89 protein-coding genes, 9 tRNA genes and 2 pseudogenes (2 of these 100 running past the window's edge) are annotated in these 115,343 nt (G+C 29.6%); 62 read left to right on the forward strand and 38 right to left on the reverse strand.

The window, feature by feature from the left end; all coding sequences use genetic code 11:
• From bhDAH_RS02790 to crr, 6 genes are all read left to right on the forward strand, one after another.
• On the forward strand, positions 1-683 hold the final stretch of the coding sequence (locus bhDAH_RS02790) for a PH domain-containing protein (RefSeq protein ID WP_043924459.1). Its footprint begins 1,183 nt before the window's first position; 683 of the gene's 1,866 nt are visible here — the last part of the coding sequence; its start codon lies off the left edge, out of view; the stop codon is at positions 681-683.
• A complete protein-coding gene (locus tag bhDAH_RS02795) occupies positions 670-1,131 on the forward strand; it encodes a hypothetical protein (RefSeq protein ID WP_012422312.1) in 462 nt (153 codons plus the stop codon). The genes bhDAH_RS02790 and bhDAH_RS02795 overlap by 14 nt, the downstream gene beginning before the upstream one ends.
• Positions 1,128-1,991: an FAD binding domain-containing protein gene (locus bhDAH_RS02800; RefSeq protein ID WP_012422313.1), complete on the forward strand. Its 864-nt coding sequence runs from the start codon at positions 1,128-1,130 to the stop codon at positions 1,989-1,991. Before bhDAH_RS02795 ends, bhDAH_RS02800 begins: the two co-directional genes overlap by 4 nt.
• Positions 1,992-2,170: 179 nt before the next feature.
• On the forward strand, positions 2,171-2,431 hold the full coding sequence (locus bhDAH_RS02805; RefSeq protein ID WP_012422314.1) for an HPr family phosphocarrier protein: 261 nt from the start codon (positions 2,171-2,173) through the stop codon (positions 2,429-2,431).
• A 15-nt stretch (positions 2,432-2,446) separates the two neighbouring features.
• The gene (ptsP, locus tag bhDAH_RS02810) at positions 2,447-4,168 is read left to right on the forward strand and encodes a phosphoenolpyruvate--protein phosphotransferase (RefSeq protein ID WP_043924524.1); all 1,722 of its coding nucleotides are present in this window, start codon (positions 2,447-2,449) and stop codon (positions 4,166-4,168) included.
• A gap of 3 nt (positions 4,169-4,171) precedes the next feature.
• Positions 4,172-4,741, forward strand: coding sequence for a PTS glucose transporter subunit IIA (gene crr / locus bhDAH_RS02815; protein ID WP_012422316.1), 570 nt, complete (start codon positions 4,172-4,174; stop codon positions 4,739-4,741).
• A 33-nt stretch (positions 4,742-4,774) separates the two neighbouring features.
• On the opposite strand, the gene htpG is transcribed toward crr, so the two are convergent.
• Positions 4,775-6,622, reverse strand: coding sequence for a molecular chaperone HtpG (gene htpG, locus bhDAH_RS02820; protein ID WP_012422317.1), 1,848 nt, complete (start codon positions 6,620-6,622; stop codon positions 4,775-4,777).
• A 119-nt stretch (positions 6,623-6,741) separates the two neighbouring features.
• On the opposite strand from htpG, the gene gnd reads away from it, so the two are divergent.
• Positions 6,742-8,136, forward strand: a complete 1,395-nt coding sequence (gene gnd / locus bhDAH_RS02825) for a decarboxylating NADP(+)-dependent phosphogluconate dehydrogenase (RefSeq protein WP_012422318.1) — start codon at positions 6,742-6,744, stop codon at positions 8,134-8,136.
• Positions 8,137-8,151: 15 nt separating this feature from the next.
• Here the strand turns inward: gnd and bhDAH_RS02830 are convergent, their stop codons facing one another.
• The 3 genes from bhDAH_RS02830 to bhDAH_RS02840 all read right to left on the reverse strand — a co-directional run bounded on the left by bhDAH_RS02830 (position 8,152) and on the right by bhDAH_RS02840 (position 10,142).
• Complete coding sequence (locus bhDAH_RS02830) at positions 8,152-8,691, reverse strand: BAPKO_0422 family outer member beta-barrel protein (protein WP_012422319.1); 540 nt, start codon at positions 8,689-8,691, stop codon at positions 8,152-8,154.
• A 139-nt stretch (positions 8,692-8,830) separates the two neighbouring features.
• A complete protein-coding gene (locus tag bhDAH_RS02835; RefSeq protein ID WP_012422320.1) occupies positions 8,831-9,349 on the reverse strand; it encodes a BAPKO_0422 family outer member beta-barrel protein in 519 nt (172 codons plus the stop codon).
• 277 nt (positions 9,350-9,626) lie between these two features.
• Complete coding sequence (locus tag bhDAH_RS02840) at positions 9,627-10,142, reverse strand: BAPKO_0422 family outer member beta-barrel protein (protein WP_012422321.1); 516 nt, start codon at positions 10,140-10,142, stop codon at positions 9,627-9,629.
• A 545-nt stretch (positions 10,143-10,687) separates the two neighbouring features.
• On the opposite strand from bhDAH_RS02840, the gene bhDAH_RS02845 reads away from it, so the two are divergent.
• The 7 genes from bhDAH_RS02845 (at position 10,688) to bhDAH_RS02875 (ending at position 18,504) form a co-directional block, all read left to right on the forward strand.
• Positions 10,688-11,224 carry a chemotaxis protein CheW gene (locus tag bhDAH_RS02845; RefSeq protein WP_012422322.1) on the forward strand — a complete coding sequence of 179 codons (537 nt, stop codon included), beginning with the start codon at positions 10,688-10,690 and terminating at the stop codon, positions 11,222-11,224.
• 14 nt (positions 11,225-11,238) lie between these two features.
• Positions 11,239-11,550, forward strand: coding sequence for an STAS domain-containing protein (locus bhDAH_RS02850; RefSeq protein WP_012422323.1), 312 nt, complete (start codon positions 11,239-11,241; stop codon positions 11,548-11,550).
• A gap of 23 nt (positions 11,551-11,573) precedes the next feature.
• A complete protein-coding gene (locus bhDAH_RS02855) occupies positions 11,574-13,718 on the forward strand; it encodes a chemotaxis protein CheA (RefSeq protein WP_012422324.1) in 2,145 nt (714 codons plus the stop codon).
• Positions 13,719-13,779: 61 nt separating this feature from the next.
• Positions 13,780-14,931 (forward strand): CheB methylesterase domain-containing protein, encoded by a 1,152-nt coding sequence (locus bhDAH_RS02860; protein ID WP_012422325.1) that lies wholly within the window; start codon positions 13,780-13,782, stop codon positions 14,929-14,931.
• Positions 14,931-16,703, forward strand: coding sequence for a BB0569 family chemotaxis protein (locus bhDAH_RS02865; RefSeq protein WP_012422326.1), 1,773 nt, complete (start codon positions 14,931-14,933; stop codon positions 16,701-16,703). The genes bhDAH_RS02860 and bhDAH_RS02865 overlap by 1 nt, the downstream gene beginning before the upstream one ends.
• Before the next feature lie 37 nt (positions 16,704-16,740).
• Positions 16,741-17,115 carry a response regulator gene (locus bhDAH_RS02870; protein ID WP_012422327.1) on the forward strand — a complete coding sequence of 125 codons (375 nt, stop codon included), beginning with the start codon at positions 16,741-16,743 and terminating at the stop codon, positions 17,113-17,115.
• A 45-nt stretch (positions 17,116-17,160) separates the two neighbouring features.
• The gene (locus bhDAH_RS02875) at positions 17,161-18,504 is read left to right on the forward strand and encodes a Sapep family Mn(2+)-dependent dipeptidase (RefSeq protein ID WP_043924460.1); all 1,344 of its coding nucleotides are present in this window, start codon (positions 17,161-17,163) and stop codon (positions 18,502-18,504) included.
• Between the two features lie 135 nt (positions 18,505-18,639).
• Here the strand turns inward: bhDAH_RS02875 and bhDAH_RS02880 are convergent.
• Both bhDAH_RS02880 and pyrH read right to left on the reverse strand, forming a co-directional pair.
• Positions 18,640-18,723, reverse strand: a tRNA-Leu gene (locus bhDAH_RS02880).
• Between the two features lie 8 nt (positions 18,724-18,731).
• Positions 18,732-19,421 carry a UMP kinase gene (gene pyrH / locus bhDAH_RS02885; protein WP_012422329.1) on the reverse strand — a complete coding sequence of 230 codons (690 nt, stop codon included), beginning with the start codon at positions 19,419-19,421 and terminating at the stop codon, positions 18,732-18,734.
• Positions 19,422-19,642: 221 nt separating this feature from the next.
• Here pyrH and bhDAH_RS02890 point away from each other — a divergent pair, with 221 nt between their 5' ends.
• The 9 genes from bhDAH_RS02890 (at position 19,643) to recG (ending at position 32,535) form a co-directional block, all read left to right on the forward strand.
• On the forward strand, positions 19,643-20,707 hold the full coding sequence (locus bhDAH_RS02890; RefSeq protein WP_012422330.1) for a glycosyltransferase family 2 protein: 1,065 nt from the start codon (positions 19,643-19,645) through the stop codon (positions 20,705-20,707).
• Positions 20,708-20,827: 120 nt separating this feature from the next.
• Positions 20,828-21,586: an ATP-binding cassette domain-containing protein gene (locus tag bhDAH_RS02895; protein ID WP_411431483.1), complete on the forward strand. Its 759-nt coding sequence runs from the start codon at positions 20,828-20,830 to the stop codon at positions 21,584-21,586.
• 202 nt (positions 21,587-21,788) lie between these two features.
• Positions 21,789-22,439 carry an ABC transporter permease gene (locus tag bhDAH_RS02900; protein WP_247098863.1) on the forward strand — a complete coding sequence of 217 codons (651 nt, stop codon included), beginning with the start codon at positions 21,789-21,791 and terminating at the stop codon, positions 22,437-22,439.
• Between the two features lie 277 nt (positions 22,440-22,716).
• Positions 22,717-24,327: a glutamine hydrolyzing CTP synthase gene (gene pyrG, locus bhDAH_RS02905; protein WP_043924462.1), complete on the forward strand. Its 1,611-nt coding sequence runs from the start codon at positions 22,717-22,719 to the stop codon at positions 24,325-24,327.
• A gap of 92 nt (positions 24,328-24,419) precedes the next feature.
• Positions 24,420-25,007 carry a hypothetical protein gene (locus tag bhDAH_RS02910; protein ID WP_043924463.1) on the forward strand — a complete coding sequence of 196 codons (588 nt, stop codon included), beginning with the start codon at positions 24,420-24,422 and terminating at the stop codon, positions 25,005-25,007.
• Positions 25,008-25,116: 109 nt separating this feature from the next.
• Positions 25,117-26,295, forward strand: a complete 1,179-nt coding sequence (locus bhDAH_RS02915; protein WP_012422335.1) for a methyl-accepting chemotaxis protein — start codon at positions 25,117-25,119, stop codon at positions 26,293-26,295.
• 140 nt (positions 26,296-26,435) lie between these two features.
• Positions 26,436-29,879, forward strand: coding sequence for a DNA polymerase III subunit alpha (gene dnaE / locus bhDAH_RS02920; protein ID WP_012422336.1), 3,444 nt, complete (start codon positions 26,436-26,438; stop codon positions 29,877-29,879).
• A gap of 11 nt (positions 29,880-29,890) precedes the next feature.
• A complete protein-coding gene (locus tag bhDAH_RS02925; protein ID WP_012422337.1) occupies positions 29,891-30,463 on the forward strand; it encodes a YggT family protein in 573 nt (190 codons plus the stop codon).
• A gap of 8 nt (positions 30,464-30,471) precedes the next feature.
• Entirely contained in the window at positions 30,472-32,535 is a 2,064-nt protein-coding gene (recG, locus tag bhDAH_RS02930) for an ATP-dependent DNA helicase RecG (protein WP_012422338.1), read from the forward strand.
• A gap of 2 nt (positions 32,536-32,537) precedes the next feature.
• Here recG and bhDAH_RS02935 read toward each other — a convergent pair whose 3' ends face one another.
• Entirely contained in the window at positions 32,538-33,332 is a 795-nt protein-coding gene (locus bhDAH_RS02935) for a M15 family metallopeptidase (RefSeq protein ID WP_012422339.1), read from the reverse strand.
• A gap of 550 nt (positions 33,333-33,882) precedes the next feature.
• Between bhDAH_RS02935 and bhDAH_RS07715 the strand changes: the two genes are divergently transcribed.
• From bhDAH_RS07715 to murD, 4 genes and pseudogenes are all read left to right on the forward strand, one after another.
• Positions 33,883-33,960, forward strand: a complete 78-nt coding sequence (locus tag bhDAH_RS07715) for a hypothetical protein (RefSeq protein ID WP_229045105.1) — start codon at positions 33,883-33,885, stop codon at positions 33,958-33,960.
• Positions 33,961-34,096: 136 nt separating this feature from the next.
• A pseudogene (locus bhDAH_RS07635) lies at positions 34,097-34,465 on the forward strand (MATE family efflux transporter); the annotation flags it as partial.
• A gap of 180 nt (positions 34,466-34,645) precedes the next feature.
• Entirely contained in the window at positions 34,646-35,989 is a 1,344-nt protein-coding gene (locus bhDAH_RS02945; protein WP_012422340.1) for an MATE family efflux transporter, read from the forward strand.
• A gap of 24 nt (positions 35,990-36,013) precedes the next feature.
• On the forward strand, positions 36,014-37,369 hold the full coding sequence (gene murD, locus bhDAH_RS02950) for a UDP-N-acetylmuramoyl-L-alanine--D-glutamate ligase (protein ID WP_012422341.1): 1,356 nt from the start codon (positions 36,014-36,016) through the stop codon (positions 37,367-37,369).
• Here murD and bhDAH_RS02955 read toward each other — a convergent pair.
• Together bhDAH_RS02955 and metG are read right to left on the reverse strand one after the other, a co-directional pair.
• Positions 37,366-38,415 carry a lipid II:glycine glycyltransferase FemX gene (locus bhDAH_RS02955; protein WP_012422342.1) on the reverse strand — a complete coding sequence of 350 codons (1,050 nt, stop codon included), beginning with the start codon at positions 38,413-38,415 and terminating at the stop codon, positions 37,366-37,368. The genes murD and bhDAH_RS02955 overlap by 4 nt on opposite strands.
• Positions 38,416-38,436: 21 nt before the next feature.
• Positions 38,437-40,635 (reverse strand): methionine--tRNA ligase, encoded by a 2,199-nt coding sequence (gene metG, locus bhDAH_RS02960; protein WP_257722525.1) that lies wholly within the window; start codon positions 40,633-40,635, stop codon positions 38,437-38,439.
• A 106-nt stretch (positions 40,636-40,741) separates the two neighbouring features.
• Here metG and pta point away from each other — a divergent pair, with 106 nt between their 5' ends.
• Positions 40,742-41,800 carry a phosphate acetyltransferase gene (gene pta, locus bhDAH_RS02965; RefSeq protein ID WP_012422344.1) on the forward strand — a complete coding sequence of 353 codons (1,059 nt, stop codon included), beginning with the start codon at positions 40,742-40,744 and terminating at the stop codon, positions 41,798-41,800.
• Here pta and rsmA read toward each other — a convergent pair.
• Entirely contained in the window at positions 41,771-42,628 is an 858-nt protein-coding gene (rsmA, locus tag bhDAH_RS02970; protein ID WP_144033206.1) for a 16S rRNA (adenine(1518)-N(6)/adenine(1519)-N(6))-dimethyltransferase RsmA, read from the reverse strand. The genes pta and rsmA overlap by 30 nt on opposite strands.
• A 6-nt stretch (positions 42,629-42,634) precedes the next feature.
• Entirely contained in the window at positions 42,635-43,909 is a 1,275-nt protein-coding gene (locus tag bhDAH_RS02975) for a ComEC/Rec2 family competence protein (protein ID WP_012422346.1), read from the reverse strand.
• A gap of 114 nt (positions 43,910-44,023) precedes the next feature.
• Between bhDAH_RS02975 and bhDAH_RS02980 the strand changes: the two genes are divergently transcribed.
• Both bhDAH_RS02980 and bhDAH_RS02985 read left to right on the forward strand, forming a co-directional pair.
• A complete protein-coding gene (locus bhDAH_RS02980) occupies positions 44,024-44,731 on the forward strand; it encodes a CPBP family intramembrane glutamic endopeptidase (RefSeq protein ID WP_012422347.1) in 708 nt (235 codons plus the stop codon).
• Between the two features lie 13 nt (positions 44,732-44,744).
• Positions 44,745-46,676 (forward strand): AMP-binding protein, encoded by a 1,932-nt coding sequence (locus tag bhDAH_RS02985; RefSeq protein WP_012422348.1) that lies wholly within the window; start codon positions 44,745-44,747, stop codon positions 46,674-46,676.
• A gap of 30 nt (positions 46,677-46,706) precedes the next feature.
• On the opposite strand, the gene argS is transcribed toward bhDAH_RS02985, so the two are convergent.
• From argS to bhDAH_RS03000, 3 genes are read right to left on the reverse strand one after another with little or no spacing between them, the layout of a single operon-like run.
• The gene (gene argS / locus bhDAH_RS02990) at positions 46,707-48,461 is read right to left on the reverse strand and encodes an arginine--tRNA ligase (protein ID WP_012422349.1); all 1,755 of its coding nucleotides are present in this window, start codon (positions 48,459-48,461) and stop codon (positions 46,707-46,709) included.
• Complete coding sequence (locus tag bhDAH_RS02995) at positions 48,451-49,044, reverse strand: hypothetical protein (protein WP_012422350.1); 594 nt, start codon at positions 49,042-49,044, stop codon at positions 48,451-48,453. The genes argS and bhDAH_RS02995 overlap by 11 nt, the downstream gene beginning before the upstream one ends.
• 15 nt (positions 49,045-49,059) lie before the next feature.
• Entirely contained in the window at positions 49,060-51,276 is a 2,217-nt protein-coding gene (locus tag bhDAH_RS03000) for a methyl-accepting chemotaxis protein (protein ID WP_043924465.1), read from the reverse strand.
• Between the two features lie 199 nt (positions 51,277-51,475).
• Between bhDAH_RS03000 and bhDAH_RS03005 the strand changes: the two genes are divergently transcribed.
• Positions 51,476-53,674, forward strand: coding sequence for a methyl-accepting chemotaxis protein (locus tag bhDAH_RS03005; RefSeq protein WP_043924466.1), 2,199 nt, complete (start codon positions 51,476-51,478; stop codon positions 53,672-53,674).
• A gap of 1 nt (position 53,675) precedes the next feature.
• Here bhDAH_RS03005 and murB read toward each other — a convergent pair whose 3' ends face one another.
• The gene (gene murB / locus bhDAH_RS03010) at positions 53,676-54,593 is read right to left on the reverse strand and encodes a UDP-N-acetylmuramate dehydrogenase (RefSeq protein WP_012422353.1); all 918 of its coding nucleotides are present in this window, start codon (positions 54,591-54,593) and stop codon (positions 53,676-53,678) included.
• A gap of 190 nt (positions 54,594-54,783) precedes the next feature.
• Between murB and bhDAH_RS03015 the strand changes: the two genes are divergently transcribed.
• From bhDAH_RS03015 to bhDAH_RS03030, 4 genes are read left to right on the forward strand one after another with little or no spacing between them, the layout of a single operon-like run.
• A complete protein-coding gene (locus bhDAH_RS03015) occupies positions 54,784-56,229 on the forward strand; it encodes a cysteine--tRNA ligase (RefSeq protein ID WP_012422354.1) in 1,446 nt (481 codons plus the stop codon).
• A gap of 3 nt (positions 56,230-56,232) precedes the next feature.
• On the forward strand, positions 56,233-57,789 hold the full coding sequence (locus tag bhDAH_RS03020; RefSeq protein WP_012422355.1) for a DNA-binding protein: 1,557 nt from the start codon (positions 56,233-56,235) through the stop codon (positions 57,787-57,789).
• Complete coding sequence (gene glyA / locus bhDAH_RS03025; protein ID WP_012422356.1) at positions 57,779-59,032, forward strand: serine hydroxymethyltransferase; 1,254 nt, start codon at positions 57,779-57,781, stop codon at positions 59,030-59,032. The genes bhDAH_RS03020 and glyA overlap by 11 nt, the downstream gene beginning before the upstream one ends.
• 26 nt (positions 59,033-59,058) lie before the next feature.
• Positions 59,059-59,808, forward strand: coding sequence for a J domain-containing protein (locus bhDAH_RS03030; RefSeq protein WP_012422357.1), 750 nt, complete (start codon positions 59,059-59,061; stop codon positions 59,806-59,808).
• A gap of 109 nt (positions 59,809-59,917) precedes the next feature.
• Here the strand turns inward: bhDAH_RS03030 and bhDAH_RS03035 are convergent, their stop codons facing one another.
• Together bhDAH_RS03035 and bhDAH_RS03040 are read right to left on the reverse strand one after the other, a co-directional pair.
• Positions 59,918-61,720 carry an integrin-binding adhesin P66 family protein gene (locus tag bhDAH_RS03035; RefSeq protein ID WP_012422358.1) on the reverse strand — a complete coding sequence of 601 codons (1,803 nt, stop codon included), beginning with the start codon at positions 61,718-61,720 and terminating at the stop codon, positions 59,918-59,920.
• Positions 61,721-61,900: 180 nt separating this feature from the next.
• Positions 61,901-63,403 (reverse strand): lactate permease LctP family transporter, encoded by a 1,503-nt coding sequence (locus tag bhDAH_RS03040; RefSeq protein ID WP_043924468.1) that lies wholly within the window; start codon positions 63,401-63,403, stop codon positions 61,901-61,903.
• 79 nt (positions 63,404-63,482) lie between these two features.
• Between bhDAH_RS03040 and bhDAH_RS03045 the strand changes: the two are divergent.
• The 13 genes and pseudogenes from bhDAH_RS03045 to bhDAH_RS03105 form a co-directional block, all read left to right on the forward strand.
• Positions 63,483-64,427: pseudogene (locus bhDAH_RS03045) on the forward strand (D-alanyl-D-alanine carboxypeptidase family protein); the annotation flags it as partial.
• On the forward strand, positions 64,427-64,588 hold the full coding sequence (locus tag bhDAH_RS03050) for a hypothetical protein (protein ID WP_012422361.1): 162 nt from the start codon (positions 64,427-64,429) through the stop codon (positions 64,586-64,588). The pseudogene bhDAH_RS03045 and the gene bhDAH_RS03050, both read left to right, overlap by 1 nt.
• A gap of 83 nt (positions 64,589-64,671) precedes the next feature.
• The gene (locus tag bhDAH_RS03055) at positions 64,672-65,163 is read left to right on the forward strand and encodes a chemotaxis protein CheD (RefSeq protein WP_025406652.1); all 492 of its coding nucleotides are present in this window, start codon (positions 64,672-64,674) and stop codon (positions 65,161-65,163) included.
• Positions 65,164-65,423: 260 nt separating this feature from the next.
• A complete protein-coding gene (gene pepD / locus bhDAH_RS03060) occupies positions 65,424-66,845 on the forward strand; it encodes a beta-Ala-His dipeptidase (protein ID WP_012422363.1) in 1,422 nt (473 codons plus the stop codon).
• Positions 66,846-66,952: 107 nt separating this feature from the next.
• A tRNA-His gene (locus bhDAH_RS03065) sits at positions 66,953-67,027 on the forward strand.
• Between the two features lie 17 nt (positions 67,028-67,044).
• Positions 67,045-67,118: transfer RNA gene (locus bhDAH_RS03070), tRNA-Arg, on the forward strand.
• A gap of 57 nt (positions 67,119-67,175) precedes the next feature.
• Positions 67,176-67,256: transfer RNA gene (locus bhDAH_RS03075), tRNA-Leu, on the forward strand.
• A gap of 6 nt (positions 67,257-67,262) precedes the next feature.
• Positions 67,263-67,334: transfer RNA gene (locus bhDAH_RS03080), tRNA-Gly, on the forward strand.
• A gap of 48 nt (positions 67,335-67,382) precedes the next feature.
• Positions 67,383-68,729 (forward strand): trigger factor, encoded by a 1,347-nt coding sequence (tig, locus tag bhDAH_RS03085; protein ID WP_012422364.1) that lies wholly within the window; start codon positions 67,383-67,385, stop codon positions 68,727-68,729.
• Between the two features lie 14 nt (positions 68,730-68,743).
• Complete coding sequence (gene clpP, locus bhDAH_RS03090) at positions 68,744-69,328, forward strand: ATP-dependent Clp endopeptidase proteolytic subunit ClpP (RefSeq protein WP_025406655.1); 585 nt, start codon at positions 68,744-68,746, stop codon at positions 69,326-69,328.
• 23 nt (positions 69,329-69,351) lie between these two features.
• A complete protein-coding gene (gene clpX, locus bhDAH_RS03095; protein WP_043924469.1) occupies positions 69,352-70,641 on the forward strand; it encodes an ATP-dependent protease ATP-binding subunit ClpX in 1,290 nt (429 codons plus the stop codon).
• The gene (lon, locus tag bhDAH_RS03100) at positions 70,616-73,021 is read left to right on the forward strand and encodes an endopeptidase La (RefSeq protein WP_043924470.1); all 2,406 of its coding nucleotides are present in this window, start codon (positions 70,616-70,618) and stop codon (positions 73,019-73,021) included. Before clpX ends, lon begins: the two co-directional genes overlap by 26 nt.
• A gap of 47 nt (positions 73,022-73,068) precedes the next feature.
• Positions 73,069-73,215 carry a hypothetical protein gene (locus bhDAH_RS03105; RefSeq protein ID WP_172643768.1) on the forward strand — a complete coding sequence of 49 codons (147 nt, stop codon included), beginning with the start codon at positions 73,069-73,071 and terminating at the stop codon, positions 73,213-73,215.
• A gap of 23 nt (positions 73,216-73,238) precedes the next feature.
• On the opposite strand, the gene rpsD is transcribed toward bhDAH_RS03105, so the two are convergent.
• The 3 genes from rpsD to bhDAH_RS03120 form a co-directional block, all read right to left on the reverse strand.
• On the reverse strand, positions 73,239-73,865 hold the full coding sequence (gene rpsD, locus bhDAH_RS03110; protein ID WP_012422368.1) for a 30S ribosomal protein S4: 627 nt from the start codon (positions 73,863-73,865) through the stop codon (positions 73,239-73,241).
• A gap of 20 nt (positions 73,866-73,885) precedes the next feature.
• Positions 73,886-73,959: transfer RNA gene (locus tag bhDAH_RS03115), tRNA-Met, on the reverse strand.
• Positions 73,960-74,014: 55 nt separating this feature from the next.
• A complete protein-coding gene (locus tag bhDAH_RS03120) occupies positions 74,015-75,328 on the reverse strand; it encodes a cation diffusion facilitator family transporter (RefSeq protein WP_012422369.1) in 1,314 nt (437 codons plus the stop codon).
• A gap of 118 nt (positions 75,329-75,446) precedes the next feature.
• Between bhDAH_RS03120 and bhDAH_RS03125 the strand changes: the two genes are divergently transcribed.
• Positions 75,447-75,815 carry a hypothetical protein gene (locus tag bhDAH_RS03125; RefSeq protein WP_012422370.1) on the forward strand — a complete coding sequence of 123 codons (369 nt, stop codon included), beginning with the start codon at positions 75,447-75,449 and terminating at the stop codon, positions 75,813-75,815.
• Between the two features lie 33 nt (positions 75,816-75,848).
• On the opposite strand, the gene cdd is transcribed toward bhDAH_RS03125, so the two are convergent.
• Complete coding sequence (gene cdd / locus bhDAH_RS03130; RefSeq protein WP_012422371.1) at positions 75,849-76,304, reverse strand: cytidine deaminase; 456 nt, start codon at positions 76,302-76,304, stop codon at positions 75,849-75,851.
• 133 nt (positions 76,305-76,437) lie between these two features.
• Between cdd and bhDAH_RS03135 the strand changes: the two genes are divergently transcribed.
• On the forward strand, positions 76,438-77,397 hold the full coding sequence (locus bhDAH_RS03135) for a DHH family phosphoesterase (RefSeq protein ID WP_012422372.1): 960 nt from the start codon (positions 76,438-76,440) through the stop codon (positions 77,395-77,397).
• Here the strand turns inward: bhDAH_RS03135 and bhDAH_RS03140 are convergent.
• Positions 77,387-78,931: a glycoside hydrolase family 3 N-terminal domain-containing protein gene (locus tag bhDAH_RS03140; RefSeq protein ID WP_043924525.1), complete on the reverse strand. Its 1,545-nt coding sequence runs from the start codon at positions 78,929-78,931 to the stop codon at positions 77,387-77,389. The genes bhDAH_RS03135 and bhDAH_RS03140 overlap by 11 nt on opposite strands.
• Before the next feature lie 422 nt (positions 78,932-79,353).
• Here bhDAH_RS03140 and bhDAH_RS03145 point away from each other — a divergent pair.
• Positions 79,354-79,427: transfer RNA gene (locus bhDAH_RS03145), tRNA-Met, on the forward strand.
• A gap of 16 nt (positions 79,428-79,443) precedes the next feature.
• A complete protein-coding gene (locus bhDAH_RS03150) occupies positions 79,444-79,989 on the forward strand; it encodes a DJ-1 family glyoxalase III (protein ID WP_012422374.1) in 546 nt (181 codons plus the stop codon).
• A gap of 83 nt (positions 79,990-80,072) precedes the next feature.
• Here the strand turns inward: bhDAH_RS03150 and bhDAH_RS03155 are convergent, their stop codons facing one another.
• Both bhDAH_RS03155 and mfd read right to left on the reverse strand, forming a co-directional pair.
• On the reverse strand, positions 80,073-81,299 hold the full coding sequence (locus bhDAH_RS03155; protein ID WP_012422375.1) for an acetate kinase: 1,227 nt from the start codon (positions 81,297-81,299) through the stop codon (positions 80,073-80,075).
• A 16-nt stretch (positions 81,300-81,315) separates the two neighbouring features.
• Entirely contained in the window at positions 81,316-84,684 is a 3,369-nt protein-coding gene (mfd, locus tag bhDAH_RS03160) for a transcription-repair coupling factor (protein WP_012422376.1), read from the reverse strand.
• Positions 84,685-84,781: 97 nt separating this feature from the next.
• Between mfd and bhDAH_RS03165 the strand changes: the two genes are divergently transcribed.
• From bhDAH_RS03165 to bhDAH_RS03175, 3 genes are all read left to right on the forward strand, one after another.
• Positions 84,782-85,744, forward strand: coding sequence for a hypothetical protein (locus bhDAH_RS03165; RefSeq protein WP_012422377.1), 963 nt, complete (start codon positions 84,782-84,784; stop codon positions 85,742-85,744).
• A complete protein-coding gene (locus bhDAH_RS03170; protein ID WP_043924471.1) occupies positions 85,701-87,761 on the forward strand; it encodes a LysM peptidoglycan-binding domain-containing protein in 2,061 nt (686 codons plus the stop codon). The genes bhDAH_RS03165 and bhDAH_RS03170 overlap by 44 nt, the downstream gene beginning before the upstream one ends.
• 77 nt (positions 87,762-87,838) lie before the next feature.
• Positions 87,839-87,910: transfer RNA gene (locus tag bhDAH_RS03175), tRNA-Asn, on the forward strand.
• Here bhDAH_RS03175 and rnmV read toward each other — a convergent pair.
• Together rnmV and bhDAH_RS03185 are read right to left on the reverse strand one after the other, a co-directional pair.
• Positions 87,872-88,450, reverse strand: a complete 579-nt coding sequence (gene rnmV, locus bhDAH_RS03180; RefSeq protein WP_076982456.1) for a ribonuclease M5 — start codon at positions 88,448-88,450, stop codon at positions 87,872-87,874. The genes bhDAH_RS03175 and rnmV overlap by 39 nt on opposite strands.
• Before the next feature lie 3 nt (positions 88,451-88,453).
• The gene (locus bhDAH_RS03185) at positions 88,454-89,722 is read right to left on the reverse strand and encodes a M18 family aminopeptidase (protein WP_012422379.1); all 1,269 of its coding nucleotides are present in this window, start codon (positions 89,720-89,722) and stop codon (positions 88,454-88,456) included.
• Positions 89,723-89,820: 98 nt separating this feature from the next.
• On the opposite strand from bhDAH_RS03185, the gene bhDAH_RS03190 reads away from it, so the two are divergent.
• Positions 89,821-90,546, forward strand: a complete 726-nt coding sequence (locus tag bhDAH_RS03190) for a hypothetical protein (protein ID WP_012422380.1) — start codon at positions 89,821-89,823, stop codon at positions 90,544-90,546.
• A 33-nt stretch (positions 90,547-90,579) separates the two neighbouring features.
• Here the strand turns inward: bhDAH_RS03190 and bhDAH_RS03195 are convergent, their stop codons facing one another.
• The gene (locus tag bhDAH_RS03195; RefSeq protein WP_012422381.1) at positions 90,580-92,427 is read right to left on the reverse strand and encodes a fructose-specific PTS transporter subunit EIIC; all 1,848 of its coding nucleotides are present in this window, start codon (positions 92,425-92,427) and stop codon (positions 90,580-90,582) included.
• Positions 92,428-92,552: 125 nt separating this feature from the next.
• Here bhDAH_RS03195 and pfkB point away from each other — a divergent pair, with 125 nt between their 5' ends.
• The gene (gene pfkB, locus bhDAH_RS03200) at positions 92,553-93,455 is read left to right on the forward strand and encodes a 1-phosphofructokinase (protein WP_012422382.1); all 903 of its coding nucleotides are present in this window, start codon (positions 92,553-92,555) and stop codon (positions 93,453-93,455) included.
• A gap of 221 nt (positions 93,456-93,676) precedes the next feature.
• Here pfkB and bhDAH_RS03205 read toward each other — a convergent pair.
• From bhDAH_RS03205 to bhDAH_RS03225, 5 genes are all read right to left on the reverse strand, one after another.
• Positions 93,677-93,750, reverse strand: a tRNA-Asp gene (locus bhDAH_RS03205).
• Positions 93,751-93,797: 47 nt separating this feature from the next.
• Complete coding sequence (gene recD, locus bhDAH_RS03210; RefSeq protein WP_012422383.1) at positions 93,798-95,624, reverse strand: exodeoxyribonuclease V subunit alpha; 1,827 nt, start codon at positions 95,622-95,624, stop codon at positions 93,798-93,800.
• 9 nt (positions 95,625-95,633) lie between these two features.
• Positions 95,634-99,074 carry an exodeoxyribonuclease V subunit beta gene (recB, locus tag bhDAH_RS03215; RefSeq protein WP_043924472.1) on the reverse strand — a complete coding sequence of 1,147 codons (3,441 nt, stop codon included), beginning with the start codon at positions 99,072-99,074 and terminating at the stop codon, positions 95,634-95,636.
• A 4-nt stretch (positions 99,075-99,078) separates the two neighbouring features.
• Positions 99,079-102,300 carry a PD-(D/E)XK nuclease family protein gene (locus tag bhDAH_RS03220; RefSeq protein ID WP_012422385.1) on the reverse strand — a complete coding sequence of 1,074 codons (3,222 nt, stop codon included), beginning with the start codon at positions 102,298-102,300 and terminating at the stop codon, positions 99,079-99,081.
• A gap of 4 nt (positions 102,301-102,304) precedes the next feature.
• Positions 102,305-103,750 (reverse strand): nicotinate phosphoribosyltransferase, encoded by a 1,446-nt coding sequence (locus tag bhDAH_RS03225; RefSeq protein ID WP_012422386.1) that lies wholly within the window; start codon positions 103,748-103,750, stop codon positions 102,305-102,307.
• A gap of 172 nt (positions 103,751-103,922) precedes the next feature.
• Between bhDAH_RS03225 and zwf the strand changes: the two genes are divergently transcribed.
• The 3 genes from zwf to bhDAH_RS03240 all read left to right on the forward strand — a co-directional run bounded on the left by zwf (position 103,923) and on the right by bhDAH_RS03240 (position 107,848).
• Complete coding sequence (gene zwf, locus bhDAH_RS03230; RefSeq protein ID WP_012422387.1) at positions 103,923-105,356, forward strand: glucose-6-phosphate dehydrogenase; 1,434 nt, start codon at positions 103,923-103,925, stop codon at positions 105,354-105,356.
• Positions 105,357-105,701: 345 nt separating this feature from the next.
• On the forward strand, positions 105,702-105,848 hold the full coding sequence (locus bhDAH_RS03235; RefSeq protein ID WP_154645709.1) for a hypothetical protein: 147 nt from the start codon (positions 105,702-105,704) through the stop codon (positions 105,846-105,848).
• 659 nt (positions 105,849-106,507) lie between these two features.
• Positions 106,508-107,848 carry a Na+/H+ antiporter NhaC family protein gene (locus bhDAH_RS03240; protein ID WP_045245638.1) on the forward strand — a complete coding sequence of 447 codons (1,341 nt, stop codon included), beginning with the start codon at positions 106,508-106,510 and terminating at the stop codon, positions 107,846-107,848.
• Between the two features lie 40 nt (positions 107,849-107,888).
• On the opposite strand, the gene bhDAH_RS03245 is transcribed toward bhDAH_RS03240, so the two are convergent.
• The 5 genes from bhDAH_RS03245 to ylqF form a co-directional block, all read right to left on the reverse strand.
• Entirely contained in the window at positions 107,889-108,938 is a 1,050-nt protein-coding gene (locus bhDAH_RS03245; RefSeq protein ID WP_012422389.1) for an ABC transporter substrate-binding protein, read from the reverse strand.
• A 16-nt stretch (positions 108,939-108,954) separates the two neighbouring features.
• Positions 108,955-109,746, reverse strand: coding sequence for an ABC transporter permease (locus tag bhDAH_RS03250; RefSeq protein ID WP_012422390.1), 792 nt, complete (start codon positions 109,744-109,746; stop codon positions 108,955-108,957).
• 10 nt (positions 109,747-109,756) lie between these two features.
• Positions 109,757-110,560, reverse strand: coding sequence for an ABC transporter permease (locus tag bhDAH_RS03255; protein ID WP_043924473.1), 804 nt, complete (start codon positions 110,558-110,560; stop codon positions 109,757-109,759).
• Positions 110,561-110,562: 2 nt separating this feature from the next.
• On the reverse strand, positions 110,563-111,609 hold the full coding sequence (locus tag bhDAH_RS03260) for an ABC transporter ATP-binding protein (protein WP_012422392.1): 1,047 nt from the start codon (positions 111,607-111,609) through the stop codon (positions 110,563-110,565).
• Positions 111,610-111,692: 83 nt separating this feature from the next.
• Positions 111,693-112,544, reverse strand: a complete 852-nt coding sequence (gene ylqF / locus bhDAH_RS03265; protein WP_012422393.1) for a ribosome biogenesis GTPase YlqF — start codon at positions 112,542-112,544, stop codon at positions 111,693-111,695.
• Between the two features lie 144 nt (positions 112,545-112,688).
• Here ylqF and bhDAH_RS03270 point away from each other — a divergent pair, with 144 nt between their 5' ends.
• A complete protein-coding gene (locus tag bhDAH_RS03270) occupies positions 112,689-113,384 on the forward strand; it encodes an N-acetylmannosamine-6-phosphate 2-epimerase (RefSeq protein WP_043924474.1) in 696 nt (231 codons plus the stop codon).
• A 51-nt stretch (positions 113,385-113,435) separates the two neighbouring features.
• A complete protein-coding gene (locus bhDAH_RS03275; RefSeq protein WP_012422395.1) occupies positions 113,436-114,980 on the forward strand; it encodes a PTS transporter subunit EIIC in 1,545 nt (514 codons plus the stop codon).
• Positions 114,981-115,021: 41 nt separating this feature from the next.
• On the opposite strand, the gene bhDAH_RS03280 is transcribed toward bhDAH_RS03275, so the two are convergent.
• On the reverse strand, positions 115,022-115,343 hold the 3' portion of the coding sequence (locus bhDAH_RS03280) for an alpha/beta hydrolase (protein WP_043924526.1). Its footprint extends 662 nt past the window's final position; only the last 322 of its 984 coding nucleotides appear in the window; its start codon lies beyond the right edge, outside the window; the stop codon is at positions 115,022-115,024.

Consider the following 115,343-nt stretch of genomic DNA (forward strand, 5'->3'; position numbering starts at 1 on the left):
CTATGAGTTTGCATAAGGATAAATTAGACGTATCTATTCCTTATAGAGTGATAGATGTCAACTTAATAAACTATTTAAGGAATACTTTAGCTAGGACTTTTAGCTTATCTTATGATAATGTTAATTTTATTGTTAGTGATGCCTTTGGAGAGGATGTTGAACCTTATAGTGCATTGATCAAAGAATCTTATCTCATTGAAAGAGAGGTTTTAGCTATGAAGGATGAGCTTGTCGTGATGATTGGTGAGGATTTTAAAGGAGAATATCCTGTTGTAGTTGGTCAAAACTTTGTTGTAGATATAGGCAAGAGGTTTAATGTTGCTTGTTCTCTTGAGATTGATGTAGGAATAAGTTCTTTTAATATTATATTTAGTAATGTGAATTTTTTTGTTGAAAATGGTAAGTTTGATAAACTTAGAATAAATAATAAACGTGCATTTTCAATTTTTAGCTTGGCAGTTGACTATGTTTTTGGAAATATTACTTATGATATTGTTGATTCCGTGGAGCTTGAGTTTATTGAAGATGGTGAATTTGTTTTTTCTTTTAGAGTATTATTTGTTGCATCTGTTTCTGCAATTAGAACAGCTTTAATTCAGGCTTTTGACTTTAACATATGTAAAACCCCTATTGATCTTAAGGATATTCTAAATAGTTGGAGCGTACGAATTGATACTAATTAGCTTTAATTTGAATGGAGAGAGTCTTTCAAAAAGTATTGAACTTCCTTTAAGTACCAAAGAGCTTTTGATAAGTATTTTTTATTCAGGTGATCGAAATTTCATTGAAAACATGAATAAAAAGTTTTCATTGGTGCTCTTAGACTTAAAACCTGTATATTCATCTTTAGTTCCGGCCTTTATGTTAAATGGGCGCAGCATCATTACTGTTGAAGGTTTGCAAAATACAACCTTTTATGAGACATTGGTTAAAGTTTTACTTGAAAATGATTTTGGTTTTTGTGCAAATTGTTTTTCATCTAATGTATTATTATTCCACTATTTTTTAAAACGTAAGGTTATAATTAGGACTGATATTTTGGGATATTATAATACATTAAAATGTAATTGTCTTGATGTTAATACTTTTTTAGATCTTTATTTGCGATTGGAAGAGTTAGAGAGAAAATGAGTGGTGTTAAGGTATATTATCCAGAAAATTTTAATGCACTTGTTAGCTTGTTTAAGGAAGATTCAAACAGTTATATAGTTTATAATGAGATTGATTTTCATAAAAATGCTGCAATTTTTATGAAAAATGATATTTCTGATAACTTTTTTATAATTAATAATTTTGAAAGATTTAATAAAGTTTCTCTTAAGAGTAATTTTTTGGAAATGGGACCTTGTGTTACTTATGATGCGATATTGCAATTTGGAGAGAGAAACATTCCAAGGTTATTTTATGAATTTATTTCAAGACTGAATGATAGGATATATCTAAATAGCATTAATATTGCTAATGGATTTTATTATAAGAACACAGTATTTGATTTATATCCTTTGTTATTAAGTCTTGATGCCCAGCTTGAATTTAAAAATATTTTGACTAAAAAAACTTATACTTATAATGCTTACAGTATTAACAGAGATGATTACATACAAAGTCGTCATACTTTGTTTTTAAATAAATTAAAATTTCCAATTACGAATTTATGGAATAAGAGTTTTTATAGCAAAATATTTGTTGATACTTTTTCATCTGATATTTTAGAAGAAGTAAACATTATTTTTATTTGCGTTCTTTTGAATGTTAAAAGAGATATTATAAGTGATTTTCTGATGAAAATATTTTATAATGACAAAGTTATTACTTTAAGGGATTCTCAAGTTTTACTTCTTAATAAATCTTTGCCTTTATCTCTAGTTGAAATTGAAGATTCTCTTAAGATGCTAGATAGGAATATGAGAGATGTTAAAAACTTTAACTTCGGGGAGAGAAGTTTAAGACTTATAAAAAATTTTTATTTCGATATATTATTTAATTTTTAGTATTATCAATAGTATTATAAAAATTAGCATTATTAAATATTAAATAATTGCCGGTTTTTTGGCATAGTTTTAATATAAAAGCAATGGAATTGATGTATCAATTTGTTTTTATGCATTATAATATTTATTTGTTGATAACTTAATCAAAAAATAAATATTCAAATAAGGGGCTTAAGCTTATGGTTAAAAGAGAAGCTACAATTAAAGCTGTTAATGGCTTGCATGTTAGACCGGCGTCAACATTTGTAAAAAAGGCTAAGGAATATACTAGCGATATAACTATTGAAGCTGATGGAAAATCTGTTAGTGGAAAAAGTTTATTTCGATTACAAACCCTAGAATTATCTTCTGGCAAGAAGCTTATGGTTTGTGCTCAGGGTGATGATGAAGAGAAGGCTGTTACTGAACTTGTTGAGCTCATTGAATCTTTTAAAGAGTAGATGTGGAAGGTTGATATGACTTTATCGGGGAAAAGAATATCTAAAGGGATAGGTATAGGAGAAGCACTTTTTATTAAGAAGGATTTTGATAAATTCATTGATAAATCAAAAATTGCTTCTTTTCAAATTGATAGTGAGATAAAAAAATTTAATGATGCTAAGTCAAAGGCTATAGCGGTACTTAAAGATCTCACAAAAAAGGTTGTAGCTCAACTTGGGGCTGATAAGGAAGGCATTTTTGAAGGGCAGATGTTAGTTATTGAGGATGATGAACTTTCTGATTCTGTTATAAGTTTTATTAAGAATAAAAATTATGGTGCTGCTTATGCTGTATATCTATCCTTTAAAGAATTGATTGCAAGTGTAGAAGAATATACAGATGCTTATTTAAAAGAGCGAGTTTCTGATTTTAAAGATATTAGGAATAGGCTTATTGCAAATATCTTAGATCAGGTGACTGATCTTGCTGAGGTTAAGAGAGATGTAGTTCTGATTACTGAAGAATTAACACCTTCTGATACAATGCAGGTTGATTTAAATTATGTTAAGGGATTTGTGACCGCAGTTGGTGGTGAGACTTCTCATGCTGCTATTTTGGCAAGGACAATGGGACTTCCAGCTCTTGTGATGACGCCTTTAGATATTGCTAAAATTAAAGAAGGTGATCATTTAATAATTGATGGCCTGTCTTCAATAATTATTTCTAGTCCTTCATCCAGTGAACTTGATAAATATACACATAAGATATTGGAGCATAATGAGCATGAAAAACAGCTTTTTGAATTAAAAAACCAGGATGCAAAGACAAAAGACGGTATTAAAATATCTCTTAAGGCTAACATTGGAACTCCTACAGATATTTCTTATGTTAATAAATATGGTCTTGATGGTATAGGGCTTTTTAGGACAGAATTTTTATATATGGAGTCTGTAAAGCCGCCAACAGAAGATGAACAGTTTGAAGCCTATAAGAGAGTTTTAGAAACTATTGAAAAGAAAGGTGTTGTTACTATTCGTACTCTTGATATTGGCGGAGATAAAGAGATTCCATATTTTAATTTTCCAAAGGAAGATAATCCTTTTTTAGGTTATCGTGCTCTTAGAATGTATATGGACTATGAGGATTTGATACAAAGTCAGTTTAATGCGATTTTTAGGGCTAGTCATTATGGCAAGATAAGAATCATGGTTCCTATGCTTACTAGATATGAGGAAATTGATATAATTAATTATTTTGTAGATAAAGCTAAAGAGAATTTAAAGTCTAGAAATTTGCCTTTTGATGAAAATTTGGAAGTCGGGTGTATGATAGAAGTTCCTTCAGCGGCTTTGGTGGCTTCTGAGTTTGCTGACAAATTGGATTTCTTTAGTATTGGTACTAATGATTTAACCCAATATACTTTGGCTGTAGATCGGGGTAATCAGAAGATATCAAATTTATATGATAAATATAATCCTGCTGTCTTAAGGCTTATTAAGAATGTTCTTGATGCTGGTAATAGTTCTGGTATTGATGTTTCTGTTTGTGGTGAGCTTGGGGGAGATGAGGCTGGAGCTTTGATTCTTATTGGGCTTGGATTTAGATCTTTAAGTATGGTTCCTAGTGCTTCACTTCGAATTAAGTATTTGCTAAGACAGTATACAATTTCTGATTTAAGTGAATTGGCAAATAAAGTGTTAAATAGTAAGTCAGAATCAGAGACTTTAAAATTTTTAGATAAATATATAGGAGATTAGTTTATGGGGTTTTTAGGTTTTTTTAAAAAGTCTGCTACTTTGGACTTAATAGCACCTGTTAGTGGGAAAGTTGTTTCAATTGATAAGGTGCCAGATGAGGCTTTTGCTGAGAAGATAGTTGGGGATGGAATTGCGATTATTCCAACCGGAAGTGAGTTGGTTGCGCCTTGTGATGGGAATATTGGTAAAATTTTTAAAACCAACCATGCCTTTAGCCTTGAAACTAAAGAGGGTGTTGAAATTTTTGTGCATTTTGGTATTAATACTCTTAATTTGAATGGTAAAGGATTTACAAGGGTTGCTGAAGAGGGCATGAGCGTCAAACAGGGCGATGTTATTATTAGGCTTGACCTTGAGTATTTAAAGGCCCATGCAGAGTCAGTAGTTACTCCTGTTGTTATTGCAAATTCTGATGAAGTTTCAAGCATTGAGTATGTATTTGGAAAGCTTGAAGATGGTTCTGAATATATTGTACCTTCTTCTACTACTTTAACTGAGGAGGTTAAAACTAAGATATCTCAGACTAAACCTGTTGAGGCGGGCAAGGATTTGGTTCTTAGAGTTAAGAAGTAAGTTCGCAAACATAAGCTTGCGAACTTACTTGTATTATATGTTTTGTTCTAATATTTCATTTATGATGTTTATAAATTGACTTGGATTTTTGCTTGGCAAGCCTGATGTTAGCATTGCCTCTTCAAGAAGAAGGATGCTTATTTTTTCCAAGTTTTCATCATCTAGATTTTTTAAATTTTGAATGATTTTATTGTTTGGATTGAGTTCAAGAATAGGTTTTGTTTCTTTGACCTCTTGTCCCATTGATATCATAATTCTTTGCATTTGATAAGTGGGGTCAGAACTATCAATTATTATTGCTGATGGTTCTTGTTTTAGAGTTGCTGATAGTGACACATCTTTAACATGTTCTTTAAGTATTTCTTTTACCCTCAGTAATGTATCTTTGAATTCTTCTTCCATGTGCTTGAAGTTTTCGTCTTTAAGTTCATCACTTGTTTCATTTTTGTTTATTGCTTTTAACTTCATGCCATCGTATTCTGTGATGAAATTTAAAATAGCCTCATCAAGTTCATCATCCATAATAAGAGTTTCATATCCTCTTTCTTTATAAGCATTTACAATCGGATTGATTTTAAGTATATTTTCTCTCCCCCCTGTTATATAGTATATGCTTTTCTGTCCTTCAGGCATTCTCTCTTTGTATTCTTTTAAGGATACAAGTCCATCGATGTGAGAAGACTTAAATCTAATTAAGGATATGAGCTTGTTTCTGTTATCAAAGTCAGAATAAACTCCTTCTTTTAAACATCTTCCAAATTCTTTAGAGAATTCATTGAACTTGGAGTGATCGGTCTCACTTAGCTTTTCAAGTTCACTAAGTATTTTCTTTACAGAAGATGCCTTTATTTTGGCCAATATTTTGTTTTGCTGTAAAATTTCCCTACTTACGTTTAGGGGTAAGTCTTGACAATCTATTATTCCCTTTATGAATCTTAGGTAATTTGGAAGTAAGCTATCAGCAGAATCTGTAATGAAAATTCTATTTATGAATAATTTTACACCAGGTTTAGTATTTGGGTAGTAGAGATCATAAGGGGCTTTGCTTGGGACATAGAAAAGATTTATATACTCAATACTTCCTTCAGCTTTTGTGTGAATATGAATTAATGGATTCTCATAATCAAAGGTTAGATTTTTATAAAATTCATTGTATTCTTCATCAGTTATTTCATTTTTATTTTTTATCCAAATTGCTGTTGTGTCGTTTAGTTTTTCTTCCTTATCTTCAAATCCCTCCTGCTTTCCATCCTTCATTAAAGGTTCCTTGTACTTAATGAAGATAGGATAACTTATATGATTTGAATATTTTTTGATAATCTCTTGGATTTTCCATTTGTTGGTATATTCAATTCCTTCTTCGTTAAGATAAAGGGTTATTTCAGTTCCATTTTCATCTTTTTTTGCCTTATCTATTTCATATCCTGTTTTGCCATCACTAGACCAGATGTAGGCAACATCTTCTAAGGCTTTTTTTGTTACAACCTCAACTTTGTCTGATACAATAAAAGCGCTGTAAAATCCAACCCCAAACTGTCCAATTAAGCTTGCGGTTTTTTTCTCATCTTTTTTTAAATTGTTTATAAATTCTTTAGTGCCTGATTTTGCAATTGTGCCAAGATGATTAATCAGGTCTTCTCTGTTCATTCCAATTCCATTATCTTTTATCTTAATGAGTTTTTCGTCAAAGCTTATTTCTATTTTTGGCTCTAGTTTAATATCCTTAAATTTTTCGTTTGTTAGGCTTAAAAATTTAAGTTTATCAATGGAATCAGAGGCATTCGATATTAATTCCCGTAAAAATATTTCTTTATGAGAATAAAGAGAATGTATGATTAAATAAAGTAAATCATTAACTTCTGTATCAAATTGTTTTTTCATAGAATTCTCCTGTCTTGCATTTGTTTTAATCTTTACTTTTTTTATAATATATCATAATCTAAAAATAATGAATAAAATAAATTTGTCTATAATAAAAAATTAGTGTAGGGGATAATACTATGGATGTTGGTATTTATGGGCTGGGAGTTATGGGTAGCAATTTAGCGTTAAATATTGCTGATAGCGGTTTTAACGTTTCTGTTTATAATAGAGATAGTGATAAGACGGAAATTTTCCTTGTAAATAATGCTCATAAAAAAATTCATGGGTTTAAAGATATTGAGACTTTTATTGGAAGTTTAAAAAAACCTAGAAAGATTATTTTAATGATATTAAGCTCAGCTGTGGATGAAGTCATTGAACAAATTTTACCTTTAGTTGAAAAATTCGATATTATTATTGATGGTGGAAATTCTCATTATAAGGATACTGTAAGGAGAGAGCAGGGATTATCTTCTAAGGATATTTATTTTGTAGGGCTTGGAATTTCAGGTGGTGAAAAGGGAGCAAGATTTGGACCTTCTTTGATGTATGGTGGTAGCAAAAAGGCTTATGGATTAATTGAGCCTATTTTAAATAAGATAGCTGCTAAGACAAGTGTTGGGGATATTTGTTCTGCTTATGTTGGTGAGAATGGAGCTGGTCATTATGTAAAGATGATTCATAATGGGATTGAATATGCAGATATGCAACTCATTAGTGAAGCATATTTTTTTATGAAGAGAGCTTTTAATTTAGATAATTTAAGAATTTCTGAAGTATTTGACAAGTGGGGAGAAGGTGATCTCTCTAGTTATTTGATAGAAATAACATCTAATATTTTAAAATATAAGGAAAATAATGAATATTTACTTGATAAGATTTTAGATGTTGCAAATCAAAAAGGTACTGGTAAGTGGGTATCAATTGAAGCTTTACAATTAAATGTACCAGCAAATTTGATTTTTGAATCTGTATTTGCAAGGTTTTTATCAGGATTAAAACATGAACGAGTAATTGCTAGTGATATCCTTAAAATGGACGTGGATTCTGCTGAATTCGATCTTAGTGATTGGATTTTAGATCTTTATTATGCTCTTTTGGTTTCCAAGATATTAGCTTATGTTCAGGGTTTTATGATGCTTAAGAGTGCATCTGTTAATTATTCTTGGGACTTAAATTTAGGAAAGATTTCTTTGATTTGGAGAGAGGGTTGTATAATTAAAAGCGTTTTCTTAGATAAGATTAAATTAGCTTATGATAAGAACCCGCATCTAATTAATTTACTTTTTGATGATTATTTTTTGGATATAATAAGAAATCATCAAAAATCTTTAAGGCGCATAGTTTCAAAAGCTAGTGAGATTGGAATACCTTTGCCAGCATTTTATGCAAGTCTTTCTTTTCTAGATTCTTATTCTACTAATTATTTGCCAGCCAATTTAATTCAGGCTCAAAGAGATTTTTTTGGTGCACATAGTTTTGAAAGAATTGATTCAAAGAGAGGTGAATTTTTTCATAGTACTTGGAGATAATTTGAGTTTAGTATTTTAAATATAATATTTGACGAATATTCCACCCATTATATTTGTTTTAAGTCCTGCATAGAAGTAATGATATGCAATGGATTTTGCGTTTGATACAAATTCTATTGAAGGTGCTATTTTAAGTCCTAATTCTATTTGTTCTGTTAAATCATAAAGAATAGCTATTGGAATTCTAAATCCAAATCCTATTTCCATATTTATGAAATTTGATTGGGGAGATGATATGTGTATATTGCTCCCAATTCCTGTTCCAATAGATAATTTTTCTATTAATGGTATTGTAAATATTAAATCTAAGGCTGAGAGTACAAATATATTAAAATCATATATTTTTGATTTGAGTTTGTCTTTTGACAGGTTGATACCATTAGTTCCCCCATAGCCTATTTCAAGATCAATAAATGGGAATGACATAATATAATTAAATATTGGATTTCCAATGCTCCCTCCAAATCCTATTTTTCTATCTGAGTATGAGCTTCTTCCAAATGCATTAACCCATATGCTTAGTATTAGTATTATTCTTAGCATTAACTTTTGCATTAAATCCCCAACAATTAATATTTTTATATCATTATATTTTAATTATATTTTATTATTGATGATTAATAAAATATAATAGGGGGAATCCAATTGATTTGGATTTATTGAAAATCTGAGATGTTTATAATGATGTTTATTTTTATGCAAGCCAGAGTCTCATGCCAATTCCAGCAAATAGTTCCCATTTTTGTTTTGGATTGCCACCTCCGATGCCCCAAATATTGACACCTGGTCCAGATTTTAAGAACATGTCAAAATTTTTTTTGATAATTGGTATATTTAGGGTGAGAGATATTCTAATGCCGATATTTGTCGAATCATAGACTTTGTGGGTCTTTTGCCATTCAGATAGCCACCATAATCCATAAATGCCAATTCCTAGTGAAGCGTCTATCGTATTAGATTGTTCAGGCACATTTGATGAGAGCACAGCAAATTCTAGAGAAGCAAATAATATATTGAAATTGGTAAATAGATTTCTTAGTCCGTTGTAAATCCCAATTTCTATTTCTATGTTTTTACCCAAGATTAGTTGAAATGAATTTGACAATGGGCCTAGGACTCCAATTCCAAAATAACCTTTTTTATTTATGTATGAATCCTTTGCTGAAATATTAAAATAGTTTATTAGTAGTAGGATTAAGATTATTTTTTTCATGCACTAAGAGATCCTTTCATTTTTAAGTATATGCTTGCTTTTAAGCAGAAGTAATAGTATCAACTGTTATTTTTAAGCAAAATGCATATTCATAAATTTTAGCAAATTAAATATTGATACTTTATAAGTTTTTTGTCAAGATTTGTTGTAATATTAGTGCTATTTATTATTTTAATATCATTTAATGTTTTTAATGATATGATTAAAATTTATTTTAATATTTTACTTGATTTATAAAGAGAAGTACTAAGTACTTCTCTTTATGTGATAGTTATTCTTATGCAACCCAAAATCTCATACCGATCCCAGCAAATATTTCCCATCTCAGCCCAACTCCACTGCTCCAAATATTTAACCCAAGACCAGGTGCTACTTTTAAAAATATATCAAATTTTTTTCTGGTTATTGCAAGATTGAGAATCAGCGGTAATCTTGCTCCTAAGCTCATTGGCCCACTGTTTGCTTGACCGTTGCCCAATCTTGAGAACCATATTGTTCCATAACCACCCCCTCCAATAGCAAAATCTAGGATGTTATCTATATTCTTAAAAGCGTGTGTGTAAAAGATATAATCTATTGCAAGAAATAAGGTTTGCCAATCTTTAAAAATGTTATTTGTTCCATTATAAACGCCTAAGTCTATGTCAAAATTTTTAATGTTGATTTCTAATGCAATTGGGAATGGCAGCAAGATTCCCAGGCCGAATTTGCTTCTTGTTGCTGATGTTGGGTTTGCAAAAGCAGATGTTGATAATAACATAAACATTAAAGCAAGAATGTTCTTTTTTTTCATAAGTTTTTTCCTTTAATTATGAGATTTTATATTTAATTTATATTAAATTTAATTCTGAATTGGCCTAATTCAATAGGTTTGCACTAGGTATAAGTTTTTCTTATAATTTGTTGTCTGCTAATTTTATGTTCATAGTCAATTTTCTTTTGATGGGTAAATTAATTGCTAGAATTGACGAGTAAGCGTTAATTTTGATTTTAATAATTCATATAAGGATCCATCATGGAAATTTAATTATAATTTTGCCTGGACTGTTTAAATGTTCTTTTGTGAGTATTGTTTATAATAACCATTTAAGTTATCGGGTATTATTGTTCTTAATAATTTAAACGGTTGACATTTATATTTTTGCTTATATTATGTAGGATAGTTGTATTAGATTTCATTTTTATTATGTATGATATTTTAACATTGTTTTATATTTATTTAGTATTGAAGTTTTTGATTTATAATTGATACATTAGAGTATGAGTGATATGTGAAATTTGAATAAAATTTATGAGTGTTCTATTTTATATTATTAGTTATATCATTAAGAGGCATTTATGGAATTAGAAACCGATGTACAGGGTACATTAAGTCAGTATCTTTTGTTTAGTTTAGATGAACTTTATGCGATTGAGATTAAATATGTTGTTGAGGTATTAGAGTATACTAAAATCTCAAAAATACCAAGAACTCCTGATTATATGGCAGGAATAATCAATAATAGAGGCAAAATAGTTCCAATAATTGATATTAGAAAGCAATTTGGTATGCAAGAGCGTAAAGTTAGTGATGATGGGATTAAGAAAAAAGACGTTGATATTTCAAATATTATTATATTAACTTTGGTATATGAAGGTGATGAATTAAATCTTGGAATTTTGGTAGATTATGTTAATGAGGTTCTTGAGTTAAATTCATCTGATATTGATGATGCTCCAAAAATTGGTACGGGATTCAATTCAAGATTTATATCTGGAATTGGTAAGCGTAATAATAAATTTATTATTATTCTTGATATAGAAAATCTATTTGATATTAAAGAACTCTCCAAATTTAAAAATACTACAGTATCTGATCAAGATGATGAGCAATAGGAGTTTTACGTGTTATGATTTATAACCCAGAAGGAGAACTTGTAGTAAACAGCATTTTTAAGGTTAAAGAAGATCTTTTAAATATTCTTAAGGATATGAAGGAAAAAGAGACGCTCGTCATTAATCTTTCAAATGTAGAGAAAATAGATATTACTTTTATACAAATTTTGTATGCTTCCAATAAATATGCTAAAGATAGAAACCTACTTGTAAAGATAGAATATCCATCTGATGAAGTTTTAAGTTCATTGATGTATGGTGGATTTTTAAATGATATTGAGGATATTGATAACTTGGATTTAAGCCTTAGTTTAATTGAATTTTAGTTTTATGTATTTAAGGGCAATTTATGAATAGTAGTGATATGATTGATAAATTTAAAGATTCTTTTAAAGAAGAGTCTATAGAGAATATTTCAGATATTGAACACGCACTTCTTAATATTGAATTTGAATCGGGAGAAGAGGTTATCAATTCTATTTTTAGAAATTTTCATACAATAAAGGGTAGTGCTGGAATGTTTGGTTTTAATCTGACAGCTTCTCTTGTGCATGAAATAGAAACAGTTCTTGATCCTATAAAGGAAGGTTCTGATAAATTTAATCAGGATACTGTTGATGCCACTTTAATGGCAGTTGATTTTATTCGCGAACTAATTGAAGGAGATGAAGCTATTGATGAGAGCGCATATAAGGCTCGTGAAAAAGATTTAATAGATACAATCAAGAAAGGGCGTGGTGTTGGATTTAATAATACAGTTTTAAGCTCTACTAATGAAGAGCAGACAAGCGTATCTAATGATTTGGATTCTCAAAAATCTGTCTTGGATGCATCTTTAGAGCAAGGTAAATTTGATGATGAGGCTTTAAATATTGAGACTAAAGTTTATAGAATTCTTTTCTCACCCTCAAAGGGAATTTTATTTCATGGGCACAAACCAATCAATTTTTTAAAGAAATTATTAAATTTAGGAAATGGGCAAGTTAGGGCTAGAGTAAGAAATATTCCTGATTTGGAATTAATATCTCCTGATAATGTTTATGTTGAGTGGGAAGTCAAATTAGAGACAGAAGAGAGTAAAAGTTCTATAGAAGATATTTTTATGTTCTTGGATGGGCAGTCAAAAATTGTTGTTGAAGAAGTTGATGCATCTTATGAAATACCTGAGGCTTTTGAACTTGATTTCTTAGCAGATAATTTAGATAAAGGTGTTAATGAAGTCTTTTTTGAAGAAAATCAAAGTCCATCTGAATCAAAAGAGATATCTAATAATAAGATGTCTTTGGGTAGTGTTGGAGCTAATTTTAATGATGATACTGCTAAGAGTAAAGTAAATATTGCAAGTATTAAGGTTGATTCAAAGAAATTAGATCATTTAGTAAATCTTGTTGGTGAGCTTGTTACAATTCAATCTAAGCTTGCAAAGGAAGCTGAGAGTAGTAATAATAATATTTTAAATTCAATTTCAGCTGAATTTTCTTTGCTTATTAATGAGCTTAGAGATTATACTACAGGACTTAGAACAGTTCCTATTGAGATTTTATTTGTGAAATTTCAAAGAATAGTTAAGGATTTATCTGCTCAGCTTGGCAAATCAATTCGTTATTATGCACAAGGTGGGGATACTGTTCTTGATAAGAGTATTATTGAAAGGTTAAATGAACCTTTAGTGCATTTAATAAGGAATTCAATTGACCATGGAATTGAATCAGCTGAGGAGAGAATAAAGGCAGGAAAGGAGCCCCAAGGTATCATTAAGCTTTCTGCACATCAATCAGGTGATTCTGTGATTGTTATTATTGAAGATGATGGTAGAGGGCTTAATAAGCTTAAGATACTTAGGAGAGCTGTAGAGAAAAATATCATATCTGAGAATGTTTCAAAAACTTTATCAGATGTGGATGTTTATAATTTAATTTTTGAACCTGGATTTTCAACAGCTGATGTTGTTACAAATATATCAGGGCGTGGCGTTGGAATGGATGTTGTTAGAAAACAGGTGGAGTCTCTTAGAGGAAGTGTGATTCTTGAGAGTGAATTTGGTAAATATACTCGCATAAAGTTGGTTTTCCCTTTGACTTTGGCAATTATTGAAGGGTGGCTTGTTAGAGTAGAGAATGAGTATTTTATTGTGCCTCTCTCTAGTGTTGAGTCTTGTCTTGAGGCTGACAAATTGATTTCTAAAGTATGTGTTCTTGAAAATAATAATAATGTTATGAATTATAGAGGGAGTATGATTAGCTTTATACGCCTTAGAGAGTTTTTTGAAATATCTGATGAAAAAAGTGATAGTGAGCATGTTGTTGTTGTTAATACAAATAGTGGTAAAATAGGAATTGTAGTAGATGAGGTATTAGGACAGCATCAGACCGTTATAAAGACTTTAGGTAAACTTTATTCTAAAGTGGAAGGAGTTTCTGGGGCTACAATACTTGGAGATGGTAGCCTAGCGTTAGTAATTGATATTGATACAATAACTAAGATTATAAGGTAGCATGTTTTAACGTAATATATTTTTGAGGCTTTATAAGGTAGGTTTATATTAAAGAATAATAATGAAAATATTGGTAATTGATATTCAGGGTCTTATAAGACAGGTTTTTGTTAGGGCTTTTGCTAAGGATATGGATATTGAGGTATTAAATCCAGGTTCTAATTCTTTAAACCTTATTAATATTTTTTTACAAAAATTTCCTGATTTGGTTATTATTGTCGAGAATACGGCCAAGTCGCATTTTGGACTTGCGCTTAATAATGTTCTTAATAATATTTCACTTCCTGTTGTATTTATAGCAGAAGATGAAGTTTATCCAAAGTTTGGATTTCTTGAGCCTAAGAAAGATAAAATTAAATTAATAATAAATAAACTTAACTTTAAACTTACAGTTAATTTATTTAGAAGTGATTATTTGAATTTAATAAAATCTGAGATCAAAAAACTAGCTGATAATAAATTTATTGCTTCTTGTGAGACTAAAAGGATAAAAGCTCCTGATTTTTTTGCTAAATCTGAGAGTGAAAAATCTGAGGGTGATATTGTTGGTATAACAAAGAGCTATAAGGTTTCAGATGTTATTAATGTTGCGCCCAAAAATGATCCAGACGTTGTTCTAAGATACCAAGGTGTTATTAATAAAAATAAAACTGGGAAAGTTATTTTTGTTGGTTCTTCAACCGGTGGTACTGAGGCTTTAAGAGTTTTTTTAAAGTCTTTTAAGAAAGACTCCCCTCCAATTGTTATCGTTCAACATATGCCAGGGGGATTTACAACATCTTTTGCTAAAAGTTTGAATAATGAACTTGAAGTTGATGTAAAAGAGGCTGAAGATGGAGATATTTTAAGGCCCGGTCTTGTAATAATTGCAAATGGTAATTATCATTTAATTGTGAAATATGCTAGTGGGAGTTATTTTGTTAATCTGTTAGATGGTCCTTTAGTTAGCAGACATAAGCCTTCTGTTAATGTGTTGTTCCGTTCTGCTGCTATGTATGCCGGGGAAAATGCTATTGGAGTTATGCTTACGGGAATGGGGGATGATGGTGCTTGTTGCATGCTTGAGATGAAGAGAAGTGGTGCATATAACATTGCTCAAGATCAAGTAACATCTGTAGTATTTGGTATGCCTATGGAGGCAATAAAAATAGGTGCTGTAGATAAGGTCCTTCCTTTAAATAAAATATCTGAATATATTTTAAGGAGATCTTAATGGAAAATGATGATAAGTTTTTGGATATTGATCCGCATATTAATAAAATATTTGCTGAACTTGAGGCTTTTGATAGCCGTTCAAGACAAGTTTATGCCAGTTTAAGTAAATCAATTCCTAAATTAATAGAGAAACTTTCCAAAGATATTAAAGATTTATCTTTTAATATTGGATTTATTTCTAATCTTGATATTGATAATGATTATTCTTTAAATATTTTTATCTCTAAAGTAATAAGGGTATTGAATGATTTTGTCTCCTATTTTAATTCGTCAACTGAATTGCTTGAATCTCAGTTTGGTGTAATAAGGGATAAGGTCAAGGATATAGAGATTCTTGAAGATGTAATTGAAAAGATGAAAAAAAGTTCTATTGATATGGAGATAATGTCGATTAATACATTGACTGTTGCCATGAGGGTTGGTAGAGCAGGAGGTGCTTTTTCTTATATTACAAATGAGATTAAGACTTTGACTCAATCTATGATTAAGCAAGCAGATCAGCTTACTAGTAGGGGTAGAGATATTAAAGTTGGACTTGATCGTGCTAAAGATCAGGTACTTGAAAATAATACGGCTGAGAATAAAATTCTTGAAGAATTTAAAGACCATTTGATGAAAAATATAGATGAATTTTCAGGAGGCATTGGAGAAGTTATTGCCTTTTATGATAACATCTTAGGTATACTTAATGAGTTTAAATTTAAGTTTGTAAATGCTGTGTCTTATCTACAGTTTCAAGATAGACTTACTCAGTCTTTGTATCATTTAAATATTATGTATTCAAGTATTGATGTTTTTAAGTTTAGGGATACGAGTGAACTTCAAAAGTTAAAAGTTTTGTCTGTTTTTACAGATTCATCTAAAATGATAGTTAAGGATGTTATTGCTAAATTGGATGAAAATTTGATGGCTTTTGAAGGATTTATTGATACATCTATTTCTTCTATTCAGGTCATTAATGATTTAAAATCGGATAATTCTTTGTATATTGATATTTCAAGAGCAGTGGAATCTTTTTCTGTTATTTTATCGAATTTACTTAAAAGGATTGATGATGTTGAAAAAAATAATTCTAACTTTTTAAATCTTTATTATGAACAGATTAAGCTTGTTAAATCTTTAGAATTAATGTTTTCAAATATTTCAGCTATTTCTTCTAGGTTTCAGAATATTAATATAGCTTCCAAAATAGAGGTTGTCAAGAGAGTTGAACTTGAGGATATGGAAGGTAATATTTCTGAGATGTCAAAAATTATTAGTAATATTGAGTCAAATATTACTAAAGGACGAGAGTTTTTATCTCAAATAATATTTTTCTTTGAAAAAGTTGTAAAAGATTGTGATAATAGATTTTATCTTGAGAGAAATTATTTTAATAAATTTAAGAAACTGTTTATGGAGATAAAGAATAATATTTTTGAGATAAAGAAGATTGCTCTTGATCATGTATTATCCTATGAAATATTTCCAGTTGATTTCTTAGAAATATTTGAAGAGATAAAGTTAGATATTCATAATATTAAGAATTTAAGAAAGGATCTTTCAAATCTTGAAAAGACTTTAATTGAAATGGGCAATGATATTAATATCGCCCTTGAGTCAGAATTATTGAAAAATGGTCTTAAATATGTTGAAATTGAAGATAAGGAATTTGTTCGCAGAATTGCTAATAGGTTTACTTTGTTTGTTCATAAGAAATATTTATTGTCTCTTATTGAAGATGAAAAAGATGTTCATTCATTTGATGAGGGTAGTGTAATTTTATTCTAACTTTTATATACTTTTTATATGGGTTTAGGAGTGCTACATGCAAAAAAGGATTTTGGTTATAGATGATAATAGAGCTATTAGGCAGAGCGTTGCTTACATTTTAGAGCAAAATGGTTTTGGGGTTTCTGAGGCTCAAGATGGACTTGAGGGTGTATCTAAGTTTAAAGAAGCTGTTGGACAGAGTGATAAAGATTTTGATTTGATTATTACAGATATCAATATGCCTAATCTGGATGGAATAGGGGTGATTAAAGAGATAAGAGAGTTTGGAAGTTTTATACCAATACTTGTTTTAACCACTGAATCTGAGCAGTCAAAAGTTGATGAGGGGCGTAAAGCTGGTGCTACCGGTTGGCTTGTTAAACCTTTTAATCCTGATACTCTTATGCAAACAATATCAAAGATATTTTAGTCTTTATTTTTAATTATATTAAGGTTGTACTTAAGGTTTAGTCTTATGGGTTTTAAGTTAAAAGAACAATTTTATTTCCATTTAGGAGAATTGATAAAATTTAATAGTGTTAATGCCTCTGCTTTAAAAGGCAAGCCTTTTGGAGAACAAATTGATTTGTGTTTAGATAAAGTTTTGGAAATAGCTAAGGATATTGGTTTTAAAGTTTATAAGGATCGGGATGGATATTATGGTTTTGCTGATATAGGGCAGGGCGATGAACTTATAGGTATTTTGGCTCATATTGATATTGTTGATGCTGGTAATGTGTCTAATTGGCATTCAAATCCTTTTAAGCTTGAGTTTAGAGATGGAAAAGTATATGCTAGGGGCGTTCTAGATGATAAGGGACCTTTGATGGCTGTTCTTTATGCTTTTAAGTTATTAGCTTTAGAGGGAATTTTTTTTAAGAAAAGATTTAGGGTGATTTTTGGGACAGATGAAGAGACAGCATGGCGTTGTATTGAGAAATATAAGATTAGGGAAGAGATTCCTGATTTTTCTTTTACACCTGATGGTGATTTTCCTGTTGTTAATGCCGAGAAAGGTTTATTACAGTTCGATGTTATTAGTGATGAGAGATTTTGTATGAATTTTGAGCTTGGAACTGGATATAATGTAATTCCTGACGAGTGTTCTTTTGAGCTTGGCGATTCTAATAAAGATGATTTTAGAATTTTGCTTGACAGTTTTGGCAGTAAGATTAGATATAAATTTTTTGAGAGTAATGTTTTAATTCACGGAACTTCTGCCCATGCTTCATTACCTGAGCTTGGTGTTAATGTTGCTCCTTATGCGCTAAATATTATTAAGTCTTTAGGTGTAAAAGCTAATTTTATTAACTTTTTTGAAGATAAAATTGGTTTTACTATTAATGGCGAAAAGTTATTTGGTAGGGCCTTAGAAGATTCGCAATCCGGACAACTTACCCTTTGCTTAACAAAGGTTAAGTTATCTAAGACATCTAAGCAAATTTTATCTTTTGATATGAGGTATCCTGTAAGTTGCCAACGGGAAGAACTAGTGGCTTTGATAAAGCAAACTTTAAATTTATATGCTCTAGATTATCATGAAGTTTCTTTTCTTGATCCTCTTTATGTTGATTCTGGTTCAAATTTTATTGAGTCTTTGATTGAAGTTTATGAGAATTTTACAGGCGAGAGTGATGTTAGTCCTATTGCTATTGGCGGTGCAACTTATTCAAGGGCTTTCAAAAATTGCGTTGCTTTTGGCCCATTATTTAAAGACTCAGATAATACAGCTCATAAAACCAATGAATATATTGACGAGAGTGAACTTATGAATCTTATTTCAATTTATAAGAACGCTATTAAAAAACTTAATGCTTAAAAATTTCATCTTTAAAAGATTTAGTATCAATAATGGTGATTCATTCTATCAGATTTATTAATGGTTTTGGTATATCTATTTGTTTAGATTCTTTTCTTAAGGATAAGTATCATTTCTTATTTAAATAAATGTAAATACCGGTAGTCGGAGTCGAACCGACACAAGGTTGCCCTCATCAGATTTTGAGTCTGACGCGTCTACCAATTCCGCCATACCGGCAATAAATTTTATTTTACTACAATAGTTCCTAAAAAATCATCATTTTTATCAAAAACTTTCTTTAAGTTTTGAAGGTCAGTTCCATTAAGTACATAAGCCTTAAGATTAAGCTTTAGTGCTAATTTGGTTGCTATTGGGTCGAACGGTAGATTTGAACCAGGCTCCCAGTTTTTTCCAACAATATCTTGTAATTCGTTCCAAGTAATATTTTTTAATCCTTTTGCATCATCAAATTTTTTTGGATCTTTGTCATAAATTTGATCTACATTGGTTAAGTTAATTATTTCATCTGATTTAAACTTTTCGGCAAATTTTACAGTGATGTAATCTGTTGAAAAGCCTGCTTTCCATCCTGATGCAATTAATATTTGTCCTTTAAAATGAAAATCTTGAGTTGGATCGCTTACAATATTGTCAATGCAGAGTGGTTGCATTACTTTACTTATAAGTTTGGCATTTAATTTGGTTGCCATTATTCCAATCTCATCAAGTTCATGATTTTTAAAATTAGGATTGATTTGTTTATAAGCATCTTGATATTCTCTTGCAGTTTTGCCTCCCCCTGTAATTAAGATAATTTTTCTTTTATCATTTCCTTGTACCCATTTAAAAATAAAACTTCTAAGATTTTTAATGTATTCTATGTTGATTTTGTCAGGATTGATTATTCCCCCTCCAAGGCTAATTATTTTTATCATTTAAACCCCTTATGCTTCAAGTTGCTTATTTGTTTCTTTAATTTGTATTATAGTATATTTCTATTTAGTTTGTTGGAAAATATATTTAAAATCATGTAAGCTTATTAACTATATATACAATGTTTCCTTATATCTTATAATTAATATAATTAAGAATATTTAGTATATTCAGTTATTAATACAGGCTTTTTGTTGGGTTGGTATTTATTTAGGAGGATTTTATGTATAAGTACAAGGTCTCTGTGATTATTTGTTTTTTTAATTCTGATAGTACCCTTGAAGTGATTATAAAAAATGCTGTTAATCAAACATTAAGAGATAAAGAAATTATATTGGTGAATGATGGTTCTTATGATAATAGCTTGAAGATAGCTCAGAAATATGCTGATAAGTATGATTTTGTTAAAATTATTAATCAGAAAAATATGGGAATAGCTGCCTCTAGGAATAATGGACTTGAAAAGTCTGAAGGAGAATATATAGTTTATTGGGATAGTGATGATTCTGTTGAGAATACTATGCTTGAGGTATTATATAATAGGGCAAAGGCCGATAATTCAGATATTGTTTGTTCTCAGTTTTATATTTACTTTCTTGCAAAAAATATTAAAAGGAGATCTGCGCTTCCTTTTCCAAATTATCCAATAACTGGAGAAGAAGCTTTTAGGAATTTATTATTAACTGTTTTTGCTAGCTTTTGTAAGAGAAATTTTGTTGTGGGTACATTGTGGGATAAAATGATTAGAAGAGATTTAATTATAAAGAATAATATTAGAGTAAATGATGTAATATTAGAAGACATAGTTTTCATGATTCATGCTTTTTTGAAGGCAGATAAGGTTTCTTTTGTAAATAATTATTTTTACACTAACTTCCAGCGGATGGGGAGGGCCAGTTCATCAATTAGCGTAATAAGTAAGATTAATTCATCCCTTAAGGTTGTAGAAAATTTTCTAAAGGAAGAAGGACTTTTTGAGAAATATTTTGAATATTATAAGAAGTTTTATTTGCAGCTTTATTATTATATTTCTTTTAAGCAGATTTATATTATAAATTGGCACATTAAGGATCGACTTATTTATAAGGCACATAAAGAAAAACTTATTTCTGTTCTTAATGAAGTTCAAAATTCTAAGGAGTTCCAAAGTTATTATGCAAGTCTTAAGGGTTCCAGGTTTAGTGAGCTTCAAATTTTGCCAAAAATTATGTTGAAAATTTGGAATTTTAGTTCGGGACTTTATGTTAATTTTTCTATATTTATTTATAGATCTTTTTTAAAAAATTAGTGTTTTATTCTTGTATTTATCATAGACTCTTTTTACAATTAACATAAAGGAGAATTTTGATTGAAAATAGAATTTAGAGATGTTTCGTTTTCTTATCGTAAGACTAAAGTTTATTTAGACTTGCATTTAAATTTCTCAAAGCCACAAACTTATTTGATTCTTGGCAAGAACGGAATAGGAAAAACTACTCTACTTAAGCTTATTAGTGGGCTTTTAAATCCATTAAAAGGGGAAGTTTTATTTAATTCTTTGAAAGTTTTTCCAAGAGATCCTCTAAATTTAGTGAATTTGTTTTTTGTGCCTGAAGAATTTGACTTACCTAATGTTTCTTTAAATGATTATTATAGGTCTTTGTGTAGATTTTATCCAAATTTTAGGGAAAAGGATTTTAAAGAGTACTTATTGAAATTTGAGATAGATATTGATCTAAAGTTTGCGTCTTCTTCATACGGCCAGAAAAAAAAGAGTATTATTGCCTTTTCTATTGCTACAGATGTTCCTATTTTGATCTTTGATGAACCAACGAATGGTCTTGATATTGCTTCAAAGAATGTTTTTAGAGATATTATAAGTGGATTGGAAAATAAAATAGTTTTTGTTACAGGGCATAATGTTAGAGATTTAGTAGACATTGTAGAGCATCTGACCATTATTGGTAATAATAATATTCTTTTTTCAAATTCAATTTCTTATATTAATAATAATTATAAAGTTAAGATTGTAGATAAATTACGCGGGGAAGAGCTTTATTATGAAAAGATAAAAGATGGATTCAAGGCAATTTACTTGGAGAGTGGGTCTTGCGATAATGATGTTGATCTTGAGTTTTTCTTTTTGTATATCACTAACAATAAATTAAAGGATTTGGTTGATGTTTAGTTTAAAAAGATTTTTTGGGCTATTTAATGTTGATTTTGCCTATAATAGAAAATTATATTTGTATTTTATTATTTCAATCTTTTTAGTTTTTCCTTTAGTCCATATTTTTTTTAAAATTTATGGGTTTGTTAATTTAATTGACCTTCTCTTGATTGATAACAATAGATTATTTTTTTTCGTTTTATTTTGTGTTGTGTATATTGTGTCAATATACAATATGTTTGATCATTATAAGCCGATTCATGATTCGCTTAGAAATGTGTTTTATTTATCTCTGCCTGTTTCTACTATAGATAGGTATTTATTTGTTTTAGTTAAATTTTTATTTATTTTGCCTTTATTTTTGGGTGTTTGTTGTTATATAGGTTTGAATTTAACTGTGTTATTAGATAAAAATTTTTTTATTGGAAGCAAAATAGGGTATCCTTCTTTATATCTTCTTTTTCTATTTTTTAAAGAGACTTATGTTATCTATTTAATCGGATTTCCTATATTTTTGTTATCTAGGATAATATTTAAAAATTATCCTTTTTTTAAAGCTATTGTCATTGGGAGCTTATCTTTCACATTATTGGTTGTCTTTTTTTATTTTGTTATCTTTTTTGTTAATAGCTACTTATTTAAAGTTGTTTACGATTTTGGTATTTGGGGGGAGTATTATTTCATTAAGTCTATTTGTATATTGTTTGCAGGATTTATTTATTTTTGCGCATATTTCATTCTTAAAAATTTAGGAAACGTAAATACTAAAATTAATTTTAGTATTTACGTGGGAATAATATCCTTTTTTGCGGCATTGTTCTTTTTATTGTTAGCATTTTTAGCTATTTTTGTGTATGTGTTTAATTCTTAAATTGAAGTAATTAGTGTTTATTCGAATGAAGTGAGTGTTGACGTTATGTCTAGCATTTTTATTAAGATGATATTTTTAAAGGTAGTTTTTGTTTATACATAAATTGTATCATATGGAAAATTTATTTTTAAAGAGAGCAGGAGAATATTATTCTTAAATTTATAAATCTTTTTGTAATTATATGTTACCTCAAACAATTATGGTGTTAAAGATTTTGATTTAAGTGTTTTTAAGCATTGATATTGGTTGTTTGAACTTATTTTTTTGGAGGGTATTAATGATAGATAATCTAAAAATTTTGGTAGTAACAGGTGGTGTAATTTCTGGGATAGGTAAAGGAGTTACATCAGCAAGTATAGCACGGTTATTCAAGGATAATTTGAGGATAACACCAATTAAATGTGATGGTTATTTAAATACTGACCCTGGAACTATTAATCCTGTTGAGCATGGAGAGGTTTTTGTTCTTGATGATGGCGGAGAAGTTGATATGGATTTTGGTCATTATGAGAGATTTTTAAATCTAAATTCTAAGTCTAATTGGAACATTACGATGGGTAAAATATATAAAAATATTCTTGAAAATGAGAGACATGGAAAATATTTAGGTAGAACTGTACAGCTTATTCCCCATGTTACTGATGAGATTAGGGATACAATTTTTAAGATTGCCAAAGAGGAGTGCAGTGAACTTTTAGTAATTGAGATTGGTGGTACTGTAGGGGATATGGAAAATATTTTGTTTATTGAAACAATGAGACAGATAAGATATGAGATTGGGAGTGATAATATTGCTTTTGTGCACTTAACTTATATCCCAAATCCTGCTGGGATAAATGAGCAAAAGTCTAAGCCTACTCAGCAGAGTGTCAAGACTTTAAATAAAGCTGGCATTTTTCCAGATTTAATTATTGCAAGAAGTTCTCAACTTTTGACAAAGCAGATAAGACAAAAAATAGCAATGTTTTGTAATGTTGATGCTGAGTCCATTGTTGATAATACTGATGTTTCAACTATTTATGAAATACCCATATCTTTTTATAAACAGGGATTACACGAAATTTTGGGTTCAAAATTAAAAATAAATGTTAAACCTAAGGTGGATGGGCTTGAGCGATTAGTAGGTATAATAAAGAGAAATTTTGCCTCTCCTCGTAAAGTTGTCAATATTGCTATTTGTGGTAAATATACTGAGCTTGGTGATTCTTATGCATCAATATTTGAGTCTTTAACCCATGTATCTGCTAATTTAGATCTTTTAGTTAAGACAATTGTAATTGATAGCACTAATTTTGATGAAGGGATGTTAAAGGGTATAGATGGTATAGTAGTGCCTGGTGGATTTGGGGGTAGGGGATATGAAGGTAAAATGCGTGCAATTAAATATGCACGGGAGAATAATATTCCTTTTCTTGGCATTTGTCTTGGCATGCAACTTGCAGTAATTGAGTTTGCTCGTAATGTTTGTGGAATACTTGATGCTGATACTGAGGAGACTTTATTTGAAGGTAATTCTGCATTCAGTTCTATTAGTCCTGTTATTCACTTATTGCCTGAGCAAAAGGAACTGAAAGATAAGGGTGCAACAATGCGACTTGGAGGCTATCCTGTTTTGTTAAAGAAGGATACGCTTGCTTTTAAACTTTATGGAAGTGAGATGATCGTTGAGAGATTTAGGCATAGGTATGAAGTTAATAATGATTATCTCGATTTGTTTAATAAGCATGGATTTGTTGTGTCTGGATTTTCTGAAGATTCCCGAATAGTAAAAATAATGGAAATTCCAAAAAATAAGTTTTTTGTGGCTTGTCAATTTCATCCTGAGCTTATTACAAGACTTGAAAGCCCGTCTAAACTTTTTGTAGGCTTAGTAAAAGCATGTCTTTGATTTTACTAAGTCATTTATTGATTGGTTTATTTAATGTATTTCATAGATTTAAGAGTAGGTATATTCTTTTTGGATTTATTAAGGGGGATAAGATGAAGGAAAATGATGTTAAAAAGGCAATTGCGATGAAAAGATTAGTTAAATATTTCTTTGATGAGCTTAAATATAGAATGAAAATACCTTGTCTTAGACCAAGTAATAAAGATATGAGTAAAAAGTATATACTTCTTAATCTTTTAAGAAAAATAGCTAATCTGCCCTTTAATAAACAATATGAAATTGAAGAACAATTTCATATTGATGTTTTAGGAAAAGGCATGCTTACAGATGCAGTGCTTATTAAGAGATTGGATTATGAGAGATGTGTTATTACTGGTATCGTTGAGGTAAGAGCAGATCATGTTGATCTTGAGTATGAGCTTAATCGATTTTTGATTCGAAGGGGTAAGGTTAATGTTCTTTTTTGGCAACCCAAAAAAGCCATTTTAAAGCAGAATGAGGATCTAATTATATTAGATATGGATGATATTTTTAAGCTCGATAATGATTTTTATTTGCCAGTGGTTAAAGAGAAGCTAGAAGATTTTATTAATCTTTTTATGAAATTTTTCTCTTATGAAGATATTTTATTTGAGTATAATAAAATACACGGTAAATATTCTTTAGTTAAAAATAATTAAATTATTATTTGGGTAGATGGTTTTTCTTAATTTATTACATTTTAAAGAGTTATTAAATTAAGTTGTTTTGATGTTGTTAGAAAATTCTTTTTTGTGGTAAAATCTTTTCATGTATAAATTTTTATTTTTTGGCAAGGCAAAATCTAATATATCCAACTTGTCTAAGGATGAGCCTTTAAAGGGTATTGAAGATAAGAAAGATTTGAATGAATGTAAATATACAATTCCTATTAAAGAGATAATAAAGGGGTTTTATCACACTAAATCTTCTATTAGTAATGTATTAGTTCATATTGAATTTTTATATAACAATCTATTTTCTAACTTTGAGAATATTGATGAAGTTTTTGAGTCGCTTATTAATAAAACAAATAATGCTCGCATGCAAATGAGTGTTATTTTTGAAGATATTGAAAAGACTAATGAAGAAAAATTGAAAAGAGTTAGTGATGTTATTGTAGGTGTTCAAGGAAGTTTAGAGACTATCAATAGTTTTTTAGGCGCAACTAATATGATTTCTCTTAATGCTAAGCTTGAAGCAGCAAGAGCAAAAGAGTATGGGAAAGGATTTTCTGTTGTTGCTGATGAGATTAAGCGGCTCTCAGATCAGGCAAAGGGTGTTATGAGTATGATTTCTGTTAAGGAAATTGAGCAGGTGTCTAAAGATTTAGTTTCTAAAAATATTAAGGAATTGCAATTAGATATTGATAATTTTTTCTCAAGTTTGGTTAAAGAACTTACTTCTCTTGAAGAGTTATTTAAACATTTTGTTAGTCAGCAAAATGAATTTTCAACGCTAATTAGTGAGCTTGAAAATGTTGAAGCTAACATTTCTTATTTGGCAAGGAATTGTGATTCTTGCTCTAGTTCTGAGACTTTTATTTATTCTAATGATGAATTTTTAAAGGAATTAGAATTTATCATTTCAGAACAGATGTCTTGGATGAGTATTGTAAGATTAATTGTTGAAAATCAAAAGAGCATGGCGATTCAAACTGATCCTATGAAACATGGGTTTGGATTATTTTATAAGGGACTTGCTCCAAAGGCCCGCGAGGTTAGAGAAGTTTGGGAGAATATTTATTCTTGTTATTTAAATGTTCATAAACTTGTTGTTAAGATAATAAAAGTGTTTGCACAAGATGGTTCTGATGATATCAATTTGAACCAAGCAAGGGATTTTTTAATGCAGGCTGAAAGTTTGTCAGATGAAATTATTAGCAAACTTGAATCTGTCAAAAAAATAGTAGTTGAATCTGAAGATCAGGGTATTAATGTTTTTGCATAATTTTTAATTTATTATTTTTCTTAATCTGTTTTTTAAGTGGTTTGAGTTTAATATTTAAGGATTTGTTATTCAATGTTTTGGGTTAGGTTGAGGTATATCTATTAAAAGTCAAGTTTTGTTTTGGTAAGATAAGTATAAGTATGGATTTAAAAGTTGATTTTGTGCATTTGCATGTGCATTCAGATTATTCTCTCTTAGATGGAGCTGCCAAGATTACAGATATTGTGGCAAAGGCAAAAAAATGCAATATGTCTCATATTGCATTAACAGATCATGGCAATCTTTTTGGTGCTGTTAGGTTTTACAGAGAAGCAAAAAGGGTAGGAATAAAACCCATAATTGGTATTGAAGCTTATATGTCAAGTATTTCAAAGCATATCAAGAAAAATGATGAGTTTGGAAAACCTTATTATCATTTGATTCTTCTTGCAAAGAATGAATTGGGCTATAAGAATCTATTGAAACTGACAAGTATTTCTTATCTCGAGGGATTTTATTATCGACCAAGGATGGATAAGGGTGATATTGAAAAGTATTCCGAAGGACTTATTTGCACGTCTGCATGTATTGGTGGGATTATTCCTCAGTTAATTCTTGCAAATAGATTTGATGATGCAAAGAATGAAATTCTTTGGTTTAAGAGTATTTTTGGTGATGATTTTTATCTTGAGCTTCAACGTCATGGGATTAAACAACAGGATATAGTTAATGAGAAGTTAATTTCTTATTCTAGAGAGCTTAATGTCCCATTGACTGTGTCTAATGATTCCCATTATGTAAATAGAGGGGATGCAACAGCACAAGATATTATTGTCTGCATTGGAACGGGTGCTAAGAGAAGCGATCCTAATAGACTTAAAATGGAGACTGATGAGTTTTATATTAAATCTCAAGAAGAGATGTGTGAACTCTTTAGGGATTTGCCAGAAGCTTTAGCAAATACTTTAAAGATTGCTGAGAAATGTAATGATTTTGAGATTAAATTTCCAGGTCCTATTTTTCCTGAATATCAGGTTCCTAGTGAGTTTGATACTCTTGGTCAATATTTAGAGTATTTAACACTTGAAGGTTTAAAATTTAGGTATGCAAGTATAACTGATAGCATTAAAGAGCGTGCTTTTTATGAACTCTCAACAATTATTAAGATGGGATTTGAAGCGTATTTTTTAATTGTTTGGGATTTTATTAAATTTGCGCATGATAATGGCATTCCCGTTGGTCCTGGGCGCGGCTCTGGGGCTGGTTCTATTGTTGCATATGCTCTTAGAATTACTGATATTGATCCTTTGAAATATAATTTACTCTTTGAGAGATTTTTAAATCCTGAACGTGTATCTATGCCTGATTTTGACATTGATTTTTGCTTTGAAGGTAGAGATGAGGTTATAAAGTATGTTACAAGAAAATATGGTGAGGATAAGGTTGCGCAGATAATTACTTTTGGAACCTTAAAGCCTAAGGCTGTATTTAAAGATGTGGGTAGAGTTCTAGATATTCCTTTTGCAGAGTCTAATGAACTTACTAAGCTTATTCCCGATGGGCCAAAGGTTTCCTTAAGGGAAGTTTTTGAGGATGGGTCTTTAAAGGAATATTTAAATAAGGGAGCTGTTTATAATGAATTAATGGAAGCGGCGCTTGTTCTTGAAGGCATGAATAGACATGTCTCAACTCATGCGGCAGGCATTGTGATTGCTAGAACTCCTTTAACAGATTATGTTCCACTTTATAAAGATTATAAGCAAGACACGGTTTCTACACAGTATACTATGGACTTATTAGAAGATTGTGGTCTTGTAAAGATGGATTTTCTTGGACTTAAGACATTAACTTTAATAAAAAATGCAGAAAATCTTATTAAGATTACTAATCCTGATTTTAGTATTGCTAATATTTCTGATAGTGATGCTAAGACTTTCAAGATGCTTTCTGAAGGGCGTAGTGCTTCTGTTTTTCAATTTGAATCTGAAGGTATGCAGCAAGTTTTAAGGGAAGCAAAACCAGATAGTATTGAAGATTTAATTGCTTTAAATGCACTTTATCGCCCAGGTCCTATGCAGTTTATACCTCAATTTATTGCGGCTAAGACGGGAACTAAGCGGATTAAGTATCCCCATCCAGATTTAAAAGAAGTTTTAAGACCAACTTATGGAGTTATTGTTTATCAAGAACAGGTGATGGAAGTTGCAAAGATTATTGCTGGGTTTTCTCTTGGGAAAGCAGATATATTAAGACGCGCTATGGGGAAGAAGAAAGAAGATGAAATGAATAAGATGAAAGTCGATTTTATAAAAGGTGCTCTTAGTAAAGGTTATGATGAAACTCTTGCAAATGATATATTTGAACTTTTAAAGCCCTTTGCAGGTTATGGCTTTAATAAATCGCATGCAGCTGCATATTCTTTAATAGCTTATCAAACAGCATATCTTAAGGCCAATTATCCTGAAAATTTTATGGCTGCCAACTTAACCAATGAGATTAATAATACTGAGAAACTATCTTATTATATTGACGAAGCAAAATCGATGGGAATTGATGTTTTAAAACCCGATATAAATCAGTCTTTTAAAGAATTTCGTATAGTGGGGCATAATATTTCTTATGGTCTTAATGGGATTAAGAATATTGGGGGTTTAATAGTTGATCTTATAATTGCTGAGAGGCAAGAGAATGGGGAATATAAGTCCTTTGAAGACTTTATTAGAAGAGTAGATGATAAGGTTATAAATAAAAAATTTCTTGAGGCTGCAATAAAGTCTGGACTTTTTGATAGTCTTGGTCAAAATAGAAAAACACTTTTTGAAAATCTTGATAAGTTAATAGCTTTTGTAGCAAAAGATAAAAATGATAAAAAACTTGGCCAGAATAGTTTGTTTAGCTCTCTTGAATCCCAAGATGTTATTGTGGAAAGTTTTAGTTATCATGTATTTGAGGAATATTCTTATCCTGAACTTTTAAAATTTGAGAAGGACCTTTTAGGTTTTTATGTATCTGGGCATCCTCTTGATCCTTATAAATCTGAACTGAAACGCTTTACAAACTTTAATATTTTAGAAGATCTTGCTGTGAGAAAGAATACTATTGTTAAATTTGCTGGTAGTTTAAGTACGGTAAAGGTTATTCATACTAAGAAAAATAATGCTCGAATGGCCTTTGGAGTTATTGAAGATTTTAAAGGTGTGATTGATATTGTAGTTTTTACTGAAAGTTATGAAAAGTATAGACATTTATTGATTGAAGGTGATGTGATTGGTGTTATAGGTAAGCTTACATTTAATAGAGATAAGTTTTCAATAGTCGTTGAAAAAGTTTTAAGTATTAAAGGGAATGCTGTTAATAAAATTAATAATCTTCATATTAAATTTTCTAATGAAGGACTCAATGATTCCCATCTTCTTTATTCTCTAAAAGATAAAATCTTTGCTCTTGAAGATAATACTGGATTTTCACATGTTTATCTTTATTTAAAAAATGATGATAAAAGCTTGAAGCTTAAAATGGACTTGACTTTAAGCTTTAAACCTGATGAGTCTAAGCTTAATGAGTTGAGATGTCATAAGATAGTGGAGGATATTTGGTTTGATTAGGAGGATTAGTTGTGATAATAGAGACTTTAATTGTATTTTTAAACATTTATAGAATTTTAATTTTGGTTAGAATTCTTCTTAGTTGGCTTGTATCCTCAGGAATTAATACTAGTGCGTTTTTTAGATTTATATATAATTCAACAGAACCATTTTTATCTATTTTTAGAAGGATTAGGTTTTTTAGGATTGGCATATATGATTTTTCGCCCATTGCAGCTTTAATTACTATTACAATAGTTGAGAGAATGTTATCTTATGGTGATTATAAACTGTCTACATTTGTTATATTGTTTATTATTGAAGTTTGGGGAATATTGAGAAGTGTTTTTTTTGCTCTTATTTTTTTCTTTGTTTTGAGGTTAATATTTTTGGTTTTACATCTATTTGATGATACTGATTTCATGAAAAGCGTTGATTCATTGTTAATGCCCCTGTCTGTTAAGATAAACAATATAGTTACAGATAAGCATATGTCTTATGCTATTAGTTTAATTGTGGCAGGAGCATTGTTATTGGCATTTATAATCATTTGTGAGCAAGCTATATGGGCTATTAGTATTCTAGGCTTTTATTTACCTTTTTAGGAATTTTAGTGTTTTTACATGAATTTAAATATGACCTGCAAGGTATAAGTGGCCTTGGTAAGAAAGGGCTTGAGAGATTAAATAGTCTTCACATTACAAATATCAGAGAACTTATAGAATATTTTCCTAAAAAATATGAGGATCGTAAAAATATAAAAACTTTCCCAGATTCACTGGAGGTGAGAAATTGCGAACTCATGACAGTTTTTACTGTTTTAGAACATAGAGATTTTGGAAATAATTTTAAAAGGAATTTAAAACTTATAGCTCAGAGTGAAAATAATGAGATATTTGAAATTCTTCTTTTTAATAGGGGATTCTTGGAAGGGGTTTTTAAGGTAGGTCAAAAATTTTATATTTATTCTAAGTTCAATTACAACGATTATACTCAGATGTGGAGTTGCTCTAATTTTGATAGTGAAGTGTTTAGTTGTAATCCTGAAAGATTTAAAAAAATTATACCAGTTTATTCTCTTAGCGAAGGACTAACTTCTAAGAAAATATCGTCTTATGTAAAAGAAGCCCTTGTTTATTTTTTAAAGTTTGGGCAGTCAGACGTTCCTGAATTCTTGATAAATAAGTATTCATTGTTGCCCTTTCATGAGGCTTTAAATGAGATTCATTTTCCAAGTTCATTTGAAATGCTTGAAAAGGCAAAAAAGACTTTGATTTATAGGGAGATTTTTTTGCTTCAGTTTTTTTCAAGAGGAAAAAGTTCTGTATTTTTCTTAAGGAAAGAAAGAAATTTACCTAGGAATTTGCTTGATCAAATTATTTTAAAACTTCCATTTAAGCTTACAAAAGATCAAAGAGTTGCAATTGATGAAATAATTAATGATCTTGAAAGTAATAAGCCAATGAATAGATTATTGCAAGGTGATGTTGGAAGTGGGAAAACCATTGTTGCTTTTCTCTCTAGCATTCCTTTAATTGAAGCTGGATATCAAGTTGCGTTGATGGTGCCTACTGATCTTTTGGCGCGGCAACATTATAATAATTTAGCAAATATATTAAAAGATTTTAATGTTTCTATAGCTTTTTTAACTGGTAGTTTAAAAAAGAGAGATAGAGATGAGGTTTTAGAGAAAATTCAAAGTGGAACTTATAGTTTAGTAATTGGAACTCATGCTATTTTTTCTCAGGGAACAAAATTTAAAAGATTAGCTTATATCATTATTGATGAACAGCATAAATTTGGTGTTGAGCAGAGAGAGGAGCTTAAAAATAAGGGAGAGGAGGTTGATGTGCTTTTAATCTCAGCAACTCCTATTCCTAGAAGCTTAGCTTTGACCCTTTTTGGCGATCTTGAGATATCTTTAATTAGAAGAGGTCCTGCAGGTCGAATACCTGTTACTACGTATTTAGCAAAACATGGCAATGAAGAGAAGGTATATGAATTTTTAAAAAATGAACTTGCAAAAGGACATCAGGTTTATTTTGTTTATCCCCTAATATCATCTTCACAGAGGTTTAATTTAAAAGATGCTACTAGTATGTGTTTAAATCTTAAGAATATTTTTGTTGAGTATTCTGTTGAAATGATTCATTCTAAGCTTGAATCTCATGTTAAGGAAGAGATTATGCATGATTTTTACTTAAAGAGAATAGATATTTTAGTTGCAACGAGTGTTATTGAAGTTGGTATTGATTGCCCAAATGCGACTTGTATGGTAGTAGAGCATGCTGAGCGTTTTGGACTCTCTACTTTGCATCAGATTAGAGGACGTGTTGGTAGAGGTAGCTTAAAGTCTTTTTTGTTTTTGCTTTATAAGGAACCTTTAACAGAATCGGGAAAATTTAGACTTAAGACTATAAAGGAAAATATAGATGGATTTAAAATAGCAGAGGAAGATCTTAAATTAAGAGGTCCTGGCAATTTATTTGGTCTTGAGCAAACTGGTTATTTAAAACTTAAGATAGCTGATTTTATTGAAGATAGAGAAGTTGTAAGATTGATTAGAGAAGAACTTAATATGTTTTCTTTAAATAAGGCTTATTATAATAAATCAGATATTGAATTACTTGATAGTCTTTTACTCTCATATTTAAGATCTGTTGCTAAAGAGAGTTAATATTAATTTGTATATTTTTGAATTAACCGTGAAAGTTCTTTTTTATTTTCATGCCAAAATTTGAGAAGTTTATATTGTAAATTGTTGAAATATTTTTTTTGTAAGATACAAGCTTGTTTGCCAATGTACATGTAATGCCAAGGTTCTGGTTTATAACCAGTTTCTCTTTCATGATTCTTTGGATACGATAATGAGAATCCATGTTTTAATGAATTTTCATAAAGCCATTTACCAGCTTTTGTATTTAGTAAATTATCATCTATTTTTATAAAATCTATGGTTGTTCCTAGTTGGTGTTGTGAGTGATCAGGAGTTGCTGATTGGATTGTTGCTATCTTAAGTCCGTAAGTTTTTACGTTATATTCAAATAAAAATTTTTGATATTCTCTTGTTCTGTATGCTGATACTATTTTTATTTGTAAGCCATTTTTTTTTCCTGCCTCTACAAGACTAATTAAGTCATCTATTAATATTTTTCTTATCCTTAAGTTTTCTTTTCCAATATTTTTTAATTCTTTGAAATCTTTTAAATAAACTAAATCAGTTGGGTTGTATTCTTTAGGAATCGGGATTTTTTTATTTACAAGTATTAAGAGATCATTCTTTTCTGCTTCAAGCAATGGGTTAAGCTCTTTTATAAATTGAATAGGATTGTCCTTTATTTGTTTTTGATAAGATTTATCTAAAGTTTGTATAGTTTGAAGTACGATTTTTAAGTCTTGTTTTGATATTGAGTTTGCTTTTAAAGTCAAGTTATTAACTAATAGTATTAGTGAAAGAATATTTAATGATCTCATTGGAATGTAATTATATTATAGTTTGTTTTTGTTATGGGAGTAATTTTTAAAATTTTATTGATGTTAAGTTTAAATTTAGTTTATAGAAATAATAAACTAAATAAAATATATTAAATAAATTTGATAGTTATTATTCAATATTAAGAGAGTTATTGGTATTAGCCATCTCTGCAGCTTGTGAGACTTTTTATTTCAATTGGTGCATTTTAATAATTGGATTTTATGATTGCTTATTTAGGTCTTGCGCAAGTGCCAGGAACCTTTCTTGTTAATAGGATAATTTTTCTTTGTTTGATTGTTATATTGGCATTGAGTTTAGTGTTTATGCTTTTCAGGCGTTTTCTAAGGGAAATTTACACATATTAAGCAAGCGCTTACTTATTCTTTGCTTCTTGGAACAATTATTGGAATTATTTTTATGTATCCTTTATTTTCTCAAGGGAGATTATTAAGCTATTCGTAGAAGAAAAAGTATTAAAATTTTAGAATGGATTATTTAAGGATTGTTTTTGTTCTCTATATTTTTATACCTTATTCTTTTTTATCTGCCATGGGTTTTAATAGTATTAAGGACGTAAAGATACCTTTAGTTATTACTATATTTGTTGTATTAATGAATATTATTTAAATTACATTTTGATTTTTGGGTTTAAGATGGGAATAATTGAAGCAAGAGTATGTTACTTTGATTGCTAGAATTATCTAAAGGGCAAAAAGTATGTTAGGGCATTGGGAATGTTTGGGGGGTTATTTTGTGATTTTTGGTGGTCTTTATTCTTTGCTTAATATCTAAAAGTTGTGCCTATTATTTTAGTAATTTAAATTATTATGAACTTGTTAGCACCTTTATCTTTATTTTTGCAAGTATTGTTGTTTTTGAGAGTTTTAAAGCTCACAGATACTTAGTGGTGTTTTTAGAAGCTAGTGGAATTCCTAATGTTTGTTTTTGTATTGAGGCAGGAGTAATTGTTTTTTATACATTGCCAGTTGTTTATTTGGGGGGTACAAATTTTAGATTGTAATTAATAGTTTTTATTGTCAATCTTGAAGAGATCATTAAAAATATATCTATTGTAATAGAGTTTTTTAAAGATAATTGGATAAGGGAAATTCATTTTGAAGAACTGATTTAATTTTTAAAATGCACTATAATGACAACTAGGGTATTGTATGAGCTATGAATTTAAAATTTATTTTGATTTCTTTAATAAAGGAATTCCCTCTATTTTTCTATAGTATGTTTGTTTAAACTCGAATTCGTTTGTTTTTTTGACAATTTGAAAATTTGCTGTTTTTGTATTTAGGGGGAGGTTATGTATTCATTAAGTAAATTCAAGAAAAGCAGTGTGTATCAAGATATTTTAAATATTGCAATCCCAACAACCATTGAATTCTTTTTATTTAATGTTGTTGCATTTACAGATAATATTATGGTGTCTTATCTTGGCGATTATCCTGTTGTTGGGGTTTCTCTTGCAAATAAATTTTTCGAACTCTTTAGTACTATTGCTTTTGCCGTAATGGGAGCTTATAATATATTGGCAACAAGGCAATATGCCCAAGGTAATATTGCTGGTTTTAAAAATACATTTTTTATTAGCATTTTAATTCTTCTATTTTTTTCCTTTTTATTTATAGTAATTTCATTATTTTATTCATATTTTTTTCTTGGATTATTATCTGATGACTTATTAGCTATTTCTTATGGAGTATCTTATCTTAATATTGCTGTTTATTCTTTTATATTTGCAGTTGTTAAGGGAATTATTGCTAATTCACTAAAAGTTGTTAAAATAACTAAAATTCAAATTGCTACTTCTGTTATTTCAGTTATTTTGAATGTGGTTTTTAACTATTTATTTATTTTTGTGCTTAATATGGGAGTAGTTGGTGCTGCTATTGCAACTACGTTGGTTCGCCTGATTGAGCTTATTTTTTATCTTATTTATACTGTTTTTAATACAAATTCACATTTTTATCTTAAGCTTGAAAATTTAAAAATCAATCCTGTGATATTTTCTGAGTTAATTAAGGTTTTTGTTCCAATTTTTTTAAATGATTTTATTTGGTATTTGGGATATTTTGGTTTAATTGCGATCTTTTCAAGAATTGATACGGCTAAGTATGCGGCTTATAGTATAACTTTTTCTATTTATTTTATTGGATTTAATATAATTCATGCTTTTTGCTTTGCTGTTAATATTGTGATGGGACATGAGATGAATAATGATAAAGAAGAGATAATGTCTGTTGCGATATATTTGAGCAAGATAGGTTTTGTTTTGGCTGTTTTGACTTCTTTCATAATGTTTGCTTTGTCATTTATAGCCCCCCATATTTTCTATAAATTGGAGTATGCAGATCTTATGGGAGTTATGCTAAGATATTATTCTATTTCAGTATTTTTTACATCACTTGCGTTTCAATATTTATTTGGGTTTTTCCGTGCAGGTGCATCTCCAAATTTTGGAGCTATTATGGAAGGTTCTGTAACTTTTATTTATACAATTCCTATTGCATACTTTTTAGCAAAGTATACGCAGACCCCATTTGAACTTATTGTCTTTATTCCAACTCTTGAAGATGTAATTAAGTTGGGTATTTCTCTTCCTTATTTTTATAGTACTAAGTGGATTAAGTCTATTAAAACAGGTTGATTATTTTGTTATAATACTGATGCTGTGTATTTAAATGATATAAGAGGTAAAAATTTTTTGATTATGGGCTTGGGGCTTCATGGAGGAGGTCTTGCTGCTGCTAAATTTTTGTTGAAACATGGCGGTAATTTGGTAATTACTGATTTAAAGAGTGAGTTGGAATTAAGTCCAAGTATTAAGTCCTTGAAGCAATTTAAAGATAAAGTTCGATATGTTTTAGGATATCATGATGAGGATGATTTTAAGAGCGCAGATATTGTTATTAAAAATCCTGGTGTAAGCTTTGATAATAAGTATTTAAAGCTTGCAAAAAGAGTTGAGACCGATATTAGTTTATTTTTAATGTTTAATCAAAATCCGATAATTGCTATTACAGGAACTAAGGGAAAATCTACACTTGCATCTCTTTTGCATAAGGTTTTAGTTGCTAAGTATCCGAATTCTAAGCTTGGAGGTAATATTGGGATATCTCCTTTAAGTTTTTTAGATGAACTTGATGGAACATCGCCTATTGTTTTAGAACTTTCTTCTTGGCAATTACATGATCTTGAAAATTTGTGTCCTATTATTAGTATTATTACAAATATTTATTGTGATCATCAAAATTATTATTCAAATTTTGATAGCTACATAGCAGATAAGTCAAAAATTTTTATAAATCAAAATTCCGGGATTTTGATCTCTCAGGATCAAGCTTATTATAATTATTTTTATAAATTTAAATCTAAATCCAAGCTCATTTTATTCTCAGAAACTGTGCCTTTAAACTTTAAAAATGATATTTTTTATTTTGAGATGGGTAAAGTTTATTTAAATAATAAAGTGATGGGTACTCTTAGTGACTCAAGAATTGTGTTATTGATCTCTAAAATGATCACCGTTTTTATTGCAAGTTATTTACGTTTGGATTTAAGTGTTGTATCTAAGATTTTGACTGATTTTGATGGTATTGAACATAGGTTAGAATTCGTAAGGGAATTTGAAGGTGTTAAATATTATAATGATACGGCATCAACAATTCCTGATTCTACAGTTTTGTCTGTTAAAAGTTTAAGGCCCTACGGAGGATTGATTAATCTTATTACTGGCGGGACTGATAAAGGGCTTGATTTTGCAGTTTTTGGTGAGATTTTAAGTATGGTTAAAACTTGGATCTTATTAAGAGGAAGTGCTACTTTAAAGATTATTAAATTTTTAGAAGATAATAATCTTCATTATTTTATCTTCTCTTCTTTAGAAGAATGTGTTTATTATGCTAAAAAAAACTCTATTCGGGATGATATAGTTTTATTTTCCCCAGCCAGTGCTTCTTTTGAGCTTTTTAAGAATGAATTTGATAGAGGACTGCAATTTAAGAATTTAGTGAGTATTATGACTTAAAATCTTTTTTTTATGATTTTATAGTAGATGTATCTTAGTATTTCAAGAATGCTATAAACTTTATATAAAAATTTTTTGTACACAAAGTCATAACATCCAATTCTATGAATAAGTTTTCCCCCAAATCCAGTCTTGAATTGAAATAGACCAAATAAAGGGTGTTTTGCATCAGCAGTTGGAGGAATTCCTAGAAGATCATATTCTTTTATTGAAAGACTTTTAAGCATTTGTATTGTCTTAAATTGTACAGCATAATTTGGCATTAAGTGCCTATTTGATCTACTTGAGGCACCGTAGAGATATGTAGCCTTGTCTTTATATATTCCAACAATAATTCCAGATATTAGTTGTTCATTGTGTAATGCAATTATTAGTTTGATTTTGGAATTTGTATCTTCTGTGAATGCTTTTATTAAGTTTTTTATATAATCTTTTGAGTGAATAGCGAATTTATCTCTTTGGGCGGTTTCTTTATGAAGTTTATAAAATTCATCAAAATATTTAAAATCATCATCTATAATGACTTTAATATTTTTTTTGCTGCTAAGGTTTATATTGTATCTTGTTTTCTTTTTCATCTTAGCTTTAATGGCATCTAATGAATCTTGCAAATCTAGTATGGTTGTATTTGATGGTTGTATGTCATCGAATGATTTTTTAAGATTTTTAAATTTAAGTTTTAGTGGAATATAGTCTTCTTTTAAGCTTCTTGTGGTATAAAACATTAAATCATATCGTACAAATATGGTATTTTTATGTAAATATTGCCTTATATCTTCACTAAATTTTTTGATTTGGGTATTAAGTTCATATGCATTAATTTCTTCAATTTTCTTATTTGAAAATTCTGGATGGGCGATGTAACTTAAGTAAAGATTTCCAAAGATCTTTCTTTGCATCACAAGAATTTTATTAAAATGGTCACTACTTAATGCTATGGCTTTCCATGGACTTTTATTGCTTGAGGTTTTTTTTACAATTGTCCATAGTTTGCTTTGCAGATAATTTTCATTTAAGCTTTCTATTTGAGTTTTTTTAATATTCATTGATTTTTCTTGATTTAAGACTTAATAGACCTTTCCATTTGGAATTTCTATAGATAGTATTTTTTCTTTAGAATGTTCTAGTATTAGGTTAATACCGTTTATTTTAAGTTCTCCATTTTCTGCTACAATTTGAGTTTTAAAGAATTTATCTATGCTGATCTTAGCTGGTGATTTTAATTCCTTGTAACTATCACTCTCAAGTATTATTCTCTCCCCAGGAATGGGATTATCTTTAAAATCTTCTACAATTATTACTTTAAAATTCTTATCCTTATCTTCAGTTGCAATTAGCATTCCTTCAGATTTTATTCCTCTAAATTTGGCAGGCTTTAAGTTATCTACTATTATTATGTGTTTCCCAATTAGTTCTTCTTCTTTGTAATAATCCGCAAGACTGCTTACAATTTGTTTGCCATCAGAACTTCCATCATTAAGTTTTAAAATGAACAGCTTTTCTGCGTCTGGATTTCGCTCTATTGTTTTTACTTGTACAACTTTTAAGCATACTTGTTCGCTAAATAAATTTATTGGATTTATTTGATTGCTTGTTTGTTCATCTTGCATGTTTTTGCTCCCTGAATATTTTAATTTTAAACTATTAATTAAGTGTTTTTCTAGTTTTATAAATAGTACTTCTGTGAACTGAATTGTACTTAATCCCAAATTTGTTCCTAAGAATCTGTTAGAAATTTCATAACTGTTTCCAAAAAATCTTCTTATTTTGTCACTTGTGTGCGGTATAAATGGTGAGATTAAGATAGATAGATCCCTTATTAAATATATTAAATTTAATAATAGTTCTTTTGTTTTTTGAGGTGTACTGTCTTTTGTTTTCCATGGTTCTTTATCTTGAAATATTTTATTACCTGTTCTTGAGATGTCAAGAATTTCTTTTAGGGCCGATTTTAGTTCGACTTGTTTGAAAAAATTTAGGGTTTTATCATATTTAAGATTGATTTCTTGCCAAAAATCTTCTTTTATTTCTATTTTGTCTATTTGGTCTCCAAAGAATTTTTTATAAAATGTTAATACTCGGTTAACAAGGTTTGAGAAATTTCCAATAAGTTCACTGTTTACCCTTTCCATAAAGTCATCCCACATAAATTGAAAATCAGATTTTTCAGGTCTGTTATAATATATATAAAATCGCCAAATATCAGAAGGTATGCCAGTGGTAATGACATCGTTTCCAAATATTCCAGTTCCTGCAGATTTTGAAAATTTTAAGTTTTCGTAGTTTAAATATTCGCTTGAAGCCAGTTTGCTTAGCATTGTCCAATTTTCCTTGCTCCCAAGTGCTATTGAGGGAAATATAACGGTGTGGAATAGAATATTGTCTTTTCCGATAAATTGCACTAAATTCGTCTCTTCATTATTTTTCCACCAGGATTCCCAATCTTTTGAGATTTCTTTTGTAATTGATATATATCCAATTGGTGCATCAAACCATACATAAAATACTTTATTCTCATATTCCTTTTTGGGTACTGGTATGCCCCATTTTAAATCTCTTGTTATTGCTCTCTCTTTAAGTCCATCTCTTAAGAATGCATTTGTTATTTTAATGGCATTGGTATTCCAGTTTGTATTTAGTTCGGTTATTTGCATCCAATGTGAAAGTTCATCCTTTATCTTTGGTAAGTCAATGTAGATATGCTTAGTTGTTTTTATAATGGGAATATTTTTGCAAATTATACATTTTGGATTTATTAAATCGGTTGGGGATAATAACTTAGAGCAGTTTTCACACTGATCCCCTTTTGCATTATTTCCACAATTTGGGCATTCGCCTGTTACATATCTATCTGCTAAAAACATTTGATCTTGCTTACAAAAAAATTGTTCACTTTCTTTCTCTGTGGTATAACCATTTTTTTCTAGCTTTAAGAATAAATCTTGTACAGTTTCCTTGTGGCGTTTGTTAGTTGTGCGTCCAAAAATGTCAAATTTAATGTTAAACCATTCATAAATTGATTTGTGTATTTCATAATATTTGTTGCAAAGTTCTTCAGGGGTAGTTTTTTCAATTAAAGCCTTAGTTTCTGTGGCTGTCCCGTATTCATCTGTTCCGCAGACGTAAAGTGTCTCTATGCCCATCATTCTTGAGTATCGTGCAAAAGCATCTGCTGATAAGACTTGTACTAAGTTGCCAAGGTGAGGTATGTTGTTAACATATGGCAATGCAGCTGTAATTAAGTTCTTTTTTTTCACTTGATTTATTGTTTCCTTTTTTGATGTACTATATTCATATTTTAATACTAATATAGGTTATTTTGTGCATTTTATTTATTAAATAATTTATGCTTTTATTAATGATAAATGTGATATGGAGAGTATTATGGGATCTTTTAATTTTAAAGATTATGTTTGTGGTAGAGCAAAAAGAATTGTGATGGAAAAGGGAGATAGGGCTAGTATAGTTTTTCCTGAGAGTATGGATGATAGGATTTTAAAGGCTACTATTTATATTTTAAAGGAAAAACTTGCAGGACTTGTGGTGCTTATTGGGTGTAAGGATAAGGTTTTTAGAAGATTAAAAGAATTTGTGGGCTTTAGTGGTGATATCTTAGAAATGATAAGAGTTATAGAGCCCAATTCTTTTAAAGATTTTAATAGATATTTAGATGAATATTTAAGTTTACGATACAGTAAGACATTAACTCTAAGTAAGGCTAGAGAGGAACTTTTAGATGAGATTGTTTTTTCTATGATGATGGTGAGACTTGGTGAGGTTAAGACTTGTGTATGTGGTGCTTTAGCATCTTCTGCTAAGGTTTTAAGGAGTGTGTTTGGAATACTTCCTAAGCTTAAAGAAACTAAATGTATATCTTCTTTTATGATTATGGATACTGGGAATGATTTTGGTCGGTTTGAAACTTGTTTTGGGTATGAGGGAATTTTAATGTTTGCTGATTGTGCTGTAATAATAAATCCTGATTCTATGCAGCTTGCAGAAATTGCAATACAGAGTGCAAATTCATTTAAAAATATTTTTAGCGCAGAACCAAAAGTGGCTCTTTTAAGCTTTTCTACAAAAGGGTCTGCTCATTCTGTTGAAGTTGAAAAGGTGAGGTGTGCCTTAGATATCGTTAAGAAAAAATGCATAAACTTACTTATTGATGGGGAACTGCAGATTGATGCAGCTTTAGTTAAAAGTGTTGCAGAGAAAAAATGCAGTGATTCCTTGGTTGCTGGTGCTGCAAATGTACTTATTTTTCCTAATTTGGAGGCTGGTAATATTGGGTATAAGCTTGTTGAGAGATTGGCCTTTGCTAAGGCTTATGGACCTTTTTTACAAGGACTTAAGAATCCCGTTAGTGATCTCTCGCGAGGTTGTTCTGTAGATGATATTGTATTAACAAGTGCATTGATGATTGGTAGTTAGTTTATTTGAAATAGCAATGAATTCTTTAACAGAAATCTCTTCAGGCCTTTTATCTAAAAAATTTTTTAAGAAATCTTCGTTAAGAATATTGTCGTCTGCAATAAAGTTAATGATCGTATTTTTAAGTTTTTTTCTTCGACTTGTAAATACTGTTCTAACTAATTTGTTGAATGCTTTAAAATTTTTAATTTCTTTCTTACACGGAATGAGTTTGAGAGTTGTTGATTTTACTTTAGGAATTGGATAAAAATTTTTTTTATCAATATCCATTATTTTAATTACATTAAAGTGTGATTGAACTAGCACTGTGAATGACGAGTAATTTTTATTTCCCTCTTTTGCAAGCATTCTGTCTGCTAGTTCTTTTTGTACTGTAAATACCATATGAGTTAAGATTTCATCTTCAATAAGCATTGATATTACTTTTGATGCAATGTTATAAGGTAAATTTGAAAATATTTTATTAATATTTTGTCCTTCTTGTTTATATGTCTTTAAAAAATCACCTTTTATTAGCTTAAAATTTTTAAGTTGTCCAAATTGTTCATTTAAAATTTCTGAGTACTTAGGATCAATTTCAAAGACTGTCAAGAAATTTGCTTTCTTAAGTAAGATAATTGTCATTGCTCCAAGTCCTGGACCTATTTCCCAGATTCTTTCATTTTCTTTGATTTCAAGCGCATCTACTAGTTTTTCTCTTATGTGCTCGTTAATTAAGTAATTCTGTCCCCATATTTTTCGTGGAGCTATATTTTTGCTTTCAAGCATACGTTTTATGCTGTTTATGCTGTTATAATTTATGTTCATAGATAATAAAATATAGCATATTGCTATTTAGTGTTTTACACTTTTGTTGCCGTATCTCTTTTCTTGTTCTAATTTATAAATTATGTAAAATATCGTTAGAATACTTAAGACTAAAAATATTCCTATATTATAATTTTGAATTACTGGAAATTTGCCAAAGATTATGGCTGTGTCTTTTATTGCCTTAAAGATATGAGTGTTAATTAGATCAAAGAATAAAAATAGATGCGTGTTGACCGTGTAGACACCTAAACTTAATATTGTTAGTATCAAAAATACTAGCATTAGGGGAGTAACTATTAGATTTGATAGTATTGAGATTGGCTGAAGATTGAGATCATTAGCATAAAGAATGGGAGCTGTTGAAACTTGAATTAAAAGTGTTGTAAAAATTGGAGATATGAGATTATTTAAGTTATATCTTTGATTAAGAGCAAGAGAGATTGATATTCCAAGTACTGCAAGATAAGATAACTTGAATCCTATTGAATTGAGTGTGTGTGGTAATATTATGGCATTTATTATAAAACTAATTGATAATGTACTAAGCAAATTAATTTTACCATATGTTAATTTATAGATCATAAGCGTTTCTATCATTATGAATGCTCTTAGTGCAGATGGTGAAAAGCCCGTTAAGATTAAATAATTGAGTAGTATTGCGCTTAGAATTAAATATTTTAGTTTTTCACTTTTAATGATATGGACTAAATAATAAAAAATGATATAAATTAGGTAAAAATGTAGACCAGATACCACTAAGATATGTGATATGCCTGCTTTTTGAAATAAATTACTCTCGTATTTTGTTATATTTGATTTATTGTTTGTTAGAATTGCTTTTGAAAAGTGAGAATATTTGATGCTGATTGAGTTTAAAAACTGATTTATTAGTTTATTGTATTTTTCCCTAAGCTTTACTAGCAGCGGTCTTTTAATAAGTTGCATTTTCTTATTTTGAATTTTGACGATATCTCCGATTTTGTATTTGTCTTCAATATTTTTGAATATGAATTTATATTTTTTCCCAAATCCATCTATTGATTCAATTTTGGTATTTGAGTATTTTTCAAAATAGGTAATGTTTGTTATTTGATAAACATTATCTTCAAGTCTTTTAAAGTTTAGACTAATCTCAAAGATGATCAGAAAACTTATACTAATCATGAATGTGAGTGACAAATGGGCATTTCTTTTGATTAAGAAAATTAACATTAAGATTAGATTTAAATATATTGGATTTAGTCTTAAGTAATATCTTATGAATAAATTTAATGCACTTATGATAAACAATAAAATCACTAAGAATCTCTTTTTAAGAAGTATATTTTAAATATATCAAAAATATATCAGATCATTTTTAGATTAATTATTATAAAGTTTGACAATCTTATATTTATGTATCTATAATTTATTATGACATTATTAAATAAATACCCTTTAAGGTATGCTTGTTTGGAGATTTTATTATCTTATTTTATAGTTTCTCGTATTTCTCCTTTTGATTATGTTGGCGTTGATCTTTGGAATTTTAGTATAAACCATTATTATTATTGGTTATATAGTGCTTTTTTAATTATTTTCATTATATATTTTGCTAAATTAACAAGTTCTTATGATTTTAGAGATGAGTTTTTTATTCCTGAATTTAAGCCCATTTTTATTTGTCAAGCATTTTTAATTTTTGTCAAGTTGCTTATTTATATTTTTTTTCTATTGATTATTTTATGTTTATGTATTTTGTATTGTTTCCCAGAATCATTGCGATTGTGGGTTGAAGCGGGTAGCTCTGGTTTTATGTGGAATATAGGCAGTAAGCAATCACTTGCTTTAATGGTTATTACTTCTCTTTTTACAGGAGGAGTTGAAGAATTGTTTTACAGGGCTTTTATTATTACTAAACTTAAACAGGTAGGGGTTGCTTCATTAATTGCAGCTTTTCTTGGTAGTATTATTTTTGCTTATGGACATTTTTATTATGGATTTATTGGGTTTTTCTTTGCATTAATTTTTGGGGGGATTTTATCCTATATATATTTGACACATAAGAATATATATTATTCGGTTTTTGTTCATAGTTTTTATAATATCTTTGTTAGTGTGTTGCTTTTTTTGTTAAATTAGTTAAGGAGGATTTATGCTGGATACTATACCTAAGCGCTTTAGGGAGATTGTGGGATTTTATGGTGATCTTGATATTTTTATTTATAAAGAGAATGAGTCTAAAGATTTTAAGAAACAGATATACTCTGATTTTTGGAATGAAGTTAAGAGGGCTGGATCTGGTCTTTTGCATTATGGGATTAAGAAAGGCGATAGAGTAGCTCTTATTTCTGATTCAAGAAGAGAGTGGATAATTATTGATATTGCTGTTATGAGCTTAGGATGTATTGATGTTCCAAGGGGTAATGATTCGTCTGATGATGAGTTAGCTTATATTATTAATCATTCTGAGTCTAGTTTTGTCTTTGTGGAGAATGCTAAACAGCTTCAAAAAATCATTGCTAAAAAACACGAGCTTAAATTTGTTAAACATGTTGTTGTTATTGATGATGATAAGCTTTATGAAGATAAATTGGGAAATATTACAATAATCTCTTATAAGAAATTATTGAGTGTGGGGTATGATTATTTAAAAGATAATCCTAAAATGTTTGATTCTGAGCTTGAAAAGGTTTCTGGAAAAGATATTGCTACTATAATATATACTTCAGGAACGACAGGATTGCCAAAGGGCGTTGTGCTTCGTCATGAATCTTTTATTTTTCAACTAGATAGGATTTCTAATTACTTACCAACACTTGAACCAGGGAAAATCATGATATCTATTCTTCCTCTTTGGCATTCATTTGAGAGAAGTTGTGAATATATAGTTACTCTTAATGGTATAGCAGTTGCTTATTCAAAGCCTATTGGGCCTATTTTACTTAAAGATTTTGCGACTTTAAATCCCCATGCAATTATTTCTGTTCCAAGGATTTGGGAAGGCATAAGGATTGGTATTATTAAAAGAGTATCAGAGTCATTTTTAAAGAGAATTTTATTTAATGTTTTCTTAAAAGTGGGAATCATTTATGTAAAGCTTAAGGAAAAATTTTTGGGATTTGTTCCTGTTTATAAGAAGTCGAATTTTGTAGTTTCGTTTTTTATGAAGGTTATTTATCTTGCTGGATTAATTTTGATTTTGCCTTTTAAATTTTTAGGATATGTTTTGGTTTTTAGAAAGATCAAGAAGGCACTTGGTAAAAGATTTGAATTTGGTATTTCTGGTGGGGGAGCTTTGGTAGATTATGTTGATTATTTTTTCAAAGCTGTAGGTATTGTAGTGCTTGAGGGTTATGGTCTTACAGAAACGGGACCTGTTTTAAGTGTAAGATGTCTAAGACGTCCTGTTGCAAATACTGTTGGTCCTTTGTTGCCCGATGTTGAATATAGAGTAGTTGATAGTGATGGTAATGCTTTACCTCCTGGTGAGAAAGGTGAACTTTGGGTAAGATCTCCTCAGGTTATGAGTGGTTATTTTAAAGATGAGGCTACAACAAGGGAAGTTTTAACAAGAGATGGTTGGTTTAAGACGGGGGATTTAGTTTGTGCAACAATGAACAATGAAATTTCAATTGTTGGAAGAACTAAAGATACAATTGTGTTAAGAGGTGGAGAAAATATTGAGCCTGAGCCTATTGAGAGAGCTTTATCAAAGTCTGTGTTTATTGAGAGTGTTGTGGTTGTCGGTCAAGATCAGAAGTTTTTAGGAGCTATTATTGTCCCTAATTTTGAAGTTCTTGAGAAGTGGGCTGGTTCTAATGGAGTATTATTTTCTTCTCGTGATGATTTATTATCTAATGAGTCTGTTAACAAACTTTATTCTAAATGTATTTCAGATATAGTAAATCCTAAGTCTGGGTTTAAGAACTTTGATAGAATCGTTGGATTTGTTTTATTAAAAGATTCTTTTGTTGTTGGTGAGGAGCTTACTAATACTCTTAAGCTTAAGAGATATTACATATTTGAGAAATATCATAAAAAGATAATGTCAATATTTAACAAGGATGACTGTGAGCTATTATGATGTAGACTTGTAAATTTAAATTTTTCAAATTTACATCTTTTTCATGTAGGGAATGTTAAGTAAATGCATACAGTTTTTTATTGTTTGTAGAACTGCTTTTGATAAATCAATTCTTGCATGTGTAAGTTCAGGTTTATTTTTATCTATTATTTTCGTGTCTTGATAGTATGTACTGAAGCTTTTTGCAAGCAAATAAGAATAGTTGGCTATTACTGAAGGATTACGATCTTTTGAAGCTTTAATTATATGTTCCTCAAATTCAGAGATAATCTTAATTATTTCCCATTCATTTTCATTTACTAAGAGATCAAAATTAATAGTTTCGTTAGATAAGTTTAATTCATCATATTTTTCAAGTATGCTATTAATTCTTGCGCCTACATATTGAATGTATGGACCTGAATTTCCAGTAAATGATAAACTTTCTTCTTTATTAAATAATATATCTTTGTGTATTGCCGTTTTGAGTAGATAGTAATGAATAGCTCCTAATGATATATTTAATGCTATTTCTTGGTAATCTTTTTTATCTGAATTTCTCTTTTTTATTTCTAGTATAATTGATTCACTTAAATCATGAATTAGATTGTCAGCATCAATTACATTGCCTTCTCTTGATTTCATTTTGCCTTCAGGTAGGTTGACCATGCCATATGATAAGTGCACTAGATTATTTTCTTTTGTAATTCCTAATTTATTTGCAACGTAAAATAAAGTTTTAAAATGGTGAATTTGTTCACTTCCAACTACATAAATCATTTCATCGAAATCAAATTCATTTTTTCTAGTTACTATATTCCCTAAATCTTGGGTTAGATAAATGGATGTACCATTAGCCCTTAAGAGTACTTTCTGTTTGAATTGTTGCTCAGAGATTTCATTCTTTTCTGTAGGTATATCAATACATATTGCCCCATCTTCTCTTTTATAGCATAAACCTTCTTCTAATCCTTTAAGTATAATTTCTCGTCCGATCTTAAATATTTCACTTTCAAGATAAATTTTATCGAATGTAATGTTTGTAAGCTTGTAGGTTGCTTTGATTCCTTCAATTGCCCATTGATTTAGTTTTTTCCAAAGTTGAACAGTCTTTTCATCTCCTTCTTCCCATTTACATAACAACTGTTGTATTTCATCTTCTGCCATTTCATTATTTTTTGCATATTCGTTGTATTTTACATAAAAATCACCGATTAAATGATCTCCCTTTTTCAAGGAAAGTTCAGGGGTTGTATTGTTGCCAAATTTTTTGTAAGCAAGCATGGATTTGCAGATATGTGTTCCCCTATCATTTATCAAATTGATTTTTGTTACCTGAGCACCAGAAGCTTTTAGTATTCTTGATAAGCTTTCTCCAATAATATCATTTCTAAGATGTCCTATGTGCAATGGTTTGTTTGTATTTGGCGAAGAAAATTCTATTATTATTCTTTTGTTTTTAAGTACATTATTTATTCCATATTTTTCTTTCTGTTCATTTACTTTCTTGATTGTATCTTTAATGTACTCTTTTCTGTTGAATTTTATGTTTAAATAAGGTCCCATTGCTTTGGTTGCATATTTATCCCCAATCTGTTTGATTATTTCTTCAGTAATTATAGATGTATTGAGCTTTAAGATTTTGCTAAATTCAAATATTAGTATTGATAAATCCCCCAGTTCACTTTTTGGAGGTTTTTGCATGATTATATTTATTTCCTCTAATTTAATACTTTCTCTTAATGCAAGCTCCTTTATTGTTTTGCTAATTATGTCTTTTAAATCTTTTTTTATTTTACTGTTCATTCTTTTTCCCTTTAATATTTATCAATATGTTAATTGAGAGAAAGATTAGGGATGCTGCTAGAAAAACATTTGAGCTATAAGCTTGAGTTTTTATTATATTACTATCTTTAATGATCGATAATTTAATATTGAAAAGCTGTAAGCTACCAGTATTTAGTATTTCTCTAAATACTGAAATTATTGCACTTAGTGATATGAATGTTATTATTGGTAATTTGGAGTATTTTAATATGCTTAATTGATCTTTTAAACCTTTAAAAGGTTCATTTTTGTGAAATGAAATTATTATAACTATTAAAATGGGGATTGAAAATCTTGAGTTTTCATAAAGAGTAGGAGTTACGTAGTACATAAATAGGTAAGTTAAACTGGTAACAATTCCTATTGTTAATAGATAGATTATTAATATTTGATTTCTTAATCCTATTTGTTTAATAATCATTGCTGGAAGTAAAATACATAGTGAAATCCAAATTGATATTATGGTTCCTTCTAAGAAATTTTTTGTATAGGAAAAAATTGGAAATAACATTAGGGATGTTTTTAAATATTTGTCGGTTATATAAAATGTTTTATTATGCATAAGATTTACCTTTAGCTATTTTGTTTTAAATTGATTTGTATCTGTGTTAATTTCTGTAATATGGTTTGAATTTGTTGTTCCAAAAGTTTTGATGCTCTCAACTGCTTCTATTAGTTTTTTGATTTCTTCTTTTAGTCCCCTCATTGAATTTGAAACAGTGACATTAATTTCTTCTAAAACAGAAACTGCATTGATTATCTCTTTATTGCCTCTAAACATTTCATTTGAGCCTATTTTTACCTCATATGTTATTTCTCTCATTGTGTTTAAAGCTTTTAAAATTTCTTGGCTACCAATTGATTGTTCTTGCATGGTGTGATTGATTTCTTCTATGACTTGAACTACGAGGTTGATTGAGTTGAATATCTGATTGAAGGCTTTATTTGTTAATTCTGATGTTTTTACTGTCTGATTGATTGAATCCATTATTTCATTTATTGATGCTGCAACTGATTCTGATTGTGAAGTGACTTGTTCTGCAAGGTCTTTGATCTCTTCTGCAACGATTGCAAAACCCTTTCCAGCTTCCCCAGCATGAGACGCTTCGATGGCAGCATTCATTGATAGTAAGTTGGTTTGACTTGCAATAGATGATATTAATGCATTAGCTTCTTGCAGTCTAGTTGAATTTTTGTAAATATCTTTAATTTGCATTATAATTTCTTCTTGCTTTTTTCTCCCATCATCGGAAAACATTTTAAGCTCTTCTGTGCTTTTTGCAGCTTTTTGTGTTATTTCTGTGACTGATTGTATGCTTCCTATCATCTCTTCAATAGCTGAGGATGATTCTTCAACGCTTGCAGCTTGAGTTTCAATTGAATTGTCAAGTGATGCAATATTTTTAGATAAATTTTCTATTGTATTTGTTGTATTTGAAATAAATTCGACTTGTTTTTCTATTTCTCCTTGTGTTTTTTCTATATACTTATTTGAGTTTGTTATTGTATCGTAGGCTTTATTTATTTCATTAAAAAGTAGGTCGCCATTGTCTTTCAATAATTTTACTCTGCCTTGTAGTGAGTTTATTACGTTTTTTAAGTTTTCAATGAAATGACCGAAATAATTTATTGTGGCACTTATTGAGTCTTTTCCTTTTGATTCAATCTTGATGGTTAGATCACCTTCTTTAACTTTTGGAATGATCTGATTAAGCTTTTCTATTTTTGATATGATTAATTTTTTGATTGTGATTATCATGATTAATATAAATATTATTACGAGTAATATTATTATTGATATTGATATCAATTTGATGTTATTAAGTTCATTTGAAAATATATTATTATAGTTCATTTGTATTGCTAAATACCAAGATGAAGATGCAAGTCTTGTTATGGAGATTATGTTATTGTTGTAGCTAGTATTATAATTATTTTTTCTCTTAGTTATTGCATTGAGTAATGGAGTTGTTATTTTTGTATTATTTTCAAATAGACTATTTATGGATAATTTTATAGGTTTAAGTGTTTCTTCGTTTTGTTCGCCAAAAATATCCCCTTGACTGTTGATTGCATATATCTTGAAGTAATGGTAGCTTTTGTGTTGGTTTCCTTTTTCTAATAAAGATCTCTCCAAAAGCATAAATATATTTTTTCTCAGTTGTTTTATCTGTTCTAGTATGTCTGCATATAAAACAATGTATCCATCATGATTTATTATCATATCTTTTCCTGACTTTATGTTTTCATTACTTGTATTATGCAAATCGTTTTGATCTGGTTGAGGAATCTTGTAAAGCATTGGTATATAGGATTTATTATTTATTATTGTTAAATCTTGGTTTAATGTAAGCGTATGGTAGTTATCTGTATTATGACCCGTTTTCATTTCTTGTAATTTTATGTGGGTATTTAGTCTTCTTGCATCGCTTGAATACAATATTTTTCCATTTTTATTTGTGTATTCTATTATTTTTATATAAGATGGAAATAAGCTTAATTGGTCTATAGATATTACATTTTTTACATGTTCACTTTTTTGTGTGCCTAAGTGTTGATTATAATGCTTAACAAAGTCATCAATAGCGATTAACATATTTCTTGTATCCCTAGAGAAGCTTTTTATCATGATGTTATTTACAAATTTTGTAAAGCTTTGAAGTTCTTTTGTTATTATTTTTCTGTACCCGTGATCTAATAGTATGAAAATGGTCATGGCAATAATTATTGTATAGATTACAATAACAAGATTAAACTTATAAAAGAGAGTGGAACTAGAATGATTTCTTTTCACTTGAATCCTCACAAAACTTTTTACAAAATATTATAACTAACTAGTATTATATACATTTTATTATATAATTATATACATATATTGAAATAATAAAATGTATATTTTATTGAATATTTGTTGATTATTCATATGATATCATAATATTTTAACACAGCTTAAAAACTTTGTTTTTATGGGTTTAATTTTGGAGATTTTTTTTATGAATGAGGATTTGGTAAATGTTAAATTAAAAAATATGAGGTTTTCTCTCTATCTCATACTTTTTATTTTTATTTGCTTTGGTTTATTATTTTTAGGGCAAGCTTATTTAAACTATAGAAATAGGTATTTGGAGCGTGTTGAATCTGATTTTAAACTCTTTTCAAAGAATGTGGCTTTTCAGGTTAAAAACAAATATAATGGTGCTGTTGGTGTTTTAAAAAATCTTATTGCAAATGATAATGTTGTAAATGTTTTACGTAATGTTTCAAATGATTTTATTGCAAGTGTTGACTTGCGATTCATAGATTTAAGTACAAGTATTGCTCTATTTTTAAGCTCTAAGGGATTTAATGAGGCAAGCAAAGTTTTTCAGCATGTACCCCTTGAAGCGAATTCTTTAGAAGGAATTTTTTACATTCCTGTTGGACAAAATGTTTTGATTTCAAATAAAAATTTTTCGTTCTTGGGTATAAATAACATTATTGAAAATTCTATTTACTTGGTTCCTGCAAAGAAACGTGTTGCGTATTATTCAAGCTATAAGAGAGTAAAAAACAGGCTTTATTCTGTTGTAAGTATGCCGGTTATAGATGATGATTCTGCAGTATTGGGTGTGATCTGTTTTTTTGTTTGTTTTGACAATTTATTTAGTGATATTGCAAATCAATTTAATTCTTATCTTAAGTCTAGCAATAAACATTATGAATTTTTTGTGGTTGATAAGGAGTTTAATCCTTTATTTTTAAGTCTTAATGATTTAAATATTAATAATTTTGCAGAAAACTATGCAAGTAGTGTGTTAAGTAAGGTTATGGCTCTTACTAAAGAGAGTCCTAATATTTCCAGGGATATTTTAAAATATAAGACCTCTTCTTATTTTTTAAGTACTGCTCAGATTGATGGAAATGGAGTTCAAGGTATCATTTTGAATATGAGCTATCTTCCTCTTAGATTCCAATCGAATGCAATATTTTTCTTAGGGTTTATATTTTTTGTTTATCTGATTATATTTTATCTTTATAATAGATTCATTTTGCCCTTTATTAGAGATTTTAGGATGCTGATTAACTATAAAAAGGAAAGAGAGGACATTCTGAGTCTCGAGTCTGTTTTAGAAGTTAAATATAAATCTTTTATTTTTTCTTACATTAGTGCTGAATTTGATAGTTTATTTTCAAAAACTACTAATGTTAACAATAGCATTAAGGCTTATGTACAGGAATTGAGGAAGTGTTTAGCTGAGATAAGCATACCCGCAGAAAGTATAGATAAAATGCATAATAGTCTTGCTACTTACGATAGAATGGGAGATGCTTTTTCTAAGTTTGAGAAATCAATTATAAATATTTTAAAGGATTTTGAGTCAATATCTAATCCAATTAGTGAGCATAGTAAAAATATATTGGATATTGCTACTAGATTTGAAGAGAATGCTAATGTTTTTTATGGAATAGATAAGAATTTAGAGGTTTTTAGTAAGGTTGTTGCATCAAATTCTGCAAGTATTGATGATGTAAAGAATAAGGTTGTTGAATTGAATTCTATTTTTGAGAATATTAATAAAAATTTTTCTGAACTTTTATCTCAGACTAATAATCTTCAGAGTGCAAATAAGCTTTTAGTGTTAATATCGGCTCAGACTAATATGCTTGCAATGAATGCAGCCATTGAAGCTGCCAAGGCTGGAGATGCTGGTAAGAGTTTTGCTGTTGTTGCAGAGGAGATTAGAAAACTTGCTATTAATTCTGGAAAGTATTCGACAACTATTAAGGATGAGCTTAAAATGGTTAATAATATTATTTCAGTTATAAGTTCAGAGATTGATGCTATTTATAAGGATTTTATTGACATCCAGGATAATATTAATAATAACTCTGTGCAGCATGAGAGAATTAATGTTACCCTTGCTAAACATGTAAAGGAAATTGAAGAATTTAAAGATAAATATTTGTCCCATGATATCAAGATTAAAGATACTAAGAACATGTGCAAGGAGATATTTAATAGTTACTTTGTTATTAGTGGGAAGTTTAATAATTTAAATAATGATTTGGGTGAATTTGAGGTTTCTAAGATGAGTTTAGATGCATTAGAGTCTTTACGTGAACATATATCTTTGGTTAATGAATGTAGAGACAAAATTGCTAATATGAAAGATATTGTTGAAAATATTAATCATGAATTTTGGGGTATATAACTTAATTTTTGTCGTTAAATCCGATATATAGCACTTCTTCTTCAAGCAAAAACCCTGTTTTTATTTGAACTTCAGTTTTTACTCTCTCAATTAGGGTTTTAATATCTTTAGAGCTGGCATTATCATTATTAATAATAAAATTACCATGGTAGTGTGATACTGCTGCTCCCCCAATTTTTAGTCCTTTTAAGTGGCATTCTTCAATTATTTGCCCAGTAGGTTTTGAAAATTTTCTATTATTTTTAAATGTACTTCCGCTACTTGGGAAGAGATAGTGTCCTTTATCTATTCTATTTTGCTTATTTTGTTTCATAATCTCTTCAATATGTTTTTTATTGCCCTTTGCTAGGTTTAGGGTTGCTTTTAGTATTACAGTATTTTTGTTTTGAAAAGGGGAGATTTTGTATGAAAATTCACCTCTTTCAAATTTTTTGCAGATAGTTTTTCCATGCTCATCTATAAAAACAACTTGATCTAATATTTCAGAAATTTCGTTTCCAAAACACCTGGCATTCATCCAAATTGCACCCCCAAGTGTTCCAGGAAGTCCGTATATGAATTCTAATCCGCTTAATTCATTTTGTAATGCAAAATTGCATAAATCGTCAAAATTGGTTCCGCATTCAGCAATAATTTGATTGTCTTGAAGTTCAATTTTATTTAAGTGTCCAGTGTATATTATGGGAAAATCAATTTCCCCCCCATCGTTTATTAGCAGATTGGAGCCCCCTCCTAAAATAAATATTTTGATTTTTTCTTCTATTGCTACTTTGAAAATATGTTCTGTATCTTTGATTGTTTTGGGCGTTAAGAATAATTTGGAAATTCCCCCTATTTTATAGGTTGTATAGTTTGCAAGATTTTTTGTTTTAGGTTTAATGTTAATTTTTTTAAGGAAATTATTTATGTTTTTTGACATGTTTTCTAATTTTATATTGAATTATTACTTTTTTCAAATTTGAAGTAACATTTTTAGGTGTGATTTGGGTAAATTTGTCAAATTGTTTTAAATATAATAAACTTAGTATAGTAAGCTATATAGAGATTATGTTAATCGTAATTTATTTTAGTATTTTTGATCTCTAGAATTAATTTTTTTCACGGGATGTATGCTTCTTAAGTTATATAATACAAAAACAAAAAGTTTATCTGATATAAAAAATTTTAGTGATACTAAGGTTTACGCTTGTGGTCCTACTGTTTATAATTATGCCCATATAGGTAATCTTAGAACATATATTTTTGAAGACCTGCTTATTAAGTCTTTAAGGTTGCTAAAATATAATGTTAATTATGCAATGAATATTACTGATATTGGTCATTTAACAGGCGATTTTGATGAGGGGGAAGATAAGGTAGTTAAAGCCGCAAGAGAGAGAGGACTTACAGTCTATGAAATTAGCAGATTTTTTACAGAAGCTTTTTTTGATGATTGTGCAAAATTAAATATCGTTTATCCTGATAAGGTGCTTGTTGCAAGTGAGTATATTGCTAGTATGATAGAAGTGGTCAAAGTTCTTGAGCAAAATGGATTTACTTATTTTGTTAATGGTAATGTTTATTTTGATACGTCTCGTTTTAATGGTTATGGGCAGATGGCTGGTATTAATCTAAATAATTTTGGGCGTTCTTCTGTTTCTAGAGTTGAGATAGATCTTTCAAAAAAGAATAAATCAGACTTTGTTTTGTGGTTTACAAATTCAAAATTTAAAGATCAGGAAATGAAATGGGATTCGCCTTGGGGATTTGGTTATCCAAGTTGGCATTTAGAATGTGCAGCAATGAATTTAGATTATTTTAAGAGTACTCTTGATATCCATTTAGGGGGAGTTGATCATGTTGGGGTTCATCATATAAATGAAATAGCAATAGCGGAATGTTACTTAAATAAGATGTGGTGCGACATGTTTGTTCATGGTGAATTTTTGATTATGGAAGATGAGAAAATGTCAAAATCAAATAATAATTTTATTACCATTAAAGACTTAGAATCCGATGGATTTTCACCTTTAGATTTTAGATATTTTTGTTTAACTGCACATTATAGAACTCAACTTAAGTTTACGTTTAGTAATCTGAGAGCTTGCAAGATAGCTAGAGAAAATATGCTTAATAAATTGACGTTTTTTTATTCTTCATTAAGTCAATTTGACATGGCATTGCTTAATAAAAATTGTGAGAATATTGAGTCTGTTTCAGAGAATAAATACTATAATAATTTTTTGGAAAAAATAGCTTTTGATTTAAGTATTCCTCAGGCATTAGCCTTGCTATGGGATATTGTTAAGGATGATGATCTAAGTGCTCTTTTAAAACTTCTCCTTGCATTTAAATTTGATGAAGTTTTATCCCTTGGTTTAAAGGAAGGAGTGCTTAGAGAAATTGAGAGGGATAGGGTAAATATTGATGATACTATGCATTCTTTGATTGAAGAGAGACGGCTTGCCAAGTTAAGAAAAGACTTTAAGCGTGCTGATGAGATTAGAGAATATTTTCGCTCTAAGGGTTTTGTGTTAATTGATACTGAAGAAGGGACTAAGGTTAAAAGAGGGTAGTTTTTGGCAGTATTTTTTAAGAGTCAATCTATTATTTTAAGTTTTATTTTTTTAATTTTTTTAAGTTTATTTGTTTTTTCCGGATTTTTATTTTATTTAAAGCCTGTAATTTATGAAATATCACCAATGCCCGCTTCACATGAAAATGTAATTGTAATTAAAGGGCGTAATTTAGGCAATAAGATTGGAGAGGTTAATATTAATAATCATTATTTAACTAAAAGTAGTATTATTAGTTGGAGCAATAAGAAGGTAGTTTTTAGAATTACAGATGAAATCTCTTCAGGCCTTGTTTTTGTAAAGAGCGAGGAAGGGATTAGTAATGAACTTTTTCTTGTAATTAGTAGGCAAGTTCCAATTAAACTTGAAGAGAAAACCAAACCTTTTCTTTTTGATACTGAGAATCTGGTTTTAATGACAAATGTTCCTGTTACATTAAGAGGCAAAAATTTAATATCAGATTTTGCTGTTGTTGAGATATTTATTCAAACAAAACATGAACTTTATAAAATCCTTTCCAGAGATATATTGACATTGAGTCAAGAGGAAATAAAGTTTATTCCTCCAAAGACTTTGCATATTGATGGTGAGATTTTTTTACTAGTTGACGGAGTTGAAAGTAATAGAATTCCTTTTAATTTTGATAAAAATTTTTTTATGTGGAATTTAAAGAGAAGTAGAAATTTTAAAATATTTCATGAAATTTATTTTGTTCAGGCTAATAGTAAGGAGGATTCTAGTGCGATATCAGATGACATTAATTTTAATGTTTTTTATTTAAGTCCAATTGAAAATGAAAGACAAAAAATTAAATTTTCAGATAATAATGGAAGTGTATTGGATTTAGATAATTTATTTTTTAAAAGTTTGAAGTCAAATACATATCATTTAAAATTTGAAGTTGAGACTTATAAATTGGATTTAGATATTTTTGATAGAAATGCTTTAAAGCGTATTAAAGTAAATACGGATAGTGATATGTATGAATTTAAAACTTATGTTTTAAATAAGAGGAATCGTTATTTATCTTATGATTCACTTGACTTAAGTCCAATTAACTTAAATATAAATAACAGGGATTCAGCTTATGAATTGGCAAAATCTATTATTGATGCTTTAATTTTGCATTTTACGGTTATAGATAATGATTTAACTTTGGATGAGTCTATTAAAATGAGAGAGATTTCAGCTGATAATTTGATCTTGCTTACGAATTTATTGTTTTTACGAAATAATATACCTTTAAGAAACGCGGTTGGATTTTATTTTGATTCTAAATCTTCTAGTCTTAAGAAACATATTTGGTGTGAATTTTTTTTAGAGCATGTTGGATTTATTTATTTTGATATAGTAAATGCAGTATTATTTAGAGATAGTTCTAATTATTTTTTGAATATGTCAGAGAATTATATTCATTATGGGTATAAGGAAGATTATGATGATGACTTATTGGCTGATGAATATTTTGACCTAGTATTGTTTAAATATAAAAGCTTGACAAATAGTAATTATTCTTTGAATTATAGGATTACTTTGGAGGAAAATATTAATGATAGATAGCATTTTATTTGATTTAATTGAAAGGGAAGTTAAGAGGGAGAAAGAAAATATTGAATTAATTGCTTCAGAAAATTTTGTCTCATCAGATGTAAGAAGGGCTGTTGGAAGTATTTTGACTAATAAATATGCTGAGGGTTATCCTTCAAAGAGATATTATGGTGGATGCTTTGTTGTTGATGATATTGAAAGTTTGGCTATATCACGGGCAAGAGAGCTTTTTGGTGCAAATTATGCCAATGTCCAACCTCATAGTGGTTCTCAAGCTAATATGGCTGCTATAATGGCACTTATTAAGCCTGGGGATAGAATTCTTGGAATGGAATTGTCTCATGGTGGTCATTTAACCCATGGTAGTAAAGTTAGTTTTTCTGGGATGTTCTTTGACGCATATTCTTATGGAGTGTCAAGGGAATCTGAGATGATTGATTATGATGATGTTAGAAAAATAGCTAAAGAATGTAGACCCAATTTAATAATTGCTGGTGCTTCTTCTTATTCAAGGGAAATTGATTTTAAAAAATTTCGTGAGATAGCGGATGAAGTTTCAGCTTATCTTTTGTGTGATGTTGCCCATACAGCAGGTCTTATTGCTACAGGTTTTCATAATTCTCCTATTGATGTTGCACATTTAACTACAAGTACTACCCATAAGACTTTAAGGGGGCCTAGAGGAGGATTAATTCTTGCAGGTAGGGAATCTAGTATAATAGTAAATTATAATAATAAAGAGAGAAGACTGGAGGATGCTGTTAATTCTTGTGTTTTTCCAGGAACCCAGGGTGGACCCTTAATGCATGTTATTGCAGGTAAAGCAGTGGCTTTTAGAGAAGCTTTGATGGAGGATTTTAAGGATTATATTTCTAGGGTCATAAGTAATACCAAAGCTATGGCTGAGTGTTTTATTTCAGAAGGTTTTAGGATAGTTAGTGGTGGAACGGATAATCATTTGTTTTTAGTTGACCTTGGTATTTTGGGTATTACGGGAGCTGATGCTGAGAAGGTTCTTGAAAGAGTAAACATTACTCTTAATAAGAACGCAATTCCTTTTGATTCAAAGAATCCTTCTGTAACTTCTGGTATTCGAATTGGTGCTGCTGCTATTACTTCAAGAGGTTTAAATAGAGATGATTCTATTAGAGTTGCTCATTTTGTTATTAGGGCTTTAAAGACTAAATCCGAAGATGAGCTTAAAAAAATAAAACGAGACGTCATAGAATTTATTAGCAGTTTTGATATGCCTTAATTTTGATTTGCAGGTTGTTTATTTAGGTGTCTAATTTGTTTCAAATTTTCTTGTTGTTATTGCCATTTATTTTAATTCTTAGTCCCTTTCTTTTAAGTGTGTTTTTCATATTTTTTATTTTTTTTATAATCTCCAGCATTTTAGGTGGATTTAGGATATACACAACAAGAGATTACTCTTATTCTAAATCAAGGGAATTTGAATTTTATAAATTGTCTTTTTTACTAATGGCCAAGTTGATTTCTATTTTGGGGTCAATGACTGGTGAGCAATTAAATTATATTAATTTTATAATTAGTTCGCTAAATTTATCCGAGAAACATAAGACAGAACTTTATAATATATTTCATTTTTCTGTTACTCAGAACAGAAATGCAGACAAAATATTATATACGCTGAAGCTTGGATACTTTCAGCATAAAGATCTTTTTGTATGGCTTGTCTCAGCTCTTAAAGAGATTAATAATTTAGCTAGATATGGAAACTTGGAAGGGGACAAATTTATTCGATATGTTAGTTCGTTTCTTGAACTTGATTTTGAAAGTTATGATACTTATAAAAATATTAATATAGAGATTGTTAATCCTTATGAGGTATTGGGTTTGAAGTATAATGCTAGTGATGATGACATAAAGAAGGCTTATAAAAGATTGGTTATACAATATCATCCAGATAGATTTGCAAATGAACCTATTAAACAAAAAGAAGCGAATGAAAAATTTATTAAGATTCAAAATGCTTATGAAAAGATTTGCAAAGAGCGAAATTTAAAATAGTAATGATGCCACTGATTGCATTTAACCCATATATAGTATTTTATATTTTAAATAAATTTGATAGATCGTTTAAAGAGTAGAAATCTACTCTTTAAACGATCTATCAAATTTATTCATTAAAATTTACTTTAAGTTGTAGGAAAACACTTCCCTTTTGGTCTTTTCTTGCGAAAAGATCGTTTGAGTCCCATCCAAGTGATATTGTGGTTAATTTGATGAATTTATCTAGCTCTAATCCAGCTTTTAAATATAGGCTTTTGTCTGAACCTTTAAGTGATCCTAAAAAATGAGTACCTACATATGGAATTATATGTGCATTTTGTGATCCAGATTCAACAGGTATTGCGTAATCGATGTATAGAGCACCTCCAATCTTGGCCGCATCAGCAAATGAAACCGATTGATTATTGGTAGTAGTAGCAGTAGTATTGGGCGTGAGAATAGTTATTATATCATCTGATTGAGGTCGTTCTTTTAATAGCTCATAAACCCCAATTGAGGCTATCCATCCAAGACCAGGAATAATGCCTTTTTTGTTATCTTCATAAGTTGAAATCTCAGCATTGAAGGTTTGAAATGCTTTTGCAGCGATTTCCTGTATTACTTTGTTTGAAGATGTAGGCTTATATAAGTTTTGTCCATAGGTAATACCAATTCCAATTCCAGATTTTTTGCCTTGTGTGCCAAATATTCTTTTACTGTAAGAGCTACCTCCACTAATTGACCATGATTCTTTTTCACCTTCATCTGTATTCCAAGCTAAACCGATACCAGTTCCTATGGAAAATGCAAAATTAGTGGTTCTCTTTGTATCAAATTGAAGTTTATTCTCTTTTGGATTGAATTGAGACTTGTCATCTGTATTTGCTTTTTTGGAGATGTGTCCAAGTATAGAGAAATCACTGGCAAATGGATCTATTCCTAAATCAGAGCCTGTTTGTAATAAGAGGTAAGTATTTCTGTTATTGATTTTTGTAAGACCAAGTTTGTAAGTAAATCCGATAGAGGTCATAATAGATGCATTTGATAAAGTTGGACTAACTAGATCTGATCCAGCAACAGCTGTGTCTTGAAGACCATATGTTATTGATGAATGATTAAATGTTGAATTTCCGATTGCTCCTGAGATTCCAAAGTTTAATTCAAATGGAGTTTCTGCAATGACATCTGAGCTGTATTGTTCTAATTCATTTTTTATTGGCTTCCATTTTACCTGAGTTCCATAAAGCATGCCTTGATAGGTATCGTTGTAAGGAGTTTCTTCTTTTTTCTTTTTATCAGCCTCTGAATCGTTAGCATTTTTTTGATGGTTTCTGTTACCCGTTCCTGTTGCTCCAATTGCAAGCACAAGTTCTAATTGTGGAAGAGTGTATCCAAACTGAAGTGAGCCTATTTTTTTTGCTGTACCTCTTGCAAGAATTGTTCTTCTTGTTGCGCTGTTATTGCTTGGGAAACCGTAATATTTGCTTTGAATGCTAGTCATTGGCGCAAAACTAAATAATGATTCTTGATTAAAATCAAAATTAGTCATTGATTCCATTTTAAGATAGAAATCATACATGTTTATTTTTGCTGTAATATTGCCTACATTAATTTTAAGTATGGCATCCTTTTTCCCTTGAGCTTTTATAAATAAATCCTCTATTTTAATGTAAGCTGAGAAAGGATCATCCTTGCCTACTTCTTTATTTTTTTCAAATGGTGTAAATTTAAATCCTATCTGGCTTTTATTTTCCAAACCAGGAATGAGTTCATCCATATCAAATCTAAATTCACTGCTGTTTTCGAATGTGAATTTAGGACTCCATGGATTTGATTTAGGTGCATCTGTATTTAAATCGTCTGCAAAAACTGTGGTAGTGCTTAGCAGTATTATCAAGACATATAATATGATCATTTTTTTCATTTTCATATCTCCTTTGTTGTAAGATTTAGGGCTTCGTTAGAAGTTTTAAATAATATGTATTTTTGTCTTTGGGTATTCATGATATTAATTCTTAGATAAAAGTTCAAGTGTTAATATGGTTTATATTGATTTTTAATAAATAAGACTAACAAAATAACTATGTTAGTCTTATTTATTAGATATTATTTATAATAAAAAGTGAACTAAAATGCCTGATATAAAAATATAACCAAGAGCGTATGCTATGGTTTTTGATAATAATTTTCCTTCTTGCCCAATAAGTCCTGCGGTTGTTGTTGCTATTGTAATATTTTGAGGTGAGATCATTTTGCCCCCTGTTGCTCCTGTTGTGTTTGCGGCCGCAAGCCAGTAAGGATTGACATCAATATTTGCTGCAATTTGTGTTTGCAGGGGTCCAAATAGAACATTTGAAACGGTATCGCTTCCTGTTAAAAAAGTGCCCAGAGCCCCAATTAATGGACTAAATAATGGGTATGATGTACTTGTCAGTGTTGATATGCCATCTGCTAAGTCTTTTATCATGCCGCTATGTGTCATCAATCTTGATATTGATACTATGCAAATAATTACAAAAGAAGATAATGCCATTTTTTTTATTGTAAGTCCAAATGTTTTTAGTTGTTCAACTATCGAAACTCCTCTGATTGAGTAAGACACTACTGTTGCAAGAATAATTAGGGGGCCTGGTGAGGTTAGCCATTTAAATTGTAGTGGATTTGTTCCTGGATAAATTGAAAGAGTAGTTTTAAAGTTTGATAGATATTTATTTATTCCATAGAAGAGTGGTGAAACAATTATTATGAGTGAGACTATCAAAATGTAGGGCAAGCATGCAAGAAAGCCTTGCATTACTGATACTTTTATGTTGTTATTAGTTGTACCTTTTTTTTCAAAAAGCTTTGCATAAATTATTGTTATTGCCATTGCGGGTATGCTTCCAAGTATTGCGGGAAGCTCTGGGCCTAAGGTTTTTGAAACATAAACTTGGGATATTGCTATTGATGCTCCTGAGAGTAGTGTAAGGATAAACATTCCTCCCTTAAGAGCTTTGATCCCCCCTCCTACAAGCATAACTAGTATAAATGGTATGACAAGAGTTGGCAGTATTAGTTGCAAAGATACATCATATGATAACCTCATAACATCTAATCCTGTTGCTTGGGCTAGAGATATTATAGGGATTCCTACTGAACCATAGGCAGTTGAAGAGGTGTCCATGATTAAACATATAAGACAGGCAAAGAATGGTTCAAATCCCATTGCTATTAGTATTGATACGGGAATTGCTACGGCAGTTCCATATCCCGCAACTCCTTCTAAGAAATTACCAAATCCCCACGCTACAAGTAAAACTATTATTCGTTTGTCAGAGGATACATTTGATAACATGGCTTTTATAATTTTCATGTCATTTTGACTTTCAGCCATTTTATATGTGAAGATAGCAGCTATAATTACAATAATTATTGGCCATATTCCCATTATTGTTCCCTCAAATATTGCAAGACTCGTATTAGCTATTCCTAGATTCTTATCAAGTAGGACTATTGCCATGGTGACTATTAAGCATATTGGTATCACGTAGTATGCTGGTTTTTTTATTATCCCAAGTCCAATGATTATTAGCATAATTGGTACTAAGGCTTTAATGAAATCATAAAAATTCATAATAAGATATGCGCTCCTTTTTAGATTTACCATTTAATTTTATAACAAATTTTTATACAATAACACATAATATTGCTTTATGAAAATTGTCTTTACTATTCTAAGCTTTTTAATTTTATTTAGTATATTTGGTAAGCTTTTCTCAATTGATTTATTTGATATTGAGAGAGTAACTGAAGATGCTAAATCAGTTGTTTTGATTGATTATGATACTAAACGTATTTTTTATGCCAAAAATCCAAATTTAGTTTTTCCACCAGCATCGCTTACTAAGCTTGTTACTATTTATACTGCTTTAGTTGAGGCAAGAAAAAAAAATATAGATTTAAAGACTATTGTTCCTATTAGCAGTGCCGCATCGTATTATAATCTGCCTTTAGGTTCTTCATTAATGTTTTTAGAAGAGGGTCATAAGGTGAATTTTGAGGAGTTGCTTAAAGGTCTTGTGATTTCTTCAGGTAATGATGCTGCTATTGCAATTGCTGAATTTATAGTTGGGAAGAATTTAAGCAATTTTGTTAATTTAATGAATATTAATGTTTTAAACTTGGGACTTGTAAATATGAATTTTGTTGATACATCGGGTTATTGCAATGGTAATCAGATCACAGCATTAGAAATGGCATTGTTTGCAAGAACTTACATAGAGGAATTTGAATTTATGCTTGCTATACATTCTCTTAAAGATTTTATTTATCCAAGGTCTGAAAATTTAGGCAATACTTCTTCTTCAAAGATGTTAAATTTAAAACAAGAGAATAGAAATGTTTTGATATTTAATTATCCTTATGCTGATGGATTAAAAACCGGTTATATTAAGACATCTGGTTTAAATTTAGTCGCTACAGCCAAAAAAGATGATATAAGATTAATAGCGGTTGTCTTGGGGGTTAATAAGGGAATTAATAGCGTTGGAGAGAAAAAGCGTGCCTTAATTGCACAGAAATTATTTGAATATGGCTTTAGTAATTATTCTCGATTTCCTTTCATTGGTAAAATTAGAAAAAAGATCTATAATGGGACATGGTAAATATTTCTTTTAAAAAGCTTTTTAATCTTTTTTTTGAAGAGATACAGTTTAAGGCAGTAGAGTCTAGTATAAAAGCATTAATTGCTCCACTTGAAAATAATGAGGTAGTGGGAATATTAATTTTGGATACTTTTAACTTAGAGGTGCTAAATTGATTTGTTTAGTTGCGTTTAAGAGTTATAAATTTTAATAGCATTTATGGATGTTTATAAAAAATTTTAAGAGAGTAATTGATTTTATGTTAAATCATTTTAATTTTAAATTAAAGAGAGATGTTACAATAATAGTGCCAGGTGAAGCTTTTGTGTCAAATGATAGGGTTATCTCTACGATACTTGGTTCTTGTGTTGCTGTTGTACTTTATGATGAGATGCGTAAGCTTATAGGAGTAAATCATTATGTACTAGTGAAATCTGATTCAGTGATTAATGCTGCACAGAGAGGTAGATATGGGGTTTATGCTATTCCTATGTTAATTGATGCTATGCTAGGGAGTGGTGCATCAAAAAGTAATCTTAAAGCCAAACTTTTTGGAGGTGCTAACTTTATGGCCAAAGAGACAATAAGGGTAGGTATTGAGAATTCAGAGTTTGCCCTTAATTCATTAGCCAAATATGGTATTCCGGTTGTAGCTTGCGATTTTGATCAGTCTAAATCCAGAAAGATTTTTGTTTTTCCTGAAAATTTTAGGGTTATTGTGGAATACCCAGATGGTGCTAAAGTTTTCTAGCTTGCCTTAAATTAATTTAGGCTTCATGAGTTTCAGTGTGTGATTGTTATTAATGATGGGATTTTTTAATTGTTGGTAGGTATTAGGTGTAGGAAAGCTAAGCTTATTTAATTGATTTGTTTATACAAATTTGCCATTCTAAAAAAGTGTATTTATTAATTCTTACTTAATTTATTAGAAATTAAGTTTTGAAGTATGTTATGATGGTAGCATGTAATAAATATGTTTAATGATAAGTTTGGTTTTATTAGAGGATAAGGATGGAAAATGTTGTAATTCGTTATTTTAAGCAAATATCTCAAATTCCTAGATGTTCAAAAAATTTAAAAGGTATTAGTAATTTTATTAAGGAAGAAGCTAAAAAATTTGGATATTCCTTTAAGGAAGATGGTATAGGCAATATTGTAGTTGGGGTTAAGGCTAATGGCTGTAGCAATATGTTGCCTATTATTTTGCAAGCCCATACAGATATGGTTTGTGAAAAAAATGAATCTGTTATGCATGATTTTGAAAAAGATCCGATCAACATCATTGAAGATAATGGATATTTTGTTGCATCAGGTACTACTCTTGGTGCTGATGATGGGATTGGGGTTGCTATGATGCTTGCCATTATGAGTGAGTCTTTGACTTTTAAACATCCTGATTTGGAACTTCTTTTTACTGTTGATGAGGAAATAGGGCTAATAGGCGCTATTGGACTTGATCCTAATTTATGTAGTGGGAAGATGTTGATTAATCTTGATGGAGAAGAAGAGGGTTATTTTTTAGTTGGTTGTGCTGGCTCTCGACTTGTTCATATTAACTTTGAACCGCAATATAGACAAAGTAGAAAAAAAACAGGTGTTGAGATTTTTTTTACAGGTCTTAAAGGGGGCCATTCTGGTGCGGATATTCATATTGATTTAGCAAATTCTTTGAAATTGATGTTTTTTGCTTTAAATACCCTTAGAGCAAACATGGAATTTGAGATTGGATATATATCTGGTGGAGATAAAAGTAATGCGATTCCTAGGGAGGCAAAAGCATTAATATTAATTGAAGCTGAGCATTATGTTTTATTGGAGAGAGAATTAAAGTCATTTAAGCGTCATGCACAAGAGATGTATACTCTTGATTCTGATTTTGAAATTCTTTTAAGGAGAGTAAATTTTTCTGGTAATGTTTTGGATGATATGTCTCAAGATAAGCTTTTAAATATGGGCATGGCATTTTTGCATGGGGTTCAAAAGGTTGAAAATTATGATGAAAAACTTATTAGAACGTCTCTAAATTTTGCTAGTCTTTTAAAGGTTGGTAATGAGTATCAGTTTATATTTACAATAAGGTCTTTGTTAGATATTGAGAAGGAATATATCTTTAATCATTTAAAGGCTATTAGTGATCTTTCTGGTGCTAATTTAAGAATAGTTTATGATTATTCTTCCTGGAAGCCAGCTGAGAATAGTAAACTTTTAAATCATCTTAAGAATGTGTATAAAGATATGTATTTAAAAGAGGCTAAAACTGTAGTGATTCATGCTGGTCTTGAGACTGGAATAATATCTGCAAAATTTGGAGGAATAGATTCAGTTACAATTGGACCTTGGATTAAGTCTCCCCATACACCACGGGAACGGGTTGATATTGCTTCAACTATTAGGGTTTATAATTTCTTGAAGAGAAGTTTAGAGACTTTATAAATTTTGTGTTTTATATTGCTTGATTTTGAATATATGTTTCAGTTGACTTACTCTTTGAATATATATAAAATAAGTTTACATGTAATTGAGTATAGTTGAGTATAATTGGTGGTTGTAGCTCAGTTGGTAGAGCGCCGGATTGTGGTTCCGGACGGCGCGGGTTCAAGTCCCGTCAGTCACCTTTTATTTTTGTTAGACTGCACCCATGGCTCAATTGGATAGAGCGTTGGACTTCGAATCCGAAGGTTGCAGGTTCGAATCCTGCTGGGTGTGAAACATTAGTTTTATACTTGAAAAAGCTTTTTAAGTTTTGTATACTACCTAAGGTATGCAGGAGTGGTGGAACTGGCAGACACGCTAGACTTAGGATCTAGTGCCCTGGGCATGTGGGTTCGAGTCCCACCTTCTGCAAGAAATGCGAAAGTAACTCAGGGGTAGAGTGTCACCTTGCCAAGGTGGAAGTCGCGGGTTCAAATCCCGTCTTTCGCTTAAATTTAGTAATAATTAACATTAGTGCATTTTAATTAGAGGAATAATGTGATATTAAATGATGATGTGAAATTGATTCCTGGTTCTAAGGTTGAAGCTGTTATTAAAATTTCAAAAGAATTTGTTAAAGGTAAATACAACGAGATTTTACAAGATTATTCTTCTCGTCTTAAGATTAAAGGTTTTAGGATAGGAAAAGTTCCTTTTAGTATTATTGAAGGCAAATATTCTGATAATATAAGAGCTCTTACTATAGAAAAACTTATTCATAAGTCTTTAGAAGAATTTTTTAAAAGTGCAACTTATAAACCATTAGGTTATGCTGTTCCTAAAATATTAGATGAAAAATTAGAAATAGATTTCAATAAAGATTTTGAGTTTACTGTTGTTTATGAGGCTTATCCTGAATTTGAGATACCTGATATCTCTAATGTTGAGGTAGAAATTCCAGAAGTTACCGTTTCTGATTCTGATGTAGAGGACGAGCTTAAATTATTACAACTTGAAAATGCAATGGTTGTTGATGATAGTGGTGATGTTAAGGTAGGCAGTATTGTTAGAGTAGATTTTGTGGAACTTGATGATTCTTTAAGTGAGATCTTAACAACTAAGAGGCAAGATTTTGTTTTTACTGTTGGTGAGTCTAATAATTATTATGGATTTGATAATGACATCATTGGAATGAAGAAGGATGAAGAGAAAATAATAGAGAAAAATTATAGTGCTGATTATAAATTTAGTGAGCTTGCTAATTCTTTTAAGAGATTAAAGATTATTATTAAAGATATAAAGAAGCGTGATATTCCTGAACTTGATGATGATTTTGCAAAGGATATTAAAGATAGTTTTAATACATTAGAAGAGCTTAAGGCCCACATAAGAGAGAATATGTTAAGGCTTGTTAAGGAAAAGAGAGAATCTCTTAAGCTTTCAAAATTGTTGTCCGATGTTTCAGAGAAGCTAAACATAGAGATTCCCTCTGCTATGTTTGAGGCTGAACTTAAAAATGTTGTAAACGAATTTTCAACTCAAAATAAGATTGATCTTAAGAAGTTAAATGATTCTTCTATGGGGTTGGAAGGTGTTAGTGATGTTTTTAAGGAGAATGTACTTAAGAAGTTAAAGTCTAAGTTAGTTTTCCAAAAGATAGTAGATAATGATTTAACAGAAATTACAGATGCTGATTTAGAAGATGAACTTGTTAAACAGGCTGAGGATACAAAGATGAGACTTTCGGAGATTAAGAAATTTTATCAAGAGAAAAATTTGCTTGGAATTTTAAAAGATGAAATTAAGAGGCAAAAGGTTAAAGATAAAATTTTGAAAAATGTGAAGGAAATTAAACTTAAAGAAATTGCCTTTAGAGATTTTATTAATTATAAAACAGGTGAATAATGATAAGAGAATATATGCATAATTTAGTGCCTACTGTTGTGGAGTATACTGGAAATTATGAGCGCGTATTTGATATATATTCAAGATTGTTAAGGGATAGAATAATTTTTTTGAGCGGTGAGATTAATGATATAAGAGCAGATACGGTCATTGCTCAACTTCTTTTCTTGGAGTCTGAAGATTCTAAGAAAGATATATATGTTTATATAAATTCTCCTGGAGGTAGTATTACTTCAGGACTTGCAATCTATGATACTATGCAGTATATCAAACCAGATGTAAGAACGATTTGCATTGGACAGGCAGCTTCAATGGCTGCATTCCTGCTTGCAGGAGGTGCTATAGGCAAACGAGAGTCATTATCATATTCAAGAATAATGATTCATCAGCCTTGGGGTGGAATAGGCGGTCAAGCTAGTGATATTAGTATACAAGCAAATGAAATTATAAGGCTTAAGAGATTAATAATAGATATTATGTCTAATAAGATAGGGGTTTCTAAAGAAAAATTATCTCTTGATATCGAGCGAGATTATTTTATGACACCAAAAGATGCTCTTGATTATGGCATTATTGATGGTATCTTGGTAAGAAATTAGTTTTATTTTGGGTGAGATTTTATATGGCAAAAAGTAAAAGTCAAAAAATTGAAGGGTGTTCTTTTTGTGGGCGTACTAATGCTGAAGTTGAAGGACGAATTATTTCAGCAAAGTCTGTTGCTATTTGTTTTGAATGTTCTAAAATATGTCATAATCTTTTTAAAGAAGATACAGAAAAACCTGAAAGGGGTAGATCTTCAAGATCCCTTCCAACCCCTAAGCAACTTAAAAGTCATTTAGATAAATATATTATTGGACAGGAAGATGCAAAGAAAGTATTGTCCGTTGCTGTTTATAATCACTATAAGAGGATATTTAGAGGTAACAAAAAGGAGAGTGGAGTTGAACTTGAGAAATCTAATGTATTGCTTGTAGGTCCTACTGGGAGTGGTAAAACTTTACTTGCAAAAAAGTTGGCAGATGAGATGAATGTTCCGTTTGCAATAGCGGATGCTACAACGCTTACTGAGGCTGGATATGTTGGAGAGGATGTTGAGAATATTTTACTTAAGTTGATTCATGCTGCTAATGGAGATGTGAGTTTTGCAGAAAGAGGTATTGTTTACATAGATGAAATAGATAAGATTGCAAAAAAAGGTGAAAATGTTTCAATTACAAGGGATGTATCTGGAGAAGGTGTGCAACAATCTTTATTGAAAATAATTGAAGGCACTATTGCAAATATACCTCCAAAGGGTGGGAGAAAACATCCTTATGAGGAGACTATTGAAATCAATACGCAAGACATACTATTCATATGTGGTGGGGCGTTTGTGGGACTTGAAAATATTATTAAAAGAAGAATTAATAAAAGTTCCATTGGCTTTTCATCTGTTGGTAAACAAGATTCAAGGGAAAATAATTCTTTAAAATACTTAGAAATGGAAGATTTGGTTAAATTTGGACTCATTCCAGAATTTGTCGGTAGGCTTCCTGTACATTCTTATCTTGAGAAGCTAGAAAAGGAAGATTTAATTAAAATATTAATTGAACCTGAGAATTCTATCGTGAAACAATATTATCATATGTTTAAAATGGATAATGTTGAACTGGTATTTGAAAGGGATGCGCTTAATGCAATTGCAGAAGAAGCCATGTTAAAAAATACAGGTGCTAGAGGTTTGCGTTCTATTTTAGAAGAATTACTTAAAGATGTGATGTTTGAGATACCTTCAACTAAGCAAATTAAAAAAGTTATTGTTACTAAAGAGTCTGTTTTAAATAGCAATATTGAGCCCTTTATTTTGACAGGAAGGCATGTTCATAAGCCTTGGGCAAAAGAACTTTATGAAATCAATTCTAAATCTAATTAATTCTAAGAGAGATGATCTTCCAGTTATTCTCTTAAGACAAAATGTTTTTTTCCCCAATGTAACTTTATGGGTTAATTTTGATGATAGTGTTTCGATTAATGCAATATATCAGTCTATGTTGGAAGGTAGATTGATCTTATTTTTTTGTGTTAATGATCTTAAATCTGATAATAATGGCAAAATCAGTTTAGAAAATTTATATTCTATTGGTACTTATGCAAAAATTATTCAAGTTGTAAAGGTTACTGAAACTTTGATAAAAATTTTAGTCAACTTTCAGGATAGAGTTATTATCAAAAATTTTTTAAAAAAGAAGAATTACTTTAGAGCAAAGGTTGATTTTATATCTGATAAATGCGAATTTAATAGCGAACTTTTTACTTATTCTAAATTTTTAAGAGAAGCTTATGATACTTATAAATCTTATTTGTCCGTTAACACATTAGAAGATGATGAGAGTAATAATTTGTTTGATAGTCCAGCTAAGCTTGTTGATGTTATAGCGTCTAATATGAATTTGGAATATAAGGTCAAGGTAGAACTTTTACAAGAATTAGATGTCAAAGTTAGGATAGAAAAATTGATCATAAATTTAAGTGTTGAGACTGAGCTTTTAATGCTTAAAAAAGATATTAAGACCAAGGTTAAGACTAGACTTGATAAGGGGCAAAAAGAATATTTTTTGAATGAGCAACTTAAGGAGATTCAGAAGAGATTAGGTAGGGATGAGAACGATTATCTTGAGAGATTGAACTGTAAAGATATTCCTGAGGATATTAAACCTAGAATTGAAAAGGAAATCTCTAGATTGACTCGTATGAATACAAATTCACCGGATGCTAATATTGTTAGGAATTATGTTGAATTGTTACTTGACCTGCCTTGGAATGAAAATACTGTGATGAATAATTCTTTAAGAGAAATTGAATTTATTTTAAAGAATGCTCATTATGGTATGGATAAGGCTAAAGAAAAAATAATGAATTTTTTAGCTGTTTATCATATTAATTCTAAGGTTCAAGCACCTATTTTGTGTTTAGTTGGTCCACCCGGTACTGGGAAAACTTCTGTTGCATTATCTATTGCTAAGTCTCTTTCTAGAGAATTTGCAAAAATTTCTCTTGGTGGGTTAAGAGATGAAACGGAGATTAGAGGACATCGGAGATCTTATGTTGGAGCTCTCCCGGGGGTTTTTATTAATGCAATCAAAGTTGCGGGGAAATCTAATCCCGTGATTCTTCTTGATGAAATAGATAAGATTAACAGTACTTATAAGGGAAATCCGGAATCAGCACTTTTAGAAGTTTTAGATGCTGAGCAAAACTCTAAATTTGTTGATCATTATTTAGAAATTCCTTATGACCTCTCTAATGTGTTATTTGTAGCAACGGCCAATTCTCTACATGAGATTTCTAGACCTCTTCTTGACAGGATGGAGATCATTAAGATAGAAGGATATTCTTGTGTTGAAAAATTAGAAATTGCAAAAAATTTTTTAATACCAAAGATAATTAAAGAAAGTTTTTTAAGTAAAGTTTATATAAAAATAGAGGATGATGTTGTTTTGCATATAATTAGAAACTATACTATGGAGTCTGGAGTTAGGAGTTTGAAGAGAGTTTTGACTAATTTGTTTAGAATGGTTGTAAGAGAATTGCTTTATGTTTACTCAAGGGAAGATATAATTGAAGGAAATTTTTATTTTCCAAGTTCCTTGATGCATGGCAATAATTCACTCTTTACTCATGATCCTGATATTCCTGGTATTTACAAAATAATTAATATGAGTAATTTTCATTTTTATGTGGATTGTGAATATAAATTTAATTTAATTAGGATTGATTCTTCTGGATTTGTTTATGGGCTTGCCTGGACAAGTTATGGGGGTGCTGTACTTCCTGTTGAGGCTATTAAATTTGATAGAAAAGGAGATATCATTTTAACAGGTAGTCTTGGCGCTGTTATGAAGGAAAGTGCACAATTAGCTTATTCTGTTGTAAAGACCTATTCTTCTGAACTTAATTTGGATATAAATGAGATTCCCGAAATTCATCTTCATTTTCCAGAAGGAGCGACACCAAAAGATGGCCCTTCTGCTGGAATTACTATTGCAACAGCCATAGCTTCTGTCTTGTCTGATAAAAAAGTGCCCCTAGATCTCGCTATGACGGGAGAGGTTACTCTTAAAGGTTCAGTTCTTCCTGTGGGAGGCATTAAGGAAAAAGTGCTTGCAGCTTATAGGCATGGTATAAATAGAATTATTATTCCAAGGGATAATGAGAAAGATTATATTAAGCTCCCAGAAGATATTAGGGATAATATTAATGTTAAATATGTATCTCATTTAGGAGAAGTGTTTGATTATTTAAATATCATTTAGTAGAATTATTTAGAGTTTTATGTGTTAAAATTTATTAAGGAGTAAATATGAAAGATGGAGTTAGAAAGCCTTCAGGTAGTAGGGCGGCATTTAATTCTCAAGATCCTGCTAAAAATGTAATTAAAAATAGCTTTTCGCCTTTTTCAAATAGCAATTTTGGAAAGAGTTTTACTAAGAAGAAAAAAGGCAAGTAGCATGTTGCATGCTACTTGCTGACTTATGCTCTCTTGGAATAGTATTCGACAATCATTTGTTCATTTGCAAGAGTAGGTATTTCATCTCTTGATGGAGGGCGGGTTATCTTTACATTTAAATCATCGGCATTGACTTCTATCCAAGTTGGTAATTTTCGAAGAGTTGATGTTTTTTCTATGTTAGATCTAACTAGCTTCTTTAGGCTATCTTTTTCTTTTACTTGGATTATGTCGTTTGCTCTTAGGGTAATAGATGGAATTGTAACCCTTCTCCCATTAAGCATGATAATTCCATGTGAAACTATTTGTCTTGCGTGAGCTCTTGAAATAGCAAATCCAGCTCTGTATACAACATTATCGATTCTTCTCTCAAGTAATGCTAAAAGATTATCCCCTGTAACTCCATGTTGCCTTCTTGCTTCCTTGAAAATATTGGTAAGCTGTCTTTCACTTATACCATAAGTAAACTTGACCTTTTGTTTTTCTATTAGTTGCTTTCCGTATTCTGTGATTTTAGCTCTCCTAGAGCGTCCATGCATTCCAGGTGGATTAGGTTTCTTTTTAAGTAATTTATCGTATTTGGGTTGTTCGAAGATATTGATACCAAATCGTCTTACTAACTTTCCTTTAGCTATATTTTTTCTGTTCATTAATTCCTCACATCTTCAAATAGCAGGGGTAGGACTTGAACCTACGGCCTTCGGGTTATGAGCCCGACGAGCTACCAAACTGCTCCACCCTGCGTCTTGCAATATAATTTAACACAATTTTACTTGAAGTGTCAATTGATTTTGTCTTGTTATATTAAAATGTATATTTCACATATTTCTTTATGGTGTTTCTTTATTGTATATTTCATTTTTTCTGTTTTTTGTATCAAACTTTTTAAGCCGTTTTCATAGCTTAAATCTAGTTTGATGTAGAGACTTAAGTCATTTCCTTGATAGAAAAAATTGAGTTCTTTGAAATTTATATTAATATTTTTTAATGTGTTTTTTATTTCTCTTTTTAAGTTTATGTTTTGTCTTGATAGAAGGTTGTTAGCATTGTTTATAATTACGTGTAATCCTTCTTTGATCATTATAAAACCAATACATATAGATATTATTTTATCAAATCCTGTCCATACATAATTTGCAAGCAATAAGCTTAGTGTGGTACCTCCATGAGAGAATATACAATTTTTATCAGATGATGATAATGCTAGAAGCAAATAGTTGTTATATCTTTTGCCGATTTGAAATTTTATCAAATATTCAATTATCTTTACTAGGAAGAATATAAAGGGTATTAATGGTATCCAAATGCTTTTTTTTAAAGAATTATTTGAAAATATTTCTAATATGTTTTTTTTATCTTCATGATAATGATCATGGTGATAATGATCATGGTGATGATCATTATCACCATGATGATGAAGATGCAATCCAGATTCACTTCTAAAATTAATTAATTTGTTAAGTCCCGTTGTGCTTAAAAATATTGTAAATCCTGAGATTATTATAATTATTCCTATAATAAATGCTATGAGGTTTTCCATTTTTTTATATCCATAAGGATAATAAATTGTTTCAGGTCGATTTGTAATTTTTAAACTAAAATAGGTAATTGTAGATAGGATAAAATCTGATGTAACATGAAGTGCATCTGCTATTAGTGCAAATGAACTAAAAATAACCCCAACAGTAAGTTTAGATATTATTGATGCTACTTCTGCTAATACTGATATAAATCCTATTCTCATTATAAGTGTATTTTTTTTTGTTTCATAAATTAAATCTTTTTCATATACATTATTGTTATTTTCAAATCCTAAATTTTTAAGTTCTTCTTTTATGTCATTAATTGTGCATAAAATTTTTTGCAATTTATTTTTTTTGCCATAATAAATTAGGTTATGAATGAGTACCCTCTCTATTCCTTCTGCTTTAAAATTTGGATCAATATAAAAATCATTAATTTTAATCTCTTTATCTTGTATTTGAGCTTTTAGATATGAAATTGTCTTAATATTATTTTCTGTGTAAACTATATAAATTTCGTTTTTTTTTAGGACGGCAAGTTTTAAGTGAGCGCATTTATTGGTATTTTTATCGTTAATTATCTTGATCATATTTGCACTTTCTCCTTTTTTTGTTGCATAATCCTATTATGTGTAAAGATAACATTATTTTTTTTAATGTTCAATTAATTTTGTTAATATCCTAAAATAGTTTGGAAGGGGAAGATTTATGTTACAATCCCAATTCTTTGTTAAGAGATGTAAAAGATGCATTTCTAAAGATGAAGTTTTAGTAAATAATGTAAAGAATGTTGAGAATATTTTTTATGATTTTCTTAAAATTTTTGATAAAAAATCTTTAGAGTGTATATTCAATTATTATTATGAGAATTTTGACTTTGATGAGGGAATATATGCTTTTATTGATAAGTTTATTCCAATTATTAACTTTTTGTCATTAGAGGTTGTGGATTATGAATTTAACATTGATGAGAAAAAGCTCATATTAGAGGTTTTTGATTCCTCAGCATGTACTTTTAAAGCTGATAAATTAAGTGAGTTTGCAAGAGCCATTGTTTCTCTTGGTATTTTAAATTAATATTTATATTTTGTCTTTACATAAGTTTTTAGATTATGTTTCTTGATTTGCTTTAAATATTCTTGATAATTCTTTTTTGTTGAATGGAACCTTAAGTAAATCGTTAAGTGTATAAGTTTGTGAAATTGTTTTAGTGGCGTTAAATTGATTAGGATCTGTTATTAATATTTTAGTATTTTCTTCAAAAAATTCTGACATTACTTGACGACATATTGCACATGGCACACTTGCTGGAGTTGTTGCGATCAATATAAAATCTATTTCTTGTGTACCAACAGATGATATCATGTTCATCATTGCAGCTTGTTCTGCACAACGAGTTGCTCCAAAACTTGCATTTTCAACATTTGAACCTTGAAAAAATAAATTATCTTTAGTTTTAATACAAGCACCCACTTTGAATTTTGAATACGGTGAATATGCATTATTTCTTGCAGTTTCAGCCATTTGAAATGCTTTTTCAATTGCATTTTGTTCACTATGTTCCACTTAAAACCTCTTAAGTTTATGATATTGTCAATTATAGCACGATGCTTATAATTTTCTATTAAAATATTGTAAAATATTTAATTATAAGATGTAATAATTGTTGATTTGTATAAAGGTTTGTTAATATTTTTTTATGATAGATGTTATTGAATTTATTAAGAAATACAATAATTTTATTATTATTGGGCATAAGGATCCTGATTTTGATTGTATTGGTTCATCTTTAGCTTTAGCTTCTTTTTTGTCTAGAATAGGCAAAAGGGCTATTATGTTAAATGAAGGTCCTTTTGTGAGAAAGGAAATAATACCTTTTAAAGATAAGTTTTTATCTAGATGGCCAGATATTGCATCTTCAGATTATGCTGTTATTATTTTGGATTGCTCCATATTGAATCGTATTGGAGATGAATTTGCTTTTTATGTGAAGGATATGCCTATCCTTGTTATTGATCATCATGCATCAGGCGATAAGTTGGATGTTCCTGGATATATTGATCCTTTTGCTCCCTCAACTACTTTTTTAATTGAAAAATTAGTTAGAGAATTTGGGCATGAAGTTACTAAAGAAGAGGCATGGTATATCTTGGTTGGATTTTGTACAGATACAGGATTTTTTAGATTTATTTCAAACAGTGATCCCGAGCCTTTTGAGATGATAGCTAGACTTGTATCTAAAGGCTTAAGTCTTAAAGATGTTTATAATTATGTTGAATCTGTTAAGAGCATAGCCTCAATAGATATTCTTGGTGTGATGTTAAATAATCTTAAATCTTATTTCGATGGGAGAGTATTGCTTACCGTTTTGCCTTTCAATGATAAGAAGGACGCCAATGTTAGTGGTGTTAACGAGCTGTTTTATGCACTTCTTGCTAATGTTGAGAATAATGAAATATTAGTTATTTTAAAGGAGACTGAAGATGGTTCTATTTTAGTGGGGCTTCGTTCTAGAGAATATTTTGATGTGGGCGAACTTGCAAAATGTTTTGGAGGCGGGGGACATAAGCATGCTAGTGGGTTTAAGGTTAAAAATAGTTCTTTAAATCTTTTAGAGAGTCAAGTAATTGCATACATAAAGGGTGCTATTAAATCTTAAAGTTGATTAATGGGATTTGTCCTTTTGGATTGAAATCTTCTGTTAAAGTTAGGAATCCAGATTTAAATGACAGTGTTGTTGTTCCATATACTATTACTATGTTTTGTATCCAGTCTAGGTTTTTAATGTGCTGGGGTGTAAGTGAGACAATTATGCTTATTTTATCTTTATATTCTTTTAAGTTATCTATATATTTTAGACTAGCGGGTGTTGAGAGATTAAAGATAACTTGTTCGTGTTTTTCAATTAGGTTTTTTATTGCTTGTAGTTTTGTGGGATTTATGCTATTTAAAGGGTAATAGTCATAGTAATAGCTGGAACTATTCTGAAATATTTTTTTCCCTTCTTTAACCATTGTGTTATAAGGTGATATTAAAAGTGTTTTTTTATGCTTTGATACTTTTTTGAGTAGCTTTATTTTGGTTATCCCTCTTAATGTATTTTGTTCAAAAAATTTTTTAGCTTCTTTAGTAGGTATTGATTGAGCATTTTTATGATTTGGATAAATTTCTGCTTCGTTTTTGTTCTCTTTTAAGTATTCTAACTTTATTCTAAGTATTCTTTTGTTAGATTTAATAATATTTTCTCTTATCTCATTATCTTTTTGCATGAGACTTAATAATTTATTGTAAGCGTTGTTTTGTATGTTTTCGTTTATTGATATTAATAAAATATCAGTTTCAGTTCTAATAATTCTTTCAATTGTGTCATAAATACTTTCATTTTGATATTTTACTGCATTCATTAATAAATCGTCTGTTATTATTAAATTATCATATTTCAGATTTTTCCTAAGGAGTTCCTTTATAATTTTAATTGAAGATGATGCAGGTATTTCTTTGCCATTTGTAAGCATTGGGTATGCTAAGTGTCCGCTCATAATTATTGGAATATTTTCTTGTATTAATATTTGATATGGCAGTAATTCATTTGAACACACTTCTTTTAAATTTAAGTTTATTATTGGCATTTTTGTGTGAGAATCAAGAACAGTATTGCCGTGTCCAGGGAAGTGTTTTGCTGTTGAAATTATGCCTGCCTGTTTTTGTCCTTTGTAAAAAGCTAGAGCAAAAAGAGAAACGATTTGGGAATTATTTGAATATGCTCTTGGTCCTATTGTAAAATTTTCTTCATTGCTGTAAATGTCTGTTATGGGTGCAAAATTTAGATTAATTCCAAGCTGTCTTAACTCATTTGCTATGTGATATCCTGTAAGGTAAGAGTCGTTTGGGGATAGAGTAGCTGTAATTCCAAGATTTCCTATTGTCTTTGATGTTTTGAGTTTTATATGTTGTGTCCATCCACCTTCTTGATCTGTTGCTATAAATAAAGGTATTTTAAATCTATTTTTTTGAGACATTGATTGTGCTTTATTTATGCTTTCTATTAACATGTGTAAATTTTGGGCATTCCATCCAAATATTTTGATTCCTCCTAAGTTTTTTTCCTGTATAAAGTTCAGGGCAAATTTTGTTATTTGGTTTCCTGGATAACTTATCATAAACATTTGACCCAGCAATTCTTTGTCATTCATTTGGCTTACTATTTTATCTATTAATTTTTCTTTATCTTCTATAGTCCAAAAATTATAGGGGAAACAATTATTATGGATAAAAAAGATAGTTATACAAACAATTTTTTTCATTTAAACCATACCAATCTTCTATTTTTTTTGATTCATAAGTATATCATATTGTTTTTAAATCATTTCAATAAATGAATCCGTTTAAGTTATAAATTTTTTATTTTCACTCTAATTTATATTAAGAGATTTAATTTATTTTCAATAGTAATTGTATTTTTTTTTAAAAAAAATACCAAATACTTATTTTATAAGTTAAAGTTCTTAGCATATTTATTGATAGTGGTCTTTTAAGTGCAGTGGGTATGTATCTTTAAGAATATGGTTTTATATTGACAAAATATCTTTGAATTTATAAACTTTAATGGCTGCAAGCTGATGTAGCTCAGTTGGTTAGAGCACTCGGCTCATATCCGAGTTGTCGTGGGTTCAAGTCCCTCCATCAGCATTAAGGAGTTTGTGTTATGAGAGCTGCAATTGTGCTTGCCAATGGTTTTGAAGAGATTGAAGCTGTAGTCCCTATGGATATTTTAAGACGTGGTGGTGTTGATCTGAAGGTTATTGGTTTAAATGATGATAGGGTTGTTTTAAGTTCTAGAGGATTTACTTTTTGGACTGATAAGAAAATATCAGATTGTAGTGCAGATCATTTTGATTTAATAATACTTCCTGGAGGAATGCCTGGTGCTACAAATCTTTTTGAATCGCAAAATTTAGATAAGATTTTAAGAAATATGAACTTACAAGGTAAGTTGATTGCAGCCATTTGTGCATCACCAGCAGTTGTGCTTTCTGCAAAGGGACTTTTGGGGACAAATAAGTTTACGTGCTATCCAGGCTTTGAAAATGGTATTACTGATGGTGAATTTGTGGATGATGATGTTGTTGTTAGTAATAATTTCATTACTTCTAAGGGTGTTGGCACGGCTTTCAAGTTTGCTTTTACTTTGCTTAAGATTATTAAGGGAGAGAGCGTACTTGAGGATGTTAAGAGGAAAGCTTTGCTTTAATATGATTTGTACTACAGGATATTTCAGTTAATTTAGTAAGTCAGTTCTTAAAGATTGCCTTATAATAATTTAAATTTTTTAATTTATTTTAAATCCCGTGAGTGTTCTGTAATTAGGTTATAGGTATCTTCAAGTATGGTTAGTTCTTCATTTGTTGGTATTACAAGTATTTTTGTCTTACTTTTTTCACTTGATATATCAGATTCTATGTTTTTTTCTCTTGCTAAATTATTTTTTTGAAGATCAATTTCTATCCCAATCTTTTCAAATCCTTTTAGTGATAGTTCTCTTATTCCATAATCGGTAACACCAATGCCAGCCGTGAAAACTATTGCATCAATATTGAATTCAAGAATTGCAAGGTAAGACCCAATATATTTTTTTATTCTATAAGCCATTATTTCAACTGCAAGTTTAGAATTATATTCATTATTTTCCACCCCTTCCCAAATATCTCTTAGATCGTTTGACTTAAGAGATATGCCAAGCATACCACTTTCCTTGTTAAGTATTTCTTCAATCTTTCTTGGGGTCTTATTTAGTACTTTGCTCATTAAAGGAATAATTGCAGGATCTATGTCTCCACTTCTTGTTCCCATTGCAAGTCCTTCAAGAGGAGTAAGCCCCATGCTTGTATCGTAAGATATTCCTTTTTTAACTGCATTGATGCTTGATCCATTGCCTAGGTGTAGTATTATTAAGTTTAGATCTTTTTTATGTTTGTTAAGTATTGTTGCAACTCTTTTAGTTATATATGCATATGATAATCCGTGAAATCCGTATTTTCTGATATTATAGTCTTTATACCAAGAGTATGGTGTAGCGTATAAGAATGCATTTTCATTCATGGTTTGATGCCATGATGTGTCAAAGCATAAAACTTGTTTTGCATTTGGGAATATTTTAAGTGTTATTTCTATGACTTTTATTGCAGTTGGATTGTGAAGGGGTGCAAGAGCGGAAATTTTTTCAAGTTCACTTAAGATATTTTCATTAAGTATTACTGAATTTTTAAAATTTGGGCCCCCATGTACAATTCTGTGTCCTATTCCTTGAATTTCATTTAGATTGTTTATGATATTTAATTTCTTGTTTGTTAATATTTTAATCAGTTGTTTTAATGCTTCCTTGTGTGATTTGATGTGTTTATCTATTTTTTCGAGTAAGTCGTTTTGAGTCTTAATTCTAATTATTGATTTTTTTGTTTTTATTTTTTCAATTGTTCCAGATGCTAGGATTTGTGTATTTTTATGTTGATAGAGTGTAAATTTTAATGAAGAACTTCCTGTGTTAAGTGTTAATATTTTCATATCCTTTACTTGATTATTATAATAATAGATTCAAATGTCTATATATGCAGTTTATTTTTTCTGATTCTTTAACATTTTTTAGGTTTAGAAAAACTGATTTTTTATCTTTTGGATTTATTTTCAATGTAGTAGGATCATCTTTTATGATTTGCATTATCCTGTAAACAGGAATACTCTTTATATCTAAATATTCGATTTCAAGTAACCCATTTTTTTCTTTAAGGCTTGTAATATTGAGTTTTTTGGCAAGTAGTTTCAGTTCTGATAATATAAGTAAGGTGTTAAGCTCTTCTGGAATTGAGCCAAATCGGTCATGAATTTCAGCTCTTATTTTGTTATTTTCTTCCTCGCTTTGAATTGCTGAAATTTTTTTGTAAATTGATATTTTGTCTTGTTCATTATTTACATAGCTATCGGGAATGAATCCATTGTAGTTGATTTCAATAGTGATTTCATCTTCCTTAGAATTTTTTCCCATTCGCTTTTCAATCGCTTTATTTAACATTGTTAAGTAGTAATCCAGTCCAATAGATTCGATCTCTCCATGTTGTTCTTTCCCAAGTAGGTTCCCAACACCTCTTATTTCCATGTCTTTCATTGCAATTTGAAATCCTGCTCCAAGTTCTGAAAATTCAGATATTGCCCTTAATCTTTCAATAGCACTTTCGTTTAAGCTTGAGCTTTCTTTATATAAGAAATAAGCGAAGGCTTTCTGTGAACTTCTGCCAACCCTGCCCCTTAGTTGGTATAGTTGTGCAAGTCCGAATCTGTTTGCATTGTTAATTATTATTGTATTTGCATTTTCAATATCTATTCCGTTTTCAATTATTGTTGTTGATAGTAGTACCTGATATGATTTATTTATAAAATCATGCATGATATTTTCAATTTGGTCACCTGTAAGCCTTGCATGAATAGTTGCAATTCTTGCGTAAGGGACTACTTTCTCTAGCATTGCTTTTATTAAATCTAATTCTTGAATATTATGATGCACAAAAAATACTTGTCCGTCTCGGGAGAGTTCATGCTCTATTGCGTGTTTAATCAAAAGCTCGCTAAATTCTTCTACATAAGTTTCTATTTTGATTCTGTTTTGGGGTGGAGTTTTTAAAACTGAAATGTCTCTTAGTTTAATTAATGACATATGAAGAGATCGCGGAATTGGAGTTGCTGATAGGGTAAGACAGTCAACAGAGACTTTTATTTCTTTTAGTTTCTCTTTTTCTCTTACCCCGAATCTTTGTTCCTCGTCGATTATAATGAGTCCTAAGTTTTTATATATTATTTTCTTAGAGAGTATTTTGTGTGTTCCAATTATTATGTCAATTTCGCCCGTTGCTAAGTTTTTAATAATTTCCCTTTCTTTTGATTTTTTTATAAATCTACTCATCATTGCAATTTTAATTGGAAAGTTTTTAAATCTTTTCTTAAATGTATTGAAATGTTGTTCTGCAAGAATTGTGGTTGGGGAGAGTATTGCTACCTGTTTTGTTCCCATGACAGCTTTGAATGCAGCCCTCATTGCGACTTCGGTTTTACCAAATCCAACATCACCGCATAAAAGTCTATCCATTACTTTTAAGCTCATCATATCTTGTTTGATTTCTGATATTGCTGTTAGTTGATCTGGGGTTTCATCATATGCAAATTCTGATTCAAATAATAATTGCCATTCATTATCTTGAGGATATTGAAATCCCTTAGTGCTTTCTCTTGCTGAATAGAGTGAAACAAGCTGGTCGGCAATTGCATCAATTCTTTTCTTTGCATTAGCTTTTTTCTTTTCCCAGGTTTTTGAGCTGATTTTATCTAATTTTATATTTTGATTTTCATTTCCAATATACCTTTGGATAAGGTGTGTTTGCTCAATTGGAATAAATAATTTTTCATTATCTGCATATTCAATTTCAATATAATCTTTTTCAAGAAGACTTGTTTTGATTCTTTTGATTTGCTTAAATATTCCAATTCCATGGTTGATGTGAACTACATGACTATTTTTTTCAACTTCAATAAATGAATCAATAGGTTTTGTTCTTGATGATTCGAAAACTTTATTTATTTTTTGTCTTCTGTTAAATATATCTGATTCAAGGATAATGGCTATTTTTTCTTTGTTTATTATAAGTGAGCTTGATATTTTTAAAACTTCAATTTTGATTTTTGGCAGATCTTTGAAGATGTATTTTAATTTTTCTTTTTGTGAACTAGATTCTGCCGCAATAATTACTTTAAATCCGTTATTTAGCCAGTTTTGTATTTCTTCCTTTGCAAGTGCAATGTTTGAAAAAAATCTACGCCCACTTTCAATTTCAAATTCTACAAGTTCTTCTGTTTGTGTATTTGCAGGAGTTTTGACGAAGAAAATATTAGTTTTTAATTTTAAATCATTCAAATTTATAAAAATTTCTTTTGGTGCAATTGTTTTCTCTCCTGACTCTATTGCTTGGCTATAAAGTTTTTCATACTCTTTATAGATCTTTTTGATCTCTTCTTGTAAATTTGGTATTTCGAAATTTATAGTAAGCGTATCTTCATTTATTTCTTGACTTAGGTATGTGTCTCCTATTAACGGATAAAATATTTCTTCTGCTCTTGCATGATATTTTGTTTCAATTTGTTCAAATAATTTTTTATATTCATTTTCTTTTATGTAGTGTTTTAATCTGTTTATGCTTTCATTATTCCAAATGATTTCCTTTTTAGGAATTATATCAAATTCGGAGATTTCATTGCCTTTTTTTAATTGAGTTAAGGGATTAAAATATTTGATTTCTTTTATTGTGTCATTATGCAGTGAAATTCTTATTGGTTCTGCCTTATTAAATGAGTGTATGTCTATTATTTCACCCTTTATTGTAAATTCTCCAGGTAATGTAACTCTCATTGTTTTTTCATAGCCTAGTCTTATAAGTTTGCTTTCAAGATTTTTTATGTTTATTAACTTGCTTGTCTGAATCTTATAAATATTTTTAAATAAATTTTCTTTTGTAGGTATTTTGCTAAGTAGGGATTTTAATAAAACAATATAGATTCCAGGATTATTTTCATAAAAATTGATTAAGAATTTTATTCGTTCGCTAAAGATTGTACTTTTTGAGCCGATGCCTTTATATACAAGAGGACTGAAATAATTAAGTTCATATATTTTATCTGTAATTTGCATTAAGTCATCTTTGAGTGCATCTGCAATATTTTCATTGTTAACTATTAATATAATTTTATTATTACCGCTATATTCCTTTATTTTGTTTATTAAAAAAGCTTCAAAAAATCCCCCATGCCCTACTAGTGTAAAGGGTAGATTTTCTTTAATGAGTTGTTGTATTTTTTTTAAATTTTGATTGTCATTTAGTATGGTAGTTAATTCTTTTTCTATGTTCATTTTTTACCTTTTTGTTTCTGTAGTTTAGTATAATATTATATATTAATAGATATGTTCCGTTTCGTTATGTATAATATAATTAGATTTTGAGGAGTTTATGGAATTTAGGAAATTATTGTTTGTTATATCTCTTATGGTTGTTCCTTTTATGCTTTTTCCTAGGGATTATAAGGGTCTTGATTTTAAGATAAAGTTTTTCAATCAATCAATCTATCGTGTTGATAGCAATGTTTCTATTGAAGTTTCGCTTAGCAATTTATCTGATGATTTACTTACTCTTGAGGTAGGAGATATTAATACTTTTGGTTTTGATTTTGATGTTACAGATACTACTAATATTAAAGTTAAGAGATCTCTTGAATATGTTAAGGATAGATCAAAGAATGTTGCAATTCCTGTTAGAACTCTGAGTTTGAGACCTAATGAAAGATTTTCTGTAATGATGAGCTTAAATCAATTTGTGCAATTTGATAAAGATGGAGTCTATTTTGTTAGAGGTAAGTTTTTCCCAGATATCTCAGATTCACAAAAGTGTATAGAGTCTAATGTTATTACCTTGTTTTTGAAACCGAAGATGGATGATGTTGCAGAAAAATTTAACTTTTCTAATTTGTCTTCCAATCGTGAGGTTCAAAGTGTTTTGAAAAGAGAGAATTTATCCCCTGATAAAGTTATTGAATATTTGTTTTCAGCATTGCGGCTTGGGGAGAGAGAGAAATTCTTTTTATATATTGACATTGAAAGTCTTATTTTAAATGATCAAAATAAATCATATCTTTATAAGCAGGAACTTAGATCGGGTTCTAATAGTATGCTTGAAGAATATAAGGAATATTTATGGAATAATAGTAATTCTGATATTGCAAAAGTTCCAAATAAATTTTCTATTGTTGAAACAACTTATACAGATTCTACGGGGAAAGTTGTGTCTGATGTGTATTTTGAGGATGGTCATTTTTATGTAGCCAAACGATATACCTTTTTTTTCAAAAAGTATGATTATTACTGGATCATTTATGATTATACTGTTCAAAATACTGGAATTAAGGAGAAATACTAGGCTTTTTATTTTTAGGATCAAAGGGCTTAGTATTGTTTTATGGATAATAAGTTCCTTCAGTTTATATGCTGATTTTAAACATGAGGTTGTTAAAGGTGATACCTTATATTCGATCTCTCTTAAATATAAGATTTCAATAAAAGAATTGAAAAATGCAAATAATCTGAAGTCTGAGAGCATTAGAATTGGTCGTATATTAGTCATTCCAAGTTCTTCTAAAGTTAACAAAGTTCTTACTAAGAAGGGTGATGAGAAGTCTAAGTTGAGCAAGCTTGAGCCTGATGCTAAAGTTCATGTTGTTAAGGTCGGCGATACTATTGAAGATATATCTAAAAGATATGGCATTAGAGAAAAGGAATTGGTTGCTTGGAATAATTTGACTTCTAAGATTCTTAAGGTTGGTTCTAAGTTACATTTGGGTGAGCCTGACTTTTTAAAGCCATATATAGTTAAAAAGGGTGATTCTCTCTCAAAGCTTTCTGTGGATTTTGATATTAGTATTGCGGATATTATAAGGTTTAATTCTCTAGAGAGTAAGAAGTTAATAATTGGTCAAAAATTATATTTGAAAAGGGTTTCTGGGGATATTCATTTCCATTATGTAAAGCGAGGAGAGACTCTTGGGAAGATTGCATATATTTATGGTGTTACCGCAAAACATCTTGTCCATCTTAATGGAGACAAGGCAATAAATTTAAAGGCGGATTCAATTTTAGATGTCTCAAAAATTATTGAAGAAAATCCATTAAGTTCTAAGTCTTTACAATTAAAGGCCGAAAAGGGCAGTAGTGAAACGTTTATATCTCATAGGGTATCTGTTGGTGAGACGTTATATAGCATTGCCCGTAAATATGGAGTTTTGCTTGAAGCTCTTAAGAGTTGGAATAATTTAAGTGGGAATAATATTTTTCATAATCAGGAACTTAAAATTTATGATAAGAGAAAAGGTCCAGTTGTTGCAAATAAAGACTCAAGGCAATTTGTGGATAATTCTAGTGATTCTAAGACCAAAGTTAAAGCTATTGCAAATGTTATTTCTGCTAAGAGTAAAAAGTTAGATTTAAATTTTTCCAATGTTTTAAATAATAGAGATGCTTTTGATATTAGTGCTTTAGTTATACTGGATCCTAAAATACCTATGTTTGAGGCTAATGGGGTTTTTTATTATTGGTATAAGCCTAAAAAAGTAAGTCAGCCAAGTGAATTTTATTCAGAAGATTGGTATTCGCCTCTGAATGCCTATAAGAAAGCAAGTCAGCTTTTTAAAAGTTTTGAAAGTCTTGTGCGATCTCGGCCGATTAAAAATAGTAACTTAAAAAATAAATTAATAATTATTGATCCTGGACATGGAGGACTTGATCCTGGTGCTATTGTTAAAGCTAGAGATGGCCTTAATAATGAGATTTTTGTTGTCGAGGATGAATATGTTTATGATATTGCTTTAAGACTTTATGTGTATCTTAAAGAGTATGGGGCTAATGTTGAACTTACTATTTTATCCCCTGATCATTTAATTAGAGATAGTGTGTCTGCTAATAATACATTTGTTAATGTTAAGAATGAAGTTTATAATGATTATGATTTGAATAAAACTGATACAGTCGATTCTTGGATAAACGGTACTCAGGAAGGCTTGAAGAAAAGGTTAGCCGTTGTAAAGAAATTTGTAAATAAGTATAAAAATGTTAAGGCAAAAGATATTCTCTATATTAGTTTGCATTCTGATAATAGTGTTGGCGCACCTCGGTGTATGGGATTTTATTACCAGTCTGAGGACGGAAAGGGATTTGATACCCATTCTAAGAGTGTGATTGAAAAAATGACTGAAGGTTTTAAAAGAGCTCCTTATATTAAGGGACAAAATCTTTATGTGTTAAAACATAATGTTGTTAAAACCAAATTATTAGTTGAAGTTAGAAATTTGGCATTTGATGAGGAAGCTTGGGCTATTAGAGCTTCTAAACTTAGGGACCAGGATTCTAGAATTCTGGCTGATGCTATTTTAAAAATCTTATAGATTTAAGTAAATTATTTTTTCTGGATTTGTATGCTTGACAAAATATTTTCAATTTAGCATAATATCTAGATATTGAGTCCCCTATAGCTCAGCGGTAGAGCAGGTGGCTGTTAACCACTTGGTCGGAGGTTCGATTCCTTCTGGGGGAGTCTTGATTCTTTAATTGATATTATTTTTTCTATTTCTTCTCGTTTTATTTTGAAGTAATTGAGTCTTTCAAGTAGTTTTTTGTTATTCCCATTTCCCAGATTAAAGTGTTTTTGTATTTGTTCCCTCCTTTTCTTAGATTTAGCCCCTGTAATACCAAGTTCTATTAAGTCAGTTAAACTTAAACCTTCTTTTTGTTTTTCGTTATCAAACGTACCTATTTTTCTTAAAATTGTTGCTATTTCAAGCTTAGAAGACATTTCTACTTCTTGATCTTTACTTTTAAGGTGGGCATGCTTAATTTTATCTTGATTTAAGTAATTCATTCTTTTAAGTATTTGTTGTCTAATTAGGTTTCCTGCCTTGTCACTATCAGTGAAAATAATGATTCCATTTGTTTTTAGTGCTTTTTTTAAAACATTAATGGTTGATTGCTTAAGATACAACCCACCAGTTTCAACTATAGTGCACTTAAATAGTTCTTTTATTCTCTTAGCGTCGTCTTTACCTTCAACTACAATGATTTCTTTTAGTTGTTCCAGATTTTAATTCCAATTTTCAAAAAATGCCCTGAGAAGTTTTATTGCTTCTATATGATCTGAGATTGCGATAGTTTCTCTTAAAGAATGCATTCCCCACATTGGGGTTCCAATGTCTATGGTTTCAATTCCTGTTTGAGCATTTGCAATTGGGCCAATTGTGGTTCCGGCATTGGTATTTGCTTTCATTATTATTTCTTGAATTTTAATATTATTTTTCATAGCTAAAGCTTTAAGTTTCGCACATCCACTTGCTGTTGTTGCATATTTAAAATTAGCATTGCTTTTAATAGTGACGCCTTTTCCTAGACTTATTTGATAATTTGGATCATGTTTGCATATGTAGCCTGGATGAGTTCCATGTGCACCGTCCATTGAGATATTGAATGATTTGTTTAGTTTAATTAAGTGTTCTTCTTTCCCTAGATTTAGAACATGATCAATTCTTTCTAAGATTTCTGTTAATAGTTTTGAATCAGCTCCTCTGGAAGTTCCAGATCCGATCTCTTCATTATCAAAAAATACAGCCGCTTTATTTTTATTGTTATTTGTATGAATAAATGCATTCATGATGGCATGACATCCTGATTTGTTGTCGAGATTTTTGGATGCTAAGAATTCGCCCTCGCTACCTATAATTTTAGCAGGTTCGGATGCTGTGAATATTAAATCGCATGACAAGAAATCTTTTTCAGATATTTGCAGTTTTTCTATAATTTTTTCTTTAATGCTTTTTTTAAAACTTGTGATGATCATAATGTTCTCATGAGTATCATATGCAAATCCTTCATTTGCCTTTCGGTTTAAGTGAATAGCGACATTTGGTATGATTCCGATATTTTCAATTGTTATTAATTCTGAGTTAATTCTTCCATCTTTATTAAAGTATACAATTCCTGCTAAGCTTAAATCTCTGTCGGTCCAGGTTGAAATTATTGGGCCACCATAAACCTCGATGTGGTGAGAGAATACATTACATTTGTGTTTGCTAGATTCTATTTTAAGTTTCAGTCCAGGGCTGTCAGAGTGTGCTGCTGCTATTAAGAATGGTTCATGTATTTTATTGGTGTTAATGTTAAACGCAATAAGACTTGTTCCTTCCTTTTTTACATAATAATGTCCTGTTTCTAATGTCCATTTATCATCAAGTTTTAATTCCTTTGCATTAAGATAATATACTAGTTTTTGTTCAATGTAGTTTACTAGATGATATGCTGTTAAGCTTTTATCTAATAGGTTCTGAAAATGTGATATATCTAATGTGTGGTCATGCATTTTTTTCTCCTATAGTTTCATTGTTTTGATACTTAATATTTTATTATAATAGCTAGTACATGTATATATGTTTGTGTATATGTTAAGGAGATTATTAAATGGATAAATTTTATAAATTTATGCTTGTGCCTTTAATATTTATTGCTTGTACTACAGTTTCAGAGATTAATTTACAGGATGATGCTAGTGGAACAGTTTCATTGATATTGAATGTTAATAAAGAGTTTGAAAGGATCAGAAAAGAACTTGTAGCGACTCTTGTAGGAGCAGAAATAGCTAAAATGCCCCTTTTCCCTATTGATAAAATAGAGCAATATTTTAGTGATGAAGGAAAAAAATTAGGTTTAAAACTCTTAAGTATTAAGTCAAATGGTGATTCTCTTAAGTTGGTTGCTCAATTTGATAATTTGGTTAAGGTTTTAAAGGATTATCTTGAAGAGGAGAGAATGCCTATATTTAAGGTAGAAAACAAGAATGGAAAAAATATTCTTGATATGGATATTAATTTGAAAAATGTTACCAAGGTCATTAATGAAAATAAGGAGAATGTAAGTGATGCTCTTGCGGCACTCTTGCCTTCAGAAGAAATACCAATGTCTGAGAAGGAATATAAGGATGCATTAGTTTATTTTTTATCAGATTTTACGTCACATGCAAGTGAGCTTATTGATAATTCTGATATTACAGTCAAAATCAAGACGTCAAGAACAATTCAAGAGCAATTTGGATTTAAACAGCTTAACTTAAATAGTTTAGAACTTAAATTAGGTATGATTAGAGCTTTAAGTCTTGAGAGACCAATAAAATTGAGATTGGCTTATTAGGCTTTATGTAAATCTTATTTTAAGAGATAAGATTTACTTCTTATCTCTTTTGATAAATCCTATTAATAGGCCTGTTATTAAAGTTCCCACTAGGATAGATATTACCCACATTAATGGGTTAGTTACTATTGGAAGGATAAAGATACCGCCGTGTGGAGCCATAAGCTTTACTTCAAATAATGCAGACAGAAAACCTCCGATGGATGAACCTATTATGCAAGCAGGTATTATTTTTAAAGGGTCTGCGGCTGCTAAAGGAATTACTCCTTCTGTTATGAAACATGCACCTAGAACGTAACAAACTTTACCGGCTTCGTGTTCTTCTTGTGAGAACTTCTTGTTGAAAATGCTAGTTGCAAGTGCGACTCCAAGTGGAGGAATCATTCCTCCTGCCATTACGCTTGCATGAGGAATATAATTTCCAGCAGTTATCATTGCAATTCCAAATGCATAAGCAGCTTTGTTTACAGGACCGCCCATGTCTATTGCCATCATGCCACCAAGCAGTGCACCCAGTAGTGCCATGTTTGTTCCGCTCAGTGAGTTTAACATATTTGTTATGGATATATTAATATATGCAATTGGTGTTAGCAAGAAATATGTTAGAACACCTGATATTAGTACTGAAAAAAATGGGTAAGTTAAAACGGGATTAATACCACTTATGTTTTGTGGTATTATTTTTTTACTTATTGATTTTATTGCTAAGGTTACGTATCCTGCAATAAATCCTGCTAGGATGCCTCCCAAGAAACCTGCATTTCCTTTGCTCATCATTAATCCTGTAATCATTCCAGGTGCAAGTCCGGGACGTTCTGCTATGCTGAATGAAATATACCCAGCAAGTATTGGAATCATTAGGAAAAAAGCATTACCACCGCCAATTTGCATTAGAATATCTGCTATTTGATTATAGCTTGGATCGTTTGGATCAAAAGCTTTAATGCCAAACATAAATGATATTGCAATAATTATTCCCCCAGATACTACGAATGGAAGCATAAAGGATACACCGTTCATTAAGTGTTTATATGCACCACCTGTTTTTTTATTTGTTTTGCTTTCTCCTTTGACTGTTTTGCTCTTATAAATTTTTGCTTTGTTGTCAAGAATGTTTTGAATGAGTTCTTTTGCTTTGTGTATACCATCTTTTACACCAACTTCAATTAGTGGTTTACCATTAAATCTTTCTTTATTAACAGTTTTCCCTGCTGCAATAATTATGCCTTTTGCTTTTTTTATCTCCTCTTCTTCTATTGGATTATCAATTCCACTAGAGCCATTAGTTTCTACTTTGAGTTCTACATTTAGTTCAGCTGCTGCTCGTTTTAGGCTTTCAGCTGCCATATATGTATGGGCAATTCCCGTGGGGCAGGCGGTTACTGCTAGAATGAAATTCTTAGAACTGGATTCATTCATTATTACATTTGTGTTGCTATTTAGAAGAATTTCTAAGAATCTACTTATATCATTTGTACTCATAATTTCTTGTCTTAAAATTTCATTGTTAAATATATTATTAAGATAAGATATTGTTTTAATATGAGTATCACCTGTAGTGTTTGCAGGAACAGCTATCATGAAAAATAATCTTGACGGCTTCGAATCAGAGGCATCAAAATCAAAACCTTCTCCTGTAACTCTTAATATAGCTATTCCATGTTTTGCAACAAAATTACCTTTTGCGTGTGGCATTGCAATATATTCTTCAAGACCTGTTCCGCTTATTTCTTCTCGTTTTTTAATATCTGTTATAAAATTTTCTTTGTTGCTCAGATATCCATTTTCGTTGAGCATGTCGGCCATTTTTTCAATTACATCGTCTTTACTTTTTGCTTCATAATTCAATAATATTAATTTTTTAGAAAATAAATCTTGCATAGGAGACTCCTTGCTATACTGTAGTATCCATATTATAATAGGTATAATATATATGTTAATTATAACATATAATTGTTATATATTTGATTATTTAATGACTTTACTTAATTATAAAGGAGATTGGTTTGGTATATACGCTTACTCTTAATCCTGCTATTGATTATAAAATAGTTATAAACGGGTTTCAAAAAGGGTGTCTTAATCGTGTTGTTAAGAGTAATTTTTTTGCTGGTGGAAAGGGAATAAATGTAAGTAATGTACTTAAGAATTTTGAAACGGAAAGTGTTGCTTTTGGATTTTTGGGTGGATTTACTGGTGATTATATAAAGACCCATCTTGATTTGATGGGAATAAAGCATGATTTTATTAGCATAGCTGATAATACTAGAATCAATATTAAAATGATGTCAGATGGAAAAGAAACAGAAATTAATGGGAATTCACCTGCAATTCTTGAGAGTGATTTTAAGTCTTTGATTTTAAAATTAAAAAAATTAGATCAAGATGTGTTAATCATGTCTGGGAGTATTCCAAGCTCGCTTGGGTGTCGGGCTTATAATGAGATAGCTAAGAATCTATCAAGTAATGTTAGGTTAATTATTGATACTAGCGGGCCTGCCTTGCAAGAGATTATAGAACTTAAACCTTTTTTAATAAAGCCAAATGTTAATGAACTTAAGGAACTTTTGGGGATGAATTTGATTTCTAATAAGGATTTAATTAATGCTGGGCATGAGCTTATAGAAAGGGGCGTGCAAAATATTATAGTCTCAATGGGTAGTGAGGGGGCTATGTTTATAAATAATAAAGATGCTTATGTAGCTAGTGTTCCGCAAATTGATTCTTTAAGCACTATTGGGGCAGGGGATTCTGTCGTTGCTGGATTTGTATATGCATATCAAAATGGGAATTCTCTTTGTGATTCTTTTAAATTTGGAGTTGCAGCAGGTACTTCCACAGCACTTAGAGGACAACTTTGTAGTCTTGATGATGTTAAGGATATTCTTGGTAAAATAAAACTTGAGTAGCTTTCTTTGGGGGGGGGTGATTTAAACATTTGCAAATATGAATGAGTTTTTTATTTTAGTGGAATTTTTAAAAATTTTGATTTTATAATTTTATCTTAAGTGTAGTTTTAGTGATAGTTTAAATATAGCTTTGTGATTGAATATGTTTTGTATGGCTTTGCAACTTGTATCAATGAGAATCAAGCAAATTCAGTAAAAGTTTATAGCTTTAAAAGCACTATCGGGAGCGACGGGACTCGAACCCGCGACCTCCTGCGTGACAGGCAGGCGTTCTAACCATCTGAACTACACCCCCAAATACAATACCTTAAGATTATATTGTTTTTCTTTTGGTTTGTCAATTTATTTTAATGCGTCTATATGCTCTAAGATTTTTGAATCCCTCTTTATTGTTTTTAGACTAACATTTTTAATGATATCTTTGCTTGATATTATTTCTATGCTTGCTTTTGCCCTTGTTATTGCAGTGTAGAGTAGTTCTTTAGTTAAGAATGGATGATCTTCTATTATTATTTGTACATGTTGATATTCAGATCCTTGACTTTTATGTATTGTTGTTGCAAAACTAAGTTCAAATTTGTTTATTAAATTAAAATTTATTTTTTTATATTTCTCATCTTCTCTTTTAAATAAAGCGTAAATTTTAGAATTTTCTTTAAAGAGAATACCCCTTTCTCCATTAAATAGGTCATTTTTATAGTCATTTTGAGTAATTAAAATTATTTGTCCAATTAAATTGCCATAGATTTTTTTCAAATATAATTTTATTATTTCATTTATTCTTTTTGTTCCAAATTTTCCAAAATTTCTTGAACATAAAATGACGTTGTTAAGCAGGGGATTAATTATCGATTCAATTTCTTTGTCGTTTAGTGAGCTGAGTTCGAAATTAGAGATATTTTTGTATAAATTTTTTATGTGATTTAATAATTCGTTTTCAATATTTACTTTATTTATATCCTTTAGAATTATATTTTTATTGGCATTAAGTTGGGTATCAATTAGGTCTGTATCTTCTTTATATATTGCCTCGGCTAATAAATTTATCTCATCGTTACTTCTGAAATTTTTTTTAAGTATTTCTACATTTTCATTACTTATTTCTTTTATTGCTGTAAGACTTGCATATACATTTCCTCCAGCTATTGATGGAAGCTGGTTTTTATCTCCTGTTATTATGAGTTTTGTGCTTGTCTTGACCGCCTTTAACAATTTTAAGAAAGTGCTTGCATCTATCATAGATGCTTCATCAATTATGATTATTTCAAATTCTAGAGGGTTAGCCTCATCATATTTATTGCCTTTACTGATGAATGACATTTTTAATAATTTTTGTACTGTGCTATATCTTGTTTCAAGGTTTTGAAATGATTCTTTTAGACTTGATTTTAGTTTTTGACTTGCTTTTCCAGTTGGCGCTACAAGTGCTACCTTTTGCTTGACGTTTAAGTGAATATCAATTGCTTTTAGAATATAATTGATAGTTGTTGTTTTACCTGTTCCCGGGCCACCACTGAGTATAAAGAAATTGCTTTTTAAAGATTTCTTAATTGAATTGATTTGTTCTTTACTTAGATCCTTGGTGTTTAAGTTTGCCATTATATTTTGTATTCTTTGATCGCTTATCTCACTTTTGTTATCTTTAAGTCTTTGTTCTATTTTTTTTATTAGCTCTTCTTCTTCTCTAAAATTTTTTTGAGTATAGATATAAATATTATTTTCTAATATTAAAGGAGTTGTGATTTTTTCATCTTTATTAAAATCTTTCATTATATTATTTTCTTTTAAAGATAAGATCATTTCGTGTATTTTGATTGATTTTGTAAATTTTGCAAGTTCTTCTAGTATGTTTATTGATTTTTGATAAAATTGATCTTCTTCTTCTAATTCAAGGAAAGCACATTCGATCGTGTTTTGAATATCTTTTATTAGTAAATCAATGTTAGCTCTTAAATGTCCTTTAGAGAGATAATTAAATAGGAATATTAAAAAAATAGTAAGTTCTTTGCACGTTTCATTTTTTATTGTTTTTATAAGTAAATGTGATTTGTAGTAATTTTCTATGTTTATGTTTAAAGTTTCAATTATTTCATAAATTTTGAGTTCTGGATTCAAATAATTTCTCTTATGATCTTTTAAAAATTCTCTTAAGACTAAATAATTCCTCATATTTCCCTTTTAATATTTTAATTGCAAATATATTTGTTCTAAATCTAATTCTTTAAAATTTGGTATAGTGGAATAAATCCCATTTTGCGTTTTAGATTGTTCTTTAATATTTTTTTGAAAAGCTCTTGTAAATAGATATATTACTCCTCCGAAATGTTTGTTATATTCTTCTATATTCTTAAAGAGTATTTTTTTTATTCCAAGCGCGTAGATTTTATATTGTAAGTCATACTGTTCTTGTTTCATTTTCTTCTTTAAGTTTGTTAAGTTATAATCTTTTAAATTTTCTCCAAGATAATTTGTTTTATAGTCTAGAATATATATTTTATTATTTATCTTAAATATAAGATCAATAATTCCCTTTATGTATCCGTCATTTAATACTAAATCCAACTTGTTGTGGTCCTTAAAGAGAGACTTTTGCTCATAAATTTTTGTATTTATTTTGATTAAAAATTCCATTTCTTTTTGCAATTCTTGGATATCACACAATCTTGCGCCAATAAATCTAATTTTTGTATTTAATATGTTATAAATCATCTTTATTAGCATTTCTTGTAACTTGGGTGTATTTAGTTTTGAATTAAAATGTTCTATTTTTTTCTGTATAAGAGCAATATTGATTTTTTGAAAATTGTTGAAACTATCTTTTGCGTCGCTAAAATTTATGTCTTGCATTATGGCATGTAAAATATTACCAATATCTTTGCCCCTTGGGAGTGTTTCCCCAGAACAAGTAGCATCATTATCATAAGTCTCATCATTTCTTGTTTCTGGATTTTCATGGTGGTTGGACTTATAGATTGATGCAAGACTCGTATAGCTATGTGTATGTTCTTTTCTAAATAGATATTTATTTATTGGTTTTGGGGGGATTAATTTTATCTCTTTGTTATCATTTATGTCTAATTTATTGAATTGATTAGTTTTAATCAGATTGTATACATTAAAGTTTAGGTTTATTTTTTCAATTGTTTTTATTTCTGCTAGCTCTAACATTTTATTTATTGTTGCACCTTGATTAATAATAAATAGTGCAAATCTGGCTCGTGTTGTTCCTACATAAAAAATGTTTTGCTCTTCATTTAAAATCTTATTTTTCGCAAATTGTTGATTTTCTTTTAATTTTAAAAAGTCATATTCTATTTTGTTTTTTGAGTAAAATTTATAAAATGTATCCGATTTTTTAAGGAGATTATCGTTGTTTTGAATATCACCTATTAAGAATACGATATTAATACTTAGTCCTTTTGATTTGTGTATTGTCAGTATTTCTATGGCTTGATTATCTCCAGTAGTGATTTTGTCTTCATCTTGTTCAATATCTTTATTGAGTATTAGGTCTTCTAGAGTAGATATTAATGATTCTATGTTTTTATCTTCATAGTAAATTTTAGAAATAAAATCTAGGCTTGTTTCATAGTTCTTAAGTTCTTCAAATTTTCCCTCATTTATTAGGATTTCCCTGTAGCTTTTTTTTGATTGTGCAAATTCAGTGAAGGTAGTATTACGAAAATTTTTTGCCAAATTGAGCCATAAATCTTTCTTTGATATGATTTCGTCTATTGCCTCTATTAATGTTATTTCTTGATTCTCAAGTAAATATATTATGTCAATAATAGCTTCTTCTATGTGCTTTATTCCATTCTCTTCAAGTAAACTTAGGTATAATTCCCACGGAAGGTTTATTATTTTGCTGGTTAAGATATAGTTTAGAGTTTGAAAGTTTTGTTTTCTGTCTAAACATTTTATGAGGTAAAATATCAAGTTGAATTCTTTCGTCTTAAAAAATGATTCTGCGAGCTTATTTGTTTTTACATCTTGATTTTTAAGTTCTCTGTCTATGAAATCTACTTCCTTGCTTGTCCTGCAAAGCACTTTTATGTCTGATTCTTTAATTTGCCTAAGTTTATTATTATCATAAATTTTGCCGTTTGTTAGTAAATATTTTATTGTTAGTGCTGTTTTTTGTAAGACATTTTTATCTTCTTCAGTTTCTATTATGTTTATTGCTTCTATTTCTTGCCCATTTACAAAAATTTTATTTTCGTCATTCTTAGGATCTGTTTTTGATTTGGTAAATTTTATTTGTTCGATTTCATCTGTGCGTGCTTTATTATAGATGTTATCAAACATAATATTTAAAGGTTCGATTAACTTTTTATTTGATCTGTAATTTGTTAGTAATGTTATTCTTGCATCATCCTTTATTTTATCTTTTATATTTTGGTTGTAAAATGATATATCAGCATTTCTAAATGTATAAATTATTTGCTTAGGATCAGCTATAAATACTAGTTTTATACCACAAGAGCTGAGTAGTTCAAATATTTCTATTTGTATTAGATCTAAATCTTGTGCTTCATCTATTAATATTATTTTATATCTGTTTTTTATTGAATTTAATAGTCTGTTATCACGAGATTCCAAGTGTTTTTTTAAGTTTAGCATTATCTGTTTTTGGTCTATTGTATTTGTTGCATTAATGGTAGTTGCAAGTTCCCTTTCTATATATTTAAGTATTTTATATTCGACTTTTAGGTTAATAAATCTTCTAAGTGTGTTTTTATCTTCTTTATCTGTATTTGTTTCATGGCTAAGTTCTCTTAAAGCTGTTTGTATTTTTAGTTCCTTAGGTAGAAGAGTAACATTTTTCTTAAGATTAGATTCTATTATTTTGCAGAAAAATTTGTTGTTTGTAAGTATGTCTGTTATTTTTACGATGTCTTTTTCATGACTATATTTGATTTCTGATATTTTAATTCCTTGGTTATGTTTATTTAGGAAAGTTCGCTTTTCTTCCATAGTCATTTCGTTTAATGCTTCAACTATTAAGTTGTACTTGTCAATTAATTTATCCTTATTTGTGAGCATTTGGTTAAAAATCGTTTGGGTTTCTATCCAATCTCCAAGTTCTTGCGTCTTGTCTCTTTTATACCCTTGTCTTATATATTGAGTCATGTCTTTTGTATTTTTGAATTTAGATTTAAAGATTTCAAATTCATCGTCTTTGATTTCAAATTCTTTTTTTAATGAATCTGATTTTCTTAAAAATTCATAAACTATTTCGTCTATTTCTGATGTAAAATTTTCTTTTACACTGTATTTGGAAAAATTTTCTGTCTCGATTTGAAAATTGTTTAGAGCATATAGTGCGAATTTGTTTATAGTTGAGATAAAGATTTTATTTGATTGTTCATAAATGGTTTTTAAGGATTTATCTGTTTTTGAATTTTGATATGCATTCTCAATTGATTTTAATATTCTAATATGCATCTCTTCTGTTGCTTTTTTTGTGAATGTTAGCACTAAGATCTCGCTTGGAGAGTACATTTTGTTTATGAGTAAGTTTGTAATAGTATTCTCAAGTGTGTAGGTCTTTCCAGTTCCTGCTGAAGCCTCAATTAATATTTTTTCGTTGTATTTGATTTTATCTATTATTTCTTTCATGTGATTAACTTTGCACCTTAATAAATTTAGCATAAAAATCTTGAAGTAATTTTTCTAAGTTGTCGTCTATATTTAAAGCGTGAGTGTCTTTAAATCTGTTGTAATATGGACACCATGTTATATCTCTTTGTTGAAGAATAAATTCCATGGATTTGTTAATACTAATGCTTTTTTGCGGATATTTGATTTGTTTTTTTAGTACTTCCCGAAATTCGTTTATATCTTTTATTTTAATTAGACTTTTTTGTATTAAATCTTTATAAATGGGAGTAGGATAGCTTGAAATATATGCTATTTGTTTTAGTAGATTTTCAAGATCTATGGAGTTTATTTCTTCATTTGTATATTGATTACCAAGGGATAATTTAGAAGTCTCATAAGTTATTCTTATTTCTTGAATTGAATCTATGTTTTCAATTGCACTTTTTAACATTAGTCCTATTATATATAGGTTTATTTTTTTAATAATTTTGTCTTGACCATAATCTTTTTTTTCTAAATTGACGTAATAATATCGATTATCTATTTTATATATGTTTTTAAGTTTTCCATTTAATTTAAATTCTAATGTTTCGCCTTCGAAGTTAATGGGTATGCTTTTATTTAATATGATATCAGTTTCCTGCATTTTGAAGAATTCTTGGAAACTTGCAGTAATATTATTTTTAATTTCATTGAGCTTTACTATAAATTCTTCTTTTATGGTTTCTTTCTTGATGTTTATGGGAATTATTCCTCTTTGAATTTGATTTTCAATAATGTTATCTATTCTGTCTGCTATGTGTTCATTGGGTTCATCTTTTATGCATTCATGTATTGGTATGAAATTATTCATTAATTTATAATTAAAATTCTCAATATCAATAATTTGCTCCTCTTGTTTTTCTTTAATTTCACTAATTTGGCTTATGTCTTTGATGTGTACATTTAATATATCTTCGTAAAAGTATTTGTATGGATTAGTTATGGCTTTATTGATATCTTCTATTTCTAGTGTGATTTGTTTTTTTAATTTGAGTCTTTTCTGTTTAAAGTGCGGATGTTTGCCTTTTTGTAGTGATTTTGCAATATTAAAAGCCTCTATGTCATAGTTGATTAGGTAATTGGCTTTTTCGTATTTGAAGTATTCAAAATCATAATTTTCATTTGGGTGTATTTCAATTTTTAGTTCCAGTCCCATGTCTTTTATATAATTTACTATTTTATTTATTACTTTAGGTTTATTGATATCTGGATTTAGAGATTCGCTTAGCGAGTAATAGAGATAGAACTTGTTTGATGCTGCAAAGATTATCTTAATTAAATTTGAAATGTTATCTTGCTCCAGATTGATATAGTCATAGTATTCATTGAGTAAATCCATGTTATCAAAATGAATGCTTGCGTTTAATTGATGACTTCCTAAGAAGTGGATTTCAGATTTTTGTAAATATTCGATTTTATCAGAGCTTGCAACAAGTATGCCTGTATTTTGATTACTTACTTGATATGCTTTTTGTTCTATGCTTTCCTCAAGCATTACTTTAAAGAGCGCAAAATCAACTTTTCTGTCTTTAATTTTTGCCAAGTAATCTTTGTGAAGATTTTCATTAAAGTCTTTTGAAAAATTTTTAAGGTATTGTATTCTTGTATTTATATATTCATCAATTTTATTGTTATTTTCAAGTTTAATATATTTATCTATGAAGATATCCATTATTTCTGCCCATTCATATATTGTATATTCTTGTTCTTTAAAGTACATTATATCTTCATATAGGCTTTTTATTATGCTTATTAATCTTATTATTGAATCTGGATCTTGAAAGCTTATACTTTCTTGGCAATTCTTGCATTCATATTTGCAATTAAAAATCGCAGATGTGAGAAATCTGTTAAAACCATCTTCCCACGAATTTAAAAAGTTCTTATCATAAGATAAGCTTTCTTTATGAATATCATTCATTCCAAAATTAATATTCACTGCGTCACTAAATTTTATTAGGTATTCTAATTCACTTATTGAGATGTTGAATTTATTCATTACTTTTGTGTTACTTAAAAATTCAATTATTTCTTTTCTGTTAAAATTACTAATCGTTCCCCTGGTTGAAATGAAGAGTTTCATTAATTGCTTTAGTGCTATTACGCTTTTACTTTTTGAGACATCTTTGGAATCCAGAATAGTAAACTCAAGTTCGTATTTATTTAAAAATTCCTCTATGTATGGTAAGTACATGTTCATATCTTTTGGTAGGCAAGTTATTACAATATCATTTATTTTTAAATTATTATTTTGTGTTGAATGTAAAATATTGTTTACTAGGATTTCTACCTCTCGTTTTTTTGTTTTTGCTTCTATTATTTTAAAACTATTATCTAAGTTTGATAGAGGAGTACCTTTTATGATATTGTTTTTGAAACTTGCTAAGAAATTTTTCTCTTCAAATAATTGGATGTCAATTTCTTGTTCTATTTGTATCTTTGAGTTGCATTTTTTGATTTTTAGTGGTACGAGTTCGTCTATGAGGATAGATTTGATTTGAGTTATATCTTCAAGTATTAACTCGTATACTGTAATGTCGAAAATTTTTTGCAAGCAGTGTAAAATTTTTCTGTCAATTTCTCTAGTCTCTCCAATGATTATTATTTTCTTTGTTTCAATGCTTTGCCGATTATCTGTTATTTCTTGTTCTATTTTTTTATGTAAATCAAGAATGTTGATTTGATTTTCAAATAGTTTTTCAAACATTTCCTTTTGCATGGATTCGTAGTGGATTTTATTCTTGTCTTCAAATAAAAGTTCATTTTGTCTCCAATTATCAATTAGATTTGAAAATTTAGAGTAGTATTTATGAAATAAAGTTATTATCTTTGCTGCAAAGATATATCTATTTTTTGTTGATTTAAATTGCTTGATATTTTTTATTTTATTGTCTTTTAATATGTGATACAGGATAAATTTTTCTGTTTCTGAGTACAGTAGCAAAGTATTATTTTCTAAGAAATTTTTTATATTTTGGTTTTCTGTTGAAAGGTTATATATCGTTTTCGTTATGTTTTGTTTTATATTGAGGTTATATGAAACTTCATTCAGGGTTGCTAGATATTTCTTAATTTCTTCGCCTAGAATGTTCCTTTTTAAAAGGATAATAGTTTCTTTTTTAAATATGTCATCATTTTGAGTTAGTTCTTTAATTTTATTGTAGATTCTACTTACTTTGTTTGTTTTGTATATCTTGTACATAGTGTTATCGTATTTTGTTTTCTTTAGTGAGTTTGTTCTTTAAGTTTTTTAATTTTTCTGTAATACTTACTTTGTATATGTGTGGATTTATGAGCCTTTTGTATGTATGATCAATTTTTTTAAGGTCGCTTTGAACCCTTTTTCTTATATGTGCTAGACTTGATTTTGAGTTTTGACAGATTTTACTGTTTTCAAAAACTGTATGTATTAAAAATTCGAAACTTTCATATGTTTTTATTTCTTTGAATATATTATCTTGCATAGGGTGAAAAATTGTAAATTTCTTTTTTAAGTTTAGCATTTCTTTTATTTCCTCCTCTTCTTCTTTTAAAAAAATTAGATCAAAAATCATTTGTGCATTTGAGTATATTCTGACAACCCCTTTTTGAGAGGGTAGTGTTGCTTTGTCAACGTTATTTGATATTTTCATTTTAGGAATAAATTTACCGTTTTGTTGAATTGATATCATTTTGTACACTCCTGAAAGATTGGGTTCTCCTTTTGCAGTAACTAGATTGGTTCCTACTCCCCAGCAGTCGATGGGAGCATGAATTGAGTTTAAATACATAATAATATCTTCATCAAGTTCGTTTGATATAATAATTTTTACCTCAAATAGCCCATTTTCATTAAGTATTTTTCTAACTTCTTTGCTTAAGTATTCAAGGTCACCACTATCAATTCTAACAGAAAAATTTTTGTGTCCTTTTCTCTTTAGTGTTTTAAAAACTTTTATTGCATTCTTAAGTCCGCTGTTAAGTGTATCATAGGTGTCAATTAGTAAACTTACATTGTTTGGATATATTTTAGCGTATTCCCAAAAAGCTTCTTCTTCACTTTTAAAACTCATTACCCAGCTGTGAGCCATTGTGCCAGTTACGGGAATATTGTATTTATATCCTGCAAGTACATTGCTTGTAAAGTCAGCACCCCCTATATAAGCAGCTTTACTTGCTGAGAGCGCACCATTAATTCCTTGAGCTCTTCTAAGACCAAATTCCGCTAGATTTGTAGCTCCGGCTTCTTTAATTCTTGCTGTTTTAGTTGCAATTAGGCTTTCAAAATTTATTGTATTTAACACCAGTCCTTCTATGAGTAAGAGTTCAATTAAATTACCTTCAATGATTAATATGGGTTCATGTGGGAAAACGATTCTTCCTTCTTCTATTGAGCTTATTTTTATATTTAATTTAAGTGTCTTTAAGTATTCTAAAAATTTTTTGTCAAAATATTCTAGACTTTCTAAATATTCAATCTCTTCTTTTCTGAAATGTAATTCTTTTAGAATATTAATTAATGTGTGAATTCCTGCTAAAATTATGTATCCATTTTTAAATGGTGTTTTCCTGAAAAACATTTCAAATTTGGCTTTTGGATTGATATTTTTTGTGAAGTAAGCATTCATCATTGAGAGTTCGTAAAAGTCTGTAAATAGTGATAAATTTTTCATTTCTTTATATTATACACTATACCAATATTTGATTTTTTAGAATTTATGGTATTTGTTTTAAACCTTTTTTGTTGTGATTAAATTTAAGTTAGGTATAGCTATTTTAGCAAGGGAATTGCAACATAGTTTTTGATGTGACAATAATAGTATAATTACCTGTTGGAGATCTTTTATGAGAGAAAAGAATGTATCTAATTTTGATGTTGTAATATTTGGTGTTACTGGCAATTTGTCTAGAAGAAAACTTATCCCTTCTCTTTTTAATTTATATAAGGATGGCCATATTAGTAATTTTAGGATTATTGGATTCTCACGAAGAAGCTTTACTGATGAGGAACTTAATATTTATGTTAAAGACTCTTTGTGGCAAGAAGAGTCTACTGTTTTAGTTGATGATTTTTTAAAATTTTTTGTTTATTTGTCAGGAGATTTTAGAGAAAAGGATGCTTATGTAAAATTATCGTCTCTTTTAGATAATAGAGAGAGGATATATTACCTCTCAACATCTCCTGAGTTTTATGAGGCTATAATTGAGAATTTAAAGCCATATTCATTTAATAATACTTCTTACTTGTCTAAGATTATTCTTGAAAAGCCTTTTGGTAGTAGTCTTGATACAGCCAGGTGTTTAAACTCTCTTCTTTATTCTGTGTTTAAAGAAGAACAAATTTACAGGATAGACCATTATTTAGGTAAAGAAACCGTTCAAAATATTTTTACATTTAGATTTGGGAATTCTATTTTTGAGAATATTTGGAACAATCGTTATGTGGATTTTGTTCAAATTACCGTGGCAGAGGAGGCCGGTATTGATGGTAGGGCTGAGTATTATGATTCTGTTGGCGCCTTAAGAGATATGGTTCAGAATCATATCTTGCAACTTTTAAGTTTAATTGCAATGGAACCTCCCATTGGATTTAATGCTGATTTTATTCATGACGAAAAGGTGAAGGTTTTAAAAAGTTTAAAAAAATTAAATAGAAAGACCATGCAAAATTATATTGTTAAAGGACAATATGTGTGTTCTCAGGTACAAGGGATTTTAAAAAAAGGATATAGAGAAGAAGCTGAGTTTTTAAGTACTTCAAATACTGAGACTTATTTGGCTATGAAATTGTTTATTGATAACTGGCGTTGGTCTGGGGTTCCTTTTTATATTAGGACGGGAAAAGCACTTGTGAGGAAATTTTCAGAAATATATATTCAGTTTAAAAAGCCCGGGTTTACTATTTTTAATACTGAGTTAAATAATCTTTCAAATGCTTTGATTTTTAGAATTCAACCAAGAGATGGTATTGAAATTAAGTTTAATACTAAGCGCCCGGGATATAATTATGAGATTCAAGAAGCTAATATGGAATTTTCTTATCATGCTTCATTTAACAAATTTTTTGGTGAATCTTATGAGAGATTACTTTTTGATGCTTTTTTGGGCGATAGAACCTTGTATGCTCGTAATGATGAGATTGATAGTTCTTGGGAATTTGTATCAGATATTCTTGATAAGTGGTCAGACATTAAGAATTGGGATTATTTTTATGGTTCAGAAGGACCAGTTGAAGCAAATATGGTTTTAGAAAAGGATCATTTTTGGCGTAAGATGTAGTAGGTATTGAAGATATTAGGTTTACAATTACTAAATTGATAAGATCAAATATTATATTTACTTTATTTTTTGTTGTAGATGTTTAATGCTATTTTGGATGATTTTCTTATTTTATCTTGATTGGTTTTAATAAGATTATTATTTTTCAAAACAATAATCTTGGTATATTTAACTTGTAATTTTATCTTCAAGCTTTAATTTTTTATTCAGTATGAATTTATTTTTAAATAAAATCCTTAAATATCTTGTTTTGTGGTATAATATTTAAAATATATATCTATGTTTTTAAAACTTATAATTAATTAAGATAATTTGTTTTACTGCTTTTTATCTTTGGAGTTTTAGATGAAAAATATTGACATTGAAGTTAAATTCGATTTTGTTGGATTTTTGTCTTTTATTGGTTTTTTATTGGCAAGATATTTTTCTGTCCTTTCTAAGAAGATATGTAGTGTTGAAACTCTTTCGAGTATTAGTCTTAAGTTATGTTAGTTTTATATGGATTGTTTTTATGAATATTGCGAGTTATTTGTTTTATTGGTTTCATGTAAAGGGCTTCTATTGGAGGTATTGTGAGATTATTGAAATTTATGCAAATTTGTAGTTATTTATGTGTTTCAAAAAAGGTTTAGTAAGGAGAGAGATGGTTGATTTAATTTCTTCTCGATGTTTAAAGGCAAATTTTTTGTTGTAATGATAAGTAAGAAATGGTTGGAATAGATTTTTAGCTGAGAGTTTGATGCTAGGCGGAGTTTTACAGATTGTATAGTTATATTTCTTCCTGTTATAGTTGATGATGTTTTTTGATTAATGATATGATCGTTGTATTTATTTCTGGTAAAGTTGCAAAGTAAATATCTGTTGATGATGGCATTCCTTATCATAAAAATTGTTCTCCTCTAAACATAGTTGTTTGCGTTTGTCAGATCGCAGTTTTCATATGGAGTTGGGAATCTTGTTCCTTCCATAGGTAGTTATAGTTTTATTTGTCAACTATTTTTCTGTTTTTTGTGATTTTGTTTATGATTGGTCTTGGTATAGAGGGATTTTTTAGGTTGTTGCTAAAAATTAAATTTATTTTGGATTTCTTAAGTCGAATAAGAAATCCAAGTAGTAATTCATAAATATATGGATTATATAGGGGGTTTAAAATGAACAAAGGTAGTCATATAAGGCCGAATTTTTTAGGGCTTGTTCCTTTCCTTGTTTTTATTATTGTTTATGTGGGAACAGGAGTGGCTTTAGAGATGCAAGGTGTAGAGATGGCTTTTTATCAGATGCCACCAATAATTGCTATGTTATTAGCTGTTGTTACTGCATTCCTTTTATTCAAGGGTTCGTTTATAGAGAAGCTGAATGAATTTATTGAAGGATGCTCACAGACTGATATTATATTTATATCCTTCATCTTTCTGATTTCAGGTGCTTTTTCTGCTGTTTGCAAGGAAATAGGTAGCATTGAAACCGTAGCAAATATTGGACTTAAGTATATACCCGCTAATTTGTTGGTAGCAGGAATATTTTTAATATGCCTTTTCCTTTCTACTGCAACTGGTAGTTTCCTTGGAACTGTTGTGGCTGTTACTCCAATTGGATTCGAGATAGCAGGTAAGAGTGGTATTCCATTGCCAATGGTTGCGGGAGCTGTGCTTGGGGGCGGTGCTTTTGGTGATAGCATGTCTTTAATATCAGATACAACTATTATTGCAAGTCGTACGCAAGGAGTTAAAATTATAGATGTTTTTAGGAATGGTGTTTTTTTTACATTTCCTGCATCTATTTTGTCGACTGTAGCATTTGCTATTTTAGGCTCTTATGTTGGTGGTGTTGGAGTTAATGTTGAGCTTGGTGAGATAAGTTATTTGAAAGTGATACCTTACCTTTTTGTTATAATTTTTGCGTTCTTAGGAGTAGATGTATTTTTAGTTTTATTTTTGGGAATATTGATTGCTGGTGGTATTGGTATTTTAAATGGTGATTTAACTTTACTTTTAATGGCTCAAAAGATTAATGTGGGGCTTTTAGATTTAAGTGAGATGCTTATTCTTGTTATTTTTACAGGAGGAATTTCTTATATGACTATTAGCCATGGAGGTTTTGAGTGGATCTTAACTAAATTGAAGTATCTAGCTAAGTGTAGGAGAAGTGCTGAGTTTACAATTACTTTTTTAATAGTTATGGTAACGGGTTTTCTTTCAAATAGTGGTCTTGCGATTTTGGTTAATGAGACTGTTACTAAGGGTATATCTGAGGCTAACTCTGTATGTCCTAAGCGTTGTGCGGCATTACTTTCAATTTCTTCTTGTGCTTTAATTGGTGCTTTACCATATGGTATGCATATGATAAGCGTAATGAATATTGCAAAAGGGGCTATATCCCCACTTGATATCATGCCGTTTTTGTTTTATCAAGTGTTTTTAGGTATTATTATTATTTTCTCTATAGCTTTTTTGGGATTGAAAAATCAGTTTTTAAATTCTACTAAACCTTGATTAAAAGGCACCTTTCATTTAAAAGGTGCCTTAGATCTTGTTAAGATGATAATTCTACATATATTCTCATTTGTTCTTCTTTTATTTTTTTAGGTATCATTTTAAATACTTCGTGTGTTGAAAAGTTTTTTGGAACAAATCTTTCTTCTAAGTATAGATTAATTTCAGGATTGTCTTTTGCTTCTTCCTTTAATTGCTTAAACACATTTTTGTTTGGTGAGTTATAGTTTGTCTCTTTATAGTTTGCATAAGATGCCTCGTTTTCATAAAGAAAGTTTATGAATTTATGGGCAAGTTCTTTGTTAGGTGCGTCTGCTGGAATTGCCATGACATCAATCCAGAGATTTGTGCTTTTAGGTACATAAAAGTCTAAATTTGGGTCTTTGTGCATTGCATCTAATGCTTCTCCGCTCCATGTTAGTTGAATGGATGCTTCACCATTTAGCATTAGTGATTTTGCAGCAATATCTGAGAAATAGCCCACTACTAAGGGGGATTGTTTTTTTAATAATTCTTCGGCTTTTTTGATTTTAGATATGTTGTGTTCATTTAAGGAATAACCAAGTTTTTTAAGTGCGACCCCAATATTTTCTTTTGGGGAGTCTAACATTGCAATTTCTTTTTTGTATTTTTCATTAAATAGTATATCAAATTCATTCATATCTTCTATGTCAACTTTGGTTTTGTTATAAAGTATTCCCATTACTCCCCAAAAGAGAGGTACAGAATAAATATTACCAGGATCATATTCTAGACTTTTAAGTTCGCTTAATATGTTATTTTTTACATTTGGCAGTTTTGAATGGTCTAGAGCTTCAATTTTATTTGCATTTACTAAATCTTCAACCAAATATTCTGATGGAACTATGATATCATAATAACCTTTTGTGTTATTAAATTTTGCCATCATTTCTTCATTGTTGTTGACGCATTCATAATTTATTTTTACTTTATTTTCTCTTTCAAATTGGGCTATTAATTCTTCATCAATATATTCTGCCCAGTTAAGGATACTAAGAGTATTTTGTTTCTTTTGGAAAGAACAAGAGATGACTATCAAAATTGTTATTGATACTAAAATTTTTTTCAAAATAAACTCCTTATTGTTAAATTTCTGTATCTACTGTTAGTTTTTTGATCCCCACACATTTGTTAATAATAAATAATAGACTCAGTATTACAAAGAATAATATAGAAGAAATGGCATTAATTATGGGTTTTATACCTTTTTTAGTTAAAGAATTTATTAGTATTGATAAGTTATTAAACCCCTGGCCTGTTGTGAAAAATGATATTAAAAAGTCATCAACCGATAATGTAAATGCAATAAGGCCTCCTGTTACCACGCTTCCAATTATTTCTGGATATATTATGTTTTTAAAAATTTGACTCTCTGATGCCCCAAGATCACGAGCTGCATCAATAATATTTTCTGGAAGAGAATATAGTTTAGGCAGGATTATTATTATTATGTAAGGCGTTGAGAAGATTATGTGTGACATTAGCATTGTAGAGAAACCTAGCTGTATTTTTATTAAAGAATAAAATGTCATTAAACTAATTCCTGTTACAATATCAGGATTAATTATTGGTATTTTATTTATTGATAAGAGAATAGTTTTTATTTTCTTATTTTTTGTTTTGTAAATACTGTAAGCTCCCAGGATACCAATTGCAATTGAAATTAAGGACGATAGTATTGCTACTAGTAAAGTATTATATATGACCGTTTTTATTTGATGTGATACAAAGACTTCTTTGTACCATTTTAGGCTAAATCCCTGATAAAAAAATCCATTGTCTCCTGCATTAAAAGAATAAACTACTAAAATTAATATGGGCGCATAAACAAATCCAAATGTCAAAAATAAAAAAGTATTTTTTAGTATTTTAAGCATATTAATATCCTTATTCTATGTTGTTTTTGTGCATTAATTTAAGTATTGTTAAATTAAATATTAATATTACTATCATGACAATAAATGAAATAGCAGCTCCAGTATGCCAATCCTCTACGAATAAAAATTGTTTTTCAATTAAATTACCGATTAAAATTTGTTTAGCGCCACCTAGTAAATCTGAGATAATAAACACTGTGATTGAAGGAATGAATACCATTATTATCCCTGTTGCAAGATATGATAATGTTAATGGCAGCTTTATGTATAATAATATTTGCCACATTCTTGCACCAAGGTCTCTTGCAGCTTCAATATATTCATATTTTATTTTCAAGAGTCCTATATATATTGGTAAGACCATAAATGGTAAGAAATTATATATCATCCCAATTATTACAGCTTTTTCATTATAGATCAATTCTATGGATTTAAATCCCATTGCTTCGAGCAAATTATTAATAATCCCATTTTTTCCTAATATTCTGATCCAAGCATAAGTTCTAAGTAAGGTATTGATCCACATAGGAAGTATTATCATTATTATGAGCATGTTCTGAACGTTTTTTTTTGACATGGATATAAACCATGCTGTAGGATATCCAATTAGTATACAAAAAATGGTTGTAATTAAGGCAAAATTTATGCTTCTTGAAAAAATTTTTAAGTAGCTTGGTTCTAGTAATCTTATAAAATTTGCAAATGTGAACTCATTTTGCTCATTAAAAAATCCTAAAGTTATTATTATGACTAGAGGAAAGATAATAAAGATTGATAAGAATAGAGTATATAATATTAAAATTATTCTATTCATCTTTATTGTTCCTTGCACATTACATGAATGTCATCAGGGCCTAATGAGATGTCAACTTCTTCTCCAACATTTGTTAGTTTTGTGCTTTGAACTAACCAATTGGATTTTTGAATCTCTAGTGTCATTTCGTAGTGTACGCCCTGGAATATTGCTGAAGTAATTATTCCACTTAAATGTCCTTGACCTTTTGGTAGTATTCTTACATCTTCTGGCCTTATTACAAGATCAACAGATTCTTTATTTTTAAATCCCTTATCAAGACATTTGAAATCTTTACCAAACATATTAACAACGAATTCTTTTTCATAAGTTCCTTCAAAAATATTGCTCTCTCCAATAAAGCTAGCTACAAATTTTGTTTTGGGTTCATTGTAAATTTCCTCAGGTGTTCCAATTTGAAGAATTACACCTTCATTCATTACTACTATTCTATCGCTCATTGTTAATGCTTCTTCTTGATCATGTGTGACATAGATAAATGTTATTCCAAGCTTTCTTTGTATTTTTTTAAGCTCTCTTTGCATTTCTTGTCTCATCTTTAAATCAAGAGCTGAGAGTGGTTCATCTAAGAGTAACAGTTTAGGTTCCATAATTATAGCTCTTGCAATTGCAACTCTTTGTTTTTGTCCACCCGATAGTTCATTAATATTTCTGTAGGCGTATTTTTGCATGTCAATTAGGGAAAGTACGGCTTTTACTTTTTCTTTTATTAAGTTGTTGTTTGTCTTTTTCATTCTAAGTCCGAATGAAATATTGTCAAAAACATTCATGTGTGGGAAGAGTGCGTAGTTTTGAAATACAGTATTAATCTCTCTTTTATTAGGCGTAATTTTTGAAATCTCTTTTGATAGGAAATGAATTTTTCCTTCAGTTTGATTTAAAAAACCCCCTATTATTTTGATTAGTGTTGTTTTGCCGCATCCTGATGGACCAAGTAAAGTAATGAATTCATTTTTTTTAATTTTTAAATTAATTGTATCTAGAACTTTATTACTACTATCAGTGTAGTAATGACTTAAGTCTTTAATCTCTAGGATATAATTATGCAACTAATGGGACCCTCCTTTTTCATGTGGCGATTGGATCACATGAGACTAGATTATACTTTATATTAATGCTTATGTAAATGACTTTATTTATTGTTATGATGGCATTTTACGTCAAGTATAATTTTCCCAAATTTACCTTCTCTGTATTCTTTTATTAGTATTTTTGATGCCCGTTCGATGTCCATTGCATGTTTTTTATTTATAAATCCCCTTGTTCTTGCAAATTCTTCTAAAATTTGAAGTGAATCTGTTGATTTGATACTATATTTATTTAGTAATTTGTTTTTGTTATTTATGTGCATTTCTTTAAGTAGATATAGTGCAAGTTCTGTATTGTCTATTATTTCATTTTTTATCATGTCTAGTATTGCAAGTTTTTTTGCAATTTCTTGGTCTTCTAAGTTGTGCCATAAGATGCCTGGCATATCGAAGATATTGATCTCTTCGTTTACTTTTAATATTTGTATATTTCTTGTGTGTCCTGGTTTGTTTGCAACACTTGTGCTTTTTTTTCCTACAAGTAGGTTAATTATAGATGATTTCCCAACATTTGGCACCCCAATTACTAAGACTTTGATTTTTTCTGTGTAAGTTTTAATTTTTTTTACATTAGCTATTTTTTTTATGTTGTCAATTATTTGTTTTTTCATTCCTTTTTTGTATATGTTTGTGATTAGTACATTATTTCCAAGTGTTTCAAAATATTCTCTCCATTTCAAAATTTCTCTTGTCTTTACAAGGTCTGATTTGTTTAAAAGTATTATTTTATCCTTATTTGAGTTTTTAATTATTTTTTCAGTTAGTGGATTTTTGCTACTCATTGGAGCTCTAGCGTCAAGTATTTCTAATACAATATTTGTTCTCTTAAGATTTGCCTGGATTAAGTCCAAGGCTCTTTTCATATGACCAGGGAACCAGTTGATTTTACTTGACATTGTTAAATTATAGCTTAATTTAAGCAGATATGAAATCTGTATTTATATCTGCTTAAATTAACGGTGAATTGCATCTTTTTCAAAAATGGTATAGTTTGTAAACTTAAGATTTTTGTGAACGATTAAGTCATAGGAGGTTTTGATATTATTGGAAAAATTAAAAGAGGTCTAATTGTCTCTTGCCAAGCTCTTGAAGGCGAACCTTTGCATAGTAGTTTTATTATGTCTAAGATGGCCTTAGCAGCAAAGATGGGCGGAGCGGTTGGAATTAGAGCCAATAGTGTTCTAGATATTCGTCAAATAAAATCAGAAGTTGATTTACCCATAATAGGTATTATTAAGAGAGTTTATAATAATTCCCCTGTTTTTATTACGCCTACTATTAAAGAAGTCGATGAACTTTGTAGTGAAGGGGTCGATGTTATTGCTCTGGATGCTACTCTTAGAGAGCGTCCCGATGGTCTTTTGCTATCTGAATTTTTTAATAAGATTAAGAAGAAATATCCCAATCAGCTATTTATGGCAGATATTGCTTCTTTAGAGGAGGCTATTAATGCAGATAAGCTTGGATTTGATTTTATTGGCACGACTTTACATGGATATACAAAGGATACTGAAGGGTGTAATATTGCAGATGATGATTTTGCCTTTTTAAAAAATTTACTTAAGTATGATTTCAAATCGAAGTTAATAGTTGAGGGAAAAATTGATACTCCTCTTAAGGCTAAGAGAAGTTTTGAACTTGGAATTTCTTTGGTTGTTGTAGGTGGGGCTATTACACGACCTATGGAAATTACGAAAAATTTTGTTGATAAAATAAATGAGGTTAAAGAAATTTGAGTGTTTTTATGATGTCTGATGAGTTTTTTTATAGACATATAGGAGGGTTTTATGGGGAAATTTTTTGAGAATGCCCAGAAATTTGGGCGTTCTTTTATGTTGCCTATTGCTATTCTTCCTGCGGCAGGATTATTTTTAGGTGTTGGAGGTGCTCTCTCTAATCCGGCAACTATCAATGCATATTCTTTTTTGAATGTGTTTTTTATCCAGTCAGTGTTTAATGTAATGCGTACCGCAGGTGCTATTATTTTTGTTAATTTGCCCCCGATATTTGCAATTGGAGTTGCTGTTGGACTTGCAAAATCAGACAAAGGAACAGCGGGACTTTCTGCCTTTATTGGGTATCTTGTTTTAAATTCTACTATTGGCATTTTAGTTGATATGTTCGGAAAAGCTGAAGATCTCTCAAGTGGAGCTGTTGGGGTGATACTTGGGATTAAAACTTTAGAGACAGGCGTTTTTGGTGGGATTATTGTTGGTATTTTGACTTATTATCTTCACAATAAGTTTAATAAAATTGAATTTCCAAGAGTTCTTGGATTTTTTTCAGGGTCTAGGTTTATACCAATAGTAGTTTCTTGTTCAAATATTCTTCTTGCTGTATGTATGTTTATATTTTGGCCGTTCATGCAATCTGGAATTAGCAGAGTGGGTGTATTAGTAGATGCGACAGGATATGTTGGTACTCTTATTTACGGCATTTTTTTACGAATGCTCGGTCCTTTTGGACTGCATCATATATTTTATTTGCCTTTTTGGACAACTGGTCTTGGTGGTTCTGAAATTATTAATGGTAAGTTAGTTGAAGGAACTCAGAACATTTTTTTTGCTGAGCTTGCATCTCAGAGTACTGATAGATTTTTTATTGGAACTAGTCGTTTTATGAGTGGAAGATTTATTACTATGATGTTTGGACTACCAGGTGCTGCTCTTGCGCTTTATCGCCTTGCAAAGCCTAGTCAAAAGGCAAAAGTTTTTGGACTTTTGTTTTCATCAGCTTTAACTTCCTTTTTAACGGGAATTACAGAACCTCTTGAATTTTCTTTTCTTTTTGTAGCACCAGTTCTTTATGTGATTCATGCGGTGTTTGATGGTTTTGCATTTATGTTTGCTCATATTCTAGAAATTACAATAGGACAGACTTTTTCTGGAGGATTTATTGATTTTATTCTTTTTGGGATTTTGCAGGGAAATGCAAGAACAAATTGGATTTTAGTTCCAATGGTAGGTGTTTTCTGGTTCTTCCTATATTATTTTAGTTTTACTTTTTTAATATCTAAATTTGACTATAAGACCCCTGGGAGGGAAGATAGTATCAATTCTAATGATGCATTTCTTTCTGTTGCAAATGGAAAGAGAGACAATGTTGCGTCTCAAGTAATTATGGGCCTTGGAGGGTCTGATAATATTATTGAACTTGATTGTTGCGCCACAAGGCTTAGAGTTACTGTAAAAGATTCTCTGAAAGTTTTAAAAGATACTCTGGAGAATACTGGGGCAAAGGGAATTATTATCAAGAGTAGTGGCGTACAGGTGATTTATGGTCCTGGAGTTAGTGTGCTTAAAAATGAAATTGAGGAAATTCTTGACAATTAATACTGAATTGAATTCTTTAAGAAGTGATATGCTTTTGCATATCACTTGCTTTTTATGTTTTTAATAAAATCAACTGCGTACTTTGTTAAATAAGATGTATTTTGAGCACTTCTGTAGCTATGATTACCGACAGAAACATGAGAGTGAAGACTTTCAATAAGCATTATCGGTATTGTTTTTTTATGCCCTCCATATTCACTTATGAATTTATTTATTTCATTAGAGTCTACTGTAGGATCGTTTGGTGAGTAAGCTATTGTTAGTGGAATTTTTATATTATCAAAACCATTATCATTAATTAATTTAACAAGACCCATCATTGAAATTATTGAATCGACTTGTCGTATTGGCGAATAGAATGTT

The sequence above is a fragment of the Borrelia hermsii DAH genome, from assembly GCF_023035675.1.
GTDB lineage: Bacteria > Spirochaetota > Spirochaetia > Borreliales > Borreliaceae > Borrelia > Borrelia hermsii.

Coding starts and splice junctions, on each gene's coding strand:
- bhDAH_RS02865 (WP_012422326.1), top strand. CDS start 14,931: ATGGAAAATGATGATAAGTTTTTGGATATTGATCCGCATATTAATAAA.
- bhDAH_RS02870 (WP_012422327.1), top strand. CDS start 16,741: ATGCAAAAAAGGATTTTGGTTATAGATGATAATAGAGCTATTAGGCAG.
- bhDAH_RS03165 (WP_012422377.1), top strand. CDS start 84,782: ATGGAATTTAGGAAATTATTGTTTGTTATATCTCTTATGGTTGTTCCT.
- bhDAH_RS02805 (WP_012422314.1), top strand. CDS start 2,171: ATGGTTAAAAGAGAAGCTACAATTAAAGCTGTTAATGGCTTGCATGTT.
- bhDAH_RS03050 (WP_012422361.1), top strand. CDS start 64,427: ATGGTAAATATTTCTTTTAAAAAGCTTTTTAATCTTTTTTTTGAAGAG.
- bhDAH_RS03140 (WP_043924525.1), bottom strand. CDS start 78,931: ATGAATGACAAAGAATTGCTGGGTCAAATGTTTATGATAAGTTATCCA.
- bhDAH_RS03195 (WP_012422381.1), bottom strand. CDS start 92,427: ATGCAAGATTTATTTTCTAAAAAATTAATATTATTGAATTATGAAGCA.
- ptsP (WP_043924524.1), top strand. CDS start 2,447: ATGACTTTATCGGGGAAAAGAATATCTAAAGGGATAGGTATAGGAGAA.
- recD (WP_012422383.1), bottom strand. CDS start 95,624: ATGAGGAATTATTTAGTCTTAAGAGAATTTTTAAAAGATCATAAGAGA.
- argS (WP_012422349.1), bottom strand. CDS start 48,461: ATGAACAGTAAAATAAAAAAAGATTTAAAAGACATAATTAGCAAAACA.
- bhDAH_RS02855 (WP_012422324.1), top strand. CDS start 11,574: ATGAATAGTAGTGATATGATTGATAAATTTAAAGATTCTTTTAAAGAA.
- gnd (WP_012422318.1), top strand. CDS start 6,742: ATGGATGTTGGTATTTATGGGCTGGGAGTTATGGGTAGCAATTTAGCG.
- pepD (WP_012422363.1), top strand. CDS start 65,424: ATGGAAAATGTTGTAATTCGTTATTTTAAGCAAATATCTCAAATTCCT.
- mfd (WP_012422376.1), bottom strand. CDS start 84,684: ATGAACATAGAAAAAGAATTAACTACCATACTAAATGACAATCAAAAT.
- zwf (WP_012422387.1), top strand. CDS start 103,923: ATGAGAGAAAAGAATGTATCTAATTTTGATGTTGTAATATTTGGTGTT.
- bhDAH_RS03235 (WP_154645709.1), top strand. CDS start 105,702: ATGAAAAATATTGACATTGAAGTTAAATTCGATTTTGTTGGATTTTTG.
- bhDAH_RS02850 (WP_012422323.1), top strand. CDS start 11,239: ATGATTTATAACCCAGAAGGAGAACTTGTAGTAAACAGCATTTTTAAG.
- bhDAH_RS03250 (WP_012422390.1), bottom strand. CDS start 109,746: ATGCTTAAAATACTAAAAAATACTTTTTTATTTTTGACATTTGGATTT.
- bhDAH_RS03170 (WP_043924471.1), top strand. CDS start 85,701: ATGATTATACTGTTCAAAATACTGGAATTAAGGAGAAATACTAGGCTT.
- rpsD (WP_012422368.1), bottom strand. CDS start 73,865: ATGAACAGAAAAAATATAGCTAAAGGAAAGTTAGTAAGACGATTTGGT.
- bhDAH_RS02830 (WP_012422319.1), bottom strand. CDS start 8,691: ATGCAAAAGTTAATGCTAAGAATAATACTAATACTAAGCATATGGGTT.
- bhDAH_RS07715 (WP_229045105.1), top strand. CDS start 33,883: ATGGGTTTTAATAGTATTAAGGACGTAAAGATACCTTTAGTTATTACT.
- bhDAH_RS03190 (WP_012422380.1), top strand. CDS start 89,821: ATGGATAAATTTTATAAATTTATGCTTGTGCCTTTAATATTTATTGCT.
- bhDAH_RS03125 (WP_012422370.1), top strand. CDS start 75,447: ATGTTACAATCCCAATTCTTTGTTAAGAGATGTAAAAGATGCATTTCT.
- bhDAH_RS02835 (WP_012422320.1), bottom strand. CDS start 9,349: ATGAAAAAAATAATCTTAATCCTACTACTAATAAACTATTTTAATATT.
- bhDAH_RS03275 (WP_012422395.1), top strand. CDS start 113,436: ATGGGGAAATTTTTTGAGAATGCCCAGAAATTTGGGCGTTCTTTTATG.
- bhDAH_RS02935 (WP_012422339.1), bottom strand. CDS start 33,332: ATGAGATCATTAAATATTCTTTCACTAATACTATTAGTTAATAACTTG.
- crr (WP_012422316.1), top strand. CDS start 4,172: ATGGGGTTTTTAGGTTTTTTTAAAAAGTCTGCTACTTTGGACTTAATA.
- bhDAH_RS03240 (WP_045245638.1), top strand. CDS start 106,508: ATGAACAAAGGTAGTCATATAAGGCCGAATTTTTTAGGGCTTGTTCCT.
- recB (WP_043924472.1), bottom strand. CDS start 99,074: ATGAAAGAAATAATAGATAAAATCAAATACAACGAAAAAATATTAATT.
- lon (WP_043924470.1), top strand. CDS start 70,616: ATGAAATCAATTCTAAATCTAATTAATTCTAAGAGAGATGATCTTCCA.
- pyrH (WP_012422329.1), bottom strand. CDS start 19,421: ATGATAAAAATAATTAGCCTTGGAGGGGGAATAATCAATCCTGACAAA.
- bhDAH_RS02955 (WP_012422342.1), bottom strand. CDS start 38,415: ATGAATATTAAAAAAACTCAAATAGAAAGCTTAAATGAAAATTATCTG.
- glyA (WP_012422356.1), top strand. CDS start 57,779: ATGATAGATAGCATTTTATTTGATTTAATTGAAAGGGAAGTTAAGAGG.
- bhDAH_RS02800 (WP_012422313.1), top strand. CDS start 1,128: ATGAGTGGTGTTAAGGTATATTATCCAGAAAATTTTAATGCACTTGTT.
- bhDAH_RS03120 (WP_012422369.1), bottom strand. CDS start 75,328: ATGATCAAGATAATTAACGATAAAAATACCAATAAATGCGCTCACTTA.
- bhDAH_RS02890 (WP_012422330.1), top strand. CDS start 19,643: ATGTATAAGTACAAGGTCTCTGTGATTATTTGTTTTTTTAATTCTGAT.
- bhDAH_RS03255 (WP_043924473.1), bottom strand. CDS start 110,560: ATGAATAGAATAATTTTAATATTATATACTCTATTCTTATCAATCTTT.
- bhDAH_RS03040 (WP_043924468.1), bottom strand. CDS start 63,403: ATGAATTTTTATGATTTCATTAAAGCCTTAGTACCAATTATGCTAATA.
- bhDAH_RS02840 (WP_012422321.1), bottom strand. CDS start 10,142: ATGAAAAAAAAGAACATTCTTGCTTTAATGTTTATGTTATTATCAACA.
- ylqF (WP_012422393.1), bottom strand. CDS start 112,544: ATGTCAAGTAAAATCAACTGGTTCCCTGGTCATATGAAAAGAGCCTTG.
- bhDAH_RS03105 (WP_172643768.1), top strand. CDS start 73,069: ATGAAAGATGGAGTTAGAAAGCCTTCAGGTAGTAGGGCGGCATTTAAT.
- bhDAH_RS03185 (WP_012422379.1), bottom strand. CDS start 89,722: ATGCATGACCACACATTAGATATATCACATTTTCAGAACCTATTAGAT.
- bhDAH_RS02845 (WP_012422322.1), top strand. CDS start 10,688: ATGGAATTAGAAACCGATGTACAGGGTACATTAAGTCAGTATCTTTTG.
- bhDAH_RS03150 (WP_012422374.1), top strand. CDS start 79,444: ATGAGAGCTGCAATTGTGCTTGCCAATGGTTTTGAAGAGATTGAAGCT.
- bhDAH_RS03035 (WP_012422358.1), bottom strand. CDS start 61,720: ATGAAAATGAAAAAAATGATCATATTATATGTCTTGATAATACTGCTA.
- bhDAH_RS03135 (WP_012422372.1), top strand. CDS start 76,438: ATGATAGATGTTATTGAATTTATTAAGAAATACAATAATTTTATTATT.
- bhDAH_RS02915 (WP_012422335.1), top strand. CDS start 25,117: ATGTATAAATTTTTATTTTTTGGCAAGGCAAAATCTAATATATCCAAC.
- pta (WP_012422344.1), top strand. CDS start 40,742: ATGGAGAGTATTATGGGATCTTTTAATTTTAAAGATTATGTTTGTGGT.
- bhDAH_RS03015 (WP_012422354.1), top strand. CDS start 54,784: ATGCTTCTTAAGTTATATAATACAAAAACAAAAAGTTTATCTGATATA.
- bhDAH_RS02910 (WP_043924463.1), top strand. CDS start 24,420: ATGAAGGAAAATGATGTTAAAAAGGCAATTGCGATGAAAAGATTAGTT.
- bhDAH_RS03155 (WP_012422375.1), bottom strand. CDS start 81,299: ATGAAAATATTAACACTTAACACAGGAAGTTCTTCATTAAAATTTACA.
- htpG (WP_012422317.1), bottom strand. CDS start 6,622: ATGAAAAAACAATTTGATACAGAAGTTAATGATTTACTTTATTTAATC.
- bhDAH_RS03220 (WP_012422385.1), bottom strand. CDS start 102,300: ATGTACAAGATATACAAAACAAACAAAGTAAGTAGAATCTACAATAAA.
- clpX (WP_043924469.1), top strand. CDS start 69,352: ATGGCAAAAAGTAAAAGTCAAAAAATTGAAGGGTGTTCTTTTTGTGGG.
- clpP (WP_025406655.1), top strand. CDS start 68,744: ATGCATAATTTAGTGCCTACTGTTGTGGAGTATACTGGAAATTATGAG.
- bhDAH_RS02945 (WP_012422340.1), top strand. CDS start 34,646: ATGTATTCATTAAGTAAATTCAAGAAAAGCAGTGTGTATCAAGATATT.
- bhDAH_RS03225 (WP_012422386.1), bottom strand. CDS start 103,750: ATGAAAAATTTATCACTATTTACAGACTTTTACGAACTCTCAATGATG.
- dnaE (WP_012422336.1), top strand. CDS start 26,436: ATGGATTTAAAAGTTGATTTTGTGCATTTGCATGTGCATTCAGATTAT.
- bhDAH_RS03005 (WP_043924466.1), top strand. CDS start 51,476: ATGAATGAGGATTTGGTAAATGTTAAATTAAAAAATATGAGGTTTTCT.
- bhDAH_RS02875 (WP_043924460.1), top strand. CDS start 17,161: ATGGGTTTTAAGTTAAAAGAACAATTTTATTTCCATTTAGGAGAATTG.
- bhDAH_RS02980 (WP_012422347.1), top strand. CDS start 44,024: ATGACATTATTAAATAAATACCCTTTAAGGTATGCTTGTTTGGAGATT.
- bhDAH_RS02860 (WP_012422325.1), top strand. CDS start 13,780: ATGAAAATATTGGTAATTGATATTCAGGGTCTTATAAGACAGGTTTTT.
- bhDAH_RS03055 (WP_025406652.1), top strand. CDS start 64,672: ATGTTAAATCATTTTAATTTTAAATTAAAGAGAGATGTTACAATAATA.
- pyrG (WP_043924462.1), top strand. CDS start 22,717: ATGATAGATAATCTAAAAATTTTGGTAGTAACAGGTGGTGTAATTTCT.
- bhDAH_RS02995 (WP_012422350.1), bottom strand. CDS start 49,044: ATGCATAATAAAACATTTTATATAACCGACAAATATTTAAAAACATCC.
- bhDAH_RS02985 (WP_012422348.1), top strand. CDS start 44,745: ATGCTGGATACTATACCTAAGCGCTTTAGGGAGATTGTGGGATTTTAT.
- murB (WP_012422353.1), bottom strand. CDS start 54,593: ATGTCAAAAAACATAAATAATTTCCTTAAAAAAATTAACATTAAACCT.